This is a genomic window from Pantoea alhagi, assembly GCF_002101395.1.
GTDB classification, from domain to species: Bacteria; Pseudomonadota; Gammaproteobacteria; order Enterobacterales; family Enterobacteriaceae; genus Mixta; species Mixta alhagi.
Window position 1 is genome coordinate 2,182,566 of sequence record NZ_CP019706.1, and the last position, 115,343, is coordinate 2,297,908.

Genomic DNA, 115,343 nt, shown 5'->3' on the forward strand with positions numbered 1-115,343 from the left:
TACTGACAATAGTTGAACAGCGCCTTACGCAGCTTGCCAAGCTGCGGCAGGGCCTGCTGGATCACCTGAAAACCCGGCAGGCAGGCAGTTTTAAACGCCTCAAACAGCACCACCTGATTTTCAGCGGCGCAGGCGATCATCTGTTCAGCCTCCTGAAGAGTAGAGGCGAGCGGCTTTTCACAAATCACATGCTTGTTATGACGCATGAACAGCAGCGCCTGCTCACAATGCAGGGCATTAGGGCTGGCGATATAAACTGCGTCAATCCCAGCGCAGGCTGCCATCTGCTCCAGTGAGATAAAGAGGTGATCGGCCGGACAATCTTTAGCGAAAGCCAATGCCTGTTCCAGCGTGCGCGAGTAAATGGCGGTCAGCTTCATTTTGCCGGTTTCATGGGCAGCCTCCACAAACTGCCGGGTAATCCAGTTAGTGCCTACAATAGCGAAGCGAATCATAAAAATTCCAACTCCTGAGCCTGAGTGCAGAAGGGCAGAGTAGCATGCGCGTTGGGTTGCGCCACGGCAAAGCGCTGCTGCTGATTTGATCCTGCGATCCGCCTTCCAATATCATGGCTTCTTCCCGGATGCAGGAACCGTAACAGAAGGATGCGATGTGAGCGTTAAACATGTTCTTAACTGGACCACTATTCTGGTCGCGATCCCGGTAGGCTGCGCGGCATCGCTGGTAACGCTGGGCTTCCGTCATCTTATTGAGTTGATTAATCAATTACTGTTTCATAGCGATCGCGATATTACTGTGGCAATGACCGTCTGGCCCTGGTACTGCTGGCCGCTGATCGTCGGGGCAGGCGGCGTTATTGCTGGTTTTTTTCTGCGCTATGCCGTCAGTCTCGAACAGCAGCAAATCAGTAAAACCGACTATCTGGATGTAATCAACGCCCGGCTGGATGCGGTGCCAACCAGAACTTCGTTGTTTCGCGCGCTCTCATCAATTGCCAGCATTGGCAGCGGCGCCTCTATTGGTAAAGAAGGGCCGATGGTGCAGCTTTCGGCGCTGTGCGGCAGCCTGATGGGGCGTTTTTGCTTTAAATCGGTCGCTATCAATAACAGTGAAATTGTCGCGATGGCCGCCGCCGCCGGTCTGGCCTCCGTTTATCATGCTCCGCTGGCCTCGGCAATTTTCGTGGCGGAGATCGCTTTTGGCATTACGGCGCTGCAGCGGCTGATCCCGCTGATTATCGCGGCCGCCACGGCGGTTATGACCATGTGGTCGCTGGGGCTGCGCAATGCGCTTTATCCCTTTGCCGAGGTCGCGTTTCAGCTGGATCCGACCACGCTGCTGTTGACGGTTGCGGTTGGCCTGTTATCCGGCCTGCTTGGCTGGCTGCTGATTAAAATGATCGGCCACAGCAGGCAGCTTTTTTCTCATGTTCAGTCGCTGCCGCTGCGTCTTGGATTAGGGGGGCTGCTGGTGGGCACGCTGGCGCTGATTTCCACCGATATCCTTGGCAACGGCTATGAAGTGATCGTAAAGATTATGGCCGGACACTATCTGCTGCCCGCGCTGCTGCTGCTGCTGGCGTTGAAAATGAGCGCAACGGCGTTGTCGGTGGGATCGAATGCGGTAGGCGGATTATTTACGCCCTCGCTATTGGTAGGGGCGCTACTGGGCGTAATTATCGCTACGCTGGCGCGACAGGCCGGGCTGCCGGTAAGCAACACGCTGCTGTTTGCAGTGGTGGGCATGGGGGCGGTACTGGCTGCGGTCAGTCAGGCCCCCCTGATGGCGATGCTGATGGTTCTGGAAATGACCTTAAACAGCAGCCTGCTGTTTCCGGTAATGATCGCTACCGTGCTGGCGGCAATGGTAGCCTGGCAGTTGCAGGCGACCAGCACCTATCCCGTGGTAACGCAGCATTTTAATCGCGCTGATGCCAAACTCGATTTTGATAACAGTATCATCGAGCAGCTGATTGTGCCCGGTGCCGCGCTACAGCCGCATGAATCGGTAGGGCGCGCGCTGGCGGTCAGCTCGCTGAAAAAAGAGCGCTATGTCTATGTGATTAACGACCTGGGACATTTCCTTGGCGTGGTTTCGATTCATGATATTTCGCGCAAAATTCTCGATCATGAAATTACGCTTGATTCGCCGGTGATTCTGGTGATGGATGCACAGTTTCCCTGTGTGTTCCGTAATCAAACGGTGCGCGAAGGATGGGAAGCCTTTGCGCAGGTCACGCTGGAGCGTCTGCCGGTTTTAAATAATCCACAGGATCGTAAATATCTTGGCGTATTGACCAAAACCAGCCTGATTAGAAAGGCGAAAGCGTTTATTTAATCGGCGTTGCCCAGCTGTGCCTGATGAGTCAGCCATAGTCGGGTATCGAATTCCAGTTGATGATAATCTGGCTCCATATGGCAGCAGAGCTGGTAAAACGCTTTGTTATGCTCTTTCTCTTTGATATGCGCCAGCTCATGCACCACGATCATGCGCAGAAAGGCTTCCGGTGCCTGGCGGAACAGCGTGGCAACACGAATTTCCGCCCGTGCTTTCAGCTTGCCGCCCTGCACCTGCGAGACGGCGGTATGCAGGCCAAGCGCATGTTTTATGACGCGGATTTTACTGTCATAGATCACTTTATTCAGCGGCGCGGCGTTGCGTAAATAGCGGTTTTTAAGCGCCTGCGTATAGTCATACAGCGCTTTGTCACTGGTGATATTGTGCATGGCGGGATAGCGCTTTTGTAGCACTTCGCCAAGGCGCTGCTGATCGATAAGGGTCTGGACCTGGCGCAGCAGCGTTTCAGGATAGCCCTGCAGATAAATTAACGACGACATGACGCGGCTCGAATAAAAAGGCAGTATACTGCGCCCCCGCTTTCGGGGCGAAAAGATGCGCAATAGTACCACGCCGAGGAATCCATGAGCCAATTAGAACTGAGCCAACGCACGCTGACCTTACACCGCTTCCCGCGTATGCAGGAAGAAAACCCACTCCAGGCGTGGGATTCGGCCGATGAGTATCTGTTGCAGCAAACGCTGCCGGCGCCGGAGCAGGGGCCGCTGCTGGTTTTTAACGACAGCTTTGGCGCGCTCGCCTGCGCGCTGGATCGCCCACTCTACAGCATTAATGATTCATGGATTAGCCAGCAGGCGACGCGTCAAAATCTGCGTGACAACCAGCTGGATGAGGATCGGGTGACCCTGCTTGACAGCATGGCACCGCTGCCTGATGCCCCCGCCTGCGTGCTGATTAAAATCCCCCGCACGCTGGCACTGCTGGAGCATCAGCTGCGTCAGCTGCGTGAAGTAGTGACGCCAGAAACCGTTATTATTGCCGGTGCGCGCGCGAAAGATATCCATACTTCCACGCTGCAGCTGTTTGAACGTATTCTTGGCCCAACGAAAACCTCGCTGGCGTGGAAAAAAGCGCGCCTGGTTTACAGCACCTTTGCCGCGCCGGAACTCAAGCCGCAGGCGGAAACGCTGAGCTGGCCGCTGGATGGCACCGCGTATCAGATTCATAATCATGCCAATGTCTTTTCCCGCAGCGGGCTGGATATTGGCGCGCGTTTCTTTATGCAGCATCTGCCGGATAATATCACCGGCGAGATTGCCGATCTCGGCTGCGGCAACGGCGTGATTGGCCTGATGGCGCTGGAGATGAATCCACAGGCGGAAGTGCATTTCATTGATGAATCCTGGATGGCGATCGCTTCCAGCCGCATGAACGTTGAGCTTAACCGTCCGCAGGATATGGCGCGCAGCCATTTTCAGGTCAATAACGCGCTGAGCGGTTTTCCGGCCGATCGTCTGCATGCGGTGCTCTGTAATCCTCCTTTCCATCAGCAGAGCGCAGTGACCGATCATATCGCCTGGCAGATGTTCCGGGACGCGCGCCGCTGCCTGCAGTATGGCGGTGAACTGCGTATCGTTGGCAACCGCCATCTGGATTATTATCGCAAAATGAAAAAGCTGTTTGGCAACTGCACCACCGTTGCGTCAAATAACAAGTTTGTGGTGCTGCGCTCGGTAAAGCTGCGTTGAGATTGCCAGCGCCGATCAGATGGTCAGCGCCAGCTCCGTTCCCTGGGCGATAGCGCGGCGTGCATCCAGTTCCAGCGCCACATCCGCGCCGCCAATAATATGCACCGCCTTACCTGCCGCCTGCAGAGGAACCGCCAGCGTCCGGTCAGGCTCCTGTCCGGCGCAGATAATCACGTTATCCACTGCCAGCGTGAGCGGTTGGCCGTCGCGCAGGATATGCAGCCCCTCATCGTCAATGCGCTGATACTGCACACTGCCCCACATCTCTACGCCGCGCGCCAGCAGAGTGCTGCGGTGGATCCAGCCGGTGGTTTTCCCCAGCCCGGCGCCCGGCTTGCCCGCTTTGCGCTGCAGCAACCAAATCTGACGCGGGCTACCGACGGGCTGCGGCGTGGTTAACCCGCCGCGCTGCTGCAGACTTTTATCGATCCCCCACTCCTGGCAGAAGGCATCAATATTCAGGCTGCTGGCATTATCGCTGTGGCTGAGATAGCTGGCGGTATCGAAGCCGATGCCGCCAGCGCCAATAATCGCAACGCGTGAACCCACCGGTTTTTTGTCACGCAGCACCTGCAGATAGTTCAGCACCTTGCTGTGCGATATGCCTTCAATCGCTGGCATACGCGGCACGATACCGCTGGCCAGGATCACCTCGTCAAAATCGTGCAGCATTTCCGCGTCGGCACGGCAGTTCAGGTGGGTCTCAACGTTGTAGCGCTGCAGCTGGGTACGGTAGTAGCGCAGCGTTTCATTAAATTCCTCTTTGCCAGGGATCAGGCGCGCCACGTTAAACTGACCGCCGATAGCGCTGGCGGCATCGAACAGTGTGACCTGATGGCCGCGCATGGCGGCGTTCACCGCAAACGCCAGGCCAGCGGGGCCTGCGCCAACCACCGCCAGCTTTTTCTGCTGGCGGGCGGGCGTCACCGACATCAGCGTTTCATGACAGGCGCGCGGGTTAACCAGACAGGAAGTCACTTTGCCCGCAAAAATTTGATCGAGACAGGCCTGATTACAGCCGATACAGGTATTGATTTCGGCGGCGCGGTTGGCCTGCGCCTTAGCAACAAAGGCAGCATCCGCAAGGAAAGGCCGTGCCATTGAGATCATATCCGCACAGCCCTCATCCAGCAGTTGCTGCGCCACCTCGGGCTGGTTGATGCGGTTGGTGGCGATCAGCGGCAGCGTCACATGCTGTCGCAGAAGGCGCGTGACCCAGCCGAAAGCCGCGCGCGGAACCGAGGTTGCGATGGTAGGAATACGCGCCTCATGCCAGCCGATACCGCTATTGATCAGCGTGGCGCCCGCCGCTTCGATAGCCTGCGCCAGCGCGATTGTCTCTTCCAGCGTATTGCCCTCCGGCACCAGATCGAGCATCGACAGCCGGTAAATAATAATGAAGTCAGGTCCGGTCGCAGCGCGTACCGCCTGCACAATGCGTACCGCAAAACGCATACGATGCGCAAAGTCCCCGCCCCATTCGTCGCTACGTTGATTGGTGCGTAGCGTCAGGAACTGATTGATCAAATAGCCTTCCGAACCCATGATTTCCACGCCGTCATAGCCTGCCTGCTGGGCCAGCGTCGCACAGCGCGCAAAGTCTTCAATCAACTGCAAAATAGCCTCATGGCTCAGGGGCTGCGGCATAAAAGGATTAACAGGCGCCTGTAACGGCGAAGGTGCTACCAGCGCAGGCTGATAGCTGTAGCGGCCTGCATGCAGGATCTGTAAGGCGATTTTCCCATTATGCTGGTGAACTGCCTCGGTAATGATGCGGTGATGCGCCAGCTGCGTTTCAGCATTCAGCACCGAACCGCCAGCAACCACCACCCCTTCCGGGGAAGGAGCTATGCCGCCGGTAACGATCAACGCAACGCCGCCTGCTGCGCGCTCGGCATAAAAGGCGGCGAGCCGCGCTGCGCCGTCAGGCCGCTCTTCCAGACCGGTATGCATCGATCCCATCAGCACACGGTTTTTTAGTTGGGTAAAGCCAAGATCGAGCGGATCGAATAGCGATGGCGTGATCGACATAAAGCTGCTCACCTGAATGTTAAATTATTATTGAGTGGTCGGATGAGTTGACTGTAGCGCTCAGGTTAAGAAAGAAAAGCGGCAGCGGGTCAGCCTGTGAGATATATCAAAAAAGCAGCGAGCCTGAAGCAAAACGCCTGCCCGACAAGCGTGGCAGACGTTAAAGACAGAGCCTTCGGGTCAGTCGCGGTTTAACGATCGCAGCCGGTTAAGCAGCATGGCCTCCAGCACCTGCACTTCATTAATCACTTCCTGACACAGTTCATCAAGGTGGACATCATCGCTTTCGCTGTCTTCTAACTGCTGACACAGCTTTTCCAGCCGCACGGCATTAAGCAGGCGCGCTCCGCCTTTTAATGTATGGGCCAGGGTAATGATCTCAGCATGCTGATGACATTGCTGTAGCTGAATGACCAGCTGGCGATGGCTAACAATTGCGCTGGTAATTAGCCTGGCGCAGGCATCAGGATCAACATCGATCAGCTGCTCAAGCAGCCCGTTGCCCGGTACTGCGGGCGCGTCCACATAAACAGAGGTAGAGATAAAGCTATTCAGGGTATCGATATTCGCTGGTTTAAACAGACAGCAATTCATACCGGCATCGATGCAGCGTTGCTGGATCGTCTTTTCTGCGGCGGCAGTCAGGCCAACGATCGGTACCGGCTGAAGCCCCAGTTCTGCTTCACGCTGGCGCAAAGTTTGGGCAAAAATAAAACCATCCATATCAGGAAGATTGCAGTCGGTAATAATTAAATCGATGGCGTTTCTCTGCTGTTCCCAATAAGCCAGCGCCTCGCTGGCCCGCTCTGTTTCAATAACCTGATGGCCCAGATAGATCAGCTGCTGGGCCAGCAGCAGCCGGTTCGGGGCGTGATCTTCCACGATCAAAATGCGCATAACGCCGCCGCCCTGATGCTGTCCATGGATCTCGTTGACTGGCGTACGCTCTTCGCATAGCGGCACACAAAAGCTAAAAATAAACTCGGAGCCTGTACCCGACTCGCTCTCTACGCTGATTTCTCCACCCAACAGATGTGCCAGATGGCGGCAGATACTCAGGCCGAGGCCGGTTCCCGCCTGTTGATTATGTCGATCGCCTACCTGAACAAAGGGATCGAAAATTTTATGCAGCTCATGAGGACTAATACCGCAGCCGGTGTCGCTCACTTTCAGGATATAGCGGCCGCGCTTATTCGCCAGCTCGACGGCGTCCGGCTGCTGATACAGCATAATTTCTACCTTACCCGCATGAGTAAATTTCAGCGCGTTGCTCAGCAAATTAGCGACAATTTGATTAAACATGGTGGCATCAATCAGCACGCAGGGATGTACCACGCTGAGCGCTTTGCGAAAGGTCAGGCCGCGCGCCTCTGCCTTGCTGTGGAACAGAGCAAACAGCTGTTCCACAACCGTCACCAGATTGGTGGGCGTTGGTTCAGGCTCTAAAATTCCGGATTCAATTTTCGATAAGTCCAGTACATTGCCGATCAGATTTTGCAGTGTAGTGGCAGCTTCATAAGCGGCTGTGATATTCGGCCCAAGCGGTCGCGGCGAGCACCGCATTTCCAGCTCCAGCAGGCCAATAATCGCATGTAACTGGGTGCGAATATCATGGCTGGTATTGGCCAGAAAGCGGCTTTTAAATTCGTTGGCGCGGTCGGCTTCCTCTTTGGCTTTTTCCAGGGCGTTAAGCAACTCATAGCGCTCGGTAATATCCAGCCAGCCGCCAATAACGCCCACGATATTATCCGCATGATCGCGGTAGGGCAGCGCCCAGTGCAACGCGTAATAGTCGCGCCCCTCATAATGCATGTTGAGATCCTGCACCAGAGGTTTTCCTTCTTCAAAGGTCTGTTGATAAATTTCCTGAAACCGTTGCCTGATAACAGACTCTGTCGGCAGCATATCAAGCGCTGTACCCAACAGCTGTTCACGTGGAATATGCAGGAAATCGACGTAGGCCTTGTTGCAGTGCAGCAGGCGCATCTGCCGGTCGCGAACATACATCACTACCGGCGACTCATCAAACAGCGTATTGGTAAAGGTTAACTGGTTTTTTAAGGTCTGTTCTGCGCGGGTGCGCTCGTGGATAATGCGCTGCAGATGCCGGTTCCAGAACAGGATCAGTAGTGCAAGCAGGCCGAGCCCCAGCGTAATTTTAATAATGGTGCTGCGGTAATATTGCCAGTAATTATAAGTGTCGACGTGACGGGCGTTTTGCCAGTGCAGCACGATTCTTTCTCGTGTGTCGCGCGAAATCTCCAGCAGGGCTTTATCAATAATATGCATTAATTCCAGATTTTCAGTCTGGGTAGCCATAACGAAACGTGCAGGTTTGCTGTTCAGGGTGTGGCTGATCCGCAGATGACCGGCATACTGATTATTTAACTGATAGTCGGCGATAATTTTGGGTTGAATAATGGCATCAACGTCGCCTTTCGCTAACAGTTCAAAAGCCTGCTGCGCATTCTCTACGATACGCATTTTAGTTCCGGGATACTGTTGCTGTAGCCATTTGCGCACAGGACTACGTGCTTCAATCGCCAGCTCCTTGCCTGCCGACGCCGAAAGGGTCCAGGCCGGACCGTTATTGTTTTTCTGCACCATTACCCATGGCGTAACGATATACGGGCGTGAATAAACAAGGTGAGGATCAGGGTGTTCCGGCTCCAGTTCCGCCAGACGAAGCGCCAGAATATTATTATCCCTGGCGGCGAAAGGCTCAGGGTAAACGAACTTAACGCCGGTGCGTTCACTAATCAGTTGCAGAAGCTCAGCTTCAATCCCGGCAGGCTGGTTATCATAATTCACCATTGAAAGCGGGGCGATGTTCCAGTTTGGCACTACGGGAATCACCGGATGTTGACGCAGCCAGATCTCATCCTCTGCATTAAGCTGTAACAGATTGGTTTTAAGCACAAACGTCGAGTCCAGCCCCCAGGTGGTGGCGATGCGCAGGCGGCCCGCCAGGGGTATCTGCTGCAACGCGATATTAATTGCTTTAGCCAGTTGCGGCTGTGCTGCGGACACGCCAAAAGAGAGATTCATATCAGGAACCGAGCGGCTGGCCTGCAGGTTAATTCGACCGCTGTAACCATAGCGACGAATGAATTCAATGCTGGCAGCGCTGCCCCACATAGCATCTGCCTGACCGAAGGCGACGGCGGCCAGCGCCATTTCTGCATCGTGATAGTGCTTCAGGCGCGCGTTTGGAAAGTAGCGTTGCAGTTGCTGGCTAAAGCCAGGGGCTTCAGCCCAGGCCAGCACCGGCTGCATGGCGCTGTTAAAGTTAACCGGGGCGCGCTCATTTTGGGCAATAATCGGACGATCCAGCAGCCATGGTGGGGTAGCGATAATGCCGTCTTCGCCATAGAGATAGGGATTATAAAAAGCCAACATATCCAGCTGCTGTTCTCTGAGCGCCTGGATCGCTTCCGCTGGCTTAGCGTAGAAGATGATCTGCAATTCAACATCCAGCATTTTTTGCAGGGCGGCAAGATAGTCAGCAGCGATACCAGCGAATTTTCCTGGCTCCATATTGTTGTAAATAGGGGGATGCGGAGAACCCGGTACGCCAACGCGCAGCCGTCCTGGATAATTAAGCGTTTTTAATTCCTTAAGCTGTTCTTTCGGCGGCAATACAATGTCGGTATGTACCTGTAATTCTAATTGCGGCAATTGAGCGAGGGCAGGAAAATTAACAATAAATAAAACCAGGTAAAAATATAAAGTCCTTTTTATCATTAGCGTTATCCTGAGATTTTTGTGTTGAAAAAATAAAACCTGGCGGGGAGTAACTTCTTATTTTGGCATGATTTTTTATATGCGACTTTACTGAGTATAATAGGTTTTTTTTTGCGTAAAAAATAGAGAATTTATCGTGTCTTTATTATTTTGAGACGTTTCTTGTATTAAGAAGAAAGTTTTGTTATTTATCCAATTCTGCGTCAGCACGAGCGAAACAGGCTATCAGTATGGTTATTTTTATGCTAAAAGTATCAGGAATTGTCTCAGGTATCCATGCTTTGTTTAGGCCTCATGCCTACACGACAAGCTAAGAATAGAGGCCAACCATTAATCAGTTTCGTTATTTTTATGCGCGTCTGCTCAATCATGGAAAGAATAGAAAACGTGTTTAATAACGAAGGCGATAACGACAGATATTAATAACAATCAGACCAAAACATTACGCCCGTTCTACAACGGCGCGTAACGAATTAATTTATGTGCTTACTCATCGAAAATGATTCAAGGAGTGAAGAAATGACGAAAACGATCGCCCGGCCTTTACGGGTAGCGTTACTGGACGATCATCCTATGATTCGCACGGCATTTGAGATCTGTATAAACGCCGAGCCGGATATGATGTTGATCAAGGCTTTTGGCTCCAGTCAGCAACTGTTTACCGAACTGCCGGATTTACAGCTTGATGTATTAGTACTTGATTTCTTATTAGGCGAAAAAGAACTGGATGGCCTTGCCCTGGTCAAGCAGTTACGTAATCACTTTCCACGCTTAAATATTCTTATTTCTTCAGCGATGGAAAGTCCGGCGGTCGTAAAAATGGTGCTTAACGCAGGCGTGAAAGGCTTTATTGGTAAAAGCCAGGATAGGGGTGAAATGATTCAGGCGATTCGGCAGGTCGGCTACGGGCGTAACTGGCTGTCACGCGATATGGCTTATGAGATTGAAGATTTATATGTGATCCACGAGGAGCTGAGAAACCCGCTGGCAGGGAATAATCAAAAAGGCAGCCTGTATGAAAAGGTAAAGCTGCTCAGCCCGCGTGAGGTGGAAGTTATTCGTTGTTTCCTTAACGGCATGAGCGTTTCTCAAATCGCCATTAAATTTAAACGCAGCCGTAAAACCGTTAGCGGACAGAAACAGTCGGCCTTAAGAAAGCTGGGGCTGCGCTCTGACAGTGAACTGTTTAAATACAGTAGTGATTTACTGTCACGCTCCTGAGTCTGTTTTTTGCCTTTACTTCTGGCGCTAAACAAACGACCGCAACGCCTGTTTTACGCTTTACATAACTGCCGTTATGTCCGGCGCTGGATCCAGGAGTAACGCAAAGCGTATCCGTCAGAAAAATGCGCGTTTCGTCGATAGCTGGATTGCGGCTCAGCGCTACAGTAAGTACATACCGGCAGCACCTCTATTTGGGCTGCCGGGATTTTCATATCCAGCAGCATTTGTCGTCCCAGCGCCGGAAGATCAAACCAGATCCCCTGGTTCTTTGCCTCTGCCTGAGGTCGTACCGCATGCAAATTTATGGGCTGGGTAGAAAACCATTGCGGCGCGGTAACACGCGGGTTGGAGATTATCGTCCCCAGTACATCCTGTCCAAGCTCATAACAGCAGGGCGCAATGGCTGGACCAATCGCCACAAACAGGCTTTCAGGCGTAGCACCCAATGCCAGTAACCGATTCACTGCCGCAGGCAGCACGCCAGCCAGCGCCCCTTTTAACCCTGCATGTACAGCTGCAACATGATGCTGGCGCGTATCGGCAATCAGCACCGGCAGGCAATCTGCGGTATATACGGCCACAGGGCGTGGATCCGTAGCGATCACGCCATCTGCTTCGCACTGTTTGCGCGGGAAAGCCTCTTCAGACATCACGACAGTAGGGCTGTGCCGCTGATGACCACAGGCAATCTCTTCTGGCGGTGCTATTCCCGCCGGCAAAAAAGCATGGTCCAGCCAGCCAAGCGAAGTGAGCAGAGCAGAGGTACGAACCGGAGCGGCGTTTTGCATAGAGCATCCTTACAGGGAATCAGCGACTGGCCAGCGATATCCGTCATTAAACAGGATGAGCCTGGCCATGACTACCAGCAGCCTGATAAATTTTTTTCACTCTGTTAGGTAAATAAACGCAAATTGTTGACGGCAACGGTGAATGTAATGAGGCGTCATAATAATGTTTGCCAACGCCGGTCTGATAAACGATTTATTAATTGCGTGCGTTATTATTTATCGTGCTTCAGCCCAACAGGACCGGCGTTTATTAGTCTGTCATCGTTTTTTCTTATGATAAATAATGGGCGGTGTGCACCATAAAAATTGAGATTCCAGGCTAATAATGAGATTGAAGTCTATTTTATTATAACCTTTTAGAATGCATGGTTTTATTATTATCCGATAAAATAAATGAATTTTAATTATTTAACTCATTGTTTTTAATTGTTTTCTAAATTTTTTATATTTTACTTCCATTACAAGTGTCTATAATCCTATTTACTCATTTTATACATTGCCTTTAGATAAAATTACACTTGCACTCTTTCCCGGATAATTGTTTTTTCACAAACTGCACTTAATATAAAAAGTGGTACTACTTATTTGCCGGAGGCTTTATTTTGCTCTTCCGGTATTTCCTGATGAAGTTTAACTGTCGCCCGGGCTTGCCTGTATTTATCCGAATGGAGACGACGACTTTGACGACCCTGAAACCCCTGTTAGCAAAAAATCGCAGTTGGGCCTTACAAAAAACACAGCGTAACCCGCGCTATTTTGAACGCTATTTACATCAGCAAAAGCCACACTCGTTGTGGATTGGCTGTTCTGATAGCCGTGTACCGGCGGAGGTATTGACCGGTGCCGATCCGGGAGAGCTGTTTGTGCATCGCAATATCGCCAATATGGTGTTAACCGATGACGATAACTTTATGAGCGTACTGCAATATGCGCTGGAGTACCTTGAGGTAAAACGCATCGTACTGTGCGGACACTATGGCTGTGGAGGCGTACAGGCTGCCGTTGCGCTGCCGGACAGCCCGCTGGCGCAGGAGAACTCTCCGCTGTCACGGCGTATTGCTGCCCTGCGCATGGCGCTTACGGATGGGCTGGCGGCGTTTCATGCCGCCGGCGAGACGGACACTGCGCGCCATAACCGCCTGGTAGAGGCTAATGTACTGGCGCAGTTTGCTAACCTGGCAGTCAGCGCCCCGGTGCTGCAAGCCTGGCGTGGCGGTAAAGAACTGGATTTGTTCGGCTGCGTTTACGATCTGCAGTCAGGACATTTAACCGAGTTAATTCAGCAATCTGCAGAGGAAACATCGTCATGATTCCAAAGACGCTTCGGCAGGATCTGCCTGCCGGCCTTGTCGTATTTCTGGTGGCGCTTCCCCTGTGTCTGGGCATTGCTCAGGCCAGCGGCTTGCCACCGTTCGTTGGCCTGCTGACCGGTGTGATTGGCGGGCTGGTCGTCACCTCTTTTAGCCCATCGCGCTTTGCCGTCAGCGGCCCGGCGGCTGGCCTGGTCACTATAGTCGTATCATCTGTTGCTTCATTAGGATCGTTTTCCGCTTTTTTGCTGGCGCTGGTGCTGGCGGGCGTGATTCAGGTCGTACTTGGCCTGCTGCGGGCCGGGCGCTTTATCGCGCTGGTGCCTGGCAGCGTGATCAAAGGGATGCTGGCGGCTATTGGTATTCTTTTGATTATGCAGCAAATCCCGGTTGCGCTGGGAGCCAGCGGCGATAGTGAACTGAGCGCGCTGTTTAGCGGTGAGTTTAGCTTCTCTGTGTCGGCTATCGTTGTCGCTGTGGTCGGCCTGCTGATTTTGTGGATATGGACGACGCCGGTGGTAAAAAAAGTGAAGGCGCTAAGCTGGATCCCCGGGCCGCTTATCGCCGTACTGTTTGGCGGGCTGGCTACTCTGTTTGGCGAGCGGCTGCAGCCGGAATTTATCACTAACCTGCCGCGTATTTCATTGCCGAAATTTGATAGCCTCAGCGCGCTCACTGCCGAGCTGGAAAGGCCTGACTGGCAAGCGTGGCGTAATCCGTCGGTGTATGTTGTTGCCGTTACGCTGGCGCTGGTGGCCAGCCTGGAAACGCTGCTTAGCCAGCAGGCGCTGAACAAGCTGCGCCCGCAGAATCCGTCGCCTTCGCCAAATAAAGAGATGGTGGCGCAGGGCATCGGTAATACCCTGGCTGGTTTTCTTGGCGCTTTGCCCATTACCGCAGTTATTGTCCGCAGTTCGGTGAACGTCAGCGTAGGCGCGCAGAGTAAAATCTCTATTCTGCTGCACGGCGTACTGCTACTGATCTGCGGCCTGTGGTTCAGCGAGTTACTGAATGTGATCCCGCTGGCAAGCCTGGCGGCAGTACTGCTGTATACCGGTTATAAACTGGCTACTCCGCGTCTGTTTATCGATCAAATCCGCATGGGGGCGCAGCAGTTCGTACCTTTTATTACCACTATCGTAGGCATTATCGCCTTCGGGATGCTGGCCGGTATTGGATTAGGGATTGCTACCCAGATTCTGTACAGCATTTATAAAAGCCATCGTAACGCGATGCACCTTACTCGTTACGATGACCATTACGTTTTGCGCCTGCAGCAAAATCTGACTTTTATGCATAATCCGCGTTTGCAGAACCTGCTGGATGAGATCCCGGAAAACAGCGTGGTGATTGTCGATCATGATAATGTGGATTATCTCGATCCCGACGTAAAAGCGGTGCTGAAAGATTTTGGCGAGAAAGCGCCGCGACGCGGCATACGCCTCAATCAATGGCCGGTTGCGGTAAAATAATCTGCCAGCTCTTGCCGCATTTTAAGCGGGTTAGTCTCCTCAGGCACTCAATGAGTGCCTGCTTTATTTTTACCGGCTGAAGAAGATTTATCCTGCCGACGGAACACACCATGATAAGATGCGCCGCTTCGCCAGAATGACATTGGCGCTCCAGATAATATGCCGCCTTAATGAATTTGCGATGCATGCTCTGAAGACGGCAAGAGCAACGCAACAGGTACGCCCGGCTATGCAACTTACGCTTCTTGATAAAAACAGACCGCTCAAAAATTCCCTCATTCTGTTTGTTTTCACTCTCTTCTTTTGTTTTGTTGGTGGGCATTTACGTCTGCCCGCTGAGCTGTCGCTGTTCTGGCCGATCAATGCGTTGCTGACCGCTATTTTTGTGCGTTTCTCCTGGCTGCATCGACCGTATTACTATCTGGTGTGCTATAGCGCGATGGTTCTGAACGACACCCTTTTTTCCGGCTGGGCGATACCTGCCTTTACCCTGAACGCCGCTAATCTGCTGTTTATCCTGGTGGCCGTCTCCATGCTGATCCAGAGACCGGGGCTGCTTAACGCCTCGGGCAGAGTAAAAAGCGCGTTGAACATTTTCCCTGCCTGTCTGTTGGCTTCGATTGCCTGCGCCACCTGGGGGGCGCTGGCTCAGGGGCTGCTTATTAGCGAGCGCTTCCTGCCTGCCTGGAGCGACTGGCTAAGCGAACAGTTTTCTACCGGCGTCCTGCTGCTGCCGTTTCTGCTGACGCTGCCGCGACGGCCATCGCTGCTTTCAACGCTGCGGCGCTGGCAGAACTGTCTGCCGATAGCATCGTTGATGCTGTCGCTGAGTGCGGCGGTAGTGATTGGCGGTGGCGGCAGTCTCTCGTTTCCCGTACCGGCGCTGATTTGGTGTGCCATCAGCTATCCGCTCTGGCTGACCAGCGGGCTTACGCTGATAACCGGCATCAGCGAGATTGTTTTGGTTATGCATGGTTTGATGAATATTCAGGGGGACGACAGCTTGTTACCGCTGGGGCATCTGGCTTCAGCGAGGCTGGGCGTGGCGACGGTCGCGATCAGCCCGCTGATCGTTGCCGTCAGTATGGATGCTATCCGGCAGCTTAATCATCAGCTGGCGCTGCGTGCTAACCATGATTTCCTTACCCGCCAGCTGTCACGTTCAGGCCTGTACGAACGACTGCATCAGCTGCAAAAAAACAGCGATCTGCGCGCGCGCGTAGCCGGTGTGCTGTTGATCGATGTCGATTATTTTAAATCCATTAATGACAACTACGGACACGATGCAGGCGATGCGGTCCTGTTTGAGGTTGCGCAGCGTATGCAACAGGCGGTAGGGCAGGAGGGGTTAGTTTGTCGTTTTGGCGGAGAAGAATTTTTGGTACTGCTTTTCGGGCTAAGCGATGAGCAACTACTGGAGAAAGCGGAGGCGATTCGTCACAGCATTATGCAGGAAAAAATCATGCTGCGTGGCAGTGGTGTTGCTGTTACCGTCAGTATCGGCGTAGCCAGCGGCGATCTTGAAACTAATAACGTGAGCGAGTCGTTTAACCGGCTGGTTTCTGCCGCCGATAAACAGCTGTTTATATCAAAACGCAACGGACGCAATCAGACAACGTCCTCGCTAATAAGCGAAAACGCGGTATCCCACACTCCTGCATAGCTTGCATCAGAAAAAACCGCAGCAGCTAACCTGCACTGCTGCGGGGTCAGAATTAAGTATGGGTTTGGACATTAAGAACGGATATAGCTACGAATTACATCGGCGATGGCTTTGTTCGCTTCCCGGCCATTACGGTGTTCAACTTCATTCGCCAGGTTTTCCAGATATTTATTCAGCTTGCCGCCGGTGGGGACATTGCCGAAGGTAATCAGCATCTGGACGATTTGACGCAGAGCCAGCAGCTCCAGCGACAGGCGTTCAACAACAGGATCTTTCTCAGACATACAAACTCCGGCGGATACGTTTCTTTTCTGCGAGGTATCATACGTTGTTGTGCATTTTTCAATCGGCCAAACAGAAGTGATAAGCGGCGGCATTTTGCGCCGCTCTCGTAACGGATTTTCCTGCGGGAGCGTTATTTTGCTAAGGTTTCGACAGGCTAACCATACGGGGCATACCATGCAGATCGGCTCTTCGCGCCTGACTTATCACCCCATAACCGAAAGCGACTGGCCGTTTTTCCTTGCGCTTTATCAGGATCAGAATGTCATGCGATTCGTGGCCGATCCGCGAGATGCCGATGAGATTCGCCGTGTGGCATTTAACGTGCGCCTACCGCCCTGGCAGCGCGGCAGCAAGCATTGGCTTTGTCTGGTGTTAAGGGAGAAAACGTCGGGCGATCGGGTAGGCGTCAGCGGTTTTATCGATCGCGGGCACAACAGCGCCGAGGTGGGATATCTGCTGAGCGCCGCCTTTCATGGCAATGGCTACGGCACGGAATCGCTGCGCGCTATTTGTCAGGCCGCCTTTGCGCTCGGGTTCAGTAAACTTACCGCAACGGTTACCACCGGCAACCTGGCCTCGAAAGCGGTGCTGGAAAAGGTTGGTTTTATGCAGGAAGCGATATTGCGAGAGAGTTACTATCTTAACGGTCGCTGGCAGGATGACGAGATCTTTGCGCTGTTGCCGCCAGCCGGGCCGGCGGCAACGGAGGGATAAATTCATGCCTGGTGGGACGCCTCTACCCGTTCAAAGCGTTGGGCAATCAGCAAATAAGCGATGACCGCCAGCACGCCGTGCGCGGCGACAAACCACAGCGCATCGGCAAACGAGCCGGTAACCGAAACCACGTAGCCAATCACCAGCGGCGTGATGATGCCGGCAATATTGCCGATACCGTTAAAAACGCCGCCGCACAAGCCGATCATCGTTTTGGGCGCCACGTCTGATAACACCGCCCAGCCCACGGCGGCAAAGCCTTTGCCAAAAAAAGCCATCGCCATCAGCAGGATCACCGCGCTGTTGCTATCCACAAAGTTGGCGAACACCAGCAGCGTAGAGAACCCCATCCCGAGCACAAAAGGCGTTTTACGTGCCCGGGAAGGGTGTACGCCCCTACGGATCAGCACATCCGACAGGTAGCCGCCAAGAATGCCGCCGCTAAAGCCGCAGATGGCAGGCAATGCCGCGACCCAGCCCGCCTGCATAATGGTCATGCCGCGTCCCTGGATAAGGTAAATGGGAAACCAGGTGATAAAGAAATAGGTGAGAGCGGTGATGCAATATTGACCGAGGTAAATCGCCCACAGGTTACGGTTATTAAACAGGCATTTCATTTCATGTAGCGATATCGGCTTTGCGTTCTTTTTGCGATCGGCCTCTAAATCTACCAGCGCGCCGCCCGCTTTCATCAACGCTTTCTCTTGCGCGCTCAGACGTGGATCGCTGTGCGGCTCACGGTAAAAAGCGAACCAGAGCAACGATAACGCAATCCCCAACGCCCCCATCCAGACAAAAACATGCTCCCAGCCCAGCGAATGCGTTAGCCAGGCCATGATCGGCGTAAATACTACTACCGCCATGTACTGTCCGGAGTTAAAAAGCGCTGAGGCGACACCGCGTTCGCGCGTAGGGAACCAGCAAGAGACGATGCGCGAGTTGGCCGGGAAGGCTGGCGATTCTACTAACCCCAGCATAAAGCGCATCAGGAACAGCGTCATGGCCGCCAGCGAGCCGGTGAGACCTATCCAGCCTACGGTGCCTTGCAGAGCGGTAAAGATTGACCACAGCAGCAGGCTACAACCATAAACACGGCGGGCGCCAAAACGATCGAGCAGCCAGCCGCCGGGAATTTGCCCCAGCGCATAGGCCCAGGCGAAAGCGGAGAAGATCATACCAAGCATCAGCGGATCAAGACCCAGCGCCTTCACTACTGACGTCCCCGCTATCGACATGGTGGCGCGGTCGGCGTAGTTAATAACCGTAATAATAAAAATTAACGCTAATACCCAGTAACGGTGATGGCCTACGCGCATCGCATGGTCGGCGGATATATCAAGCTCTTTGCTGCTCATAGCTACCTCGCTCTTTTATTTTTTAGCCAGGGTCAAAGGGGCACTGCGCCAGGTCAGACTTTATTGGGCGGCGTCTCTCCGTTAAAACAGGCGGCCAGATTGCGCAGCACGATGTTGCCCATTTCCAGGCGAGTCTGTTGAGTCGCGCTGGCGCGGTGCGGTTGCAGCGTGACCTGCGGCAGCGTAAAGAAAGCTTCCGGGACATGCGGCTCATTGGCGAACACATCCAGGCCGGCTCCGGCAATGCGCTTATGCACCAACGCATCAAGCAACGCCGCTTCATCCACCAGCTTCCCACGGGCAATATTAATAAAGAAGCCGTCGCTTCCCAGCGCATCAAGCACCGAGGCAGTGATCATCACCTTGCCGTCGTCCGCTGAGGCAGCAAGTACCAACACGTCCACTTCACGTGCCAGCGCGTGCAGATCGTCGATAAAACGCCACGGTAACGCCGGACGCGGCGTTCGGCTGTGGTAAAGCACCTCCATCTGAAAAGCCCCGGCGCGGCGGGCGATCGCCGTGCCTACCTGACCCATGCCGACGATCCCCAGCCTGATGCCGGTGACCTTACGCGCCAGCGGCAGCGGGGTTTCCGGCCAGCGGCCGGCGCGCAATATCATCTCCGCTTCGCTCATCCGGCGTAAGGTGGCGATCAGCAGGCCAAACGCCATATCGGCGACATCATCGGTCAGCACGCCGGGTGTGGTCGTCACGACAATATTGCGCCGCGCGGCATGGTTTAAATCCACCGCATCCGTACCGATACCGCTGATGGCGATGATTTTAAGTGCGGGCAGCCGATCCATTGTGGCGTTATCCAGACCTTTCGCTCCGCCGGTGACCACGCCCTGAATAAACGGGCCGACGTCATCAAGCAGGGCGCTGGCATCGGTGGCCTGATAAAGACGATGAAGCTGATAGCGGGCCAGCAGTTGCCGCTCAATAGCTTCCGGCAGCGGCTGCGTTAACAGGATATGAACGGGAGAGGCGTCTTTCATAAGCGTAGATAGTCCATTGAGTAAGGTTAGAACCAGCATGGACAGCCTAATAATACCTGTCTAATATAAACCCGGTATGCATTGATATAAGAATTGAATAATGGAGCTGCATCAGCTGAACTGTTTTCTGGCGGTGGCCGAAGAGCTTAATTTCAGCCGCGCGGCGGCGCGTCTGAATATGACCCAGCCGCCGCTTAGCCGCCAGATCCAACTGCTGGAAAAAAGCCTGGGCGTCATCCTTTTCGATCGTAATAACCGTCACGTTCAGCTCACTGCCATGGGCGCGCAGCTGTTAAAAGAGGCGAGGCTGATACTGAAGCTAAGCGATCGGCTGGCGCTCTCTTTGCAGCAGAGCGCGGCCGGCGAGACGGGGAGTTTGTCGATGGGATTTACCGCCGTGTTCTCCTGGGCGTTTATTCCCGGTCTGCTTAAAGAGATGGCGGTGCGGCTGCCAGGCGTGACGTTCGATCTCTATGAACTGGTATCGAATAAGCAGATCGCCGCCATTGATAATAATCAGCTGGATATCGGTTTTGTGCGCCATGTTCCTCCCGATCCCCGATTTGCGTGGCTGCCGTTAAATGCCGAAAGCCTGATTGCCGCCTTTCCCAGCGATCATCCCTTAGCGCGTAAACGTAAAATTCCGCTGGCGGCCTTTAACCATGAGCCTTTCTTTTTGTATGCGAAAGATGAAGCGCGCTATTTTTACGATCGCATTACCGATCTGTTTGTTTTTCACCAGATAAAGCCGGATTACAAATATCAGCTGGCGCAAACGCATACCATCCTGGGAATGGTCAACGCTGGTTTGGGCTGCGCTATCGTTCCCGCCTCGGCAAAAACGCTTGGCTTTGCCAACGTGACCTTTATGACCCTGGAAGATGTGAATATTCAGGCGCTTAACTTCCTGGTGTACGCCAAAGATAATCCCAACCCGGTTTTAACGCATTTTTTGAAGGCGGTAACAGAATGGCATGCGGAACGCGGCGAGCTTGCTGGAGGAGGCTGAGTGGGGAAGGTGGTTATTCAGGCCACAAGCTCATGTAATGGTAAGCCTGTGACGCGGCTGGTTAATGATATTTCGCTGGATTAGGATGCCAACCCAATAGCCTGGAATTTACTCAACGGGTTTACAGACTTCCGTTTCAGGGACGAAACGGAAGTCGTGATTGAGCGTTTAAGCGCGCCTTTTTTTCCTGAGCCAAAGCAGCGCCAGGATCAACGCGACGCCTGCGGCCGCCATGCCGATGCGGGATAGCAGCATCAGCGGAGACGTTTCCCCGCCAGCGCGCAGCGTTTTCACGCGCTCTGCGCTGATTTGCACCTGGCTGTGTCCGATATCCTGCATGACATAGTTGGTGACTGCGGCAATTTGCTGGTCGTTGAGCGAGCTGGAAAAACCGATCATCCCCTGACCTTTTTCCGGCCAGACGCCCTGCAATATGGCCATCGCCACGTTGTCGGCGGTGGGTTTAGCCAACACCGGATGGTGTTGCAGTGCCGGAAGCCCGTTGAGTCCCTGACCGGACAGGTTGTGACACGACGCGCAGTTATCACGATACAACTGCTCGCCCTCGCTGAGTCCCGCCAGCGCCTGCGGTATGTCATTTCCCTGAACCGGCGTCAGACCTTTTACCGTAACCGACTTGTTAGCGGCGCGGTCTGCTGGTAACAGATAAGTGGCGATCGCCTGCAGATCTTCCGGCGTCATGCGCGAGAAGCTTTTGTCGATCGCTTCCAGCATCGGACCGCCCGCCGTGGCGCCATTATCGGCATGGCCGGTTGCGAGGTAGTCTGCCAGCATCTTTTGTGTCCAGCGCGGTTCGCCCTGCAGTGTCGCTGCAGTGATGTCCGGCGCGTACCAGGTGCCGAGCGAGGCGCCCTGCAGATTCTTCTTCTGCTGTTCCGCCATCAGAATGTTACGCGGCGTGTGGCACGTGCTGCAGTGGGTTAATCCCTGCACCAGATAGGCGCCGCGATTCCATTCATCCGTCTGCGTCGCGTCCGGCTGATAAACCTTGCTGTCAGCGAACAGCAGGTTCCAGGCCGCCATGCTGAAGCGCAGGTTAAACGGGAACGGCAGTGCGGTTGCCTCCGGTTTCGCATCGACCGGCTGCACGCCATGCATAAAATAGGCATAGAGCGCGGCAACATCTTCGTCAGTCAGCCGGGCATAAGCGGTATAGGGCATTGCCGGATAGAGCTGGCTGCCGTCTCCGCGTATACCTTTACGCAGCGCCGCCGCAAACTGCGCTTCGCTGTAGTTGCCGATACCGGCGCTTTTCGATGGCGTAATATTGGTGCTGAAAATAGTGCCGAGCGGGCTGGTGATGGCATGGCCGCCGCTGAACGGCGCCTTGCCCTCTTCCGTGTGGCAGGCGCCGCAGTCGCCGGCTATCGCCAGATATTCGCCGCGCTTGATCAGTTCACTCTGATCCGCCGGGTGTGCCTGAACTGAGGTGACAGCCAGCACGCCTGCCGCAAACAGAGATTTCCAGTGTTTAACCATGTTGTGTCTCCTGGATAATTTTGTCTGCAGTGCGCAGCGCCAGCGCCATAGCGGTTAGCGTGACGTTGCAGGTGCCGACGGTAGGCATTACGCCGGTGCCGACCATAAACAGATTCTGGTGGTCGTGCGCGCGTCCCCACGCATCGGTTACGCTGGTGGCGGGATCAAGCCCCATCGACAGCGTGCCGGTAATATGCTGGCGGTTAGAAAATTTGCCGCTTTTGCTGTGCTTAATATTGATGGCACCAAGTTTGGCCGCGATGGCGTCATAACATTCGCGCGTTTTCTCGGTGCCTTTCACCACGTAATCATCGATATTCCAGTAGAGCGATGGCGTAGGCAGACCGAGCGCGTCCTTGTTTCCGCTCAGCGTGACGCGGTTCTCTGGATCCGGCAGCTGTTCCAGCGCATTTTTAATGCTCAGGCGACGCGCCGCCCGGAATCGAATCTGCTCCTGCAGTTTCTTGCCGAAGTAGCCTTCCGCCAGTGCCTCTTTGGTCACCGCTGCGACCTGAGAGGCGTTAGAAATATCGATGCGGAACGGCGCATGTTCACGGCGGAAGTCGCCGTCACGGAACTGCCCGATCGAACAGGGACTGACAGGCCCGCGTCCTGGCCAGATTTCTTCATCAACATCAAAGGTCACGCCGATCGCTGGATGATCGCACAGATTACGGCCAACATTGTCGCGCGCGTTGGCAATACCCTGCGGGAATTTGTCGCTGGTGGACATCAACAGTAGCTTCGGCGTTTCGATGGCGTTGGCCGCCAGCACGAAAGTCTCGGCGGTGACGCGATGGCTGACTTTATTCCAGTCGTAGTAATTAGCGGCTGTGATACGGCCCTGCGCATCATGCTCCAGCTGGTAAACCACTGCTTCGGTAACGACACGGACGCCACTGTTTTCTGCCTGCTGCGCCGCAATACCGCCATGGTACTGGGCATCGATCGGGCAGACCGGCATGCAGTTATTATTGCCGCAGCAGGCCGGGCGGCCATCAAAGCTGCGGCTGTTGCGGCCGGTGCTGTCGTCCTGCACGGTAAAATCGGGCGCAAGGCGCGCGGTTACGCGCTGCTGCAGCCACGATGCCGGAACCCGTTCCATCGGGTAGGGCTTGCTGCGCGGTGAACCGTTATCCGGCGATCCGCCGACGCCGGCAATAGCTTCGGCCTGGTAATAGTAGTCTTCCAGATCGTCATAGCCGATCGGCCAGTCTTTACCCACGCCATACTGGCTGTGCTGCCGAAAATCATTCGGTACAAAGCGCCATAGCTGCGCCGCCCAGTGCCAGCTGGTGCCGCCGAGCATGCGGATATACTGCGCGGCAAAGGGATGTGGGCCGGCCTGGTGCAGATAATCGTTCGGCTCCGGCGTGTAACGCGGCTGCGGTGCCATCGGGGAAAATGGATAGGGCGACATAAAGTCAGATTTGAAGGCGGACGCGCGGTAGCGCTCCACCAACTCGTCGCGACCGACTCTGGGGCCGGATTCCAGCAACAGCACCGACTTACCCGCGTTTGCCAGACGGGTGGCAAGCAGCGAACCATTGACGCCTGCGCCAATCACCACCACATCGGCGGAATTCATTTTATTCATTAACGATATTACTCTTCTGAAAATCAGGGCTGTTGCGCCCAGCTACCAATCTGGCCGTAAGAAAAACTCGGCGGCACCAGCTTGTCGCTAACCAGCTGACTGGCAAGCGTGTTGACGTAAGTGATATAGAGGGCGTGGTTGCCCTTGCCGACCACGCCGTTATACCAGCCACTGAGGATCGCCTTCGCCAGCTTCTCGCTTTCTGCATCTGCGTCGGCAAACTTAAGCCGATCCTGTTGCAGTAGCGCAGGCTGGTTTTGCAGCAGGTTTTTTAACCGCGTCAGTTCGCTGATAAATCCTTTTTGCGTCTGGCTAAAGGCCTGCGTTAGCGCGTGCGCCACGGTGACGTTGAGCTCCGTCTGCTGGATAAGCAGGCGCGAAACCTGGATAAATTCATCCAGTCCGGGTAAAGGCCCCTGCGGCTGAGCGGCCTTGAGGCGCGGCAGCGACAGCAGCTGGCCGGTAGCGCTGGCGATGGCCACAACTCCGGCCATCTTCAGCACGCGGCGGCGTGAATAGTGCGTCATAATATCTTCCAGTAAAAACGTCGCCCGCAGCATACCGGGCGACAGGGTAAAGCCAGCTTAGCGGCGGCGTTTACGGCGAACCATTAACCAGACCAGTAGCGCGATGACCGCCAGCGCAGCTGCCGCGACGCCAGACTGTGCAAGCCATACCAGCGGAGAGGAAGGACCGCCGTGGCGGATTTCCGCTACCTGTTCCGCTGAAACCTTCACCTCCGCATTGCCATAGTGCTGCAGGATCCAGTTTGATAAGGTGGCAATCTGCTGGTCATCAAGATGGTTCAGCGCGTTCGGTTGCGCGCCAAACGGCGGCATATAGACATCCCCCTCGGCCGCGTGGCGCTGTACGCCGAAGAGAATGGTGGCAATCAGATTCGATGGATTGTTTTCCGCTGTCGCGCTGTTGTGGAACAGGCTCGGATAGAAGGCATCCTGAGTACCCTCTCCGCTGCTGCCGTGACAGGAGGCGCAGTTGCCGGAGAAGAGGCGCGCGCCCTCATCGCTGACGGGAGTGGAGAACGACTCGCCGCGAAACGCGCTTGTCTGACTGATCGCTTTGCCCTGGCCGAATCGCGATACGCCGCCGGCAGGCGCATGGCTGTCATCCACGCTGCCTATGTACTCAGCGATAGCCGACAGATCGTCATCCGACAGGTGCTGAAAACTGTGGGTAATCGCTTCCGCCATGCTGCCTGCAGCCTGCGCTTTGCCCGCCAGACGCCCGGTTTTCAGGTAGGTGATCAGATCCTGCTGCGACCACTCGCCAATGCCGCTTACCCGATTAGCTGTAATGTTTGGGGCGAACCAGGGGCCAACCTGAGCGCCGGTAAAAGCCTCGTCCTGCTTTTCCTGCATCAGAAAGCCGCGCGGCGTGTGGCAGGTGCTGCAGTGTGCGGCGCCCTCAACCAGATAACGGCCCCGGCTCCAGCTGGCGCTTTGCGTAGCGTCCGACGTAAAGCCCGGCGCCTGCAGAAACAGGGCGTTCCAGAACATCATTGAGAAGCGCAGATTGAGCGGGAACGGCAAATGGGTTTGCTCAGTGGCTTTATCTACCGGCTTTACGCCCGACATGAAATAGGCGTAGAGCGCGTGTATATCCTCATCCGTCAGCGTGGCGTACGCGGTGTACGGCATCGCCGGATAGAGACTTGCGCCGTCGGCGCGCACGCCCTGACGCAGTGCCGCGGAGAACTGCTGTTCGCTGTAGTTACCGATGCCGGCAGTTTTCGACGGTGTGATATTGGTGGCGATAATTTCTCCCACCGGCGATTCAATCGCTTTGCCGCCGGCAAAGGGTTGCCCGTGGTCTGCGGTATGACAGGCGGTACAGTCGGACGCGGTCGCCAGGTACTCTCCTTTTTTTATCAGCGCATCATCGGCGGCATGTGCCGCGCCACATACCAGCGCCAGACTCAGTGCGATCTGTTTCAGCCTCAGCATCTTTACGCCTCCTGCGCCTGTTTGACAATGGCATCCGCCGCTTTGAACGCCAGCGCCACCATGGTCAGCGTACTGTTGCCGCAGGCGGTGCTCGCCATTGCGCCGCCGCCAGGCAGAAACAGATTACGGTGATCGTGCGCACGGCACTCTGCATCCACTACCGAGCTGGCCGGGTCATTGCCCATGATGGTGCCGCCCATGATGTGTTTGCTCTGGTTAAACTGTTTAGAAAACTTTTTGTCAGTTGCGCCCATCGCTTCAGCAATCCGGTTGGCAATCGGCATCGAGTATTCTTTCAGGGAGCGCCGCACGTAATCACCGACGTCATAATGAATTGCCGGTTTCGGCAGTCCAAGCCAGTCTTTTTTATCGCTGAGCGTCAGCCGATTGCTGGCCTCCGGCAGAATTTCGTGCGCCAGCACAATATCGGCGGTACAGGCGGTCATACGACGGATCTCTTCATCCAGCGCTTTGCCTACCAGGCCTTTCTGCAGAGCGGCAAAGGTGACGAAGCGATTGCGTGCAAAGTTGTTAAAGCGGAAATAAGCGCCGGCATGTCTGGAACGAAAATCGCCCTGCGAGGTTTCCATGATGCCACTGTTAACGACCGGCCCCACGCCGGCCCAATAGGGCTCTTCCAGCGTGACCGTCATGGTAATTTGTGGATGATCCATCATGTTGCGCCCGACCTGATCGGAGCTGTTGGCGATACCGTTCGGGTTACGTGAATCCGCTGACAGCAGCAGCAGCTTTGGCGTTTCCAGACCATTACAGGCAAGGATAAACAGTTTGCCGCTGACGCGATGGCTTTGCCGGTGCTGGTCATAGTAGTGCACCGCTTCGATGTGATTTTGCCGGTTGGTTTCGATGCGCCAGACCACTGCGTTGTCGAGGATCGTGGCGCCTTTGGCTTCCAGCCGCGACAGCGCGGTGGCGCCGTCATATTTGGCACCCACCGGACAGACGGGTACACAGTTGTTATTGCCGCAGCAGGCCGGGCGATCATCATAAGAGGTGCCGCTGTTGCGCGCCTGGGCAGTGGGAATATTATGCAGCCCCAGCTTTTCGCGCACGACCTCGGTAAAGCGCGCTTCGCCCGGGCCAAATGGCAGCGCCGGCATCGGATAAGGCTTCGAGCGCTGCGGCGGCCACTGTAGCGCCGGATCGGCAGGGCCGCAGATACCCAGCTTGTATTCTGCACGGGTGTAATAGGGCTCCAGCGTATCGTAATCAAACGCCCAATCACGCCCGACGCCATAACGTGAGTACAGCTGCATATCCGCCGGGGTCAGACGCCAGCAGGTACCTGCCCAGTGCCAGGTGGAGCCGCCCGCGTAGCGAACATAGCTTTGCGCGTAAGAATCCGCTCCGCTGAGTTGCAGATAGTCTTTTCCCGCCCCAGCCGGTTCAGGATGGGGGGCCCATTGGCGCGAAGGATAACACTCGATGGGATTGCCTTTGGCGGCCAGCGGCAGGTTACGATAATTTTCAACAATTTCGGCACGCGAGACGCGCGGGCCAGCTTCCAGCATTAATACCGGAATGCCGGCATCAAGCAGTTGTTCAGCGATTACCACACCGACCACGCCCGTGCCAACGATCACCACAGGTGACTGAGAAGAGTTTGTTATCTTTGTCATAGTTATCAAGTCAGAATTGCGGTACGGGGAGAATCGGTGTGTTAGTACGCTGCCAGTTATTGGGCCCGCTGATGCCGTAGGACGGAATGGTGATCGTGTCCTGGGTGGTGCGCCACGTCAGCGCCTGCTCAAAGGCAAAGCTTTTGGCTGTGCGCGTCGGCTCCAGGCTGCCGGTATACCAGCCAAAGATAATGCGCCTGGCGAGATCCTGTACAGGGCCGGCAGGGATCGCCGGAAAGAAATCCTCTACCACTTTCGCCTGGTGCGCCCGGGCGATTGCCAGCAGCTGGTTAAGGTTTTTCGCCAGGTCCGGCTGTTCCGCTTCCAGCTGCGCCAGCATGCGCTGCCCTACCGCGTCGTCGAGCTCATGATTGACCAAAAGACGGGAGATCTGCATGAAAGGAATAAAATGGAGAGATGATTCGGCAAAGGCGAAACGCGGCAGCACCGAGGTGAGCAGGCCGCCAGCCATAACCACCGCGCCGGACAGCAGAATTTGCCGACGTGATAAGTTGACCTGGTCTGGTGGCAGGTCGTGTGAACTACTCATGATATATCCCTGTTAAATGATACTGCTCGAAATCATCAGACTGGCGGGGCAAAAAACAACCACATGCTACCGTTAGTGACAATTGCAATCTGAAGTTTGGTTCCAATATTTATAATTAACATTGTTATTATATTAAACCGAACTTAAACAACAGACATACAAAATTAACATTTCACGACATCCTGGTTACGCGGCTCCCATCACTTTCTGAAACCTTTACCAGGCATGTTCTGCAGGGCTTAAAGGCGCGCGGGTAAAAACCCTGCCAGCATTGAAGCGGGCTTAGTTGTTTAGTCCTGGTACCTAGCTCTTGCTCTTATTTCTTGCATGTTCATTCCATAATGGCAGTGCTGATTACCACCCATCCAGCATGAACAGTTACAAGGGGTATGATAAGCCTTACCTGCATTAGGGTTAGTCGCACCTTCAGGCCAGTTAGCGGCGTTATGATAACGGCGGCGCTTAGCTTTGAGCCTTATTACCGTTTCTGTTACAGGCAAAATTTATCGAGCGCTATCACGACCTAAGTTAAATTGAAGCTTTTTAATCGTATGGGTCAACGTCCATAACGCTATGTATAGAGTACATATTCTTGCATGCATTCCTCATCCCTGGTCTGATGCTGCGGGCCTGAGTGGCGCGGTTTTGCTTCTGGCGCCACCTGTAAAAACCCAACAAAAAAGCCACTCCGAAGAGTGGCTCTAAACGCCTGATTTAACAGCTAAAATCTGGTGGCCCCTGCTGGACTTGAACCAGCGACCAAGCGATTATGAGTCGCCTGCTCTAACCACTGAGCTAAGGGGCCTGTGAGGCAGGATTATAAAGGAACTTGACGGGGCAATCCAGCAATCGCTAACTGGTTGGCGCTTTTTGCAGCAATTTAATTGATTGAAAAACCTTCATTTCTCTTTCTGCCAGAAGACAACAAGACCGGTCGCAAAAGTGCGACTCTTACCGACCTGATTGATAATAATGAGCCACAATAAGCGGGTACTAACGAACAACAGGAGAGCAGGGATGAGTGAACATACCATTACCGATATTATTGCGCCCGGCCTGCGGGTGGTATTCTGCGGCATCAATCCAGGTAAATCTTCGGCTCATACCGGTTATCACTTTGCTTATCCCGGCAACCGTTTCTGGAAAACGCTCTGGCTGGCCGGTTTTACCGATCGCCAGTTAAAACCGGAAGAGGAGCTTAAGCTACTGGATACCCGCTGCGGTATTACCATGCTGGTAGAAAGGCCAACTAAAGAGGCCAGCGAGCTTTCGTCGGAAGAGCTGCGGGAAGGCGGCAAATCATTGATTGAGAAAATTCAGCACTATCAGCCTGCCGCGCTGGCGGTACTGGGCAAGGAGGCGTTTAAAAAAGCGTTCCGCCAAAGCAAGGTGGAGTGGGGCAGGCAGGAGATCACCGTGGGTGAAACAGAAATATGGGTGCTACCAAATCCCAGCGGGCTTAATCGTGCGACGCAGGAGAAACTCACGGAAGCCTATCAGGAACTCGAGCAAGCGCTGGCAGTACGTGGACGGTAAGGTAATTATATGCTGACAGGAAGAGGGCGTCAGGCACACTGTCAGCCCTGTTGAAACGCGTTGGTTTACCCGCTGGCTGCAAGGCCGCCCAATAAAAAAGGCCTCCCGTTGGGAAGCCTTTTTTGCCATCAGCGTGCTTAGTCGTCAAGGAAGCTACGCAGCACTTCAGAACGGCTTGGATGACGCAGCTTACGCAGCGCTTTCGCCTCAATCTGACGAATACGCTCACGGGTAACGTCAAACTGTTTACCCACTTCTTCCAGCGTGTGGTCGGTGTTCATATCGATACCGAAACGCATACGCAGCACCTTCGCTTCACGCGCGGTCAGGCCAGCCAGAACGTCATGCGTTGCTGAACGCAGGCTTTCTGAGGTGGCGGAATCCAGCGGCAGCTCCAGCGTGGTATCTTCGATAAAATCACCCAGATGTGAATCTTCATCATCACCAATCGGCGTCTCCATAGAGATCGGCTCTTTAGCAATTTTCAGCACCTTACGGATTTTATCTTCCGGCATCAGCATACGCTCGGCCAGTTCTTCCGGCGTCGGTTCGCGGCCCATCTCCTGCAGCATCTGGCGAGAAATACGGTTGAGCTTGTTAATGGTCTCAATCATATGCACCGGAATACGGATGGTGCGCGCCTGATCCGCGATAGAGCGGGTAATTGCCTGACGGATCCACCAGGTGGCATAAGTTGAGAACTTATAGCCACGGCGATATTCAAACTTATCTACCGCTTTCATCAGGCCGATGTTGCCTTCCTGAATCAGATCCAGGAACTGCAGGCCACGGTTGGTATATTTTTTAGCAATGGAGATAACCAGACGCAAGTTAGCCTCAACCATCTCTTTCTTTGCACGACGCGCTTTCGCTTCGCCGATCGACATGCGACGGTTGATATCTTTCACCTGCTCAATCGTCAGGCCGGTCTCTTCCTCAATCTGCATCAGCTTTTGCATGCTGCGCTGCACATCGTCTTCAACGTCGCGCAGTTTTTCAGACCAGGGTTTGTTCATCGCCAGCGCCGCCTGGAACCAGGTTGGGCTGGTCTCATTACCTGTGAACAGCGTAATGAAGTTTTTCTTCGGCATTTTGCACAGTTCAACACACAGCTTCATGATGATGCGCTCTTGCGTACGCACGCGCTCCATCATTTCACGCATGTTGTTGACCAGATAGTCAAACTGCTTCGGCACCAGACGGAACTGTTTAAAGACTTCTGACAGCTTCTGGATCTCTTCAATCGCATCCGCGTGACTGCGACCTTTCGCTTTGATGGTCAGACGCGTCGCTTCATACTGATCGCGCAGCTCGATGAATTTTTCACGCGCCAGTTCAGGATCGATGCTGTTGTCATCATCGCTGCTGTCGCTGTCATCATCTTCATCTTCGTCATCTTCATCGGCGCGCTCTTCTTCGGACAGCTCAGAGCCGACATGCGTCGCGGTAGGCGCCAGATCTTCTTCTGCGTTAGGATCGACAAAGCCAGTGATCAGGTCGGAGAGGCGTGATTCTCCCGCTTCGACGCGATCGTACTGTTCCAGCAAATAGGTGATCGCTTCCGGATATTCAGCTACGGAACACTGCACCTGGTTGATACCGTCTTCAATACGCTTGGCGATGTCAATTTCGCCTTCACGCGTCAGAAGTTCTACGGTACCCATTTCTCGCATATACATGCGGACAGGATCGGTGGTGCGTCCGATTTCAGATTCTACGCTGGATAACACTTGAGCTGCCGCTTCAGCCGCATCTTCGTCCGTGTCGGCGCTGTTTTCGTTCAGCATCAGATCATCGGCATCAGGCGCTTCTTCTACCACCTGGATGCCCATGTCGTTGATCATCTGGATGATGTCTTCGATCTGATCGGAGTCGACGATATCTTCCGGCAGATGGTCATTGACCTCGGCATAGGTCAGATAGCCTTGCTCCTTACCACGGGTGACAAGTAGCTTAAGCTGTGACTGCGGGTTTTGCTCCATAAGACGGTATCCACACTTCTGTTAATTTGATTGGTGTCGGGTCGGCTATAAGAGCCAACAATAACAGTGAGGGCGTTTGGATTATTGCCGCTGCCCTCGTAGCGGCTGTCAGGGTCTGCCTGAGTATAAATCGGCACTTAAGCCGCTGAATTTACTGTTGAGACTGTCATGCTTGTCCTTTTGCACTCCGACCTGATTAATACATTCTCACCGCATCGGGCAGAATGAAATGCGTCGGCTGCACCAGTACGTCTCTTAATACTGGCGCGATCGCTTAACTATTTTTTTGCCAGCGCCTGGCTTAATGAGCGAACTTCTTCCCGCTCCTCAGGGCTAAGGCCATGCGTTCTGGAGCGCGCGATCAGGGTTTCCAGACGCTGCTCCAAAGCGGAGTCATACATTTTTGCCAGGGAATCCTGGAACATCGCCTCTACTTCTTCATCAACGATCATGTGGTTCCATGTCGCCAGAGTTTCAAGGTGCTGGCTAAAATTTGTTCCGCGATATAACTCTAGTAGCTGGCCAGTGGTCAGGCCAGGGTTTGCCATGCAACTCTTTACCAGCTCCATAAAAAGCGGTAATCCCGGCATATTGAGCTGTTCCAGCCCCTGCAGCGAGGGAACCATCGCCGCCAGCCTGGGATTCTGTACCAGCAGTCCCACAAGTATACGCATAGTTGTGCGTTTTAGCTGTGGAGCCGCAGGCTGGACGCCGCTTTCGGCCTGTTTAGGCAGCAGCTTTTCCAGCTGGCTGTCATCCAGAATGCCGAGCATATTACCCAGCTCCTGACGCAGATAAATCCGCAGCGTTTCGCCCGGGATCTGACCAATCAATGGCAGCGCCAGGGTGCTTAAACGCGTCCGACCGTCGCGGGTGCTCAAATCAACCTGCGGCAGCAACGTATCGAACAGGAAGCTGGAGAGCGGCATTGCCTGCTCCATCCGCGCTTCAAACGCCGCTTTGCCCTCTTTACGTATCAGCGTATCGGGATCTTCACCATCAGGCAGAAACATAAAGCGTAGCTGACGCCCGTCATTCATGTAAGGCAGCGCGGTTTCTAATGCGCGCCAGGCCGCTTCACGGCCAGCCCGATCGCCGTCATAGCAACAAACCACGGTATCGGTGCTGCGAAACAGCAGCTGGATATGGTCCGCGGTTGTTGAGGTGCCTAATGAGGCAACGGCATAGTCAATACCAAACTGCGCCAGCGCCACCACATCCATATAGCCTTCGACAACCAATAGCTTTGCCGGTTCAGGATGCTGTTTTTGCGCTTCATACAGGCCATACAGCTGACGGCCCTTATGAAAAATATCGGTTTCCGGCGAGTTCAGATACTTTGGCGTGCCGTCACCTAACACGCGTCCGCCGAAGCCGATAACGCGGCCACGCTTATCGCGGATGGGAAACATCACGCGATCGCGGAAGCGATCGTAGCTGCGGCCCTGGTCGTTAGTGACCAGCATGCCCGCATCCGTTAACGACTGACGATCGTCAGGATTACGGCCAAAACGCTTCAGGGCATTATCCCAGCCGGGCGGCGCGAAGCCGATAGCAAAATGCGCAATAACCTCATCGCTTAATCCGCGCTGATTGAGATACGCGCGTGCTGCAGTTGCCTGTGGCTGAGTCAGCGCCTGTTGGTAGAATTCGGCCAGACCCGTCATGAGCTGATATAAACTTTGACGCTGATGACGTTCCAGCTGACTGGGACCGCTGCCCGCTTCATAGGGCACTTCCAGTCCATGTTGCGTCGCCAACTCTTCAATGCTTTCGACAAATTCCAGACGATCGTAATTCATCAGGAAATCGATAGCGTTGCCGTGGGCGCCACAGCCAAAGCAGTGATAAAATTGTTTCTCACCGTTTACGGTGAAAGAAGGGGTTTTTTCGTTATGGAAAGGACAGCACGCATGGAAATTCTTACCCTGTTTTTTCAACTTAACGCGGGCATCAATAAGATCCACAATGTCCGTGCGGGCAAGTAAGTCATTAATAAAAACGCGTGGAATTCGTCCGGCCATAAGCCCCGTTTTCTTCGCTCATAAACGAAAATAAGCCGCGCTTCCTTCCGGAAAGCACGGCCTCTAACTTGACTCTGTCTGCGTTTAACACGCGGTGGAAGCGCGAAGCCTCCGAAGGAAATTAGTACAGACGAGTGCGGCGTGCGTTTTCGCGAGCCAGTTTCTTGGCATGACGCTTAACAGCAGACGCTTTAGCGCGCTTACGTTCGGTAGTCGGTTTTTCATAAAACTCACGACGACGAACTTCAGCCAGAACGCCTGCTTTCTCGCAGGAACGCTTGAAGCGACGCAGTGCAACGTCGAACGGCTCGTTTTCACGTACTTTAATTACCGGCATGTAACTCTCACCTCGATAAATTCGGTCTTTTGCTGACGTCAGCGTCAGCTCATTTCAAAATGGTGCGGAATTTTACAACAATCGTGGCTGCGTTGTAAAGCAACATTGCGCTTTTCAAACCAACAGAGCCCCAGGCGGCTGCCGGTTTTTTGCAGGCGAAGGAGTATACCGTATAGCACAGAGCTGCGTTTACTCTTTTTTGATCTCCTGCTCATAAAACCGGCGCTTGTTCCAGAAAATCGCCTCGGCGTGCCGGCTGGCTGTGGTACACTGCGCGCCGCAACTGAGAGGTAAAGCAACCATGCGCGTTCTGGGTATTGAAACATCCTGTGATGAAACCGGTATTGCCATTTATGACGATGAAGCCGGTTTGCTCGCTAATCAACTCTATAGTCAGGTGAAAGTCCATGCCGATTATGGCGGGGTGGTGCCGGAACTGGCTTCGCGCGATCATGTGCGTAAAACGGTGCCGTTAATTCAGGCAGCGCTGAAAGAGGCCGGTCTGCAGGGCAAAGATATCGATGCGGTAGCCTATACCGCCGGGCCAGGTCTGGTGGGCGCTCTGTTAGTGGGCGCAACGATTGGCCGCTCGCTGGCGTTTGCCTGGCAGGTACCTGCCGTGCCAGTACACCATATGGAAGGGCATCTGCTTGCGCCGATGCTGGAAGATAATCCGCCAGCGTTTCCTTTTGTTGCGCTGCTGGTTTCAGGCGGCCATACGCAACTGATCGGCGTAACCGGCATTGGTGAATACACGCTATTGGGCGAATCGATTGATGATGCCGCCGGTGAGGCATTTGATAAAACCGCGAAGCTGCTTGGTCTGGATTATCCCGGCGGCCCGATGCTGTCGCGTATGGCGCAGCAGGGCGTCCCTGGCCGCTTCACCTTCCCGCGTCCCATGACCGATCGTCCCGGGCTGGATTTTAGCTTTTCAGGTTTAAAAACCTTTGCAGCGAATACCATTCGCGAAAACAGCAATGATGCGCAGACGCAGGCTGATATTGCGCGCGCTTTTGAGGATGCGGTGGTTGATACGCTGGCGATTAAATGCAAGCGGGCTTTGGATCAAACCGGATTTAAGCGTCTGGTCATGGCTGGCGGCGTCAGTGCTAACCGTACGCTGCGTGCAAAGCTGGCTGAAGTGATGCAGGCGCGTGGCGGCGAAGTGTTTTATGCGCGACCTGAGTTTTGTACCGATAACGGGGCGATGATCGCCTATGCCGGTATGGTGCGCTTAAAAGGGGGCACGCGCGGAGAGCTTGGCGTTAGCGTGCGTCCTCGCTGGCCACTGGCTGAGCTGCCGGCCATAGCATAACGGCGATCAAAGATGCTGTTGTAAAAGAAACAGCATCTTTAATTTATTGCTTTAGTTACCCACGACTTTATTTATTACGCCACCAAATACGGGCACCAGGCTGCCAATAAAATCTCCAGTCATTCCCCCAATCTGACTGATAAAACCGCCACCGCTGACTTCTGCGATCTCGCTTTAAATTAACTCTCTCATTATTTTGTCCTCTTATTTTCTTCCGTTGAATAATCATCGTGAGATGAAGTGACTTGTTGTGCTATATGAATCAAAAGATAAGCTGGCTATGGCTTAACTGCTACTCATGAATCCAGAGCGCTGATGTGGCTATGCGTTTGACGCCAATATTCGCGTCGCGTTTGTTATAATGACTTTTTGGAAAACTATTTTTATTATTGCTACAAGCGAAAGCTGAAGATAGCGATAAAGGCTTTATTGTTTCTTTTTCTTTTTCCATATTTTCTTCTCCTGCCCACGCCATAATCGTTGGATATTATCGTGATGACGTAACAGAATCAGGCAGGAAAGCATGGCGACCGGGAAGGTAAACTGGGGTTTAAACCACCAGACATAGAAAGGTGCGATAAGCGCGCTGACTATCGCGCCTAATGAAGAGTAACCGCTCAGCAACACCGTGAGCAGCCAGGTGCCGGTCATCAAACCGGTCAAATCCCAGCCGATAGGCGCAATGGCGCCAAAGGCGGTGGCGACGCCTTTACCGCCGCGAAAACGGAAAAAAACCGGATAGATATGCCCAAGGCAGGCGGCAATGGCGGTCAGGCCAAGATAGATGGGCGAAATGCCCAGCGCCCAGGCAAGCCAGACGGGCAACATGCCTTTGAGAACGTCGAAAACCAGTACGGTTGCCGCAGCGCCTTTACCGCCTATCCTCAGCACATTTGTGGCACCAGGATTACCGGAGCCGTTATGGCGTGGATCGGGCAGGCCCGCGAGGCGGCAAACTAAAATAGCGCTGGAAATGGAGCCGCACAGATACGCGAAAATAATCATACCAAGCGCGATTGCACTCATAACACCGTTCCGTTTCGTAAGGGTCGTTTTATTCTCATCATCTGTGGATAATACGCATAATTCGCCGGAAGTGGTATCCGGTTAACGTAAAAACAGAGAGTGCCCTCATGGATATCGTATTTATTGAACAGCTGTCGGTGATTACTACCATTGGCGTTTATGACTGGGAACAGACTATCCAGCAGAAGCTGGTTTTCGATGTCGAGCTGGCATGGGATAACCGCAAAGCGGCAGCCAGTGATGATGTTAATGATTGTCTGAGCTATGCGGATGTGGCTACGGCAATTATCGAGCATGTCGGGCAGGGACGTTTCGCGCTGGTGGAAAGGGTGGCAGAAGAAGTCGCCACGCTGCTGATGGCCCGCTTTGCTTCGCCGTGGGTGCGCATTAAGCTCAGCAAGCCTGGTGCCGTAGCGCAGGCGGCTCAGGTTGGCGTGATCATCGAGCGTGGAACGCGTCAGCACCAGCGGGGACAATTCTGAAATAGATCCAATGTGATTGCTATCACAATGAAACCGAACCACATTATGGCTGTCAAAAACGCGGCGTTACGCTGAGTTGGCGCATTTTCTGGCGGCTACGTTCCCGACGTCCGCTTTTTTAATGGTTTAACATTAGGGTAGAGGACATTTGATGGCAGATATTCATCAGCTTTGGGTGGCTGCAATCCTTGGCATTGTTGAAGGATTGACGGAGTTTCTCCCAGTTTCATCTACGGGGCATATGATCATTGTTGGACATCTGCTGGGCTTTGAGGGAGATAAAGCAGAAACGTTTGAAGTGGTGATTCAGCTTGGCTCTATTCTCGCCGTGGTCTTTATGTTCTGGCGGCGGCTGTTCGGCTTAATCGGGATCCATTTCGGCGAAGTTAAGCATGAAGGCGTGGGAACCGGGCATCTTACTTTGATCCACATCCTGCTTGGTATGATTCCGGCGGTTGCTGTTGGGCTGATCTTTCACGATCAAATCAAAACGCTGTTTAACCCTATCAACGTAATGTATGCGTTAATCGTCGGCGGCGTGCTGCTGCTGGTGGCAGAGTTCTTTAAGCCAAAACAGCCAAAAGCGGCGGGCATCGATGATATTACCTATCTGCAGGCATTTATGATCGGCTGCTTTCAGTGTCTTGCTCTCTGGCCTGGCTTTTCCCGTTCGGGCGCGACCATTTCCGGTGGGATGCTGATGGGCGTAAGTCGCTATGCGGCTTCTGAATTCTCTTTTATCCTGGCCGTACCGATGATGATGGGCGCCACCGTGCTGGATCTCTATAAAAGCAGAGGGTTCCTGACGATGGGGGATCTGCCGATGTTCGCGGTGGGGTTTGTCACCGCCTTTATCGTGGCGCTGATCGCCATCAAACTGTTCCTGCATATCATCAAACGTATCTCTTTCGTGCCTTTCGCCATCTACCGTTTTATCGTAGCGGCAGCTGTTTATATGGTGTTTGTATAACGCCGTCACCAGCACGAAAAAAGGAGGCGCCTGCGCCTCCTTTTTTATTCCTTAAGCCGGGTGGGCCTGATCCATTTGCCACTGCTGCAGCGCTGCAATGCGACGGCGAGTCAGCTCTTCACGAACCTGCACGCCTTTAAAACCGGCCTCTACCACAGCTTTAGTGGGAACAGCCTGTACGATGCGAAACGCCTGATTCAGATACTCTCCCTGGGGATAGGGATTGCTTTCCCATCCGGCACGGCCACGCGCATCCGCCTCGCTGGTTTGCGCCAGCTGGTTAACGCGCTGCGGTTTACGCCAGGCGTCCATGCGATCGAACAGGGCAACCAGCCGCTCCGCCGTTTGGTTTTCAATGGTATGCACCACATCATGAAACTCCGCCACCAGCACGGCCAGATCGCGGATATGATTCGGGACGCGCAAACGACGGCAAATATTCTCTACCAGCGGCACGCCAGCGGGACCGTGGCCCGGATGGCTGGGCCATTTTTCCGGCGGCGTCAGGCCCTTCCCGACATCATGACAAAGCGTGGAAAAACGCACATCCACTTCTGGCGTCAGCTGAGCCGCGATAGCAACAGTCATCAGCGTATGAATGCCGGTATCGATTTCCGGATGCCATTTGGCCGGCGCGGGGACGCCGAAAAGATTGTCGATTTCCGGGAACAAAACCGCCAGCGCGCCGCAGTCACGAAGCACCTGGAAGTAGACGTGCGGATTGGGCGTGGATAACGCATTTTCCGTCTCTTTCCAGACACGCTCGGCGGTCAGGTGGGCCAGCTCGCCGCCGGCGGCCATCGCCCGCATCAACGCCATGGTTTCATCGGCAATGCGAAAGCTTAAGTGCGCGTAGCGGGCGGCGAAGCGCGCTACGCGCAGCACGCGCAGCGGATCTTCAATAAAGGCAGCAGAGACGTGACGCAGCAGGCGTTTCTCCAGATCTAACCGGCCCTGGTAAGGATCGATATAATTGCCAGCCTCATCCTGTGCGATTGCATTAATAGTCAGATCGCGCCGTTGAAGATCCTGTTCCAGCGTCACGTCCGGCGCAAACCAGGTGACAAAACCGGTATAGCCGCTGCCCGATTTACGTTCGGTGCGAGCTAAAGCATATTCTTCGCGGCTTGCCGGATGCAAAAAGACCGGAAAATCGCGCCCGACCTGCTGGTAACCCTGCTCCAGCATCATGTCAGGCGTGGCGCCTACTACCACCCAATCTTTGTCTTTGACCGGTAGCTTCAGCAAACCATCGCGAACCGCGCCACCGACAAGGTATGTTTTCACTACGGGGTTTCTCCAGAGTTCAGCAAATTAATCATCAGGCGTGCCGGTATCAACCATTCAGACCGGCAAAAAGAGATGTCCAGCAGGAATATTCTGGCACAACAATAGCAGAATTACGGACACGACAGCAGCAGGGCACGTTATTCACCCTGCTGCGGTTATGGCTGGCAAAAGAAAGCGCGACGGCTTGCTAGTTCATCCAGCGATTATTTTGTTTGCGACGAGGGATCATATGCGGCAACAGCAGACCCAGCAGCAGACCTACGCCCGCTACGCCACCGCCATACATAAACCATTGCATAATGATGGTGCGCTGTTTGTCATCAAGCTGCACGTTGGCGGCGTTAACCTTTTTCTGCGCTACGATCAGCTGGTTGCGCAGCTGCTGATTTTCTTCCTTCAGACCGTTAATTACGGTATCGCTGGCCGCTACTTTTTTCTGCATATCCGCCGTGCGCTGGTTCCAGCTGCCGTCGATATTAGCCAGCTTATCGGTAAGATCTTTTACCTGTTGTTCCAGCTGCGGTACGCGCGTACGCAGGCTGGGTTCAATGCTTAGCTGCGCCAGCGGGATCCAGTTGGTTTTACCCTCTGCGTCGCGAATCTGACCATACTGAGTCGCATTATTGGTTTGCAGCAGAGTGACCTGCTCACCCGCGTTCAGTTTGCCAACCAGGCGATATTGATCGCCCGGACCGCTACGAACCCAGGTCGATAATTCATCAGAAATATACCGTTTTTCTTCGGCGTGGGCGGGAGCTGTAACGCTGAAAGCCAGCAAAGTCAGGCCAATAAAGTGTGATTTTTTCATTCGATGTCGTTTTTTCATCTGTTCCGGAAAAATTTTAGGGCACAGTCTGGATAGGCTACGCAAAAATCTGAATGAGAACTATCCTGGTCTCAGACTGATGCGGCCAGGCTCGCGAAAGCATAATAAAGCAGAGACAGCAGCAGGTTATCTGCATTACTCTTCGGTTTATACCTGATATCTGTGCCAGTGAAAGATTGAATGAAAAATTATGACCATTGAAATCGAGTTAAAGTTCATTGCCACGCCGCAGGCGGCGGATCGTCTGGGTAGCCAGCTGGCTGCCTGGCCTCACCAATACAGTGCCCCGTTGGCCCTGTCCAACATCTACTATGAAACGCCGGATAACCAGCTACGGCGCTGGGATATGGGCCTGCGCATCCGCAGCATCGGCGAAAAATATGAAATGACGCTGAAAGCGGCTGGAAAGACAATCGGCGGGCTGCATCAGCGCCCGGAATACAATGTTGAGCTAACCCAACCCGAACTGGATATCGCGCGTCTTCCGGCAGAGATCTGGCCCGATGAGTGCGATCTCAGTGCGTTGCAGCAGCAGCTTAAGCCGTTGTTTACCACCCATTTCAACCGTGAACGTTGGCTGGTTACCTATGGAAACAGCCAAATTGAGGTGGCTCTCGATCGCGGCGAGGTGAGCGCAGGTGACCTCAGCGAACCGTTACAAGAGATCGAACTGGAGCTGAAACAGGGCGATCTGGCTGATGTGCTGGCGCTGGCCGCTGAGTTGGGTAAGGCTGAAGGGTTACGGCTCGGCAGCCTGAGCAAAGCGGCACGCGGCTACTGGCTGGCGCAGGGGAAACCGCAGCAGCCAGTGCGCTCGCTGCCGATCCTGCAGGTGAAACCCAAAGCCACGGTAGAAGAGGGCATGCAGGCGGCATTAACGCTGGCGCTAAAGCAATGGCAGTATCATGAGGAGCTATGGCTGCACGATGAGCCAGCGGCGCGCGATGCGATTCTGGAAGCGCTGGAAACTGTCCGCCAGACCTTGTCGCTATTCGGTGCGCTGGTGCCGCGTAAGGCCAGCAACGCGCTGCGTCAAAAACTGACCAGCCTGATTGAAACGCTGGAAAATGAGCAGCCAACAGCGCAAGCCTTTTGTTACAGCCCGCAATGGCTGGATGCCCAACTGACCTTTTCCGGCTGGCTGATTAACGCCGGCTGGCGTCCCTTTATTGAGCCGAAAAACGCCGCGCGCCTTCAGGGTTCTTTTAAGCGCTTCGCTGATATTATGCTGGGACGCGTGGCAGCCGATCTGAAAGAAACCTTCACCACGATCCGCCAGCATAACGAGTATCTGGATAAACTGGCGCGTCTGTCACGCCAGCTGCTGGCCGTTCGCCTGCTGGCAGGGGCTTACCCGCAGCATGAGGTAGAAAACTGGCTACAGCCCTGGCAACAGCTGGCGCAGGCGATTCATGCAGATCGCTATCACGAACTGGATATGCTGTGCCGCCAGGCGCTGAGACAGCCCGCATTTTGGCTTAACGGCAACGTCTGATTATTTTCAGGGAGAAGCTATGCTGCCAACCTTAACCGGACCGCTGCCCGAGCTGCTGCAGCAACAGGCAGAGAAAACGGCGGAGCGGCTGGAACGCCCGCTGACCTCACTCACTTTGCAACAGCAGGCGATGCTGGCCTTCAGCGATTTTGTCGCGGATAGCCTGCAACAGCATCCGGAGTGGTGGCAGCAGCTAACGCAGCAGCCCCCGCAGTCGGATGAATGGCAACACTATGCCGACTGGCTCAATGAGCAGTTGCAAACGGTAACGGATGAAGCAGCGCTAATGCGCCAGCTACGCCTGTTCCGACGCTGGATGATGGTCCGTATCGCCTGGATGCAGACCACGGGGGAAAGCGCTACGGAAGCCACGCTTCACCAGTTAAGCGTACTGGCTGAAACGCTGATTGTTGCCGCGCGGGACTGGCTGTGGCAGGCCTGCTGCAAAGATTTCGGCACCCCATGCAACGCGGCGGGCGAACCGCAGCCGCTACTGATTTTGGGCATGGGGAAATTGGGCGGCGGCGAGCTGAATTTCTCTTCCGATATCGATCTGATTTTTGTCTGGCCGGAAAATGGATCGACCCGTGGCGGACGGCGTGAGCTGGACAACGCACAATTTTTTACCCGCCTGGGCCAGCGCTTAATCAAAGTGCTCGATCAGCCCACGGCGGATGGCTTTGTCTATCGGGTCGATATGCGGCTGCGGCCTTTCGGCGACAGCGGACCGCTGGTGCTTAGCTTCGCGGCGCTGGAGGATTATTACCAGGAACAGGGACGCGACTGGGAACGTTACGCCATGGTGAAGGCGCGGCTGATGGGCAACAGTGAGGATCGCTGGAGCCAGGAACTGCAGCAGATGCTGCGGCCTTTTATCTATCGCCGCTACATCGATTTCAGCGTTATTCAGTCATTGCGTAATATGAAAGGCATGATTGCCCGTGAAGTGCGCCGGCGCGGCCTGAAAGACAATATCAAACTGGGAGCCGGTGGAATTCGGGAAAGCGAGTTCATCGTACAGGTATTCCAGCTGATTCGCGGCGGACGTGAGCGCACGCTTCAACAACGTGCGCTACTGCCAACGCTTTGCGCCATTGAAGAACTGCATCTATTGACGCAGCCGCAGGTTAGCGCGCTACGTGAAGCCTATCTGTTTTTACGCCGCTTAGAGAACCTGTTACAGAGCATCGCCGATGAGCAAACGCAAACGCTGCCGACAGATGCGTTAAATCAGGCGCGGCTTGCCTGGGCAATGGGCTTTGAATCCTGGGTGGCATTGCATCAGGCGCTGGAAGAGCAGATGGCGCAGGTGCGGCTTATTTTTAATGAGCTGATCGGTGAGGATACGCCGGACAGCGCAGAAGAAAGCGAAAACCAGGGCATGACCGAGCTTTGGCTTGATAAGCTCGAGCAAAGCGATCTGGAGGCTTTGCTGGCCCATCTTGATGAGCCAGGCCGTCAGCATCTTTCACGCACGCTGAATGCGTTTCGTCAGGATGTGGATAAGCGAACTATTGGCCCGCGTGGCCGCCTGGCGCTCGATCAGTTGATGCCGCGTTTGCTGCATGAAGTTTGTGCCCGTGCCGATGCGGATATGACTCTGCAGCGGTTGATTCCATTGCTGCTGGGCGTGGTGACACGAACCACCTATCTTGAACTGCTGACGGAGTCGCCTGGCGCGCTCAAGCAGCTTATCCGGTTGTGCGCCGCCTCGCCAATGATTGCCAGCAAACTGGCCCGCTACCCGCTTCTGCTGGATGAACTGCTCGATCCCTCCACGCTTTATCAGCCCACCGCAACGGATGCCTATCGTGATGAGCTGCGGCAGTATCTGCTGCGTATCCCGGAAGATGATGAAGAGCAGCAACTGGAAGCGCTGCGTCAGTTTAAACAGGTACAGCATCTGCGTATTGCCGCAGCGGATATAGCAGGAACGCTGCCGGTAATGAAAGTGAGCGATCATCTGACCTGGCTGGCCGAAGCAATTATTCAGGCGGTCGTACATCAGGCGTGGAATATGATGGAACAGCGCTACGGACGCCCCTCGCATCTGCAGCAGGGCGATCGCGGCTTCGCCGTGGTTGGTTACGGCAAGCTGGGCGGCTGGGAGCTGGGCTACAGCTCCGATCTTGATCTGGTGTTTTTGCATGACTGTCCAGCTGATGCGGTTACCGACGGCGAACGCGCTATTGATGGTCGCCAGTTTTACTTACGTCTGGCGCAGCGGATCATGCACCTTTTCAGCACCCGCACCGCATCCGGAATATTGTATGAAGTGGATGCACGTCTACGGCCTTCCGGCTCGGCTGGCATGCTGGTAAGCACGCTGGACGCGTTTGAAGAGTACCAGCGTAACGATGCCTGGACGTGGGAGCATCAGGCGCTGGTCAGGGCCCGAATCGTATATGGCGAGCCGGGGCTAAGTCAGCGCTTTGAAACGATCCGCCGGGAAACGCTCTGTTTACCGCGCGATGCCGCAACGTTACAAACCGAAGTGCGCGAAATGCGTGAAAAAATGTATGCTCACCTGAGCCATAAGCACAAAGGCCGATGGGACATTAAAGCGGATGAAGGCGGCATTACTGATATTGAATTTATTACGCAATATCTGGTGCTGCGCTATGCGGCGCAGGAGCCTAAGCTGACCGGATGGTCTGATAATGTACGCATCCTTGAACTGCTGGCGCGGCATAACAAAATAACGCCACAGGAAGCGCAAGCGCTCACCCAGGCTTACGTTACGTTGCGTGATGAGCTGCATCATCTGGCGCTGCAGGAGCAGGCGGGGCACGTCGCGATGGAGTCTTTTATGCGCGAGCGGCAGACGGTTCAGGAGAGCTGGCAGCGCTGGCTGCAAACCTTGCCAGCTGAGCGCTGAAAGAAGCGCCACTGGCGGCGCAGCGTTTTAACCGAGCTGTGTTATTATCGCGCGCAATATTTTTACTGCAGTCTGGAGTCTCTGTAATGAAAGTGACACTGCCCGAATTTAACCGTGCAGAAGTGCTGGTCGTCGGCGATGTGATGCTGGATCGCTACTGGTATGGTCCTACCAGCCGTATTTCACCGGAAGCGCCGGTGCCGGTAGTGAAAGTGGACAACGTCGAAGAGCGCCCTGGCGGAGCGGCTAACGTAGCGATGAACATCGCCGCGCTGGGTGCGTCGTCGCGTCTTATCGGCCTGACGGGCATTGATGATGCCGCCCGTGCTCTGGGCGTCAGCCTGCAAAACGTCAATGTAAAATGTGATTTTGTGGCGCTGCCAACGCATCCTACTATTACCAAACTGCGTGTGCTTTCCCGTAACCAGCAGCTCATCCGGCTTGATTTTGAAGAGGGATTTGCCGATATCGATCCTGAGCCGCTTCATCAGCGTATTGCTGCGGCGCTGCCACATTCCGGGGCGCTGGTGCTCTCCGATTACGCTAAAGGGGCGCTGGCCAGTGTGCAGCAGATGATCCAGCTGGCGCGTGCGGCAAACGTGCCGGTGCTGGTGGATCCCAAAGGCACCGATTTTGAACGCTACCGTGGCGCGACGCTGCTGACGCCGAACCTCTCTGAGTTCGAAGCCGTGGTAGGTAAATGTCAGAATGAGGCGCAGATTGTTGAGCGTGGCATGCAGCTGGTGGCGGACTATGAGCTGTCGGCGCTGCTGGTAACCCGCTCTGAAAACGGCATGACGCTGTTACAGCCGGGCAAAGCCCCGCTGCATTTACCAACGCAGGCGCAGGAAGTTTATGATGTGACCGGCGCAGGCGATACCGTGATTGGCGTGCTGGCCGCCTCGCTGGCGTCAGGCGACGATCTTGAGGCCGCCTGTTTCCTGGCTAACGCTGCGGCTGGCGTGGTGGTAGGCAAACTGGGTACCTCGACCGTATCGCCCGTTGAGCTGGAAAACGCCATTCATGCACGTCCGGAAAGCGGCTTCGGTATTATGAATGAAGCCCAGCTCAGGGAAGCGGTTGCGTTGGCTCGTCAGCGTGGTGAAAAAGTGGTTATGACCAACGGCGTATTTGACATTCTGCATGCCGGTCACGTCTCCTATTTATCAAATGCACGTAAGCTGGGCGATCGGCTGATTGTGGCGGTTAACAGCGATGCGTCGACCCGACGCCTGAAAGGCGACAGCCGCCCGGTCAATCCGCTGGAAAATCGCATGATTGTGCTGGGAGCGCTGGAGTCGGTCGACTGGGTAGTCTCTTTTGAAGAGGATACGCCGCAGCGGCTGATTGCGGGCATTCTGCCCGATCTGCTGGTGAAAGGCGGCGACTATAAGCCAGAAGAGATCGCCGGTAGCGAAGAGGTTTGGGCTAACGGAGGCGAAGTACGCGTGCTGAACTTTGAGGACGGTATTTCTACTACCAATATCATTAAGCGGATTCGTTCCTGAGTACAGGCAACAAACAGAACGGCAGGTTAAGAAAATTTAACCTGCCGGGCTTGTTAGCTTTTTGGATCTTCCGTTTTAACCACATCCTCTGACACAGGCGTTGCGGCTGGTGATGTCGGTGCTGCTGCAGGCGTTGCAGTTGATGCCGGCGTTGCAGCAGGGGAGGTTGGCGGCGCAGTAACGGTATTTGTTTGCGTTGCCGGTGTGGAGAACGTATTAGCTGGCGTTGACGGTGTGGCCTGTGCCGGCGTGGCCGAAGCGCTGGACGCGGCTGGCGTCGAAGCATTCCCGCTCTGGCTTTCCAGCGCAGCCAGGCGCTGCTCCAGGACCGCCAGCTTCTCACGGGTGCGTAGCAGCACCTGCGTCTGCACATCAAACTCTTCGCGGTTTACCAGATCCATACGCGTCAGCTGCGCCTGCAGGACCTGGCGGATTTTCTTCTCAACGTCATCGCCAAATTCGCGAATGCCTTTTGGCATTGCTTCATGTACCTGACGAGCAAGTTGTTCAATTTTTTTCGTGTCAATCATGGCCGTTTCCTGGTCGCAACAAAGTTAACTTAAGTGTAATCCCTGTCTGGAAAAGGATAAACCTAAAATGGCATTTGCCTGCACAGCATAAGCATATGCTGCTATTGTGCGTTGCCGGGGAAGATGTTTGGCGCTATAGTAAATTCGCTTATTCTCAGGGCGGGGCGAAATTCCCCACCGGCGGTAAATCAGCATTCGCTGAAAGCCCGCGAGCGCTTCCCGTTTTGCGACGGAAAGGTCAGCAGATCCGGTGTAATTCCGGGGCCGACGGTTAAAGTCCGGATGGGAGAGGATAACGGTTCTGTCGGGCACAGGCTCGCCGCGCGTTATTTTTATGCACTCCTCAAGCACGCCCTGATTCTGGTAACCACAATATTGATAAGGTTTATTTACCATGAATCAGACGCTACTTTCTGAATTTGGCACGCCGGAACAGCGTGTAGAACGCGCCATCGCCGCTTTACGCGAAGGGCGTGGTGTAATGGTGCTGGATGACGAAAATCGTGAAAATGAAGCTGACATGATTTTCGCCGCTGAAACCATGACCGTTGAGCAAATGGCTTTAACCATTCGTCACGGCAGCGGCATTGTCTGCCTGTGCATCACTGAGCAGCAACGCCAGCAGCTGGATCTGCCGATGATGGTAGAAAACAATACCAGCTCTTTTGGCACTGGCTTCACCGTTACCATCGAGGCTGCTCAGGGCGTAACCACCGGCGTTTCTGCCCAGGATCGCCTGACCACCATCCGTACCGCTATCGCCGATAACGCCCGTCCCAGCGATTTAAATCGTCCGGGCCATGTCTTCCCTCTGCGCGCGCGCGACGGCGGCGTATTGACCCGCGGCGGTCATACTGAGGCGACGATCGATTTGGTTTCACTGGCAGGGTTTAAACCGGCCGGTGTGCTGTGTGAGCTGACCAACGACGATGGCACCATGGCCCATGCGCCAGAGGCCATTATCTTCGCCAGACAGCATAATATGCCGCTGGTGACGATTGAAGATCTGATCGCTTATCGACGCAATCATGAAACGCGTCAGGCAAGCTAAAACGCGCTGCTGCTGATAACAATAAAAAAGCCGGGATAATCCCGGCTTTTTTTATCGCTTTGCATAGAAGATATGGTTGCCTATGGCTGCCGTTTGCGCGAATGCACTGCTCCAGGCGGGCGTTACCGTTTGATTATGATAGTAGGTTGCGCCATTAGTCACATCAGAAAGCTCGCCGTTAACAATCTGGTGAGCTATCTGTTGTGCCCGCTGCCAGCTTTTATCATCTTTGGCTGGATAGCTGAACGCGTTATTTTTTAAGTGAGTCCATGAAAACTGTTTTGGTGCGTAAACAACCGGACAGATTTGCGTAACGTCCCAGTTAGCCCGATTCATGGTTACCGATGCGACGGCTATCTGTCCTTTCAGCGGTTCCCCGCGTGCTTCGTGATATATATTCATAGCCAGACAAAGAATGGCACTCTGAACCAGCATAGTAATTCCGTCATTAACCAGAGATAACGGGAGTTTACGAAGCGGCAAAAAGTAAAAACAGCAGACAGGTCTTGAAAATTCCCTGTTTGCGCTATGTCATTGATATATCGATGCCTGTATGAATATTTTCAGATAAATAGCATTAGCCGATCCCGCTGCTTTGTAGCAGTGTCAGGCTAAACCCCATCACCGTCATACCGCATAAAACGCCATAGCTTGGGTTACTGTGTGGATCAATATCACGCGCCAGCGGCATCAGTTCATCAACAGAAAGCGCAACCATAATACCGGCCACGGCAGCCATAATTGCCGCAATCAACACCGGTGAAATCGCCGGGCCGAGCAGCCAGAATGCCAGTACGCCGCCAAGAATTTCCGCCATACCGGAAATACAGGCCCAGAAGAGGGCGCGCGCTTTCGAACCGGTGGCGGCATACATGGGGCCGGCAACCGCCAGACCTTCCGGAATATTGTGAATGGCTACCGCTAAGGCTATGCCCAGCCCCAGCTCTAAATCGCTGCTGGCAGTAACAAAAGTAGCAATCCCCTCCGGGAAGTTATGCAAACTGATCCCCAGCGTCAGTAAAATCGCAGTGCGTCGCAGACTGCGCGGTGGCTGGTTAGCGGCCATTAAATCCTGCGGATGCTGATGGGGCAGCAGGCGATCAAGAGCAAAGTAACCAAGCAGGCCCAGCAGAAACATTCCGTAGCCCAATAATGGCGACATACCTGGCGTATGCAGGGCAGCGGGCAGCATTTCCATCAGAGAAATTAACAACATAATGCCTGCGGCAAATCCCAGCGCAAATGCCAGCATACGGTTGGATGGTTTCTGGCCTATTACGCCTAAAAACGCGCCGACAAAAGTCGCAGCGCCAGCCAAAATAGTCAGAAGTAACGGAACCGACATTACAGACCCTCGAATGATAATAATTCTTATTAAGACTATTTAAATTTAGACAAAAAGCGAGAGGGGAGTAGGTAAAGTTTTGTCTGACCGACGCTCAAATAATTTGAACGTCGATGAAAGAGTATCGGTATGAGTATGCCAGGCATATTAATTGTACTGATAAGGTAAACCCGAAGAATAAAAAGAGCAGCGCTGAGCCGCCCTTTTCTGTTAACCGATAAAAGCGTGCGGGTAGAAACGCGACAGATCCTGCGTGATTAACGCCCGATCCTCACGTACACCAATACCCGCTGGCTGATCGTCCACCAGCCAGCTGCCGATCAGCGCGTAGCTGTCGCCAAACTGCGGCAGCGGATGAAACTGCTGCACGATCATGCCTTCTTCGCCATAAGGACCATCAACGCGTGCGATTTCCTGCCCTTTTTCTATAATACGGATATTCGCGCCTTCACGAGAAAACAGCGGCTTCACCACATATTTGTCCATGGCGGGCACATTATCTTCAGCAAAGTAGGCTGGCAGCAGGTTAGGATGATTGGGGAACATCTGCCAGAGCATAGGCAGCAGCGCTTTATTCGAGAGTATGCTCTTCCAGGCTGGTTCCAGCCAGCGCACGCCAGCATCATTTAGCTTGGTTGAGAAGATCTCGCGCAGCATAAATTCCCACGGATAGAGCTTAAACAGGTTACTGATGACCTGATCGTTAAGATCGGTAAACTGACCCCGCTCGCCCAGCCCAATATCATCAATAAACAAGAATTCGCTCGGCAATCCCGCCTCGCTGGCACAATCCTGCAGATACTGTACCGTGCCGCGATCTTCAATGCTGTCCCGATAGCAGGTAAAGTGCAGCAGACTAAAACCATGCTGCTGATGCAGTGTGGCGAAACGCTCAATCAATTTTTCCTGCAGGCTGTTGAACTGATCGCTGCCTGCCGGCAAATTGCCCGCTTTTAGCTGATCTTCCAGCCAGAGCCACTGAAAGAAAGCGGCTTCATACAGCGATGTTGGCGTATCGGCATTGTTTTCTAATAGCCTGGCGTCGCCGCTGCCGTCCCAGGCCAAATCGAGACGTGAATAGAGCGAAGGCTGCGACGTTTTCCACGAGGTGCGAACAAAATCCCACGTATGTTTAGGGATACGGAATTTAGCCAGCAGCTCTTCGCTGTTAACCACTTTATCCACCACCTGCAAACACATCTGATGCAGCTCAGCGGTGGTTTCTTCCAGATAATCAACCTGCGCCAACGTAAACTGGTAATAAGCATCCTCACACCAGTACGGCTCGTCATACATGGTATGAAAACCAAAACCGTATTCGGTAGCGCGGGCGCGCCAGTCAGGACGTTCGGCAATAGCAATACGTTTCATAGGGCGCGTTAGCCCCCCAGCGAACGGTTGCTGGTACCGGTCGCGCTGCTGCGCTGCATGCTGGTCTGTTTCGCTACGGTCTCACCAAAGCCGCCGCGTGTAACGGTGCTGGTGGTGGCCGGTTTCGGCGCCAGCGCCGTTTTCGGCACGGTCATGGTGCGGCCTGGCGTCGCGGTGCCATAGTTGCGACCGCTGGCGTCAACGAACTTACCGTTCATCGGGCTGGCGGGGTTTTTCGAGCTAAACAGCGGCTGCGCGGCAAACCCTGCGCCGCCGCCCATCATGCGGCCCATCATATAACCTGCCATCAATGGCATCCAGAAACTGCCGCTTTGATGCGCTTCTGCATTGGTGCCAGCCTGAGCCGGAGCCTGCTGGCACTGAGCTTCGCCAAATTCGGCCACGCAATCTTCACGCGAGGCATATTTAGGCGCGGTTTTTTCCGCCTCTTTCAGCGCGTTATTGTAAGCGGTGGTGCACTGTTCGCTCTGGCCCGGATTGGCTTTAGTACAGTCGTCGGCGTTTTGATAAAGCGAAACCGTTTCGTCTGCTTGTTCACAGCCGGCCAGCATAAAAACGGCGGTAACGGCTAACGCCACCGGCGTCAGGTGACGAGCGCGCCAACTCTTACGGAAAGCGTCGCGATTAATATTTTTTGTCCGTTTCATGGGATAGTCCTCTGCCCAAAGGTAGCGCAAAGGATAGGTGAAACCGGTCTAAAAATGAAGCAACAGACAGCGCTGTGCCTGTATATTTACTTAGCTATACGTTCAAATGCGAGAAAGGATTAAAAGCGGAAGGAAACAACTGCAAACACGATGTTACGGCCACGAAATTAATGAACTTCGTGGCCTTGTTTTTAACTTAATGGCTAAACGGATTACCGCTCTGACGCGCTGCTGCAGGACGCGCTGCGTCAGCGGCGTTGGTGCCGCTCTGGCTGGCTGCTGCCTGCATTCCGGTTCCCCGATCGGCGGCTGCATCCTGCTGTGCATTTTCTGGCGCTACCGTTTCCGGCGACGTTGGAATTTCTTTGCCCAGGCTGGCATTAAGCTCTGACAGATCCTGTTCGTTCAGCGTACCCAGCGCAGATTTGATGTTCAGCTGATTGATCAGGTAATCGTAACGGGCATCAGAAAGCTGCTGTTTGGCGTTGTACAGCGTCGTGGTGGCATCCAGCACGTCAACGATAGTACGTGTACCAACCTGATAGCCCGCTTCCATCGCATCCAGAGAGCTTTGAGCAGAAACCACTGCCTGCTTGTAAGCTTCAATGCTGCTGATAGAGGCGTTCACGTTATTAAAGGAGGAGCGCACGGTTTGTACTGTAGAACGATGCGCACTTTCCAGCTGCTCGCTGGCGCTGACGAAGGCGTACTGCGCCTGTTTCACCTGCGAGGTCACCGCGCCGCCGCTGTACAACGGTAGATTAAAGCTCAGGCCAACCTGATTACTGCCGCTGATGTTGTCGTTTTGTGTGGCGCGGCTGCCGCCATATTTATTGTTGGACAGGCCGGTAGAGGCGTTTAAATCCAGCGTTGGCATATGTCCCGATTCACTATAGCGGATCTGTTCACGCGCCAGATCCTGCGACAGGCGTGCAGATAACAGGTTCAGGTTGCGGCTTTCCGCCTCTTTCAGCAGCACGCTGACCGGCTGCGGCTTATTCGTACGGAAACGATCGATATTCAGCGAGGCCAGAGTTGGATAGTAGTTGCCGGTCACCTGACGCAGGGTTTCTACCGCGTTATCCAGCTCGTTGCGTGCCGAAACTTCATTCGCCAGCACGTTGTCATACTGCGCACGGGCGTTTTGTACGTCAGTGATAGCGACCAGCCCCACATTAAAGCGCTGCGTGGTCTGATCAAGCTGACGATAGATAGACTGTTTCTGCGCTTCAATATAGGAAAGCGCATCGATAGCGCGCAGCACATTGAAATAGGCCGTTGCCGTGTTCAGCATCAGATTCTGCTGTGCCGTCTGATAGGTAACGTCCTGCACGCCCGCTGTTTTTTCCTGAATTGTCAGCAAACGCCATTTACCCATATCGAAAATGGTTTGCGTTAACTGCAGAGAGCCGCTGGTGCTATTGGAATGGGTATCACGCGCGTCGCGGTAGCCGCTGTTATAGGTATAATCAACGCCAAGCCCTAACTGAGGCAGCAACGGACTACGGGCTTCGTTAATCTTTTCAAATGCCGCATCACGGTCCGCCGCAGAGCTGCGCAAATCAGGGTTAGTCAGACGAGCCTGTTGGTAAATCTGCAGCAGGTTCTCCGCCTGACTCGCCACGCTGAAGCCGCCCAGGCTCAGGCCAATAAGTAAAGAGAGCAGTTTCTTCATTTGCATTCCTTGTAGTGCAGCAAAGTTGCTATGGTAGCGCTGACATAAGCTAAAAAAATATGCGCCGATTCTAGCAGAGTGTGCCAGAGTGGTAAGTTGGCTGAACGTGCCATCTTCCGTTAATTTACGTAAATAATTCAGAAAGAACCACCCTTGCGGACGGCGTCTGGTTGAAACCGTTTACCGCATCCCCCACTGTAAAGGACACCGGTTTTATGGTTAAAAACACAAAATCCCCTGTGACTTTCAGCAAAAAAGATGTAGAAATTATTGCACGCGAGCCACTATATGAAGGTTTTTTTTCTTTAGTTCGCTATCGCTTCCGTCACCGCCTGTTTAACGGTGAAATGAGCAAAGAAGTCGTGCGCGAAGTTTTTGAGCGCGGACATGCCGCAGTCCTGCTACCCTATGATCCCCAGCGTGATGAAGTGGTGCTGATCGAACAGATCCGCATTCCTGCTTATGATACCAGCTCAACGCCCTGGCTACTGGAATTAGTGGCCGGCATTATTGAGCCTGGCGAAAACGTTGAGCAGGTCGTGCGTCGCGAGGCGATGGAAGAAGCAGGTCTGACGGTTAAACGCGTTGAGCCGGTGATTAACTACCTGGCCAGTCCGGGCGGCACCAGCGAGCGCCTGTCGGTTCTGGTGGGAGAAGTGGATGCCAGCGTGGCGCAAGGATGCCACGGTCTGGAGGAAGAGAATGAGGATATTCTTGTTCATGTGGTAAGCCGCGAACAGGCTTATCACTGGGTGGAAGAGGGGAAAATTGATAACGCGGCCTCCGTCATCGCCCTGCAATGGCTGATGCTGCACTATGAGAAATTGCGAAAAGAGTGGAATCCAACATGATCAAGCGCTACGTCCCTGATTTTCCCGAAATGATGCGGTTGAGCGAAACCAACTTCGCCCAGTTGCGTCGTCTGCTGCCGCGCGATGACGAAGCGGGGGCCTCGGTGACCTATCAGGTAAAGGGCGCCAGCTACAGCATTACCATTAGTGAATCTACGCGCTACACCACACTGGTTGAGATTCGTCAGACCGCGCCTGCCGTTAGCTACTGGAGTCTGCCTTCAATGTCTGTCAGGCTATATCACGATGCGATGGTTGCTGAAGTGTGTTCAACGCAGCAGATCTATCGTTTCAAAGCGCGTTATGATTACCCGAATAAAAAATTGCACCAGCGTGATGAAAAGCATCAAATCAACCAGTTTCTTGCAGACTGGCTGCGTTATTGTCTGTCGCACGGAGCCATGGCCGTCCCGGCCTGGTAAGCCGCAATAACCTTGATATGGCGTGGAGATTAAGGACATTTTTTGGATAGCCTGCTAAAACTTCCTGTGGTGAGTGGGGCCAATATCAGGATATTACAAATCACGGATACCCACCTTTTTTCAGGCAAAAATGAAACGCTGCTGGGCGTTAATACCTGGGCCAGTTTTAATGCGGTGCTGGAAGCCATTGAGGCCGAGCAGCAGCCGATCGACCTGATTATCGCCACCGGCGATCTGGCGCAGGATCACTCGCCTGAAGCCTATCAGCACTTTGCTGAGGGTATTGCGCGCCTGCCCGCCCCTTGCGTCTGGCTGCCAGGCAATCACGATTTTCAGCCCACCATGTACGATACGCTGGCACAATCAGGCATTGCTGAAGCGAAGCAGGTGTTGCTGGGCGAGCACTGGCAACTGGTGCTGCTCGACAGCCAGGTCGCAGGCGTGCCGCACGGTATGCTCAGCGACTATCAGCTTGAGTGGCTGGACAAAACCCTGGCGCAGACGCCTGAACGCCATACGCTGGTGCTGCTGCATCATCACCCGTTGCCGTCGGGCTGCACCTGGCTGGATCAGCATAGCCTGCGGAATCCGCACGCTCTTGAGGCCGTTCTCCAGCACTGGCCGCTGGCAAAGACCCTTATTTGCGGCCATATTCATCAGGAGATGGATGTGGAGTGGCATGGCAGGCGTCTGTTAGCTGCGCCCTCAACCTGCGTGCAGTTCAAGCCGCACTGCACCAACTTTACCATTGATGCCGTCGCGCCGGGCTGGCGCTGGCTGGAGCTAAATGACAGCGGCGTGGTGCAAACGCAGGTTCAGCGTCTCTCAACGCGCGCTTTTACGCCCGATCTTGATTCTGAAGGTTACTAAGCATGGCGACGCTGCTCTATCTGCATGGGTTTAATAGTTCTCCCGCTTCAGCCAAAGCGACGCAGCTGCAACGCTGGCTGACAATGCATCATCCGCAGATAACCATGCTGGTGCCGCAGCTGCCTGCCTTTCCGGGCGAGGCGGCGCAAATGCTGGAAGAGATGGTAATGGTGCGCGCCGGTGAACCGCTGGGTATTGTTGGCTCATCGCTTGGTGGTTATTACGCCACCTGGCTGTCACAGTGTTTTACCTTGCCGGCAGTGGTGATCAACCCGGCGGTGCGTCCTTACGAGCTATTGCTCAATTATCTTGGTGCCAACGAGAATCCATACACCGGTCAAAAATATGTGTTAGAGTCTCGCCACATTTACGATCTGAAGGTCATGCAGATTGACCCGCTTGAGTCGCCAGATTTGCTTTGGCTACTGCAGCAGACGGGTGATGAGGTGCTCGATTATCGTCAGGCACTGGATTACTACCAGGCCTGTCGCCAGACGGTCGAAGAGGGCGGTAATCACGCCTTTACTGGATTCGAACGCTTTTTCCCTTCGATTCTTGACTTTATCGGTCTGAATCGCGCCTGATGCCGCAGGATCGTATAACTCTTTTTTCACCCACCAATTCAGAACGATACGATGACTCAATCCAGCTATAACGCTAAAGACATTGAGGTACTCAGCGGCCTCGAACCTGTTCGTCGTCGTCCGGGAATGTACACCGATACCTCGCGCCCTAACCATCTGGGTCAGGAAGTTATCGATAACAGTGTTGATGAAGCGTTGGCCGGCCATGCAAAACGCGTGGAAGTGATTCTACACGCCGATCAGTCACTGGAAGTGATCGATGACGGACGCGGTATGCCGGTTGATATTCATCCGGAAGAGGGCGTTCCGGCGGTTGAGCTGATCTTCTGCCGCCTGCATGCCGGCGGCAAATTCTCCAACAAAAACTACCAGTTTTCCGGTGGACTGCACGGCGTCGGGATTTCCGTAGTCAATGCATTGTCGACACGTGTCGAAGTCACGGTACGACGCAACGGCGAAGTGTACGAAATGGCCTTTGAAAACGGCGATAAAGTACAGGAACTGACCGTTACCGGTACGGTCGCTAAGCGCAATACCGGGACGCGCGTGCATTTCTGGCCCGACGGCAGTTTCTTTGACAGTCCGCGCTTCTCCGTTTCGCGTCTGTCGCATTTGCTGAAAGCGAAAGCGGTGCTTTGCCCGGGCGTTGAGATCGTTTTCAAAGATAAGGTCAATAATACCGAGCAGAGCTGGTGCTATCAGGATGGCCTCACCGATTACCTGAGCGAGGCGGTAAACGGCCTGATTACGCTACCGGAAGCGCCGTTTGTCGGCAGTTTTTCGGGCGATGTCGAAGCGGTGGACTGGGCGCTGCTGTGGCTGCCGGAAGGCGGCGAGCTATTAACGGAAAGCTATGTCAACCTGATCCCCACCATGCAGGGCGGCACGCACGTTAACGGTTTGCGTCAGGGGCTGCTTGATGCAATGCGCGATTTTTGTGAATACCGTAATATTCTGCCGCGCGGCGTGAAGCTGTCGGCGGAAGATATCTGGGATCGCTGCGCTTACGTGCTGTCCGTGAAAATGCAGGATCCACAATTTGCCGGTCAGACTAAAGAGCGCCTCTCTTCACGCCAGTGCGCCGCGTTTGTCTCCGGCGTGGTTAAGGACGCTTTCAGCCTGTGGCTGAACCAGAACGTGCAGGCGGCAGAGCAACTGGCGGAGCTGGCGATCTCCAGCGCCCAGCGCCGTATGCGTGCTGCCAAAAAAGTGGTGCGTAAAAAACTGACCAGCGGCCCGGCGCTGCCCGGTAAGCTGGCCGACTGTACCGCCCAGGATTTGAGCAAAACCGAGCTGTTTCTGGTGGAAGGGGATTCTGCAGGCGGATCCGCCAAGCAGGCGCGCGATCGCGAATATCAGGCGATTATGCCGCTGAAAGGGAAGATCCTGAATACCTGGGAAGTCTCCTCGGATGAAGTGTTAGCCTCACAGGAAGTGCATGATATCTCTGTTGCCATCGGTATCGATCCGGACAGCGAAGATCTCACCCAGTTGCGCTACGGCAAAATCTGTATCCTTGCGGATGCGGACTCCGACGGTCTGCATATCGCCACGCTGCTGTGCGCGCTGTTTGTTAAACACTTCCGCTCGCTGGTGAAAGGCGGACACGTTTATGTGGCGATGCCGCCGTTATACCGCATCGATTTGGGTAAAGAGGTGTGGTACGCGCTGGATGAGGAAGAGAAGGATGGCATTCTCGAACAGCTGAAGCGTAAAAAAGGCAAGCCGAACGTTCAGCGCTTTAAAGGGTTGGGCGAAATGAACCCGATGCAGCTGCGTGAAACCACGCTCGATCCCAATACGCGTCGCCTGGTTCAGCTTACGATAGATGAAGAGGACGTTGAACAGACGCTGGCGATGATGGATATGTTGCTGGCTAAAAAGCGTTCTGAGGATCGTCGTAACTGGCTGCAGGAGAAAGGCGATAAGGCAGAGATCGAGGTGTAACTTCGTGCTGTTTAGCGCTGCCAGCTGGCAATAATAAACCGCCCGGGCATCTCGCGATTACCGGGCGGTTTCATTTGAGCAGGGCTATTTTTATATCCTGCTTACAGTACGTCAGGCTCTGTCACAGTGGCCCCCGGTTTTTCCATCACAAAGATCTTCACATCCAGCACATCATCTTTAATACGTTCGCGATGGGCTTCCATATGCGGCTGCTGCTGATGCTGTTCCAGATGGCGCAGCGACTCCCAATATTCCAGCATAAAAATGGAGTTGGGCAGATTCTGCTTCCACGGCACCTGCGCCTGATGATCGACCAGCACCTGATATTTACGACAGCCTTCTTCCCCTAAAACGATCGGCGTCAGATCATCAATGGCCGCCAGTACCGCTTCCCGACGGCCCGGCTTAACGCAAATTTCAGCGACAACTGTCAGCATAATAGATCCCTGGTAAGTGTTTCAGAGCTTTAAGTTAAGCAAAGATCTTAGCCAGATGCTCACGATAGCGTTCAATATCACGCGGCACGTCAGGTTGTTTGATCACGTCATTACAGATAAATGTCGGCAGGCCTTCCATCCCCAGGAACTGGTTAGCCTTATGGAAATGGAGGTAAAGCCCGTCCACGCCAACGCCTTCAAAGAACTGCTGCGGATCGGTAAAGGCTTCCAGCGGCGCGTTCCAGGTTAACGACAGCATATATTTTTTGCCCTGCAGCAAGCCGCCGGAACCATATTTTTTGCTGGCGTCAGCGCGGGTGCGGCCATCGCTGGCATAAAGCGAACCATGACCTTCGGTAAAGACTTCATCAATATATTTTTTCAGGATCCACGGCTCGCCCATCCACCAGCCCGGCATCTGATAAATCACCACGTCATTAGCAAGGTACTTCTGCACTTCCTGCTGAATATCGTAGCCGTCATCAATGCGCGTCACCTGCACTTCGTGGCCCTGATCGCGTAAGAAGGTCTCTGCCACTTCGGTCATGGTATGGTTCAGTTCACCTTTCGAGTGGGCAAATTGTTTACCCGCATCAAGAATTAAAATTTTGCTCATTATCGTTGTCGCTCTGTTGAAATTTCTGAAGCCAGTTTACGTGCGGCGCCGGCAAAGAAAAATGTACGATTGATCATAACACTTTTGCGTATAGCGCAATAATCCGCAAAGAATGTGAAAGAAAATGGCTCAATTCCGCTGGCGGTTTGCGGTTCAGAATGCGCCGTTGTCGCCACGACTAAACTGTGACATCGCCGCATCAGATAAGGTACTATCCTCGCCAAACAGATCGCCACGCGGCGCGCTGATGCCCGCCGCAACGTGAGGAATCATAATGAGTGACTTGACGCAGGATGGTGCAGAGCGTCTTGCCCTGCATAAATTTACTGAGAATGCGTACCTGAACTATTCCATGTACGTCATCATGGACAGGGCGCTTCCCTATATTGGCGATGGCCTGAAGCCGGTGCAGCGCCGTATCGTCTATGCGATGTCGGAGCTGGGCCTGAACGCCAGCGCAAAATTCAAAAAATCGGCGCGTACCGTGGGTGACGTGCTGGGTAAATATCATCCGCACGGCGACAGCGCCTGTTACGAAGCGATGGTATTGATGGCGCAGCCGTTCTCCTATCGCTATCCGCTGGTGGATGGACAGGGGAACTGGGGTGCGCCGGATGACCCGAAATCCTTCGCCGCCATGCGTTACACCGAATCACGCCTGTCGCGCTACGCCGAAGTACTACTGGGCGAGCTGGGGCAGGGCACGGTTGATTTCGTGCCTAACTTTGACGGCACGTTAAACGAGCCGAAAATGCTGCCGGCGCGTCTGCCAAATATTCTGCTGAACGGCACCACCGGCATTGCCGTGGGGATGGCGACCGATATTCCGCCGCATAACCTGCGTGAAGTAGCGCAGGCAACCATTGCGCTGATTGATAATCCAAAAACCAGCCTCGACGATCTGTTGGATATTGTACAGGGTCCCGATTTTCCGACCGAAGCGGAGATTATCACGCCACGCGCCGAGATCCGTAAGATCTACCAGAACGGGCGCGGATCGGTACGCCAGCGTGCGGTATGGAAAAAAGAAGATGGCGAAGTGGTGATCACCGCGCTGCCGCATCAGGTTTCTGGCGCGCGCGTGCTGGAGCAGATCGCCGCGCAGATGCGCAATAAAAAGCTGCCGATGGTAGAGGATCTGCGTGACGAGTCGGATCACGAGAACCCAACGCGTCTGGTGCTGGTGCCGCGCTCAAACCGCGTCGATCTCGAGCAGGTCATGAACCATCTGTTCGCCACCACCGATCTGGAAAAAAGCTACCGTATCAACCTGAATATGATCGGGCTGGATAACCGTCCGGCGGTGAAAAACCTGCTGGAGATCCTCAGCGAATGGCTGGTGTTCCGACGCGATACGGTACGCCGCCGTCTGCAGCATCGCCTTGATAAGGTGATGAAACGGCTGCATATCCTTGAAGGTCTGCTGGTCGCTTTCCTGAATATTGACGAAGTGATCGAGATCATCCGCAGCGAAGATCAGCCGAAGCCGGTGCTGATGTCGCGTTTCGATATCAGTGAAACCCAGGCGGAAGCGATCCTTGAATTAAAGCTGCGCCATCTGGCAAAGCTGGAAGAGATGAAAATTCGCGGCGAGCAGAGCGAGCTGGAAAAAGAGCGCGATCAGCTCCAGTCCACGCTGGCTTCAGAACGCCGTATGAATACGCTGCTGAAGAAAGAACTGCAGGCCGATAGCGAAGCCTATGGCGATGAACGCCGTTCGCCGCTGCATGAGCGTGAAGAGGCGAAAGCGATCAGTGAGAACGAGCTGGTGCCTTCCGAGCCGGTTACCGTTGTGCTGTCGCAAATGGGCTGGGTACGTAGCGCCAAAGGGCATGACATCGATCCTGCCGGACTGAGCTATAAGGCTGGCGACAGCTATCTGGCCGCCGCCCGTGGTAAAAGCAATCAACCGGTGGCCTTTATCGATTCCACTGGCCGCAGCTATACGTTGGATCCCTCTACGCTGCCTTCAGCGCGCAGCCAGGGCGAACCGCTCACCGGCAAGCTCACGCCGCCGCCGGGCGCGGTAATGGAACAGGTGCTGATGGAGGCGGACGATCAGCGACTGCTGATGGCCTCTGATGCGGGCTATGGTTTTGTCTGCACCTTTGCCGATCTGGTATCGCGTAACCGCGCCGGTAAAGCGCTGCTGACGCTGCCGGAAAACGCCAAAGTAATGACGCCGATGGCAATTTACAGCGATGACGATATGCTGCTGGCGATCACTGCGGCTGGCCGTATGCTGATGTTCCCGGTAGGCGATCTGCCGCAGCTGTCCAAAGGCAAGGGGAATAAGATCATCTCTATTCCGTCGGCGCAGGCCAGCAGCGGCGAAGACCGACTAGCCTGGCTCTACCTGTTACCGCCAGGCAGCGCCATCACGCTCTATGTCGGCAAACGTAAGCTGACGCTGCGTCCGGAAGAGCTACAGAAATTCCGCGCCGAGCGCGGGCGTCGCGGCACGCTGCTGCCGCGTGGCCTGCAGCGTATCGACCGCGTTGAGGTAGATGCGCCGGCTCGCGCCGTTTCGGACGATAGCGAAGCCTGATAGCGCAGGGAAACCGGAGCGACGCCCGTTAACCACACGGCGCTCCGGCGTAATACCGGTGTGTTTTCATATAAAGCCGGTATACTTAGGCGGGAGCCACAATGAGGTCGTTATGCTGCTAATTTTACGTGTCTTTTTGGTTGTTATTTATTCAATTCTGGTTTGTGTATTTGGCTGCATCTGGTGCCTGTTTTCTCCGCGTAATCCGCGCCATGTCGCCACGTTTGGCCATCTGTTTGGCGCGCTGGCGCCGCTGTTTGGCGTCAAGGTTGAGATACGTAAGCCTGAAGGGGCTGAAAATTACGGCAATGCAATCTACATTGCCAACCATCAGAACAACTACGACATGATTACCGCGGCGAATATCGTGCAGCCATCTACGGTTACCGTAGGCAAAAAAAGTCTGCTCTGGATCCCTTTCTTTGGCCTGCTTTACTGGCTGACGGGGAACCTGCTGATTGACCGCGATAATCGCGCCAGGGCGCATACCACCATTGGCAAGGTGGTGAATGAGTTTAAAAGAAAACGCATCTCTTTCTGGATGTTCCCGGAAGGGACCCGCAGTCGTGGACGTGGGCTGTTGCCGTTTAAAACCGGCGCTTTCCATGCTGCCGTTGCCGCAGGCGTACCGATTATCCCGATTGTGGTCTCGACAACGCATAACAAAATTAAACTCAACCGCTGGAAAAACGGCCTGGTGATTATCGAAATGCTGCCACCGGTAGATGTCGCCGCCTTTGAGAAAGAGTCGGTGCGTAAGCTGGCTACACACTGTCGTGAACTGATGCAGGCCAAGCTTAACGAGCTGGATGCTGAAGTTGCCGAGCGGGAAGCCAGCGGCAAGGTATAATTCATACGGGCCACAGCCGTGGCCCCACAGCAATTCCTGAACAACAATAAAAAACGGACCGCGTCAGCCAGGCGCCGCGCGCACCGCTATGGAGTCGTTATGTCTTTCAGTCGACGTCAATTTCTACAGGCTTCGGGCATAGCCCTGTGCGCGGGGGCGCTGCCGGTTAGCGCGCAAGCAGCAGGCAATGAAACGCCATTACCGATCCCGCCGCTGCTGGAATCACGCCGGGGGCAGCCGCTGTTTCTTACGGCGCAGCGCAGCCACTGGTCTTTTTCCGGCGATAATAACAAGGTGCCGGTATGGGGTATCAATGGCCTCTATCTGGGGCCAACGGTGCGTGTCTGGAGCGGTGATGACGTTAAGCTGATTTACAATAACCGGTTAAATGAGCCGGTAGCGATGAGCGTCAGCGGCCTGCTGGTGCCGGGGGCGCTGAGCGGCGGAGCACCGCGTATGATATCGCCGGGTGTGGACTGGGCACCGGTGCTGCCGGTGCGCCAGCGCGCCGCCACCTGCTGGTATCATGCCAGCACGCCGAACCGGATGGCACAGCATGTCTATAACGGTCTGGCGGGCATGTGGCTGATTGAGGATGAGGTGAGCAAATCGCTCCCTATTCCCAAACACTATGGCGTGGATGATTTTCCGCTGATTATTCAGGACAAACGCCTCGATAACTTTGGCGCGCCGGTCTATAACCCACCGGAAAACGGCGGGCTGATGGGCGATACGCTGCTGGTTAACGGCGTCCAGAATCCGTTTGTTGAAGTATCGCGCGGCTGGGTGCGTCTGCGGTTGCTGAACGCCTCTAACGCCCGCCGTTATGAGATGGTCCTCAGTGATAATCGTCCTTTCCATGTGATTGCCAGCGATCAGGGCTTTTTGCCAGCGCCGGTGGCGGTGCAACAGCTTTCGCTGGCACCCGGCGAGCGACGTGAAGTGTTGCTGGATATGTCGCAGGGAGAGGAAGTTTCCATCACCGCAGGCGTGGCGGCGGGCGTTATGGATCGGTTGCGTGGCCTGTTTGAACCCTCCAGCATTTTAACCTCCACGCTGATTTTAACCTTGCGGCCTACCGGCCTGCTGCCGCTGGTGACGGATAATCTGCCGATGCGTTTGCTGGCCGATCAGCTGCTCGACGGTACGCCGATTCGCACCCGTGAACTGCGTCTGGGCGATGCGCTGCCGGGTATTAACGGCGCGCTGTGGGATATGTCGCGTATTGATATTCAGGCGCAGCAGGGCAGCTACGAACGCTGGATCGTCCATGCCGATACGCCGCAGGCGTTCCATATTCAGGGCGTAACCTTCTTAGTGAAAAGCGTCAATGGCGCGCAGCCGTTCGGCGAAGATCGCGGCTGGAAAGATACCGTTTGGGTGGATGGCGAAGTAGAACTGCTGGTGGCTTATAATCAGCCTTCGTCTGAACATTTCCCGTTTGTGTATTACAGCCAGACGCTGGAGATGGCGGATCGCGGTACAGCGGGACAACTGTTAGTGCAGCCGAGCCAGGTCGGCTAAGCGTAATAATGTTACCCTGTCGGCTGTTAAAGTTGTTGATTAACCACCAGCGCGGCAGGCGAACACCTCTTAAAGCGATAGCTGAAGCCAGAGCGCAGGGAGACCGGGCAGAAGAGTAAAGCGTCCCGCGCCAGGGAAGGCGCGGGCCGAGCTGTCAGGGATGACGTTGTTTGCGTCTTTACGATCGGCCCGGTCTCCCTGCGGGAGCGCCAGACCTAACCGCGATTTTTATCAGAATCAACCGCGACTGTCAGCAGCAGCGAGCCGCTAAATCAATCATCCTCAATTCAGCTCATCCGGGTGTGGCCCCAGACGCGTACCGCGATCCATTTTCGCAATCTCACTGATCTCTGTTTTCTCCAGGCGGAAATCAAACACGTGGAAATTTTCCTCAATGCGCGATGGCGTTACGGATTTCGGAATAACCACCAGACCGCAATCCAGATGCCAGCGGATCACAACCTGCGCTGGCGTCTTGCCATATTTCTTCGCCAGCTGCTTAATCACCTCCTGATCGAACACGCCTTTGCCGCCCTGTGCCAGCGGGCTCCAGGATTCGGTTTGGATCTGGTGCATGGCATTCCAGGCATGCAGTTCGCGCTGCTGAAGCAGCGGATGCAGCTCTATCTGATTCACTACCGGCGTAACGCCCGTCTCATCAATTAACCGCTTCAGGTGCTTCTCCTGAAAATTACAGACGCCAATGCTTTTCGCCAGTCCTTGCTGCTGCAGCGCAATCATTCCTTGCCAGGCCTCAACATAATTATCCTTCCCGGGGCAAGGCCAGTGCATCAGATAGAGATCGACATACTCCAGCTGTAATTTTTGCAGGCTGCTTTCCATCGCCTGCTGCCAGTTCAACTGATCCTCATTCCACAGTTTTGTCGTCACGAAAATATCTTCACGCGCCACATCCGTTTGCTGCAGCGCCTGACCTATCCCTTCCTCATTTTTATAAATGGCGGCGGTATCGATAGAACGATAACCCACTTCAAGCGCCTTCAGCGCCGCATCGCGCGCTTCCTCTACGCTGGCCTGCCAGACGCCGAGTCCCAGCTGCGGCATCATATTGCCGTCACGCAGTTTAATAATTGGTTGGTCTGCCATAACTTCTCCTTAATGGTGAGTTGGACCCGATAACGCTTAAGTTTAGTCGAGATATGCTGTAACGGCAGAGCCGTCCGGGACGGGATAAAAAGTCCAGTGCTCATTTCTGCCGGAAACTTGCCTGTTTCTCCAGGCCGCTGGAGAATTTTTCTGACCAGGGGCAAACTTGCTGAAAGGTTAACTGACGTGAGTAGAGAAGATGGATCGGGAAGCGATCTGCGCCGGCCTGGCGCTAAAAGTGATTCAACTGCGTAAAGCCGAACGCGCTGCCTTGCCTGAACTGCCAGAGGTGCAGCTGCTTTATGCTGATAATACTCTGGGCCGCACGCCGGTCATGTACCGGCCTGGCATTGTCATTCTGTTTCAGGGCAAAAAAGTCGGCTATATCGGTACTACCACCTTTAACTACGATGCCAGCAAATATCTGATGCTGACCGTTCCATTGCCGTTTGAATGCGAAACTTTCGCGACGCCGGAACATCCGCTGGCAGGCATTATGCTGCATGTGGATATGCCAAAGCTGCAGGATTTGCTCATCGAACTTAATAATGACGAAAGCTTCCAGCCTAAGCCGTTAAACCAGGGTATTCACTCAGCCCTTCTCTCAGAAGAGTTACTATGCGCGACCGAACGGCTACTGGATGTAATGCAAAAAGATCGCGATGCGCGCGTGCTCGGGCCGCAAATCGTGCGGGAAATCCTCTATTACGTTCTGACCGGCCCCTGCGGTGGCGCGCTACTGTCGCTGGTCAGCCGCCATACCCAGTTCAGCCAGATAGCGCGAGCGCTGAGACGTATTGAAAGCTGCTATACCGACAGCCTTAGCGTTGAACTGCTGGCGGCAGAAGTGAATATGAGCGTTTCAGCGTTTCATCATAACTTTAAGGCGGTAACCAGCACCTCGCCGCTGCAATATCTGAAAACTTATCGGCTGCATCAGGCGCGCAACATGATGTTGCAGGAGGGCTTAAAGGCCAGCGCGGCGGCAATGAAAGTGGGTTATGAAAGCGCTTCGCAGTTCTCGCGCGAATTTAAGCGCTACTTCGGCGTCACGCCAGGTGAGGAGATCACAAGAATGCGGCTGGCAGGCTAACCGGCCCGCCAGCCGCTAATGCTCAGGCGCGCTGACGGCGCTTTTTCCAGATAAGCGCAACGCTGCCTGCCAGGCCCAAAAACAGCAGGGCGACGGGCAAAATAATCAGAATCGCCATCACCTGATCTTCATGACGCTTAATAAAGGGCACCTGACTGATACCGTAGCCAAAGGCGGTAACAATCGTCACCCACAGCAGGCCGCTCAGCCAGTTAAACAGCTGAAAGCGTCCGTTTTGCAGGCCGGAAATGCCCGCCATGGTGGGCAACAGCGTACGTACAAAGGCCAGAAAACGGCCAACCAGCAACGCCATCAGGCCGTGGCGGTTAAACAGATGCCAGGCGCGTTGATGATATTGCGCGGGCAGATGCATCAGCCAGCTTTTCACCAGTCGGGTATTGCCCAGCCAGCGACCCTGCAAATAGCTTAGCCAACAGCCGAGACTGGCGGCAGTGGTCAGAATAACCAGCGTAGGGATAAAATCCATCACCCCTTTGGCAATCATCGCGCCCGCCAGCAGCAGCAGGCTGTCGCCCGGCAGGAAAGAAGCGGGCAACAGGCCATTTTCCAGAAACAGCGTAAGAAACATAATGCCGTAAACGATCCAAACCACATCCGGATTGGCCAGCGCGGCAAAATCCTGATGCCATAGCGCCTGAACAATCTCATGTATCACACCCATGTGCTTCCTCGTTGACTGTGGTAATCGTTTAATTGTAACTGCAAAGGGACACCCGTCTGCTGCCGAAGCACGACAGAGGGCACCCCGTTAAGTATTCGTTTAAGGTTAGCGTGATTTTTACCGCTTATGGCTGGGCGATACGCGCGAAACCAGCGGCTAAATCGTCAATCAGATCGTCGAGATGCTCCAGCCCGATATGCAACCGCACCAGGGTCCCGCTAAAATCCACGCCGTTCACCGGACGAATCGCTGCCAGTTCTTCTGGCTGATTAGCCAGGATCAGTGACTCGAATCCGCCCCACGAGTACGCCATGCTGAAGTGATGGAAACCATCAAGGAATTCTGCCAGCTTTTCATCGCTCAGTTTTTGCGCCAGCACAAAAGAAAACAGACCACTGCTGCCGCTAAAATCGCGTTTCCAGGCCTGATGACCAGGGCACTGCGGCAACGCCGGATGATTAACGCGCGCCACTTCCGGGCGTGTCGACAGCCATTCAGCCACTGCCAGCGCGCTTTCTTCATGCTGGCGTAGGCGTACCGCCAGCGTACGCAGGCCGCGACTGGTGACATACGCGGTATCCGCATCCACCATTTGGCCCATCAGATAGGAGTTTTCGCGCAGGCGATCCCAGCAGCGCGCATTGCTGACGGCAGTGCCGATCATCGCATCAGAATGACCCACCAGATATTTGGTGCCTGCCTGAATAGAGATATCCACGCCGTGATCCAGTGGACGGAACAGCAAACCGGCAGCCCAGGTGTTATCCAGCATAATAATCGCATCGGGCGCTTTGCTGCGCACCGCCTGCACAATAGCGGGCACATCCTGCACTTCCATAGTGATCGAAGCGGGCGATTCGAGGAAAACCACTTTGGTGTGAGGCTGCACCATATCGGCGATATCAGCACCGGCGAGATGATCGAAATAGCGCGTCGTCACACCCAGTTTAGCGAGAAGCTTATTGCAGAAATCCTGGGTAGGCTCATAAACCGAACCGGCCATCAGGACCTCGTCACCCGCTTCGACAAATGCCAGAATCGCATTGGATACCGCTGCCGCTCCGCAAGGATAAAGCGCACAGCCTGCGCCGCCCTCCAGCTCGCACATCGCTTCCTGGAGCGAGAAATGCGTTAAGGTGCCACGACGGCCATAAAACAATTCGCCCTGCGCACGTCCGGCGGTGGCGCGTTTTTTATCGGCAACGGTAGCAAATACCAGAGAAGAGGCGCGTTGAATAACGCTGTTAACGGAGCCCTGCGTGTAACGTGGTTGTCGTCCTGCGCTAATCAGTGTGGTTTCAATATTTTTTTTCGACATGCTGCCAGCGGTCCTGCCTTACCTGTAGTGAGGCGTTAACTTACCACGTTTAGCGGGTCGGGGTTGAGAGCGAATTGCCACTATCAGACAGTAGCCAGAGAGAGAAGAAAAGGCTGACGATGACCCCTCATCGTCAGCCGGGCATTATTCGTGCCACCGCTGCGGCAAAAACCCCGTTGCGGCAAAACAAGAGCGGGTTACATCACGCCCATCATATGCGGCAGCCACAGAGAAATGGCCGGGACATAGGTAATCAGCAGCAGTACCACAAACAGCAAGCAGTAAAACGGCAGCATTGCCTTTACCACCTGCTCCATCTTCTGCTTGCCGACCGCGCTGGCGACAAACAGCACCGAACCCACCGGCGGCGTAATCAGGCCGATGCCGAGGTTGATCATCATGATCATGCCGAAGTGCACCGGATCAATGCCCAAAGCCGAAATCACCGGCAGCAGCACTGGCGTCAGGATCAGGATAATCGGTGCCATATCCATCAGCGTACCCACTACCAGCAACAAGAGGTTAATGCACATCAAGATGACATATTTATTATCAGAAATGCTGGTAAAAAATTCAGTAATTAGCTGCGGCAACTGCATAAAAGTCATTACCGCGCCAAAGCCGGAAGCGAAGGCAATCAGCACCATGACAATGGTGACGGTTTTAATGGTGCGGAACAGCAGAATATGCAGTTGATTCCACTTAAAGTCGCGATAGATAAACATGGTGACAAAAAAAGCCCACAGGCAGGCGATAGCCGCCGACTCCGACGCGGTAAAAATACCGGAAAGAATGCCGCCGAGGATAATCACCACGGTAAAAAGGCCCCAGAAAGCGTCAAGAAAAATCTTTACCGCCTGACGGAAGGGGATACGTTCACCACGTGGATAACCGCGTTTACGCGCAAAACCAAGGCACATCACCATCAGGCACAGCGCCAGCAGCAGACCGGGTACGATACCGGCGACAAACAGCGAGGAGATGGTCACCACGCCGCCGGTGGCCAGCGAATAGATCACTGAGTTATGGCTGGGCGGCGTCAGTATCGCCTGCACGGAACCGCTGGCGGTGACCGCCGCAGCGAAATCACGTGGATAGCCTTTCTCTTCCATCTGCGGGATCATCACCGAGCCGATGGAGGCAGTATCCGCCACCGATGAGCCCGAAATTGCGCCAAAAAAGGTCGAGGCAACGATATTCACCAGCGACAGCCCGCCACGGATAAACCCGACAAAAATATAGGCAAAGTTAACCAGCCGTCGGGCAATGCCGCCTTCGGCCATAATCGCCCCCGCCAGAATAAAAAACGGGATGGTCAGCAGCGAAAATTTATTAACGCCGTTGGTAATCTGAATCACCACCGCTTCCAGCGGCAGATCGATCCACCAGGCACCAATAAAGGCGCTGAGGCCGACGGCAAAAGCAACCGGAAAGCCCATCAGCAACAGGATCATCAAACTGCCAATCAAGATCAGTGCGTCCATCATAAGCTCCGAATCAGTGGGTGCCGCCAAGGCTGACCAGCGGGCGCTCGGACTGATCGCCGCACAGCAGGCGTTCAATCACAAACAGAATGGTCAGCAGCGCGCCGACCGGGATAGGCAGATACATCTGACCAAAGGTGATGGCTGGCAGGGAGGCCTGCGGCTGGTACCACATCGCTTCGCACAGCGCATAGCTGGCCTGAAAAATAACCAGGCAGGCGACCAGCATCAGCAGATTGCTTAACAGCAGCGCTATTTTTTGCCCGTGCGGCGACAGGCGATCGGTCACCATTGTCACGCAGATATGGGTTCCTGCACGGAACCCGACCGGCGCGCCGATAAAGGTAAAAATGATCATGCAGACAATGGCGACCGGCTCCGGCCAGGAGAGAGAATCGTTCATCACATAGCGGGCAAAAATGCCGATGGGGATCACCGTGACCATTAACAATAAAGATACGGCGGCGATGATCATGCACAGCAGGTAGACCGCATCCATCAAACGTGAATATGCAGACATAGTGTGTTACCTGAGTAGCGGCGCCACGAGGAGACGTGGCGCAGGGAAAAGGTTATTTCACCGCAGCAATTTGCTGCATCAGATCCTGATACTCTTTACCGTATTGATCGCGGACCGGCTGCGTCGCCTTCACAAAGACATCGCGATCGATCTGCTGGAAGGTCACGCCGCCCGCTTTCATTTTATCCAGCGACTGCTGGTTATATTCAGCCCATAGCTTGCGTTCATCTTCCTGCGCTTCTTTACCCAGCTTGCGCAGCAGGGCCTGATCCTCAGCCGAAAGTTTGTCCCAGCTGCGTTTAGAGAACAGGATCATTTCTGGCTGGATAAAGTGCCCGGTCAGGGTGTAATACTTCGCTACCGGCAGATAGTTATGGGCGACAAAGGTTGGCGGGTTATTTTCTGTGCCGTCTACGACGCCGGTTTGCATCGCGCTGAATACTTCGCTAACGCCCATTGCCACCGGGTTAGCGCCCATCGCCTTCAGCGTCGCCAGCGAAATGGCGCTGTTCTGCACGCGAATTTTCATCCCTTTCAGATCTTCCGGCTTCGTTACCGGATCTTTGGTGATCATGTTGCGTACGCCAGCGTCGGTCCAGCCAAGAAACACCATGCGCGATCGGGGGTTCTGCTCAAACTTTTCCACAATCGCTTTGCCTGGTTCGCCGTCCAACACCTGGTGCATATGATTTTCATCACGGAAAATATAGGGCAGCGTCAATACGCCGGTTTCCGGTGCGATGGTCGAGACCGGTGCCAGCGAGACGCGGATCATATCCACCGCGCCGAGTTGGACCTGCTGCAGCGTTTGCTCTTCATCACCCAGCGTGCCGCCAGCATAGACGCGCATCTCCAGCCGTCCATCGGTTGCCTGCTTCAGCTTTTCCCCCATATGTTCAAGTGCAACAACGGTGGGATAACCGGCAGGCTGGACTTCCGCTACCTTCAGTACCTTTGCCGAGGCGACTGTAGAAGCAAACAGCGCGGTGGATGCCAGCGACAACGCCAGCAACAGTTTTTTCATTTTCATATGATGTTCTCCTGCGCTTAAAGGGAGCCCGGTTTCTGGTCTGAAAGAGGGGAGAGTAAAGGTCAGAGGCCAGCAGGGCTGATTCACTATAGATAAATTGCGCAGGTGAAAAATTGGCGCAGATGAATTGGATGAATTCCATCACAAAATTAAAACGATGTTTTAATAAATTTATACGCAGCGTCACAGTTTAAAAACTAACCGCTTACATCATTCCGCCGCACCGCGCGAGAAACCGCAAAAGCGCGAGAAATGTTTGTAAATAGTAATGAGAACTAGTATCAATTCGCTTTTGTTTTGGTATGATCCGGAACTGTTTGAATGACTCATCTTAAGGTTGGAGAAATAGCGTGGTGACCAGTGAACTGATGCAGACGGATCTCTCTGTCTGGGGCATGTATGAACATGCGGACATCGTAGTAAAAGCGGTAATGATTGGGCTGCTTATGGCGTCCGTTGTCACCTGGACCATCTTCTTCGGCAAATTCACTGAACTGACGTCAGCGCGCCGGCGTCTGAAACAGGAACAGCAGACGCTGGCGGAAGCGCGTTCGCTGCGTCAGGCAGCCGAGCTCAGCGACAGTTTTCATGCACGCAGCCAGAGCGCGCTGCTGCTTCAGGAAGCGCAGAATGAACTGGAGCTTTCAGCAGGTTCAGATGATAACGAAGGCATTAAAGAGCGCACCGGATTCCGCCTGGAACGACGCGTTGCGGCTATCAGCCGTCACGCCGGTCGCGGCAACGGCTTCCTGGCGACTATCGGCTCAGTGGCACCCTTTATCGGCCTGTTCGGCACCGTCTGGGGCATTATGAACAGCTTTATCGGCATCGCTCAGACGCAAACCACCAACCTGGCGGTTGTTGCGCCGGGCATCGCTGAAGCGTTGCTGGCAACGGCTATCGGTCTGATTGCCGCTATCCCCGCAGTGGTCATCTACAATATCTTTGCGCGCATGATCGCCAGCTACAAAGCGGGCCTGGGCGATGTAGCGGCGCAGGTTCTGCTGCTGCAAAGCCGCGATCTTGACCTGGCGCGCAGCAAAAACGACGCGCAGCCGGTACAGAGTGCGCATAAACTGCGGGTAGGTTAAACGTTATGGCGATGCGGTTAAATGACGACTTAGACAGTAACGGCGAAATGCACGAAATCAACGTGACGCCGTTTATCGACGTGATGTTGGTGCTGCTGATTATTTTCATGGTAGCCGCGCCGCTGGCCACGGTAGATGTCCGGGTTAACTTGCCCGCCTCGACCAGTGCGCCGCAGCCGCGTCCCGAAAAGCCGGTTTATCTTTCAATTAAGGCAGATAAACAGATGTATATCGGCAATGAAGCAGTGACCAAAGATAAATTAATTGAGGTGCTAAATGCACAGACCGAAGGCAAAAAAGATACCACTATCTTTTTCCAGGCCGATAAGTCTGTGGATTATGAAACGCTGATGAGCGCCATGGATGCGCTACGCGGCGCAGGCTATCTCAAGATTGGCCTGATGGGCATGGAAACCGCGCAAAAGTAACCGACCGGGGCAGCCTGCCCCGGTAAACACCCTCTGTTTTTTGTCCCGCTTGTTTGTTACGCACATTAGTAGCGCCAGGCTTTCAACCCACTGCAATTTAAACCCGGCTGCACAAACGTTGCTGCAACATAAGACAGGAAAAACCTTCACGGAAAGGCTATGGCTATGGTCATGGAAAGTCTGCGCGCAAACGTGAGTCCATCGGGTTAGGTTGGCGCATAAAAAATGCCGCAGCGTTATCCGCTGCGGCACTCTCGCTACGCTGGAGATAAAACTCCAGAGGACAGGCTAATCAAACCTTAGCCCAGATGTTCACCACCGGTCACGCCATGCACTTCCGCCGTCACATAGCTGGATTCCTGTGAGGCCAGGTAGACATAAACGCCTGCCAGCTCAGCTGGCTGACCAGCTCGCTTCATCGGCGTCTGCTTACCAAACTCCGGCAGTTTCTCCTGCGGCTGGCCACCGGCGATCTGCAATGCGGTCCAGATCGGGCCGGGCGCTACGCTGTTAACGCGAATGCCTTTCTCTGCAACCTGCTTCGCCAGCGCGCGGGTATAGGCAAGGATTGCCGCCTTGGTGGAAGCGTAGTCCAGCAGATGCGGGCTTGGCTGGTAAGCCTGAATTGATGAAGTGGTAATAATTGAGGCGCCTTCCGGCAGTAGCGGAATAGCGGCCTGGGTGATCCAGAACAGAGAGAACACGTTGGTCTCATAGGTTTTACGGAACTGCTCAGTCGTCAGCTCGGCAATCTGTTCAACCGCCACCTGCTTACCCGCTACCAGCGCCAGGATATCCAGCCCGCCGAGTTCTTCATGCGCCTGCGCGACCAGCTGTTTACAAAACGCCTCTTCACTGATATCGCCCGGAATCAGCACAACTTTGCGCCCCGCCTCACGGATATAGTTGGCCACTTCTTCTGCGTCACGCTGTTCAGCGGGCAGGTAGTTAATCGCCACATCCGCACCTTCACGTGCATAGGCAATAGCGGCGGCACGGCCAATACCGGAATCAGCGCCGGTTACCAGCGCCTTACGTCCTTCGAGACGCTGGCTGCCCCGGTAGCTTTGCTCTCCGCAGTCCGGCACCGGCTGCATATCCTGTTGGATGCCTGGCGCGGGTTGACGCTGTTTCGGGTATTCACCGCTGTAATACTGGGTGAGAGGATTCTGCATTTTATTCTGGTCTGCCATGTTTCCTCCTGATGTATTCAAAGAAAATTCACTGTTAAGGCTAGGAGAAACCCACGGGTTGTCGAGTCCTGTAACTGCTCATACCAGTCAAGTCACTGTCAGCACTAGAAAAAAGCGTGAAGAAAAAATGCGAGAAAATATTAATAAATATGAATAATCGCCATCAAAAAGCACCTTTTTCAGCGAAAAATAATCCATATGTTGCTTTGTTAAATAATAGTTACTAAACCGATCGTTTTGTAAACTGAAATGGTGATTATCATCACATCATGCTGGCAGGAATCGGGCTACAAGGGGAAAAAACACAAGGAAGCCAGTATGAACCCCGTTAAAAATTTACAAAACCCGCGCCGCAGCGCCGCTAAAACCATCTTCAGCGTTACCAGCGGCAATTTTCTCGAAATGTATGATTTTATGGTGTTCGGCTATTATGCCAGCGCAATCGCTAAGACCTTCTTTCCAGGCAATAATCCATTCGCCTCGCTAATGTTGACGCTAATGACCTTTGGCGCAGGTTTTCTGATGCGTCCGCTGGGGGCGATTGTGTTGGGCGCATATATCGATCATCACGGAAGGCGTAAAGGTTTGCTGCTTACGCTGGGGCTGATGGCGCTGGGCACGCTTACTATCGCCTGCGTACCGGGCTACGCCACACTCGGCGTCGCCGCGCCGATTCTGATCCTGCTGGGACGTTTATTGCAGGGGTTCTCCGCCGGCGTCGAGCTGGGCGGGGTCTCTGTCTATCTGAGTGAAGTTGCTCCTAAAGGACGCAAGGGTTTTTATGTGAGCTGGCAGTCCGGCAGCCAGCAGATCGCGGTGATCTTTGCCGCGCTGCTTGGCCTGCTGCTTAACCATCTGCTGGCACCGCAGGAGGTCACCGAATGGGGCTGGCGTATCCCGTTTGTGGTGGGCTGTCTGATTGTCCCGTTTCTGTTCTGGATCCGCCGTATGCTGGAAGAAACTGAAGCCTTTAGTCAGCGTAAGCAGCATCCTTCAATGCGCGCGATTATGCGCACGGTTGCCAGTAACTGGGCATTGGTGTTGGCAGGTATGCTCATGGTAGTAACCACTACCGTGATGTTTTACATGATCACCGCTTTCACCCCGACCTTTGGCAAAACCGTGTTGATGATGAGCGATAAACAGAGCTTTCTCGTCACGCTGTGTATCGGTCTCTCTAACCTGGTCTGGCTGCCACTAATGGGGGCGTTATCCGATCGCGTTGGCCGTCGTCCGTTATTAATTACCTTTACCCTGTTAATGATAGCGACCGCCTGGCCTGTGCTGCACTGGCTGGTGGAATCACCCTCTTTTAGCCATTTGCTGGAGGCGGAGCTGTGGCTCTCTTTTCTTTATGCCAGCTATAACGGCGCGATGGTTGTCTACCTGGCCGAAGTCATGCCTGCTGAGGTGCGTGCCAGTGGCTTCTCGCTGGCCTACAGCCTGGCGACTGCGCTGTTTGGCGGCTTTACGCCAGCGATTTCCAGCTATCTTATTCATGTGACCGGTGACAAAGCGATGCCTGGCGTCTGGTTAACCATCGCTGCGGTCTGTGGCTTGCTGGGGACCTTGCTTATCAGGCGATTGCTGAAGCAGTATCAAAGGCGTCAGGGTGGCGTTGTCGCTGCCTCTACGGCAGGGTAATAATAGACTAATCAATAAATTATTTTTACTGTATAACCCGCTCTGGCAAAGCGGGTACCAGAAAACAGAAATTTTAATACCATATATTTGTTGATATTTATTAAGCCGCAGCGCGTGACAGGCCTGGAATTATTTAAGGTCAACCCGCCGATCCCTCTCAGTGATATCTATCCGAAAATGTTTAACAGTGTTATTTTCTTTTCCTGCATGAGAAAAACCGCCTTTTTATAGGCTAACCTGATTAAGCTGGCACTAAAAACAAGCTGTTATAAAGCCTTGTTGCTTGCTGGGGAATAAGCAGGCAGGCCTGAAGTCCGTCAGTGCCAGGGGTTATTTGCTAAATAAACTAAAACATTTTTATATATTTTTCATTTGTCGTTGAACAATATCCGCCGCCGGCAGGATGTTGTTTCCGGCAATCTCTTTTATTCATCAAGAGAGTGATAAGTATTGGGTCTGGTATGCCGATAACTTAGCCAATGCAAACCGTGTAATGCTTGCTGTTGCTTTTTTAATTTCGCGCCTGCTGCAGGCGTTAACTGGCGGATAAGTCTATGTTGATAACGTCTTACGATACGGTAATGGTTATCGTATCGATACTCGTGGCTTTTCTGGCTTCCTATACTGCGCTGGATATGGCGGGCCGGGTAGTAAACAGCACTGGCAGAGCAGCTCAGGCCTGGCTGCTTGGCGGTGGATTTGCCATGGGTATTGGCATCTGGGCGATGCATTTTATCGGTATGCTGGCAATGAAGATGCCGATGATGATGAGCTACGACGGCCCGCTGACGCTGCTGTCGATGATTATTGCTGTCGCCGCCTCGCTGTTTGCATTGTGGATCGTCTGCTATGGTGAACTGCGCTGGCCGCGCTTAAGCTATGGCGCATTGATTCTGGGCAGCGGCGTGGCAGCGATGCATTACACCGGTATGGCCGCGCTGATGCTTGAGCCGGAGATTATCTGGAACTGGGGCTGGGTGCTTGTTTCAGTGGTTATCGCCTTACTGGCATCAGGCACTGCGCTGTGGCTGGCGTTCCGGCTGCGTAAAGGGGCAGGCCGTCTGGCGCTGCTGCGCGCGGGCGCGGCGATAGTCATGGGGTTTGCTATTGCTGGTATGCACTATACCGGCATGGTCGCCGCCAGTTTCCCCACCGAAAGCCATATGATGCACCAGGGCGTTGAAAGCGACTGGCTGGCGATTCTGGTGGCGGTGGTATCACTCTCTGTTCTCGGTATTACGTTATTGGTTTCGATGCTTGATGCGCGCATGCAGGCGCGTACGTCAATGCTCGCCTCATCCCTGGCGGAAGCCAACCGCGAGCTGGCGCAGCTGGCATTACAGGATAATCTGATGCGTCTGCCGAACCGTATTCTGCTGGAGGATCGTCTCGATCAGGCGATCAATAAAGCGACGCGGGAAAATAGCCGTTTTGCGCTGATGTTTATGGATCTTGATGGCTTTAAGGCGGTCAATGACGCGTTTGGTCATCATATCGGTGACAGTCTGCTGGTAGCGGTGACGGAACGTATGACAACCAGTATCAACGGGCACTACACGCTGGCGCGGTTGGGCGGCGATGAATTTGTGCTGCTAATGGAAATCGATGAGCCAAACGAAGCTGCGGTTACCGCAGATGCGCTGGTCAAGTTGATAGGAAAACCTTTTAACATCTCACGCTATGAACTCAATGTTTCGGTCAGTATCGGCATTGCGGTTTATCCGGGAGATGGCGTTGATGAACGCGAACTGATGTTTAACGCCGATGCCGCCATGTATCACACCAAAAATAACGGGCGCAACGGCTATTATTTCTTCCAGCCTTCAATGAACACCATTGCGCAAAATCAGCTTCAGCTGATCAACGATTTGTGGCTGGCGCTGGATAACAGTGAACTGCGACTGTTTTATCAGCCGAAATATACCGCACCAAGCGGCCCGATTGTGGGCTTTGAAGCGCTGCTGCGCTGGCAACATCCGCAGCATGGCCTGCTGTCGCCGGATACTTTCCTGCCGTTGGCGGAAAAGAGCGGCCTGATTATTAGCGTGGGTAACTGGGTGATTAATGAAGCCTGCCGACAGCTACATGAATGGCATAAACAGGGGCATAAAAACTGGTCCGTAGCGGTTAACCTGTCGGCGTTGCAGTTTGAACAGAATGGACTGGTTGATACCGTCATGACGGCGCTGGAAAAACATCATATCCCGCCGCATCTTCTGACGCTGGAGGTCACTGAAACCACCGCGATGCGCAATCCTGATGAGAGCGTGCGCATTCTCACGGCGCTAACCGATCTCGGGGTAAATGCTTCAATCGATGACTTCGGTACCGGCTATTCCAGCCTTCTCTATCTGAAACGTCTGCCTGCCAGCGAACTGAAAATCGATCGGGCCTTTGTAAACGAACTCAGTGAAGACAGCGGAGATGCCACTATTGTCTCTGCGATTGTAGCGCTGGCACAGTCGCTTAACCTCAAAGTGGTGGCGGAAGGAGTAGAGACGCCGGAGCAACAGGCCTTTTTAACCAATCTTGGCTGTAACAGCTTACAAGGCTATCTGTTGGGAAAACCGATCCCTCCTGAGCGTATCCATGAGCTGAAGGAATTTGTCAAAACTCAGGAGAACGAGTCAGCTGAAATTGTCCGGTAGAGAATAAAGGGCGGCTGAGATATCCGTTGTGCCCGGGAAAAACTATAATAGTTGCCCTTTAGCCTTCCGGGAGCTGTAACAGTTTATGGCAAAGTATCTTCAGCTGGTGGAGCAAATCCAGGCGCAAATAGATGCCGAAATCTGGCTGCCGGGCGAAAAGCTCCCTTCGCTGCGCGATCAGGTTAGCCTGAGCGGCATGAGCCTGATGACGGTGATGCATGCTTATCAGGTGCTGGAAAGCCAGGGCAGCATCGTTTCACGACCGCAGTCCGGCTATTATGTTGCGCCGCGCGCTGAATTTCTCAGCCAGCCGGTTAACCATCAAAAGGTGCAACTGGCAGAAGCGGTTGATATAAATTCCTTTATTTTCGATGTGTTACAAGCCTGCCGCGATCCGCTGATTATCCCGTTCGGCTCCGCCTTTCCCGATCCGGAGCTTTTTCCGCAGCGCCAGCTAATGCGTGCCCTGAATCATGTTTCTCATCGCCTGACGCCGGGCGACGCCATTAATAATCTGCCTCCCGGCAACGAAGCGCTGCGTAAAACGCTGGCTCGTCGCTACGCTCAACAGGGGATTGCCGTTTCGCCGGATGAGATTGTGATTACTAACGGAGCAATGGAGTCGCTAAGCCTGAGTTTGCAGGCGGTCACCGCGCCAGGCGACTGGGTAGTGGTAGAAAATCCGACGTTTTACGGCGCGCTGCAGGCTATTGAACGTCTAAAGCTAAAAGCCGTGGCCATCGCCACCGATCCTCAGCACGGCATGGATTTAAACGAGCTTGAGCAGGCGTTAAAACGCTGGCCGATTAAAGCCTGCTGGCTGATGACCAGTCAGCAGAATCCGGTAGGGTTTACCCTGAGCCGGGAGAAAAAAAAGGCGCTGGTTGCGCTGTTGGCAGCACATCAGGTGGCGCTGATCGAGGATGATGTTTACAGCGAGCTTTATTTCGGTGCCGATAAGCCGTTACCGGCTAAAGCGTTTGATCGTCAGGGTAGCGTACTGCACTGCTCATCCTTTTCCAAAAATCTGGTAGCGGGCTTTCGCGTAGGCTGGGTAGCGGCGGGCAAACAGGCGCAGCGTATTCAGCGGCTGCAGCTAATGAGTACGCTTGCCACCAGCGCGCCGATGCAGCTGGCGCTGGCGAACTACCTGAGTACCCGTAGCTATGACAGTCACTTGCGCAAGCTGCGTCAGGTACTGGAGCAGCGCAAAAATCTGGCCCGTCAGTCGCTTAAGCGTCATCTGCCTTATGGCGCTAAAATCAATGATTCACGCGGTGGCTACTTTTTATGGATTGAACTGCCCGGACAGGTGAACGCGACACAACTCTACTATCGCGCGCTGGAACATAACATCAGCATCGCTCCCGGCAGCATGTTTTCCTCAGGACAGCAGTACGCGAACTACTTTCGCTTTAATACTTCCTGGCCGTGGGATAGCGCACAGGAAGCGGCTGTGGCCATTCTGGGAGGGTTGATTGCTGCCATGATGTAACAAGTGTTCGCTAAAAGCTGTAACAGTGGCCTGGCATACTTTAACGCGGCCATGAAAATGCGTAAAAAAATGAACGCACACCGGGCTGGTGGGGTAATTTGACTTAAGTATTGAAATTTAAAGAATTTTATTGTGAATTGGTCGTTATTCCTATTGCAAAGTTATTAACTTTTGCCACAATCAATTAACATTATGACCAATCCGGAGGCGTAGTATGTTTCCCTCATCGTGCAGTCTTATGACAATGATGTCATTTGCGGCAGGCACACCTTTTGCGGGGACGTCCAATAACCCGCAGCATCTGATGCTGGCTATGCCTTCAAACGGTATTCCAAATAACCCGTTGCCGTTGATTATCTACCCGCGCGTGGTGCCAAATGATGTTGAGGACATTGCGGCCTGGTTCGAACAGCGGTTTACGGAACACCACTGGCCGCCACGCTGGCGCGCCGATATTTTTCCCTGGACGCATTATCACTCTAACTGTCATGAGCTGCTGGGCGTCAGCGCGGGCTGGGCTGAAGTGTTGTTTGGCGGCGAAAGCGGCCGCATGGTAACGCTGCGCATGGGCGATGCGGTACTTATTCCGGCAGGTGTAGGGCATCAGCAGATTGCGGCCAGCGAAGATTTCTTTACCGTTGGCGCTTATCCGGCAGGCATGGAACCCGATACGTTGCGTGACGATAGAAGCATCCTGGAGAACTCCCTGAGCACTATTAAACGGGTGCCTTTACCGCAGTTCGATCCGCTAACCGGCGGCGAAGGTGCGGTAACCGATTTTTGGCATCCCGTTGCGCAGCAACAGGCTCAGCATAATTAAACCAGAGACGGGGCGGCGACAGGCTGCCCGCTCAGGTTAAATTCATCGCTTTTGACACGCCTGTTTTATCGAAAGAATTAAAGAGATCTCTGCACGCAATTAACCGGCTAAACCAGATAATTCCTTTTAGCGACTTCATTAATATCAACCACGCTTTTTATACCCAGCTTGCGCAATATTTTAATTTTATAGGTGCTGATGGTTTTATTACTGAGTGAAAGCTGTAAGGCTATTTCTTTATTAGAATATCCGGCCGCCAGCTTTCTGAGCACCGTTAGCTCGCGGCAGGAAAGCGACATTAATTTTTCACTTTCCGAATGCACCGCTTTTACCTCTGTATCTTGCGAGCAAGGATAGAATTTAATACCTTTATCAATACTGCGAATCGCCTGTAACAGCTGGGTAATATCATGACTTTTACACAGATAGCCATCAACGCCCAGCAGCAGGCAGCGCTGCATATGAAACTCGCTTTCTGAGGCGGTTAATACGATAATTTTTTGCCGTGCGTTGATGCGCTTCAAACTTTCAATGACTTGCATGCCATCTCTGCCCGGGATATTGAGATCCATAATCACCAGATCGGGACGATGCAGGCCAACATCCGCAATCACCGAAATGCCATCCTGTGCGATACCGGCAATGGTATAGCCATTAGCGCGTAAATACGCCTTAATACCTGAACAGATAAAAGGATGGTCATCAACAATAAATACTGTGTTAATCATAATTAATCCTGAGTGACATTATAAAATCCATAAATAATAATATTTATCCATTTGTATCCCTGGCGTAGTCAGTGAAGCAGTATAACTTTCCACCTAATCTATCAATGTGAGAATTGTCTCTAATTAAGCGGCATTACTGATACGCAACGCGCTGCTATTCTCCGATTTGAATGCAAAACCGATAGGTTTAATTTCTGGCTGGGTATGTTTCCTCATGCTTTGTTAAATCCTGGCCCTCATCAAAAAATAAAAATATGGGAAGGGGTTATTTCCTGGTAAAAATTGATTGAAAACAAAATTCAGGGAAAATAAGTTATTGAATAAAGCTTCTCTGTAAAAACTATTATTAACGACAGCAGGTTTAACCAAAGTTGTATGAAGTAAATATTAATTTCGTTTTCTTTAAATGAAACAGACGGGCCAGGACAGACGCATAGCAGAAAACAAGCGCCTTTTACGCTTAAAGCGGAACCGCATCAGAGGAATGATAACAGAACTGTACTTAAGTCAGGTGAGTCCGCTGTGTAAACGTTTACGCTGTGTTTTGGTGACCGAGAGCCGTTTAGCGTAACAATGATTTTGTGCGCGTCAGGGAAGGATAAGCCGCAGAATCAAGCTTTCTGGCAGCGTAGTGATAAATTAAATCCTTTACTCTTAGCGGCATGAAGCGCTTTTCCCAACGCATAGCAAACTTAAACGCAAATCAACCTGTTTAAGCTATACCAGATACGTCACAATTCCATTACTCTCAGGCTAATGTTTTGACGTCAACCTTAATTGATGCTTCAGCCTGCCAGGCGGAAACTTCCAGCTGTCGATTTTAATTAAATCACTATCAAGCCAGGAGGTTAGCCATGTTGTCTGAAGCATCGGCAGGCCGCGTCTGGGATACGCGTCGTACAGAGAAACAGCGACGCATCGCGTCTCTCTCTATCCCAGGTAAAGTTCTGCCCACTCATGATTTACCCACCGTTCTGGAAAAACTGATTGCCCCCGGCGACCGCGTGGTGCTGGAAGGGAATAACCAGAAACAGGCCGATTTTTTGTCCCGTATGCTGGCAGAGGTTAATCCGCAAAAGGTACACGATCTGCATATGATTATGCCGAGCGTCAGCCGCAGCGAGCATCTTGATATTTTTGAAAAGGGCATTGCCCGTAAGCTCGATTTCTCTTTCTCTGGCACGCAAAGCCTGCGCATTTCGCAGCTGCTGGAAGATGGTCAACTGGAAATCGGTGCTATCCACACTTACATCGAACTCTATGCCCGTCTGTATGTTGATCTGGTGCCGAACATAGCGCTGGTGGCGGGCTTCAAGGCTGACCGCCAGGGTAACCTTTATACCGGTCCCAGCACGGAAGATACGCCCGCGCTGGTCGAGGCCGCCGCTTTCCGTAACGGTATCGTTATCGCTCAGGTTAACGAGCTGGTGGATGACGTTAGCGATCTGCCGCGCGTCGATATTCCCGGCTCGTGGATCGATTACGTGGTGGTAGCCGATCAGCCTTTCTTTATTGAACCGCTGTTTACCCGCGATCCGCGCCTGATCAAACAGGAACATATCCTGATGGCAATGATGGCGATCAAAGGCATCTACGCTGAACATCAGGTGGAGTCGCTAAACCACGGTATTGGTTTCAATACCGCCGCTATCGAGCTGCTGTTGCCGACCTACGGCGAACAGTTAGGGCTGAGAGGCAAAATTTGTAAACACTGGACGCTGAACCCGCATCCGACATTGATTCCGGCTATTGAAAGCGGCTGGGTAGAAAGCATTCACAGCTTCGGTAGCGAACTGGGCATGGAAAATTACATTGCCGCGCGTCCCGACATCTTCTTTACCGGCTCGGACGGTTCGATGCGATCCAACCGCGCCATGTGTCAGCTGGCCGGTCAGTACGCGGTGGATATGTTTATTGGCTCAACGCTACAGGTGGACGGCTACGCCAACTCCTCAACCGTGACCCGTGGCCGTCTTTCCGGCTTCGGCGGCGCGCCGAACATGGGTCACGATCCCCATGGCCGTCGCCACGCCACACCGGCCTGGCTGGCAATGATCGACAAGCCCGATCCCATGGTGCGCGGCCGCAAACTGGTGGTGCAGATGGTGGAAACCTTCCAGGCAGGCGGCAAGCCTACTTTCGTCGAGAAGCTGGATGCCGTTGACGTGGCGAAAGCCTCCTCAATGCCACTGGCACCGGTAATGATTTACGGCGAAGACGTGACTCATGTTCTCACCGAAGAAGGTATCGCTTACCTCTACCGCGCCGAGTCGATGGAAGAACGTCGGGCGATGGTAGCTGCGGTAGCCGGGATTACCGATATCGGCCTGGGCGTCGATGCTCAACGCGTAGCGAAGCTGCGTCAGGAAGGCAAAATTGCCTGGCCGGAAGATTTAGGGATTCGACGTAGCGAAGCCAACCGTTCTCTGCTGGCCGCAGGTAGCGTAGCGGATCTGGTGGAATGGTCCGGCGGTCTCTATAACCCACCGGCTAAATTCCGGAGCTGGTAATGGCTACCCAACCGCAACTCTCACCGCAGCGTGCCGAAACGCTGGCTTTACGGCTGGCGGAACAGGCCAGGGTCGCTCTGATCGCCGAGGCGCGTTTAACGCCGAAGCCGGGGCTGGTTGACGGGCGCGGCAGCGGGGCGCATCAGGATTTAAATCTGGCGCTGATGGAGCGATCCGCCTGCGCGCTGAAGCCAACCTTTTATGCGCTGGCGCTGCACAGCTGGCTGCGTCCAGCGGATGTTGCGTTGCGTCAGCAGGTTGGCGAACTGGGCCGCGTTGGCGAAGCGCAAATGATGGCCGCTACGCGGGGCGTCAATACCCATCGTGGCGCGATCTGGGCGCTGGGACTGTTGGTCAGCGGCGCGGCGATGCTGGATGGCAAAGCGGAGGCCACAGCCATTTGTCAGGCCGCCGCCGTGCTGGCGCGCCTGCCTGACGATCGCGCGCCGCGCACCTTCAGCAAAGGGTTGCGGGCAACGCAGCGTTATCGGGTTCCCGGTGCGCGTGAAGAGGCGCAGCAGGCTTTTCCGCATATTTCCCGGCTCGCGCTACCTCAGCTCCGTCGCAGCCGTGCGGCTGGCGCAGCGGAAGCGGAGGCGCGCATTGACGCTCTGATGGCGATCATGACCTCGCTAAGCGATACCTGCGTGCTGTCACGCGCCGGTCTGACCGGCCTGCAGGCGATGCAGCAGGGCGCACAGCAGGTGCTGGACGCTGGCGGCTGTGCAACCCTCGCCGGACGCCAGGCGCTGGCGCGTCTCGATGCCGCTATGCTGCAGCTCAATGCTTCGCCAGGCGGAGCAGCCGATCTGCTGGCGGCCACGCTGTTTCTCGATGGTATTTGCTTACCTACAGATTGAGGATGTTATGGAACAAATCACACTTTCTTATCCCGCCACTCGCACGCTGTATGGACGTGCGCTGGCTGGTGTTGTGGGCTCCGGTGATATGGAAGCCCTGTTTGTCGCCGATCAAGGCGAAAGACTGGAAGTCAGCATCACCACTTCCATCGTCAATTTTGAAGCACGCTGGCGGGCGCTGTTTGACCGTCTCAGCACGCTTACCGAACTACCGGCAGGTCAACTGACGATTCATGATTTTGGCGCTACGCCAGGCGTCGCGCGTATTCGTATCGAACAGGTATTTGAGGAGGCGGCCAATGCGTAACGACAGCAGTTTTATTGAGCTGCGGGCGCGTGAGCGCGCACGTCTGTTGCTGGATGAAGGGTCTTACCGCGAACTGCTTGATCCGTTCGACGGCGTGATGTCGCCGTGGCTGCCGATGCAGGGCATTGTGCCACAGGCCGATGACGGCATGGTGGTGGCCAAAGGCACCATAGAGGGCAAGCCCACGGTGGTGATCGCCATCGAAGGTACCTTCCAGGGCGGCAGTATGGGGGAAGTCTCCGGCGCGAAAATGGCAGCGGCGTTAGAGCTGGCGGCGGAAGATCATCGCCGTGGCGTGCCGACGCAGGCGGTACTTTGCCTGGAAACGGGCGGCGTACGTTTGCAGGAAGCTAACCTGGGGCTGGCAGCGATCGCCGATATTCACGCGGCAATCGTTGATTTACGCCGCTATACCCCGGTGGTTGGCGTTATTGCCGGCACCGTTGGCTGCTTTGGCGGGATGTCGATTGCCGCTGGCCTGTGCAGCTCGCTGATTGTTACCCGTGAAGCGCGCCTGGGGCTGAACGGCCCGCAGGTTATCGAACAGGAAGCGGGTATTGATGAATATGACTCGCGCGATCGTCCATTTATCTGGCGCATGACCGGCGGCGAAGCACGCTATCGCAGCGGGCTGGCTGACGTACTGGTCAATGATGGCGTACACGCGGTGAAAGATGCGGTGACTAAAGCACTGGCGCGTGGCGTTCCGGCGCGGCACCGCACCGATAACTATCAGGCCATGCTGGCACGTCTGAACAAGGTGGATACCACTCAGCAGCCGGAAAGCGAACAAATTCAACAATTTTTTGCGGGGGATGCGTTATGAAAACCAACAGTCGTGGCGAGATTTGGCTAACGCTGCTGAGTCAGGACGCGCCGCGTTTAGGCGGTCTCTGTCCGTCGGTCCAGGCGGCGGATGCCGAACTGGACGGTGAAAGCGTGCGTTATATCGCCGTAGTACCAGACGAAAACAACCATTTCCCGCGTGCTGCGGGCGGGGAAGTCGGCCTGCTTGAAGGCTGGACGCTGGCGAAGGTGGTGCAGGAAACCATCGCTGCCGATGAGCAGTCGGAGCATAAACGCCCTATCGTGGCAGTGATTGATGTGCCGAGCCAGGCCTATGGGCGTCGTGAAGAAGCCTTTGGCATCCATCAGGCGCTGGCAGCTTCGGCGGCGGCCTGGGCGCAGGCGCGTCTGGCGGGCCATCCGGTTATCGGTCTGATCGTCGGCAAAGCGATGTCCGGCGCGTTTCTGGCGCACGGCTATCAGGCAAACCGGCTGATCGCCTTCAACGATCCTGGCGTCATGATCCATGCAATGGGACAGGCATCAGCGGCGCGTATCACCCTGCGTAGCGTAGAAGCGCTGATCGAGCTGGCCTCTACCGTGCCGCCGATGGCCTACGACGTTAAAAACTTCCAGACGCTGGGCATTCTCGATGAGATGCTGAACATCGCTAAACCCGATGCCCCGGGCGAGCAGGAAAAACAGCAGGTGACCGAGTCGCTGATTCGCGCCATCAAAGATGCGCGTGCGGGCGATCGCACCCTGAAGCATCGTCTACGTGGCGATAACCGCCGCAGCTCTGCGCTGGTGCGCGAATGTATGCGCGCGCACTGGTAATCATGTTAAGACAAACCTGCCAGGTCGATAGTGATGGGCACCTGTTGCCCATCCACATAATGAGTAGCCTGTAAAAATAATAAACCATCGCACCTGTGCTAATTACAACTCCTTGTTATACAGGTGAAATATGACATATATCATTCTCCACGCACTTGCTCCTATATTCATCATTATGCTGTTAGGCTTTATGGCCGGTAAGGCAAAAATGGTGGATAACAAGAACGTTGCTTTACTGAATATCTTTGTGATGGATTTTGCGCTGCCGGCGGCGCTGTTTAGCGCCACCGTGCAGACGCCCTGGAGCGGCATTGTTGAACAGATGCCGTTGGTGGTGGTGTTGACGCTGGCAATGTGGATCACCTACGCCGCTATCTACTTTATTTGCATTAAGTGGTTCCATAAGTCGCCGCAGGACGCCGCCGTGCTGACGCTGACGGTTGCACTGCCGAACTATGCCGCGCTGGGTCTGCCGATTCTGGGCAGCGTCCTGGGCGAGTCAGGCAGCACTTCGCTTTCGGTTGCGGTCTCTATCGCCTGCGGCTCGGTGCTGATGACGCCTTTCTGTCTGCTGATTCTGGAACGTGAAAAAGCGCGTACGGCAGGTACGGTGCAGGGCTCGTCGCTGACCATGCTGCCGGTTTTGATGTGGCGCTCGGTGAAAAAGCCGATCGTCTGGGGGCCGCTGCTGGGCGTGGTGCTGTCGGCGCTGGGTATTCATATGCCTGATTTGGTGCTGACGGCGATTAAACCGCTGGGCCTGGCCGCTACTGCCGCCGCGCTGTTCCTGACCGGTCTGATCCTGTCGGCGCGTCAGCTGAAGCTGAATGGTGCGGTTGCGCTCTCCAGCGTCACTAAACTGCTGATCCAGCCGCTGATCGCCTGGGCGCTGGTACTGATGATGGGCCTGCACGGTTCACTGGCGATTACGGCAATTCTGATGATCGCGCTCTCTGCCGGCTTTTTCGGCGTGGTGTTTGGCAACCGGTTTGGCGTGCAGTCTCCCGATGCGGAAGCCGCCTTGCTGATTAGCTCAGTGCTCTGTATCGTCACGCTGCCGTTATTTATCTCTTTAACCGCAGGAATGTAATTGATGTTACCGCGCCCCCACGACCTTATCTGGCTTAACGATCCGCAGGCGCTGACAGGCGAACTGCCTGAGTGGGTCGCACAGCAGTGGCAGCCTGCGCTGCCGCTGGTGGTGCGCCGCGACTGGCACCCGGATGGGCTTATCGCCGTGGGGATCCGTGGCATGGGGCGTGAACGGCGTGCCGCCGCCTGGCTTGCTGCCGGGGCCATTGCGCGCCGCGTGACGCCGGAATCGCTGGTGGATCTCCCGCAGCTGCTGCGTTCCCCTTTTGTTTCGCAGCCTCCGGTGCAGGCAACGATCCTGCTGGCGCAGCAGTCATGGCCATGGCAGTGGGGCGTGACCGGCAGTTGCGGTTATGCGCTGGCGACCGATGTGCCGGTATTGCACAGCGGCAGCGATCTCGATCTGCTGATCCGCGCACCGCAGCCGCTGCCGCCAACCGCGTTTCAGCGCTGGCAGCAGCAGGTGACGCGCCTGCTGTGCCGGGCAGATACCCAGGTGGAAACGCCCAACGGCGCTTTTGCCCTTAATGAGTGGCTGCGCGACGGAAGGGCGCTGCTAAAAACCAACCGGGGGCCGCGGCTGGTTAGCGATCCCTGGCAGGCAAAAATGGAGGATCCGGACTGATGAAAATTTTGTTTATGTTTCCCGGGCAGGGGCCGCAGCGGGTGGGCATGCTTCAGGGGTTGCCGGATGGCGAGCGCCTGTTGCAGGAAGCCAGCGTGGCGCTAAACGAAGATGCCTCTCAACTGGACAGTGAGCAGGCGCTACGTCATACCCGCGCCGTTCAGCTTTGCCTGCTGATTGCCGGGGTCGCCTGGGCGCGTGAACTGGCGCGCCAGGGTCTGGAGCCAGATATGGTTAGCGGTCTGTCCATTGGCGCTTTTCCGGCGGCGGTGGTAGCCGGGGCGCTCGACTTTGACGATGCGCTGCGGCTGGTGGCGCTGCGCGGTGAACTGATGGAACAGGCTTATCCGTCCGGCTATGGCCTGACGGCGATTACCGGCCTGCGCCAGCGCGAGATTGAACCGTTGCTGGGTGATTGCTACCTGGCGAACATTAATGCGGCTCAGCAAATGGTGATTGCTGGCAGCGAAGCGGCGATGCAGAAGGTGGCGCAACAGGCGGTGGCGCACGGCGCGCAGAAAGTGCACCGACTGGCGGTGAGCGTGCCCTCGCACTGCGCATTGCTGGACGAACCGGCGCGGCAGCTGGCGCAGGCCTTTACGCAGGTTACCCTGACGCGTCCGCGCTGTGCTTATCTCAGCGGCAGCAGCGCGCGTTTGCTGTGGCAGCCGCCACAGATCGCTGACGATTTGGCAATGAATATGGCGCGCACCGTGCGCTGGCATGAGGCAATGGAAGCGGCCAACGAACGCGACGTGGGACTGGCGATCGAAATGCCACCCGGTGCGGTGTTGACCGGACTGGCGCGTGAACCGCTGGCGCGCGGTGATGCGCTGTCGCTGGAGCAGGCGGGCGTCGCACTGGTGCTCAGGCTGGCGGCTCAGGCACGCGCTCAGCGTTAGCCAGCACCTCGCGGGCGTACATTCGCCCCTCGGCCACCAGCGCCAGCAGATTGGGATCGTGTTCGCGATTACGATCGAACACGATAGCGATCAACTGGCGCATCTGGTACGGCTCCGCCAGCGGCAGCAGCTGTACGCTGTTTTCATACACCCGCCGCATTCTGCCCGGCACCAGCGCAAAGCCAACGCCTGCCTGCACCAGACTCAACATGGAAAAAATATCGTTTACCCGCATCACAATATTGGCATCAAAACCTGCCACGCCGAACGCCTCCTGGAAGCCGTGAAAAGTGGCAAATCCCTCGGCCAGTGAAACAAACTTTTCCTGACGGTAATTCCGTAAGTCAGCACTGCCCCCTTCATTCAGCCTGGCCTCGGCAGGGGCGGCGAGATAAATATTATCCTCAAACAGCGGCAGCACCTCATGTCGCCGGGTGTCGATCTGGCTGTCATTTACCGACAGTAAAATCGCATCCAGCTCGCCCAGCTGAAGTTTTTCCAGCAGCAGCTGGTTAGAACCCATCGTCAGATCCAGTTCCAGATCGGGACGGCGCAGTTTCATGCCCATAATCAGGCGCGGCACGGTTTCCAGCGTCAGCGAATAGAGGGTGCCGATGCGCATCCGTTTCTGACCCAGTCCGGCCTTCTGCCGCGCGTCGATAATCCCTTTCTCCATGATATCCACCGCCCCCTGCGCATATTCAAGCAGGGTATGGGCGGCGGCCAGCGGCTTCAGGCTGCGGCCCTGATGGATAAACAGCGGACAACGTACATTCTCTTCCAGCGTATGCAGCGCGCGGTGCACGCTAACGTTACTTAAATCCAGCTGTTCGGCGGTACGGGCAATATTGCCGCTGGCCATAAAGGCGATAAAGATTTCCAGTTTGCGAAAGCTAATATCAGCATCAATTTTCATGCGGAGCCTTGTCTGGTCAATAAATTAGTGAAAACCGGAACAGCATAACGTGTTTAACAAGGCGGAATTTTGATTTCCTCAGTGAATGGTTATAGACGACAGACGGCGAAAAAGCCCGAACCGGCGAACGGGTCGGGCGGAGAGGCAGAAAGCCGTTACCAGCCGGAGGGCAGCAGATTAAACAGCGAGGCGATGGCATAGATCGCACTGGCGAGATAGAGCAGCACGATGACGCTTTTGATGATCGGATGGGTCAGCCATGCGCGGCATTGCCAGCTCGGCTGCATATCGCCCTGTTTTCGGGCATTTTGTAAAATCAGCATCGGCATAATCGACAGCACCACGCCGCTAAATACGCCAGCGATATAGAGCGCGTTGACAAAGGATACCAGCCCGCTATAGGCCAGCAGAAACGGCGGAAGCACCACCAGCAGCATCGCCATCAGCCGCTGACGCGCCGCGCTATCCACCTGCCAGTTAAAACGATCGCCGATATTGGTCAGTAAACTGCCGCCCAGCCCCCAGTAAGAAGTAAGCATGGCGAACAGGGCAAAAATATTAGCGGAGAAAAAGGCCCAGTTACCCAGTGCTTCGCCCCAGCTGAGCGTCGCGACCTCAGAGACATTCGCCAGGCCGTTAAGGGCAATAACCGACAGCGGCACCAGCGCCAGCAGAACAAAGGTTATGGCCATGCCGGTAACGATCGCTTTCGGTAGCTGTTCCGGCTTATTACTGAAGCCCCGCGCCATCTCCGGCACGATGTACTGCGCAGAGAAGCAGAAAACCACCACGTTAAATACCGGGATCATATAAAGCCAGTTGCCTTCCAGCAGATGCGCCAGTTGGGTGACCGGCTGCAGAAAGGTGGCACCAACCAGCAACAGCAGCATCAGCACCATACAGATACAGATCACTTTTTCGCTGCGGCCGATCGCCTTCAGGCCGAGCCAGAGCACGCCCGCTGCGGGCAGGAAAAAGAGCAGGCTGCCCAGCGAAGGCGGCAATCCCAGCAGCGACTGCAGCAGCCGGCCGCTGCCGCTCATATAGGCGGTTAGCGCGCCCAGCGAGTTAACACATACGGAAGCGAACATCAGCCAGCTGCCGGGGCGACCCACATAGCGGCGAGCCAGGCCGCTCAGTTGCAGGTGCGCGCGGGTGCGCAGCGTGGCTTCCGCCACGTAAAGCATCGTTACGGTGGTAAACAGACCCACCACCACCAGCCAGAACAGCAGCGGCATAAAGCCCGCCTTGCGGGCGGCGTAGGCGATAGAAAGCACGCCCGCGCCGATATTGGTGCCGACAATCATCGCCACGCCTTCCACAAAGCTTAGCGGTTTGGCCTTTACGCCTGTAGCGCGCGCGGTGGCCGTTTTGGCGGATGCGGGCCAGGATGTTTCGTATGACATGGGAACTCCTTAGTGCGCTCAGGCGCCTGGTGAAGAGATGTCCATACAGAGATATTTGCTTTCCAGATATTCATCGATCCCCGCCTGCGAGCCTTCGCGACCCAGGCCGGAGTGTTTGATACCGCCGAAAGGGGCGATTTCATTGGAGATCTGCCCGGTATTCACGCCGACCATGCCATACTCCAGCGCCTCGCTGACGCGCCACTGGCGGGAGGCATTTTGCGTAAAGAGATAGGCGGCCAGACCGAATTCAGTGTCGTTCGCCATGGCGATCGCTTCTGCTTCACTCTCGAAGCGGAACAGCGCTGCCAGCGGGCCAAAGGTCTCTTCACGCGCCACGCGCATCTGCTGCGTAACATGGGTTAACAGCGTGGGCTGAAAGAAGCTGCCGCCGCGCGCGTCGCGACCGCCGCCGAGCCGCAGCGTGGCGCCTTTGGAACAGGCATCGTCAATGTGGCTCTGCACTTTGGCAACGGCGGTATCGTCAATCAGCGGCCCCTGCGTTACGCCGGGCTGGCGACCATCGCCCACCTGCAGTTCACCGATCGCCTGCGCCAGCCGTTCGCTTAATGCCTGATAGATCCCGCTCTGCACGTAAATACGATTGGCGCAGACGCAGGTCTGGCCGCTATTGCGGAATTTACTGAGCATAATGCCCTGTACCGCCTGCTCCAGATCCGCATCGTCAAACACCAGCACCGGCGCGTTGCCACCCAGCTCCAGCGAGAGCTTTTTCACCGTCGGCGCGCACTGTGCCATCAACAGGCGGCCCACCTCCGTCGAGCCGGTAAAGCTCAGCTTGCGTACGCTGTCGCTGGCGCAGAGCGCCTGGCCAACGTTCACCGCGTCGCCACAGAGGATCAGCAGCAGATCCGCAGGCAATCCCGCTTCAGCCGCCAGCGTCGCCAGCGCAAATGTGGTCAGCGGCGTCTGTTCGGCGGGCTTAACCAGCATGGAACAGCCAGCGGCCAGCGCGGGCGCAACTTTGCGGGTGATCATCGCGGCGGGAAAATTCCACGGCGTAATAGCGGCGCAAACGCCCACCGGCTGTTTCAGCACCAGCAGACGCTGTTGCGGCAGTGGAGAGGGCAGAATGGCACCATCGGTGCGCCGCGCCTGTTCAGCAAACCAGCGAATAAAGGAAGCGGCGTAGCCAATCTCGCCTCGCGCCTCCGCCAACGGTTTGCCCTGTTCGGCGGTCAACAGCTGCGCCAGCGGTTCCTGCTGCTGCTGTATTCGTTGATACCAGCCCATCAACAGGTCGGCGCGGGCGGTTGCCGTTTGTTGCTGCCACCGGCGCTGCGCCCCGACAGAGCGGGCAATCGCCGCGTTAACCGCTGTCGCGTCGTGGGTTTTAACCCAGGCCAGCGGCTCACGCGTTGCCGCATCGGTTACCGCCAGCCAGTTGCTGCTTTGCGGCGTCAGGCTAACGTCAGGATGATCGAGCAGTGCTTTTAGCGGGGCGTTAATCATGCCTGCGCCTCCAGCGCCTGACGCAGCAGCGTCAGCGCACGACGGAAAGTGGTTTCCTCAATGGTTAGCGGATAAAGAAAACGGATGACATTGCCATGCTGACCGCAGGTCAGCAGCAGCAGCCCCTGCGCCATCGCGTGCTGCTGCACCGAACGCGCCAGTTCGGCATTCGGCTGGCCGTTGGCATCGGCAAACTCAACGGCGACCATGGAACCACGCGCGCGGATTTGCGCTATCGCGGGCAGGGCGCGCTGGGCCTGTTGCAACACCTCTACCAGTTCAGCGCCCAGCTGCGTGGCACGCTGGCACAGCTGCTCTTCATCAATCACGTCGAGAACCACATGCGCCGCCGCGATGGCCAGCGGGTTACCGGCGTAAGTGCCGCCAAGGCCGCCCGGCGCTGGCGCATCCATGATTTCGGCACGGCCGGAAACCGCCGATAGCGGCAAACCGCCCGCCAGGCTTTTCGCCATGGTAATCAGATCCGCTTTGACCCCGTAGTGTTCCATGGCGAACAGCTTGCCGGTGCGGGCAAAGCCGCTTTGCACTTCATCGGCAATCAACAAAATACCGTGTCGATCGCAGCACTCGCGCAGGCGCTGGAAAAAATCGGCAGGGGCGATATGGAAACCACCTTCGCCCTGAACCGGCTCCAGCACAATGGCGGCAACATCCTGTGGCGCGATATCCTGGCTGAAAATCGCGTCCAGGCTGGCCATCGCATCGTCAACGCTGATGCCACGCAGTTCCACAGGATAGCGTGCATGGAATACCGCGGCAGGCATCGGCCCAAAATCCCGCTTATACGGCGCCACTTTGCCGGTCATCGCCATGGTCATAAAGGTGCGGCCGTGAAACGCGCCGCCAAAAGTAATAATGCCGTGGCGGCCGGTGCTGGCGCGGGCGATTTTCACTGCGTTTTCTACCGCTTCCGCGCCGGTGGTAAAGAAAGCGGTTTTTGCCGGGCCGTTAACCGGCACCCGCTGGTTCAGGCGTTCCGCCAGCGCCACATAGCTCTCATAAGGAACAATCTGGTAAGCGGTATGAGTAAAATGCGCCAGTTGCTCTGTGACTGCAGCAATCACTTTCGGATGGCGATGACCGGTATTCAGTACCGCAATCCCGGCGGCGAAATCGATATATTCGTTTCCTTCCACATCCCACAGCGTGGCGTTTTCCGCCCGCGCGGCAAACCATGAGCACATAACGCCGACGCCGCGTGGGGTAGCCTGCTGTTTGCGCTCGTTCAGTGCCGCATTCTTTATGTCCATAGCGTTACCTCATTGTTATCGTTTGTTTACAAAAGGGGCCTAATCACGTTTATTTAGCGGGGAGCCACTGTCGGTGACGAGAGCCATTTGAGAACAACAGGAGGGAGCCAATTGCACAGCCTGTATGGAGATCACCTTTTGCAGCGTCTGCAGCAGGAGACCGAAGGCGCGTTGCATCAGCGTCTGTTCCGCTGTTTGCGTAGCGCGATCGTTGAAGGCGTATTGCCGCCGCACAGCCGCCTGCCTGCTTCTCGCGATCTGGCGCGTGAGCTGGCGGTATCGCGTAATACGGTGCTTAACGCTTATGAACATTTGCTGGCTGAAGGGTATGTGCAGGCGCGTACCGGCAGTGGCACCTGGGTTGCCGGTACGCTGCCGGACAGCTGCCTGAATGCGGGCGGTAAGCCGCTCCCGGCCCCGGAAGTGCCGTTTTCACCGGTTAAGCTTTCCGCACGTGGTACGGCGTTGTTGGGCTATGCCAGCGCATCGCCGCATCAGTGGGGCGCTTTTGTGCCTGGCGTCCCGGACGTGACCGCATTTCCACATGCGCAGTTCAGCCGCATTCAGGCGCGCCTGAACCGTCAGCCAGAAGTCAATCGCCTGACCTACAGCAGCGCCGGGGGCTGCGAGGCGTTACGCGCCGCGCTGGCGGACTACCTGCGTGTGGCGAGATCGGTGCGTTGCGAGGCCGATCAGATCCTGATCACCGAAGGGATCCATCAGGCGGTGGATCTGGTGTCGCGGTTGCTGTGCGACAATGGCGATCGGGTGTGGATCGAGGAACCCGGCTATTGGGGAACACGCAATCTGCTGCGTATTAACGGACTCAAGCCGGTGCCGATGCGGGTGGATGAAGAGGGCATCGTGCCGGTTAACGATCGGCTGGCGCCACGGCTGGTATTTGTTACGCCTTCGCATCAATATCCGCTGGGCGCGCATCTGAGCCTGGCGCGCCGTCGCCAACTGCTGGCGCTGGCGCGCCAGCACGGCAGCTGGATTGTGGAAGATGATTACGACAGTGAGTTTCGCTTCTCCGGTCAGCCTTTTCCGGCGCTGCAGGGGCTGGAGCCAGACGCGCCGGTGATTTACATGGGCACCTTCAGTAAAACGCTCTATCCGGCGCTGCGCATTGGCTATCTGGTGGTGCCAAAGGCGCTGGTTCATCCGCTGCGTATTGCGGCAGCAGAGCTTTATCGCGGCGGTCATCTGCTGATCCAGCGGGCGCTGGCGGAATTTATCCGCGAAGGCCATTACGTTGCGCATATTCGGCGAATGCGCCTGCTGTATGGCAAGCGCCGTGCTTTTCTGATCGGCCTGATCCAGCGCTACCTCGGTGAGAGCTTTATCCGTGAATTCAATCATGACGCCGGGCTGCATTTAGTGCTTAATCTGCCCGAGAGATGCGACGATGTAAGCATTGCCGCCAGCGCGCTCCGGCGCGGAGTGAAGGTGCGGGCGCTGTCGCAATATTATATGCAGGGCCAGACGCGTCGCGGGCTGCTGCTGGGATTTGCCTGTGTAGAAGAGAAGAATATGCTGCCAGCCTTTAACACGCTGCGCCAAATCCTCACCGAGTATGGAATTACCCACACAGGAAATCTGGCTTAATTCTTTTGTTAAGATTATTTCAACAATAAGTAGCTGAAAAATTTATCAACCTTGCCGATATGTATGGCAACAGTTTGCCCGACAGCTTTGTTTCGGGAGAATTGATAAATTTTTCTTTAGCGTAGCGCTGGTCAGCCAGCGACACTACGTTGCCATCGCCAACCCACCCAAATCTCTTATTTGGGCAGCCATCGGGCAACAGGATGAACGAGAATCCAGATACACTTTATCGGCTACTGGTGCAAAGCGTAATCGATTACGCGATCTACATGATCAAACCCGACGGCACCATTGCCAACTGGAACACGGGCGCTAAGCATATCAAAGGCTATTCGCCGGAAGATATCATCGGTAAAAACATCGCCATTTTTTATGATAAAGCTGAACAGTTAAAAGGGGTTCCGGCCAACAATCTGGTTATTGCCGCCAGCCAGGGTCGGCTGGAGACAGAAGGCTGGCGCTATCGCCATGATGGCAGCGCGTTCTGGGCACACGTAGTGATCGACGCCATTTATGCTGACGATCGCACGCTGATGGGATTTGCGGTGATTACCCGCGATTGTACCCAACAGCAGGCGCAGCTTAGCCAGCAGCGCGAGCAGCAGGAAAGATTCCGTCTGCTGGTTGAGGGCGTTACGGATTACGCTATCTATATGCTTGATATTGATGGGGTGGTGGTGAACTGGAACGCTGGCGCTCAGCGTGCCAAAGGCTATACGGCGGATGAGATTGTCGGCAAACACTTCTCCACTTTCTACAGCCTGCAGGAACGCATGGCCTATATTCCGGAAAAAAATCTTCAGACCGCTTTTCGCACCGGCCGTTTTGAAGATGAAGGCTGGCGCTATCGTAAAGATGGCAGCGCTTTTTGGGCACATGTGATTATTGACGCCATCCATGATGATAACGGCAAGCTGATCGGCTATACAAAAATCACCCGCGACTGCACCGAGCAGCGTGAACTACAACGCGAGCGGCGCGCAGAAGAGGAAAAATTCTGGCTGCTGGTGGAGAGCGTCACCGATTACGCCATTTATATGCTGGATCCGGGCGGTCACGTCGTGAACTGGAACACGGGCGCCCAACGTGCCAAAGGCTATACGGCACAGGAGATCCTTGGTCAGCATTTTTCGCTGTTTTACAGTTCGCAGGATCGTCAGAACAAGACGCCGATGACCAACCTGAATATTGCGCGCACCACAGGCCGCTTTGAGGATCAGGGCTGGCGCTATCGTAAAGATGGCAGCGCGTTCTGGGCGCATGTGGTGATCGACGCCATTCACGACGAGAACGGTAAGCTTATAGGCTACGCCAAAATTACCCGCGATATTACTGAGCGGCGTGAATATGAGCAGCAAATCCTGCGCGCCAAAGATCTGGCTGAAGCGCAGAGTGAACGTATGACCGCCATGTCGCGCTTTCTCGATACCATCATCAGCAGCATTCCTTCCTGCGTGCTGGTAGAAGATGCCGTTTCACGTGAGTTCCTGCTGGTGAACCGCAAGGCCGAGCAGCTGTTTGGCGTTGAGAAAAACAGTATGCAAGGGAAAAAGCCGCATGAGTGTCTGCCGCCGGAGCTGAGCGACTACTTTAACGTGCTGGCGGATGCGGCCTTGCGTAGCGAAAGGATCCATCAAAGCGAACGTCAGCTGATTACCGCAAGCGGCGAGCGCATTCTGCATACCCGGGCGGCCACGGTTCGCGGCGGCGATGCGCGTACCCAATATGTGATGCTGATTGTCGATGACGTCACCGATCAGCGCGCCGCCGATGCGCGAATTCATCATATGGCGCATCACGATTATCTGACCAGCCTGCCCAACCGCATTCTGTTTCGTCAGCGGCTAAACGACGCGTTGCGTCAGGGCGAGCGGCAAACGGCGGCGCTCTGTCTTGACCTGGATAACTTCAAAAACGTTAACGATGCGCTGGGGCATCAAATGGGTGACGAGCTGCTGCGCGTGATCGCCAAGCGCCTGCGTGCCGTGCTGAATGAGCAGGATACGCTGGCGCGCATCGGGGGGGATGAGTTTGCCATTGTGCTGCCCGGTCTGAGCAACCAGCAGGAAGCGAGCATGGTGGCGCAGCGATTAATCGAGATAGTGCGTCCGCCAATCAATGTGGACGGACATAATCTGTCGGTGGGGCTGAGCATCGGCATTGCCTTTGCCGATGCCGAGCTGGCTTCACCTGAGCAGCTATTGCGCTGTGCCGATATGGCGCTGTATGAAGCCAAGCGCAACGGGCGTAACCGCTATGAATATTTTACTCAGGAGATGGATGTTCAGGCGCGGGCGCGACGCAGCATGGAAAACGATCTGCGCGAGGCGATCACCGAAAATCAGATGCGGCTCTATTATCAGCCGATCACCAACAGCGAGCAGCATGCGATTATCGGCTACGAGGCGCTGATGCGCTGGCATCATCCCTCAAAAGGGCTGATTATGCCGGCTGAATTTATTCCGCTGGCGGAAGAGACCGGGCTGATCCATAGCCTTGGCGCATGGGCCCTGTATGAAGCGTGCCATGAGGCAAAAAAATGGGCGGGCGGGCAAACGGTATCGGTTAATCTCTCTCCGGTGCAGTTTAAAAACAGCACGCTGATTTCACTGGTCGAAGGCGCGCTGCGTGAGTCAGGACTGGAGCCGTGGCGGCTGGAGGTGGAGATCACCGAGTCGGTACTACTGAATGATACGCTGGGCAATATTCGCACTTTGCAAAACCTGAAGGCGCTGGGCGTGCTGATTGCGCTGGACGATTTCGGGACTGGCTACTCTTCGTTAAGCTACCTGCGCTCGTTCCCGTTTGATAAAATCAAAATCGACCGTTCGTTTATCAATGATATGAGCGACAGCCGTGAAGCGTTAGCGATTATCCGTGCGATTACCGGCATGAGCCGCAGCCTGGATATTCAGATCACTGCTGAAGGCGTGGAGAGTCGTGAGCAGTTCGATAAGCTGAAGGAGGAGGGATGTACGCTGTTTCAGGGGTACTTCTTTGGCCGACCGCAGCCGTCTGAACTGCGGTTAACGGTGCTGTAATTGCTGCCCCGACGCGGCGATTCGCGTCGGGGCAGTCATAAATCAAGCGGATGGACCGTGGCTTTCACCATCCATTTTCGCCAGATCTTTATCCACAAAGAACAGGCCTTTACCGCTGTTGCCTACCAGCGCCAGCTTATCCAGCACCGATTTAAACAGTTTCTCTTCTTCATGCTGTTCCGCAACGTACCACTGCAGGAAATGGAAAGTTGAGTAATCCTGGGTGGTCATCGCCGCATGCGCCAGTTCATTGATTTTACGGGTAATCAGCTGTTCATGCTCATAAGTTTGCTCAAACACGTCTGCTAAAGAGTTAAAAGCCACTGGCGGTGCAGCAATGCTGCCTAACACCGGCATCGCGCCGGTATCGCTGAGGTAATCAAACAGGCGCTGCATATGCTCCATCTCTTCACGCGAATGAGATTTCAGAAAGGCCGCTGCGCCTTCAAAACCTTTGTCGCTGCACCAGGCGCTCATTTGCAGATAAAGGTTTGCAGAATAGAACTCCAGGTTGAGCTGCTCGTTTAAACGCGCGGTCATGTCATTGGTCAGCATAGTGATTCCTCAGAATAGGGGGCAGATGAAAAGTGTTATGCTGAATTATGCAGCAAAGCTGCTGAAAGGAGTACGCTTTTTTGCTTTTAATTTACTGATTTTAAAGATAATTAATTCACTATCTGAATGCGGCTTATTCGCATTTTCAGCCGCATTTGCCACGCTTGCCGTTGCGCTGATGCTGCTTTCACGCCGTATAACGATGCTGGAGTGGTAAGGACGCGGATGCTGGAAAACGGCGGCGGGCACCTGTCCCACCGCCTGAATCAGATTGATGACAGTCCGGACAATTACGCTTCTTTTAGCGTCTCGGCGACATGGCTGATGGCACTGACGACTTCGGCTGCACTGTGACGGATTTCAGCGATCACTTCTCCCGCTTCCTGCGCCAGCTCCACGCCGCGATCGGCGCGCTGAAGATTGGCTTCGATGCCGGTCAGCGCTTTATTCGCCAGCTGATTATTATCCCGCACCATTTTTTCAATCTCGTTGGTGGCCTGGTTAATATTTGCCGCCAGAGAGCGCACTTCATTGGCTACCACGGCGAAGCTGCGTCCGTGCGCACCGGCGCGAGCGGCTTCAATCGCGGCATTCAGCGCCAGAAGGTTGGTTTGGCTGGCGATATTGCGGATGGTTTCCACAATCAGGCCGATACGATCTGACTGAGCGCTCAGGCTGGAAATATCGCCGGAAATGCCGTGAAGCTCGCTCGCCAGCCCGTTGATATTCTGCACGCTGCTTTCCACTACGGTTGCGCCGAGGCGCGTGCTTTCATCAGTACGTCGCGCGGTTTCATAGGCCTGATGCGCCGCGTCGCGCTCCAGCTGACTTTTTTCCACCTGCGCGGTGACGTTAGAAGCGAACTTAACGATCTTATACAGCCGGCCCTCTTCATCAAAAACCGGGTTATAGGTGGCGCGCAGCCACAGCGGACGGCCCTGTTTATCAATACGACGAAACAGGCCGGAAATAAAATCGCCCTGGTTAAGCTTCTGCCAGAATTTTTTGTATTCCGCGCTGTTACGTAGCTCAGAGGTACAGAACATTCGGTGGTGTTGCCCAACCACCTCCTGTTCACGGTAGCCGGTAGTTTGCAGGAAATTTGCGTTAACCTTCAGCACTTCTCCTTCAAGGTTAAATGTAATCACCGCCATTGAACGATCGATGGCTGCGGTCATAGCACGTTGCTCCTGGGCCTCCAGAACATCAGAGGTGATATCTGAAGCCAGCTTGATGATTTTCACTACTTTGCCGCGACGATTGCGCACCGGGACATAGTTAGCCTCCAGCCAGACCGGATGCCCCTGTTTGTCCAGGCGCAAAAATTTATTGCTGAAGCTCTCGCCACGCTGTAACCGCTGCCAGAAAGAGAGATATTGCGGCGAGTTAATCAGATCTTCCGGGCAAAACATCCGGTGATGTTTTCCGGCGATCTCATTGAGACGGTAGCCCATCCGCTGCAGAAAAAGATCGTTGGCGGAGAGAATGGTGCCGTCGGGCCTGAACTCAATGATCGCGATTGCCTGATTTAATGAGGCAAGGGTGGCCGCTCCTCGCGGCTGTAATGCAAAACGAGAAGCAATTCCTGATGCAATAGTACTGAACATGGTGAACCTTTATTGTGTTATGGGGGATTCACCGCGGATTATCGGCCCGGAAGGGTAAAAGTTAAGCAAAGGGAGGCGGGCCGGGGGCCTTTTTATGCCTGTTATTACCTATTGCTGCAAAAGAGCGCAATCAGTCAAAATTTAGTGAAAAGCATTTGACGAGTTCGGGGCTTTACGGTTTAATGCGCCCCGTTGCCCGGATAGCTCAGTCGGTAGAGCAGGGGATTGAAAATCCCCGTGTCCTTGGTTCGATTCCGAGTCCGGGCACCACTTCTTCCAGACCCTCGCTGAAAAGCGGGGGTCTTTGCTTTTCAGGAAGCGAAATTATTATCAAACACTGTTTGAGGGCCGCCAGCCGCCAGATATTTACGCCTCCCGAATCCATTCACCACAGTTTAAACCCCGTCCGCAGACAACATTTTTGCGCCATCCAGCCTGATACAACAGTGATGTGATAATAATCTATCGGCTTAGCTGTTTCTGTTGATCGTGCTTAATACCCGCAAGGTGAATTCAGGGTAAAAAGTCACCGTTTTGTAACCCACCGTGGCCGTTTATACCTTACCGATATTGTTGGTTATTCGTTATGTCAGGAAAACGCATCCAGCGAGAAAAGCGCACTATTGAGAAAATGATCGCCCTGTTTCAGGCTGATTGCCCGCAGGCCGATAATGATGCTGAACGTTACCGGTCGCTGTATCACTATGCGGTGAAGCGCCTGGACCGCTGCGCTTTTGGTGAAGAGAAGCCCGCCTGTAAACAGTGTCCGATTCACTGCTATCAGCCCGCAAAGCGCGCAGAGATGAAGCAAATCATGCGCTGGGCGGGACCGCGTATGCTGTGGCGTCATCCCATTCTTGCCATTCGTCACCTGATTGACGACCGGCGACCCGTGCCGCCGATCCCGGAAAAATATCAGCCAAAGAAAAAAGGGTAGCCTCTTTAGCGTGCAGGCCTGTTACCGGTCGCCCTGGCGAAACGCCCGACAGGCTTTATAAAAGGCCTGACCATATACAGGTCTCCCGTTATCGCTTTCAATGGGTTTGCTGCACCAGCAGCGCGGCCAGCGCATCGGCGTCAGCGAAGCCGCTTCCCACCGGACAGGTGATCAGCCGGGCTGGATAAGCTCGCGCCAGCTGCGGCAGGCAGGCGTCGTGAAAACGCTTCAGATCGAGAAAATAGTCCAGCGTATAGGCGGCCTCGCCTGGCCGACCACGCGCCATACAGCTGTCAAAGCAGGCCTGCGGGCAACGATCGATATAGAGCACCACATCGATCGGTGGATAGTCGCTCAGGCAGGTTTTGATCTGATAGTAATAATCCATATAGGCGGCGTCGGGGCGTTCGGTATGCAGGAAATTGGCGTGACAAAAAACCACGTCGCTGTAAAGCGAACGTTCAATTAAATAGTTGCCGTCGGGCAGATCTTTCAACAGCTGCTGGCGCATCCGGGTGATATAAAGCTGAAAGCGTATTCGGGCATCGGCGTCGCCGGGGCTGCTGATAAACGCCTGTAGCAGCGCCAAAAACTGCGGATCGCCATCTACCGGCTCTACCATAACCTGCCAGCTTTCGCCGCTCAACGCGGTAAGGCGTTCAGCCAGCGGCCCGATAAGCGAGCTTTTACCGGCAGCAATATTGGCTTCAATCGTAATTATCTTCATTCACTTCACCTGCCATACAGAAAATTGTTGCTGCTACCGTGCGGCATCAATGCCAAATAAGCGGCGCAGCACGTTGAAAATTCGTCTGCGTTGTGGAACAGCATAGCTTTCATTACGGGCAATCATCTCTTCAATACCGATTTCGCCCAGCAGTTCGCGCATCATATTTTCGCTGCTGACGCATTTTTCTACCTGACGCTGTAAATCATCATACCAGGGCATGGTTAGCTCCTTTATCAGTGAGTACAGCAGCCGTGGCGCTACTGTTATCTCCCTTATTGCAAGCTATATGCCATATGTAACCAACTGAATTTAAACAGGTAAATTAAATTGTACTGTCATTTTGATGCCACCGAAACCTGTCAAAATGACGCAGGCCTGTCATTTTGACGCGCTGCCGGATGATGAAAGCCAGCACGGTTAAGTTTGTTTAAACCCGCCTGCTACACTCGGTTCAGCGTAGTACGTCACTTAATCACTACTATCAAGGACACCACATCATGTCAGAGAACAATTATCAGCCGCCGAAGGTCTGGCAATGGGATCAGCAGGGTGCAGGAAGCTGGTCGAAAATAAACCGTCCGATTTCTGGCGCAACGCATGAGGCGGCTCTGCCGTTGGGTAAACATCCGTTGCAGCTTTACTCAATGGGAACGCCGAACGGGCAGAAAGTGACGATTCTGCTGGAGGAGCTGCTGGCGTTAGGTGAAAGCGGCGCGGAGTATGACGCGCATCTGATTCGTATCAGTGAAGGCGATCAGTTCTCCAGCGGCTTTGTTGCGGTTAATCCCAATTCCAAAATTCCGGCGCTGCTTGATCGCTCAGAAACGCCAGCAGTGCGCGTGTTTGAATCGGGCAATATTCTGGTTTATCTGGCGGAAAAATTTGGCCATTTCCTGCCGCAGGCGCGCGGCGCGCGCGCTGAAACCCTGAACTGGCTGTTCTGGCTGCAGGGTTCTGCGCCCTATATCGGCGGCGGCTTCGGTCATTTCTATCACTACGCGCCGGAAAAAATCGAGTACGCCATCAACCGCTTTGCGATGGAAGCCAAGCGCCAGCTGGATGTGCTGGATCGTCAGCTGGCTCAGCATCGCTATATTGCCGGGGAAGAGTACAGCATTGCCGATATGGCGATTTGGCCCTGGTATGGCGTGCTGGTACAGGGTGGTCTGTACGAGGCGGCAGAATTCCTTGATGCTGCTTCCTATAAAAACCTTCAGCGCTGGGCGCAGGAGATTGGTGAGCGGCCAGCCGTACAGCGCGGACGCATCGTTAACCGTACCTGGGGCGAGCAGTCGCTGCCAGAGCGCCACGATGCCACTGATTTCGACCAGTTTGGGCTGAATCAGGTACGCTAATCTGCAGCCACGGTGGAAAGCCGCCGTGGTTTTGCAGCCAATAAAATACTACTGTTAATTATTAACACCCCTCATTAGCGGCAAAGTGTTAATTATTCCCGGCGCACGGATTAGCTGATTAAATAATTAGAACGCATTAGCATTAATTCTAATAAACGGTTGGATTTAAAGTTACTTCTGTTTCATAAAATAATATTTTATCGAATGGTTAACTGCTTTTTTGTTTGAAGTTGCTGTTATTATTAACGGCTTAAATAAAAGTAACCATTAAAATGTCAGGCGGTAAGGCGGGGTATGACAGGGATGTTAATCTTTTCTTTTTGTAGCAGACGATCGTAAACTGGAAACTGTCGGAGTGAGAACAATCCAGTCTGGCTGGTTATATAATGATTGCAACTATCCATAATATTACGTATTTCCATTTTTAGTTTATGTGAAAATGCGCCCGTTTTAATCTGGCAGGAGGGGTGAAAATAATGGCCGTAATGAATCCGTCATTGTTTTTTCTTTTCATGCTATTAAATGAGGTGGGCTATGAGTGGAAAGTTTCAGCATATTATAAACAGCCAGGCGTTATTTACCGCGCTGCGTCGCGATCTGCATCAGCATCCTGAAATTGGGCTGGAAGAGTTGCGCACCAGCAGTATTGTTGCTGATAAATTACGCTCCTGGGGTTATCAGGTGCATCGCGGCATGGCGAAAACCGGCGTGGTGGGCACGCTGAAAGTGGGCCACGGCGATAAAACGCTGGGCCTGCGGGCGGATATGGATGCGCTGCCGATGCAGGAGCAGACCGGCAAATCCTGGAGCAGCCGGACAGAAGGAAAATTCCACGGCTGCGGGCATGACGGCCATACGGCAACGCTGCTGTGCGCGGCGGAGTATCTGGCGAAAACGCAGAACTTTCGCGGCACGCTGCATCTCATATTTCAGCCGGGCGAAGAGCTGCTCTATGGCGGCAAACTGATGCTGGAAGATGGGCTGTTTCAGCAGTTTCCCTGCGATGCGATCTATGCACTGCACAATATGCCGGGCTTAAAAAAGGGGCATTTTTACTTTAAAACCGGTGCCATGATGGCTTCGTCAGATACGTTGCATATTGAGGTAAGCGGTAAGGGGGGCCACGGCGCTTTCCCGGAAAAAAGCATCGACGCCACGCTGGTGGCCTGCCAGATTGTGCTGGCGCTGCAAACGGTGGTTTCGCGCAACGTCTCGCCATTCTCTCCCGCCGTGATTACCGTTGGCAGCCTCTGCTCAGGCGAAGCGCCTAATATTATCAATGCCAGCGCCATGCTGAAGCTGAGCGTACGCGCACTGGATAATAAGGTGCGGCAGCAGTTGCTTAAACGCATCGGCGATATCGCTCACGGACAGGCGCAAAGCTTTGGCGCGAAGGTAAATATCGATCATATTAACGGCAGCCCGGTATTGATTAACGACCCTGAGGCAACGGCGTTCGCCATCAACGTTGCGCGCGAGCTGGTTGGCGAAAGCCGGGTCTGCACCAATACCGCGCCGGTCATGGGCAGCGAAGATTTCGCCTTTATGCTGACGGAAAATCCGCACGGCAGCTATCTGTTCCTGGGCGCAGGCGACGAACCGGAAAGATGCATGGTGCATCATCCAGGCTACGACTTTAACGATGAACTGATTGTTCCGGGCGCAATGTTTTTTAGCCATCTTGCAGAGTGCTTTTTAAATTAAATATCGGTTGAGCATTATTCGTTTTGCGTTGAACGTCGCGTAAATGCTGACAGGGAAATATAAAACAGAGGGGATCCGAATGTCTGCAACAGAAATAAAACAGATTAAATCTGTAGCGTATCAGGGAAGCGGTCGGTTAATTATCGGAATTATGGCTGGGGTGCTGACATTTTGGTTGTTTGCCCAGTCGGTGGTGAATATCGTTCCGGCTATTCAGCAGGATGTTGCTATTCCTCTGGGATCGTTAAATTTAGCTATTAGCCTGACGGGACTTTTTTCCGGCTGCTTTATTGTGGTGGCGGGCGGCTTTGCCGATCGTTTTGGTCGGGTTAAAATGACCCAGCTGGGTTTTATATTAAGTATTATTGGCTGCCTGTGTCTGATTATGGCGCAAAATAGCCTGCTGTTTGCCGCAGGGCGAATTATTCAGGGGCTGTCCGCCGCCTGTATTATGCCCGCCACGCTGGCGTTAATAAAAACCTGCTATCAGGACGCGGCGCGGCAACGGGCGCTGAGCTACTGGTCGATCGGCTCCTGGGGCGGTTCCGGCCTTTGCTCGCTGGCAGGCGGCGCGATAGCCACCTACTGGGGCTGGAAATGGGTGTTTATTCTGTCGATCCTCTTTGCGCTGGCGGGCATGCTGCTGATCCGCGGCACGCCGGAAAGCAAGGTTAATACCACCGTTTCCCATCGCTTTGACTATTTTGGCCTGTTTACCTTTGTGGTGATGCTTATTTGCCTGAACTGGGCGATTACCAAAGGCAACGCCTTTGGCTGGACCAGCAGTCCGATCCTGATCCCCGCCTTTATATTTTTGCTGGCGGCAGCGCTGTTTTTTACCGGCGCACGGCGTAAAAAGAGCGCCAGCTTTATCGATTTCGCACTGTTCAGGCAACGTGCCTGGAGTGGGGCGACGCTCTCTAACTTTTTACTCAACGCCGTGGCCGGTACGCTGATTGTCGCCAGCATCTATGTGCAACAGGGGCGAGGATTCAGCGCCTTTCAGTCCGGTATGTTAACGCTGGGCTATCTGGTTGCTGTACTGGCAATGATCCGCGTCGGTGAAAAGCTGCTGCAAAAGGTGGGGGCGCGCAAGCCGATGCTGTGGGGCACCGCGATGACCGGCATCGGCGTGGCCTTGATGGCGCTAACGCAACTCCCTGACAGCACCTACGCGGCGGCGGTATTTATAGGTTATGTGCTGTTTGGTCTCGGGTTAGGCTTTTATGCCACTCCCTCCACCGATACCGCTATTTCCAGCGCGCCGGAGGATAAAATCGGCGTGGCGTCCGGTATCTATAAAATGGCCAGTTCGCTGGGCGGCGCCTTCGGCATTGCCATCTCCGCCTCGGTCTATGCCGCAGTGTTGCCGCTGGGCGCAGCAACCGCAGCGACCGCCGGGCTGCTGGTTAACGTCGCGTTTTGCGTTATTTCATTTATTACCATTGCGCTGATGGTGCCGCGCCAGGCAGGCAGCGCTTAGCCATCAGGGCGCTTTTTTCTCGCCGCCCGGCTGTGGTGGGGGATAGTCATAATCAATACGCAACGCCGCCGCGTAAGGGCTATGCCACAGCTGCTGATAAAGCTGGTTTAACCGCTGCGCCATGTTCTCATTATTTAAAACCAGCTCCAGGTTGCGCGAGTTATCCAGATAGCCGCCGCGCCAGTTGCTGGTGCCGATCCAGGCAAGCCGATCGTCAAGGATCATTATTTTACTGTGGATCACCCGGGCATAAGGAATAAAGCCGCTGCTCGCAGGTGGAATGGTGACTACTTTAATCTCTACGTTGGGCACCAGCGCCAGGCTTTTCAGCCAGTCAATATCGGGGCGGTCGGTATTCCAGTCGGCAACCATCAGTTCAATATGCACGCCGCGTGCTGCCGCGCTGCGTAAAGCGTTATCGATAACCGGATAAAAAGGGCGGCTGTGCTGCGATCCATAAGAGAGCGGCGCATAGTCCATTACCTGAACGCGCACCGAGCGTGTTGCCGACGCCAGCAGCTGCGGTAACGCCGCCTGCGAATCAATGACCCCTGGCGGATTCCAGCTATGCGGGCTGGCGACCAGATAGTTGCCGCTACGCAGCTCCGTGCGCGTCTCCTGACTGGCAACAGGGGGCACTGGCTGATCGGCTGCCAGCAGTGCCTGGGCCTGCCAGTCCTGATTAAATATCGCGGCGATTTGCGCTACCACCGGCGCATCGCTGATGCGTAGGCCGGTCTCCTGAATATGCTCCAGCGCCCGCCAGTCGAAGTTCTGACTGCCGACAAACGCCTGACGATCGTCTATGACAAAATATTTGGCGTGAATAATGCCGCCGCTGAGTTTGCCAAACGGCATCAGACGTAGCTCAAGATTGGGAATGCTTTTCAGCTGTTCCAGCGTCTCCGGTGTGCTGTTACGCAAGCCTTTCTCTTCCATAAGAAAGCGGATTTTTACGCCACGCTCGCCTGCGGCGCGCAGCGTGTGTAGCACTTCATCCAGCTTTGAGCCGGGCTGGTTGGCAACGTAAAACTGGGCGATATCGATCTGCCGTTGCGCACTCGCAAACATATCGCGCCAGACGTCGTCGCTGCGGCGCAGATCTCCCGCCTGTAATTGGGTCTCTACCGGTGCGGTGTAGACCAGCTCATAACCTTCGGTTTCAAAACGCGCGCTGGCGCCGGGACTTAATATCAACAGGCTACTGCTCCAGAGTAAAAATCGCAGGCGGCGACGCCACCTGCACGAGAAAATGTCAGGCATAACGCTGCGCTCCGTTTTCTGCCCAGTTATCGGCAGCGTCGGGCAGCGGCAGTGCCGATCCGGCAGCGCGGATAAGCAGCACTTTTAACAGTTCGCCAATGCGATCCATACGGCTTTGCAGATAATTATTGCCTACCAGCGCAATCAGCGCGATGGCGATGCCCAGGCCGGTGGCGTACAGCGCAGTGCCCATTCCTGCCGATACCAGGCTCGGCTCAGAAACGCCGGAAGCGGAGAGCGCTTTAAAGGTATCGATAATTCCCATTACCGTTCCCAGCAGGCCAAGCAGCGGTGCGGCGGTAACGATGGTTTCCAGCAGCCACAGCCCACGGTTCAGCTGTGGCTTACTCAGCAGATATTGCGTTTCCACCATATCATTCAGCGACTGCGCGTTATGCTGATTTTTATGCAGCATAATTGGCTGAATCATTGAGAGCGGCAGGCTGTTGCGGCGCAGCAGTTCGGCGGGCAGGGCATTAATCTGCCGTACCTGCGGCGTCAGCGCCTGCTCCAGCTGCCGCGCCTGTCGCCATGTCCAGGCGAAGCTAATTGCCCGCTCAATAATGATCACCAGCGCGATAGCCAGTGCAAAGTACATGATATAAAAGATAATGTCGTGCAGTAAGGTCGCGTTCATTGTGTTGATTCCTGATTCATCAGAAAGTGGCTTCCAGCGAGACGCTGAAGGTGCGCTCCTCGCCAACGTTGTAATAAGGCGTGTTAGCATCCAGTCCGTTACGCGCGCTGGCGTTAAACACGGTGGTGCGTGCCGAGGTGAGGTACTCTTTGTCAAACAGGTTATCGACGCCGAAACGCAGCGTGGCGCTTTTCACAATCTTCTTATCGACCGGCAGATGAACGCCTGCTGCCAGATCAAATACCGTGCGGCCGCCTACTTTTTCATCATTGGTGAGATCGCCGTAAAACGCGCCGACATATTTAGCCGTTACGCCGCTATACCAGAGGCCATCATCGTAGCCCAGCGTCAGGTTAAGCAGGTTCTTCGGCACGTTAGGCAGCGTCTTGCCGGAGGTCGACAGGGTCACGCCCTCGGTAGTGAGATCCTCTTTTTGTTCTGAATCGGTAAAGGTATAAGAGGCGTAGTAGTTGAAGTTATGCGGCAGCTTTCCGCTCCACTCCAGCTCGATCCCCCGGTTCTCTACCTTGCCGACGTTCATCATTTCATAATCGCCGCTACTGTTGGTGGTGGAAACCTGACGATCGCTATAGCGCAGCCAGAACAGCGTGGCGCTCAACAGCATATCTTCCTGCTGGAAACGCCATCCCAGTTCATGGTTCCAGCTCAGCTCTGGTTTGGTGCTGATCGAGTCGCCGACGTTGTACAGCACATAATTAGGCGGCGTACGCATATTGCGTGACAGGCTGTAGAACAGCTGGTTCTCCGGGTTCAGGCGATAGCTGGCGCTGAAGTTGGGCAGAAATTTATGGTAGCTGGCGCGGCGATCTTCCGGGCTGTCATACAGGCTGCCATTATTCTCGCCGCGTCGCTCAACGTGCTGCCAGGCCAGGCCGCCTACCAGCGTCCAGTCGGGCGAAAGATACCAGCTATCCTGTACCCAGATCTTTTGCGCTGGCGTGACGGTGTACTGATCGCGGCCCTGTACTGTCTTGCCATTAGCATCGGTTACCTGATTTGAGCCGCCTGGCTCGCCCCACAGATCCGCCGGGTTGCCGTCTGAGTTGATGCTGATAAACGGCTGGGTCTGGTGCTGGCGCGCACGCTCGTACCAGTAGCCCAGGTCGAGGCTGTGCTGTTCGTTAATGTCCCACTTGAGTTTAGTGGTAATGCCGGGGCGCCAGGTCTGTGTCCAGGAAGGGCGATAGTAAGTATTGCTGCTGAGATTGCTTAAATCATACTGTCCGGCCTGGTCCGAGGTGGGAGAGAGCGTCGACGCGTTCTGGCCGCTGAAGCTGCCGCCGTTACCCCAGTAATAATAGGGTTGAATAGTCCAGCTCAGATTATCGCGTAGCTGGAGTTTCTGGCTAAAGCTGACGGTCAGGTTTTCAAACGGGTTACGGTTCAGCTTGTAATAGCGGCTTATCTGACCGCGGCTGTTGTATTGCGGCGAGGAGGGAAAATCGCCGGAGCTGCGCCCCTCGCTTTCAAATTGCGCCTTGCTGATGGAGTTATAGTTGCTGTTTTCCTGACGGTTATATTTCACAATCAGATTGCTGGTGTTGCCGTTTTCCGCCTCAAACAGCGAGTTCATCTCAAACTTATCAGAGTAGAGACGACCTTCGCCGCGCCATTTTTTCGCTTCGGTATGGGAGTAAGAGAGCCAGTTGCTAAAGCCGCTATATTCACCGGTCTCCAGGCGGGCAAAGGTTTTACTGAGATTATTGCTGCCGAGCGTCTGTTTCACGAAGCCGCCGAACTCTTTCGCCGGACGACGGGTTACCAGTCCGATATTGCCGCCGCTGGAGCCGATATGCGGGCCGTCCGCTTCAGACGCGCCCTGCGTGACAAAGATCTCCTGCAGGTTTTCCGCATCGCCCAACAGGCTAGGGTAGACCGCATAGTTGCCGGAATCGTTAATGGGAACGCCGTCCATCGACAGGCCAATCTGATCGGAGTTCATCCCGCGCATAGTGTAGTCAACGCCGCTCAGGCCGCTGGCATCGGTACTGTTAACGTTCAGCCCTGGCGTATATTTCAGCTTATCGATGGCATTGGCGGCGGAAGGCATTTTATCCATCGCCTCTTTTGTCACGGTGGAACGCGCTTTAGGCGTCTCCTCCTGAACCATCATGCCGCCGCCGAGAGAAACGCCCTGCACATCAATGGTGCCGACATCGCTATTCTCTTCCGCCTGCGTCAGGCCGGGCAACAGCGCAGCCATAATCGCAAGAGATATCCCAGAACGTTTAAATGCTGTCATTTTCTTTTCCTGTCGTACGATGAGAGGTTCCGGCATCAGGGGGCCCGGTAGTTGAAAGTGGCGGTAAAACGTTTACGGCTTTGTCCGGCAAAAGCGCCTTCAGGGAAAGGCTTAAGCTGGCTGATACTTTGCAGGCTGCTGCTGGCGGCGCGGTTAAGTAGCATGCTGCGCGTTTTGCTGGCGATGCCGGAAGCGATCACGCGACCGCTGCGATCCACCTCCAGCCAGACTTCGACGCTGCCTTCCGGACGTTCAAGCGAAGCCTGACGTCCGGTGGGATAACGCTTACGCTGTTCCAGATCGCGGCGCAGCGCCTGTAAATAGCCACTCTCCAGCGCGCCCGCACTGGCGGCGTTGCTACTGGCTGCAGGGGCACGCGGCGCGGCGGCAGATGGCGCCTGGCTTGAGGCGACCGGTTTTGTTGCCGGTACTGGCTGTGAACGGAGTGGCGCTTTCGGACGGGGCTTCGGCTGCACAACCGCTTTGGGTTTTGGCTTAGACTGCGGCGGCGCAACCGGCGGTGCTGGCTGCGTTTCAGCAACCGGCTGGGGTTCGGGATCCGGCTCCGGTTGTGGCGGCGGCGCAGGCGTGGGTTGCGGCACAGGATCAGGCTGCGGCATGGGATCCGGTTCCGGCTCGGCAGGCGTCACCGGCGCAGGCGGCTCTGCCAGTATCAGTTCCATCGTGGATTCATCATAACGAGGCTGTACTTTCAGCGTGACCTGCTGGTTAATCCACAGCATCCATCCTGCTGCTGCAAGGGCAGGGAACCAGCTCAGCAAATGGCGGGAGCGATAGAGCGCGTACATATCACAGTTTCCGTGTGGCGATAGAAACGGAGGTAAAACCGCCCTGGCGCAGGTTATCCATCACTGCGACCAGCCGTTCTACGGCGACGCCCTTATCGCTGTTGAGGATAATGGTCAGCGGTTCGCTCTGCTGCTGCTGTTTCAGCTTATCTACCAGATCCTGCAGGGCGATCGGTTGCCCATCCAGCTGCAAACGATCGTTATCACCCAGCGTCACGATCGCTTTTTTCTGCGGCTTCAGCTGTTGCGCGCTTGCCGCACCGGGCAACTGGGTTTTCAGCCCCTGGGCCGGTATCACATTCAGGCTAATCAGCACAAAGAACACCAGCAGAAACATCATCACGTCGATCATCGGGATCAGTTCAATATGCGCTTTATTTTTCCTGGCTTCGTTCCAGCTTCGCATGGTGCCTCCTGAGTGAAAGAGCAGCCACTATAGGGAAGCTTTGTTTATTTTTTGTTACGTTTGAAAGACAAAATTTTCACAATATCCCCAAAGAACAGGCATACAGAATGGGTGAACAATAACCCTGGCTTAAGCATGCCGAGAAAGGGGCAAATCAAGACCGGCGATGGCTCTTTATATTTCGCTGCCCTGATGTTGCCGCCAGCGGTTATTTATTCTTCTACTGTAACGCTTTTGTTGTGATCTTTATCACGTAAACAGGCGATCCCAGCAATGCGGGTCTAGACTTATCTTTACCTTTCTCTCTTCTGCTGGAGCAAACCCCTTTAATTTCAAGCATCAACGCCTGAACAAAACATTACAAAATCAATAACAGGGAGCACTATGACTGACTATTCATCTCAGCCGTCATCCGTAGAGGTGACGGAAACCAAAGACACTATCAGGCAACGCATTTTTCTCGTGGTGCTGGTCGCGACAATGGGGGCGCTCGCCTTCGGTTACGATACCGGGATTATTTCCGGTTCCTTACCTTTTATGTCCGCTGCGCCATCGCAGGGTGGGCTGGGACTGAACTCTTTTACCGAGGGGCTGGTAGCGTCGTCGCTGATTTTTGGCGCGGCGCTGGGATCGTTCCTTAGCGGCTTTATGTCGGACCGCTTTGGTCGTCGCATGACGCTGCGCAGCCTGGCGCTGTTGTTTATCGCCGGGGCGCTGGGCACCGCCGTTGCGCCGTCGGTGCCGGTTATGGTGGCGATGCGCTTTGTACTGGGGATTGCTGTCGGCGGCGGCTCGGCCACCGTACCGGTGTTTATTGCCGAGATCGCCGGGCCTAAACGCCGCGCGCCGCTGGTGAGCCGCAACGAATTGATGATCGTCAGCGGTCAGCTGCTGGCCTATGTCGTGAGCACCATCATGAGCTATACATTGCACGATCCGTATATCTGGCGCTATATGCTGGCGCTGGCGATGGTGCCGGGCATTTTGCTGTTTATCGGCACCTTCTTTGTGCCCGCCTCACCGCACTGGCTGGTAGCGGAAGGCCGTTTCACCGAAGCGCTGAAAGTGCTTAAGAAGCTCAGGGAGACGCCGCGCGAGATTCGCAAAGAGATGGCGGAGATGCGTAAGCAGGAGAAGCTGGCGCGTAAAGGACCCTCGGTAAAAGAGCTGCTCAGAGAGCGCTGGGTGATCCGCCTGCTGCTGACCGGCTGCGGTCTGGGCTTTGTGGCGCAGTTTACCGGCGTAAACGCCTTTATGTATTACACGCCGATTATCCTGAAGACCACTGGCATGGGCACCAACGCTTCCATCGCCGCCACCATCGGTAATGGTGTTGTATCGGTACTGGCGACGCTGGTGGGCATCTGGGCGGTGAGCCGCTTCAGCCGTCGCCACATGCTGATGACCGGCCTGACCATCGTGATCCTGACACAGGTGGCGCTGGGCCTGACGCTGACTTTGCTGCCGCAGAATCTGATGCAAAGTTATCTGGCGCTGGGGTGCATTCTGGTGTTCCTGTTTTTTATGCAGATGTGCATTTCGCCGGTTTACTGGCTGCTGATGTCGGAGCTGTTCCCGATGAAGATTCGCGGCGCGCTGGCCGGTACCGCCGTCTCGTTTCAGTGGATCTGTAATGCCACCGTGGCGTTTGCTTTCCCGTTGCTGCTGAACCTGATCGGCAATCAGACCTTCTTCCTGTTTGTGCTGCTGAATATCGGTTCCTTTATTTTCGTTTACTTCCTGCTGCCGGAGACGCGCGGCAAGAGTCTGGAGGAGATCGAGAATATGATGCGTAGCAAATACGGTGAAGTTTAAAAAACATGGACGGGTTATGATCGGCTCTCTTTTCGGGCTGACCGGCTCGTCCGGATTTACTTTTCCTGAATGCAAGAGGTTTAAATGTCAGGTTTATTTTCACCGTTTTCTTTGAAAGACGTGACGCTGCGTAACCGCATTGCGGTACCGCCCATGTGTCAGTACACCGCCACCGACGGCCTGAGCAATGACTGGCACCGCGTGCACTACAGCGGACTGGCGCGCGGCGGCGCGGGTCTGGTGATCGTTGAGGCAACGGCGGTAGCGCCGGAAGGCCGTATCACCCCCGGCTGTCTGGGTATCTGGAACGACGAGCAGGCGGAGAAACTGGCGCAGATCGCCCGTGATATTAAAGCGGCAGGTGCCGTACCGGGCATTCAGATCGCACACGCCGGACGTAAAGCAAGCGCCAACCGTCCTTGGGAAGGCGATGACCATATCGCCGCCGATGACGGACGCGGCTGGGAAACCATCGCGCCTTCCGCCGTTGCCTTTGGCGCTAACCTGCCGCAGGTACCGAAAGCGATGACGCTGGACGATATTGCCCGCGTACGTGAAGATTTCGCCACTGCCGCCCGTCGCGCTCGCGATGCTGGCTTTGAATGGCTGGAGCTGCACTTTGCGCACGGTTATCTGGCGCAGAGCTTCTTTTCAGTACAGGCTAACCAGCGTCAGGATCAGTATGGCGGCGACCTTGCAGGCCGCAGCCGCTTTATGCTGGAAACCCTGGAAGCAGTGCGTCACGTGTGGCCGGAGAACCTGCCGCTGACCGCGCGTTTCGGCGTGATTGAGTATGACGGTCGCGATGAAGAGACGTTAGCGGAGTCGATCGAGGTAACGCGTCAGATGCGTGCCAACGGTCTGGATCTGCTGAGCGTCAGCATCGGCTTCTCTACGCCGGATGGCAATATCCCGTGGGGCCCGGCTTTCCTGGCACCGATCGCTGAACGCGTACGTCGCGAAGCGCAGATCCCGGTCGCTTCCGCCTGGGGCATTGATGCACCGGCGATTGCCAACCGTACCGTTGAAGAGCAGCAGCTGGATCTGGTTATGGTGGGCCGCGCTCATCTGGCAGATCCGCACTGGCCTTATAAGGCAGCGCTGGCGCTGAAGCAGGATAAAGCGGCCTGGGTGCTGCCTGCGCCATACGCTCACTGGCTGGAACGTTATCGCACCAGCGAGTAACGCAAATCACTCACTTCCGGCCTCGCCGGAGGTGAGTTTCCCTCCCGCTAACTGCGCTCGATCTTTTTTGCGGCCTCATCCAGCACATCAATAATGGCATACAGCGACTGCTGTGAAATATTCTCCTCGGACAGACGCGTGTTTAATGCGGTGCGCATATTATGAATGGCACGCTGTACTTCCGGCAGGCTGCGGTTATTGGCCAGCACCGCCAGCGACTGCATGCGGTCAATCACGCTCTCCAGCTGAGCCTGCTGCTGCTCCAGAAAATCTTTGCCTTCAGCAGTAATCCAGTGGTTCTTCTTGTTGTTATCTTCCATCTTCGCGGTAACGTAGCCCATCTCTTCCAGCAGCGTCAGATTGGGATAAATCAGGCTGGGACTGGGCGCATACTCGCCGCGTGACAGCTCTTCTATCGCCTTAATAATCTCATAGCCGTGCGCCGGCCGCGTCTCCAGAATACGCAGAATAAGCAGGCGCACTTCCGTTGCGTCCAGTAGCCGCTCTTTACGTTTTTTATGGGCAAAAAAAGCAGAACCGCTTTTATCTTTCATCAGTTTTTTCCTTTAACCTGGGGTTAAACATATAACGATCCCGGCCTTCCCCGCCGGGAAAAGATCACTTCTGATGCCAGTAAGCCACGCCGCGCAGATAGTTTTCATTTATCTGACGCTCCCCGATCAGGTCATCAAGCAGCGCTTTTACCCGGGCGCCTTCGCCGGTGAGCCAGAGAAAATATCCCTGCTGCGGGATCGTCAGCTGCCGTAGCGCATACCGTGCGGCATCAACATCGCCTGCGGGCAGAAAGTGACAGGTCACGCCCGCCAGCGAGGGCAGGTAAGCTCTGCTCTGCGTTTCATCCGCCAT

At 54.7% G+C, this 115,343-nt stretch carries 99 protein-coding genes, 2 tRNA genes and 1 riboswitch (2 of these 102 cut by a window edge); of the genes, 49 read left to right on the plus strand and 52 right to left on the minus strand.

What is annotated here, in order from left to right:
* Window positions 1–455: the 5' portion of a Gfo/Idh/MocA family protein gene (locus B1H58_RS10230; protein WP_085069970.1), read on the minus strand. It extends 538 nt beyond the left edge of the window; 455 of the gene's 993 nt are visible here — the first part of the coding sequence; the start codon lies at window positions 453–455; its stop codon lies beyond the left edge, outside the window.
* 157 nt (window positions 456–612) lie between these two features.
* Here B1H58_RS10230 and B1H58_RS10235 point away from each other — a divergent pair, with 157 nt between their 5' ends.
* A complete protein-coding gene (locus B1H58_RS10235) occupies window positions 613–2,298 on the plus strand; it encodes a chloride channel protein (RefSeq protein ID WP_085069972.1) in 1,686 nt (561 codons plus the stop codon).
* Here B1H58_RS10235 and B1H58_RS10240 read toward each other — a convergent pair.
* Window positions 2,295–2,798, minus strand: coding sequence for a M48 metallopeptidase family protein (locus B1H58_RS10240; protein WP_085069974.1), 504 nt, complete (start codon window positions 2,796–2,798; stop codon window positions 2,295–2,297). The genes B1H58_RS10235 and B1H58_RS10240 overlap by 4 nt on opposite strands.
* A gap of 84 nt (window positions 2,799–2,882) precedes the next feature.
* Between B1H58_RS10240 and rlmG the strand changes: the two genes are divergently transcribed.
* Complete coding sequence (gene rlmG / locus B1H58_RS10245) at window positions 2,883–4,007, plus strand: 23S rRNA (guanine(1835)-N(2))-methyltransferase RlmG (protein WP_085069976.1); 1,125 nt, start codon at window positions 2,883–2,885, stop codon at window positions 4,005–4,007.
* Window positions 4,008–4,022: 15 nt separating this feature from the next.
* On the opposite strand, the gene B1H58_RS10250 is transcribed toward rlmG, so the two are convergent.
* Both B1H58_RS10250 and B1H58_RS10255 read right to left on the minus strand, forming a co-directional pair.
* Window positions 4,023–6,038, minus strand: coding sequence for an NADPH-dependent 2,4-dienoyl-CoA reductase (locus B1H58_RS10250; protein ID WP_085069978.1), 2,016 nt, complete (start codon window positions 6,036–6,038; stop codon window positions 4,023–4,025).
* Between the two features lie 180 nt (window positions 6,039–6,218).
* A complete protein-coding gene (locus B1H58_RS10255; RefSeq protein WP_085069980.1) occupies window positions 6,219–9,782 on the minus strand; it encodes an ATP-binding protein in 3,564 nt (1,187 codons plus the stop codon).
* A 519-nt stretch (window positions 9,783–10,301) separates the two neighbouring features.
* On the opposite strand from B1H58_RS10255, the gene B1H58_RS10260 reads away from it, so the two are divergent.
* On the plus strand, window positions 10,302–11,003 hold the full coding sequence (locus B1H58_RS10260; RefSeq protein ID WP_085069981.1) for a response regulator transcription factor: 702 nt from the start codon (window positions 10,302–10,304) through the stop codon (window positions 11,001–11,003).
* A 74-nt stretch (window positions 11,004–11,077) separates the two neighbouring features.
* On the opposite strand, the gene B1H58_RS10265 is transcribed toward B1H58_RS10260, so the two are convergent.
* A complete protein-coding gene (locus tag B1H58_RS10265; protein WP_085069983.1) occupies window positions 11,078–11,794 on the minus strand; it encodes a purine nucleoside phosphorylase YfiH/LACC1 family protein in 717 nt (238 codons plus the stop codon).
* A 665-nt stretch (window positions 11,795–12,459) separates the two neighbouring features.
* Between B1H58_RS10265 and B1H58_RS10270 the strand changes: the two genes are divergently transcribed.
* The 3 genes from B1H58_RS10270 to B1H58_RS10280 all read left to right on the plus strand — a co-directional run bounded on the left by B1H58_RS10270 (window position 12,460) and on the right by B1H58_RS10280 (window position 16,239).
* Window positions 12,460–13,104: a carbonic anhydrase gene (locus B1H58_RS10270; protein WP_085072281.1), complete on the plus strand. Its 645-nt coding sequence runs from the start codon at window positions 12,460–12,462 to the stop codon at window positions 13,102–13,104.
* Window positions 13,101–14,576 (plus strand): SulP family inorganic anion transporter, encoded by a 1,476-nt coding sequence (locus tag B1H58_RS10275; RefSeq protein ID WP_085069985.1) that lies wholly within the window; start codon window positions 13,101–13,103, stop codon window positions 14,574–14,576. Before B1H58_RS10270 ends, B1H58_RS10275 begins: the two co-directional genes overlap by 4 nt.
* Before the next feature lie 229 nt (window positions 14,577–14,805).
* Window positions 14,806–16,239 carry a GGDEF domain-containing protein gene (locus B1H58_RS10280; protein ID WP_085069987.1) on the plus strand — a complete coding sequence of 478 codons (1,434 nt, stop codon included), beginning with the start codon at window positions 14,806–14,808 and terminating at the stop codon, window positions 16,237–16,239.
* Between the two features lie 71 nt (window positions 16,240–16,310).
* Here the strand turns inward: B1H58_RS10280 and B1H58_RS10285 are convergent, their stop codons facing one another.
* Window positions 16,311–16,523: a hypothetical protein gene (locus B1H58_RS10285; protein WP_085069991.1), complete on the minus strand. Its 213-nt coding sequence runs from the start codon at window positions 16,521–16,523 to the stop codon at window positions 16,311–16,313.
* A 175-nt stretch (window positions 16,524–16,698) separates the two neighbouring features.
* Here B1H58_RS10285 and B1H58_RS10290 point away from each other — a divergent pair, with 175 nt between their 5' ends.
* A complete protein-coding gene (locus B1H58_RS10290; RefSeq protein WP_085069993.1) occupies window positions 16,699–17,238 on the plus strand; it encodes a GNAT family N-acetyltransferase in 540 nt (179 codons plus the stop codon).
* Between the two features lie 2 nt (window positions 17,239–17,240).
* Here B1H58_RS10290 and B1H58_RS10295 read toward each other — a convergent pair whose 3' ends face one another.
* Both B1H58_RS10295 and B1H58_RS10300 read right to left on the minus strand, forming a co-directional pair.
* Window positions 17,241–18,593 (minus strand): MFS transporter, encoded by a 1,353-nt coding sequence (locus B1H58_RS10295; protein ID WP_085069994.1) that lies wholly within the window; start codon window positions 18,591–18,593, stop codon window positions 17,241–17,243.
* 53 nt (window positions 18,594–18,646) lie between these two features.
* Window positions 18,647–19,591 carry a 2-hydroxyacid dehydrogenase gene (locus B1H58_RS10300; protein ID WP_085069996.1) on the minus strand — a complete coding sequence of 315 codons (945 nt, stop codon included), beginning with the start codon at window positions 19,589–19,591 and terminating at the stop codon, window positions 18,647–18,649.
* A gap of 100 nt (window positions 19,592–19,691) precedes the next feature.
* Here B1H58_RS10300 and B1H58_RS10305 point away from each other — a divergent pair, with 100 nt between their 5' ends.
* Window positions 19,692–20,600, plus strand: a complete 909-nt coding sequence (locus tag B1H58_RS10305; RefSeq protein ID WP_085069998.1) for a LysR family transcriptional regulator — start codon at window positions 19,692–19,694, stop codon at window positions 20,598–20,600.
* A 168-nt stretch (window positions 20,601–20,768) separates the two neighbouring features.
* Here the strand turns inward: B1H58_RS10305 and B1H58_RS10310 are convergent, their stop codons facing one another.
* The 7 genes from B1H58_RS10310 to B1H58_RS10340 form a co-directional block, all read right to left on the minus strand.
* Window positions 20,769–22,100, minus strand: a complete 1,332-nt coding sequence (locus B1H58_RS10310; protein WP_085070000.1) for a cytochrome c — start codon at window positions 22,098–22,100, stop codon at window positions 20,769–20,771.
* Window positions 22,093–23,697, minus strand: coding sequence for a GMC family oxidoreductase (locus B1H58_RS10315; RefSeq protein ID WP_085070002.1), 1,605 nt, complete (start codon window positions 23,695–23,697; stop codon window positions 22,093–22,095). The genes B1H58_RS10310 and B1H58_RS10315 overlap by 8 nt, the downstream gene beginning before the upstream one ends.
* A 23-nt stretch (window positions 23,698–23,720) precedes the next feature.
* The gene (locus B1H58_RS10320) at window positions 23,721–24,224 is read right to left on the minus strand and encodes a sugar dehydrogenase complex small subunit (RefSeq protein ID WP_085072282.1); all 504 of its coding nucleotides are present in this window, start codon (window positions 24,222–24,224) and stop codon (window positions 23,721–23,723) included.
* Window positions 24,225–24,281: 57 nt separating this feature from the next.
* Entirely contained in the window at window positions 24,282–25,661 is a 1,380-nt protein-coding gene (locus tag B1H58_RS10325) for a cytochrome c (protein WP_085070003.1), read from the minus strand.
* A gap of 2 nt (window positions 25,662–25,663) precedes the next feature.
* Window positions 25,664–27,301: a GMC family oxidoreductase gene (locus B1H58_RS10330; protein ID WP_167373284.1), complete on the minus strand. Its 1,638-nt coding sequence runs from the start codon at window positions 27,299–27,301 to the stop codon at window positions 25,664–25,666.
* Between the two features lie 10 nt (window positions 27,302–27,311).
* Entirely contained in the window at window positions 27,312–27,851 is a 540-nt protein-coding gene (locus tag B1H58_RS10335) for a sugar dehydrogenase complex small subunit (RefSeq protein WP_085070005.1), read from the minus strand.
* A 729-nt stretch (window positions 27,852–28,580) separates the two neighbouring features.
* Window positions 28,581–28,656, minus strand: a tRNA-Ile gene (locus B1H58_RS10340).
* A gap of 212 nt (window positions 28,657–28,868) precedes the next feature.
* Here B1H58_RS10340 and mug point away from each other — a divergent pair.
* Window positions 28,869–29,387: a G/U mismatch-specific DNA glycosylase gene (mug, locus tag B1H58_RS10345; RefSeq protein WP_085070007.1), complete on the plus strand. Its 519-nt coding sequence runs from the start codon at window positions 28,869–28,871 to the stop codon at window positions 29,385–29,387.
* Window positions 29,388–29,524: 137 nt separating this feature from the next.
* Here mug and rpoD read toward each other — a convergent pair whose 3' ends face one another.
* From rpoD to rpsU, 3 genes are all read right to left on the minus strand, one after another.
* A complete protein-coding gene (gene rpoD, locus B1H58_RS10350) occupies window positions 29,525–31,369 on the minus strand; it encodes an RNA polymerase sigma factor RpoD (RefSeq protein WP_085070009.1) in 1,845 nt (614 codons plus the stop codon).
* Between the two features lie 278 nt (window positions 31,370–31,647).
* Window positions 31,648–33,393: a DNA primase gene (gene dnaG / locus B1H58_RS10355; protein ID WP_085070011.1), complete on the minus strand. Its 1,746-nt coding sequence runs from the start codon at window positions 33,391–33,393 to the stop codon at window positions 31,648–31,650.
* 121 nt (window positions 33,394–33,514) lie between these two features.
* Window positions 33,515–33,730 carry a 30S ribosomal protein S21 gene (gene rpsU, locus B1H58_RS10360; RefSeq protein WP_001144069.1) on the minus strand — a complete coding sequence of 72 codons (216 nt, stop codon included), beginning with the start codon at window positions 33,728–33,730 and terminating at the stop codon, window positions 33,515–33,517.
* 301 nt (window positions 33,731–34,031) lie between these two features.
* Here rpsU and tsaD point away from each other — a divergent pair, with 301 nt between their 5' ends.
* Window positions 34,032–35,048, plus strand: a complete 1,017-nt coding sequence (tsaD, locus tag B1H58_RS10365) for a tRNA (adenosine(37)-N6)-threonylcarbamoyltransferase complex transferase subunit TsaD (protein ID WP_085070013.1) — start codon at window positions 34,032–34,034, stop codon at window positions 35,046–35,048.
* Window positions 35,049–35,474: 426 nt separating this feature from the next.
* Here the strand turns inward: tsaD and plsY are convergent, their stop codons facing one another.
* Entirely contained in the window at window positions 35,475–36,074 is a 600-nt protein-coding gene (gene plsY / locus B1H58_RS10370; RefSeq protein WP_085070017.1) for a glycerol-3-phosphate 1-O-acyltransferase PlsY, read from the minus strand.
* A 107-nt stretch (window positions 36,075–36,181) separates the two neighbouring features.
* Here plsY and folB point away from each other — a divergent pair, with 107 nt between their 5' ends.
* Window positions 36,182–36,556, plus strand: a complete 375-nt coding sequence (gene folB, locus B1H58_RS10375) for a bifunctional dihydroneopterin aldolase/7,8-dihydroneopterin epimerase (RefSeq protein WP_085070019.1) — start codon at window positions 36,182–36,184, stop codon at window positions 36,554–36,556.
* A 151-nt stretch (window positions 36,557–36,707) separates the two neighbouring features.
* Entirely contained in the window at window positions 36,708–37,526 is an 819-nt protein-coding gene (gene bacA, locus B1H58_RS10380; RefSeq protein WP_085070021.1) for an undecaprenyl-diphosphate phosphatase, read from the plus strand.
* 51 nt (window positions 37,527–37,577) lie between these two features.
* Here the strand turns inward: bacA and B1H58_RS10385 are convergent, their stop codons facing one another.
* A complete protein-coding gene (locus B1H58_RS10385) occupies window positions 37,578–38,813 on the minus strand; it encodes a multifunctional CCA addition/repair protein (protein ID WP_085070022.1) in 1,236 nt (411 codons plus the stop codon).
* A gap of 190 nt (window positions 38,814–39,003) precedes the next feature.
* Window positions 39,004–39,624, minus strand: a complete 621-nt coding sequence (locus B1H58_RS10390; protein ID WP_085070024.1) for a TIGR04211 family SH3 domain-containing protein — start codon at window positions 39,622–39,624, stop codon at window positions 39,004–39,006.
* Window positions 39,625–39,832: 208 nt separating this feature from the next.
* Here B1H58_RS10390 and B1H58_RS10395 point away from each other — a divergent pair, with 208 nt between their 5' ends.
* The 3 genes from B1H58_RS10395 to hldE all read left to right on the plus strand — a co-directional run bounded on the left by B1H58_RS10395 (window position 39,833) and on the right by hldE (window position 45,523).
* Window positions 39,833–41,137 carry a CYTH domain-containing protein gene (locus B1H58_RS10395; RefSeq protein WP_085070026.1) on the plus strand — a complete coding sequence of 435 codons (1,305 nt, stop codon included), beginning with the start codon at window positions 39,833–39,835 and terminating at the stop codon, window positions 41,135–41,137.
* A 19-nt stretch (window positions 41,138–41,156) separates the two neighbouring features.
* A complete protein-coding gene (gene glnE, locus B1H58_RS10400; RefSeq protein ID WP_085070028.1) occupies window positions 41,157–44,015 on the plus strand; it encodes a bifunctional [glutamate--ammonia ligase]-adenylyl-L-tyrosine phosphorylase/[glutamate--ammonia-ligase] adenylyltransferase in 2,859 nt (952 codons plus the stop codon).
* Between the two features lie 86 nt (window positions 44,016–44,101).
* Complete coding sequence (gene hldE / locus B1H58_RS10405; protein WP_085070030.1) at window positions 44,102–45,523, plus strand: bifunctional D-glycero-beta-D-manno-heptose-7-phosphate kinase/D-glycero-beta-D-manno-heptose 1-phosphate adenylyltransferase HldE; 1,422 nt, start codon at window positions 44,102–44,104, stop codon at window positions 45,521–45,523.
* 53 nt (window positions 45,524–45,576) lie between these two features.
* Here the strand turns inward: hldE and ubiK are convergent, their stop codons facing one another.
* Entirely contained in the window at window positions 45,577–46,053 is a 477-nt protein-coding gene (gene ubiK / locus B1H58_RS21225) for a ubiquinone biosynthesis accessory factor UbiK (protein WP_085070032.1), read from the minus strand.
* Between the two features lie 146 nt (window positions 46,054–46,199).
* Window positions 46,200–46,351, plus strand: a riboswitch (FMN riboswitch).
* Window positions 46,352–46,447: 96 nt separating this feature from the next.
* On the opposite strand from ubiK, the gene ribB reads away from it, so the two are divergent.
* Entirely contained in the window at window positions 46,448–47,104 is a 657-nt protein-coding gene (ribB, locus tag B1H58_RS10415) for a 3,4-dihydroxy-2-butanone-4-phosphate synthase (protein ID WP_085070034.1), read from the plus strand.
* A gap of 51 nt (window positions 47,105–47,155) precedes the next feature.
* Here the strand turns inward: ribB and B1H58_RS10420 are convergent, their stop codons facing one another.
* From B1H58_RS10420 to tolC, 5 genes are all read right to left on the minus strand, one after another.
* Window positions 47,156–47,539: a cell wall hydrolase gene (locus B1H58_RS10420; RefSeq protein ID WP_085070036.1), complete on the minus strand. Its 384-nt coding sequence runs from the start codon at window positions 47,537–47,539 to the stop codon at window positions 47,156–47,158.
* A 142-nt stretch (window positions 47,540–47,681) separates the two neighbouring features.
* Entirely contained in the window at window positions 47,682–48,449 is a 768-nt protein-coding gene (gene zupT / locus B1H58_RS10425) for a zinc transporter ZupT (RefSeq protein WP_085070038.1), read from the minus strand.
* 210 nt (window positions 48,450–48,659) lie between these two features.
* On the minus strand, window positions 48,660–49,820 hold the full coding sequence (locus tag B1H58_RS10430; protein ID WP_085070040.1) for a glutathionylspermidine synthase family protein: 1,161 nt from the start codon (window positions 49,818–49,820) through the stop codon (window positions 48,660–48,662).
* Window positions 49,821–49,828: 8 nt separating this feature from the next.
* Entirely contained in the window at window positions 49,829–50,488 is a 660-nt protein-coding gene (locus B1H58_RS10435) for a DUF1190 family protein (protein ID WP_085070042.1), read from the minus strand.
* Between the two features lie 196 nt (window positions 50,489–50,684).
* The gene (tolC, locus tag B1H58_RS10440) at window positions 50,685–52,163 is read right to left on the minus strand and encodes an outer membrane channel protein TolC (RefSeq protein WP_085070044.1); all 1,479 of its coding nucleotides are present in this window, start codon (window positions 52,161–52,163) and stop codon (window positions 50,685–50,687) included.
* 215 nt (window positions 52,164–52,378) lie between these two features.
* Here tolC and nudF point away from each other — a divergent pair, with 215 nt between their 5' ends.
* Genes nudF through parE form a run of 5 tightly spaced genes read left to right on the plus strand, consistent with a single transcriptional unit; the run spans window position 52,379 to window position 56,837 of the window.
* Window positions 52,379–53,014: an ADP-ribose diphosphatase gene (nudF, locus tag B1H58_RS10445; RefSeq protein ID WP_085070046.1), complete on the plus strand. Its 636-nt coding sequence runs from the start codon at window positions 52,379–52,381 to the stop codon at window positions 53,012–53,014.
* Window positions 53,011–53,436 (plus strand): DUF1249 family protein, encoded by a 426-nt coding sequence (locus B1H58_RS10450; protein ID WP_085070048.1) that lies wholly within the window; start codon window positions 53,011–53,013, stop codon window positions 53,434–53,436. Before nudF ends, B1H58_RS10450 begins: the two co-directional genes overlap by 4 nt.
* A gap of 42 nt (window positions 53,437–53,478) precedes the next feature.
* Window positions 53,479–54,306, plus strand: a complete 828-nt coding sequence (gene cpdA, locus B1H58_RS10455; protein WP_085070050.1) for a 3',5'-cyclic-AMP phosphodiesterase — start codon at window positions 53,479–53,481, stop codon at window positions 54,304–54,306.
* 2 nt (window positions 54,307–54,308) lie between these two features.
* Window positions 54,309–54,890, plus strand: a complete 582-nt coding sequence (gene yqiA / locus B1H58_RS10460; protein ID WP_085070052.1) for an esterase YqiA — start codon at window positions 54,309–54,311, stop codon at window positions 54,888–54,890.
* Window positions 54,891–54,941: 51 nt separating this feature from the next.
* Window positions 54,942–56,837, plus strand: coding sequence for a DNA topoisomerase IV subunit B (parE, locus tag B1H58_RS10465; protein ID WP_085070054.1), 1,896 nt, complete (start codon window positions 54,942–54,944; stop codon window positions 56,835–56,837).
* 101 nt (window positions 56,838–56,938) lie between these two features.
* Here the strand turns inward: parE and B1H58_RS10470 are convergent, their stop codons facing one another.
* Both B1H58_RS10470 and B1H58_RS10475 read right to left on the minus strand, forming a co-directional pair.
* Window positions 56,939–57,274, minus strand: coding sequence for a putative quinol monooxygenase (locus tag B1H58_RS10470; protein WP_085070056.1), 336 nt, complete (start codon window positions 57,272–57,274; stop codon window positions 56,939–56,941).
* Window positions 57,275–57,308: 34 nt separating this feature from the next.
* Entirely contained in the window at window positions 57,309–57,890 is a 582-nt protein-coding gene (locus B1H58_RS10475; protein ID WP_085070058.1) for an NAD(P)H-dependent oxidoreductase, read from the minus strand.
* A 274-nt stretch (window positions 57,891–58,164) separates the two neighbouring features.
* Here B1H58_RS10475 and parC point away from each other — a divergent pair, with 274 nt between their 5' ends.
* From parC to ftsP, 3 genes are all read left to right on the plus strand, one after another.
* Window positions 58,165–60,438: a DNA topoisomerase IV subunit A gene (parC, locus tag B1H58_RS10480; RefSeq protein WP_085070060.1), complete on the plus strand. Its 2,274-nt coding sequence runs from the start codon at window positions 58,165–58,167 to the stop codon at window positions 60,436–60,438.
* A gap of 112 nt (window positions 60,439–60,550) precedes the next feature.
* A complete protein-coding gene (locus tag B1H58_RS10485) occupies window positions 60,551–61,288 on the plus strand; it encodes a 1-acylglycerol-3-phosphate O-acyltransferase (RefSeq protein WP_085070062.1) in 738 nt (245 codons plus the stop codon).
* Window positions 61,289–61,387: 99 nt separating this feature from the next.
* Window positions 61,388–62,812: a cell division protein FtsP gene (ftsP, locus tag B1H58_RS10490; RefSeq protein WP_085070064.1), complete on the plus strand. Its 1,425-nt coding sequence runs from the start codon at window positions 61,388–61,390 to the stop codon at window positions 62,810–62,812.
* A 282-nt stretch (window positions 62,813–63,094) separates the two neighbouring features.
* Here ftsP and dkgA read toward each other — a convergent pair whose 3' ends face one another.
* Window positions 63,095–63,919 (minus strand): 2,5-didehydrogluconate reductase DkgA, encoded by an 825-nt coding sequence (gene dkgA / locus B1H58_RS10495; protein WP_085070066.1) that lies wholly within the window; start codon window positions 63,917–63,919, stop codon window positions 63,095–63,097.
* Window positions 63,920–64,118: 199 nt separating this feature from the next.
* On the opposite strand from dkgA, the gene B1H58_RS10500 reads away from it, so the two are divergent.
* A complete protein-coding gene (locus B1H58_RS10500) occupies window positions 64,119–65,012 on the plus strand; it encodes an AraC family transcriptional regulator (protein ID WP_085070068.1) in 894 nt (297 codons plus the stop codon).
* Between the two features lie 22 nt (window positions 65,013–65,034).
* On the opposite strand, the gene B1H58_RS10505 is transcribed toward B1H58_RS10500, so the two are convergent.
* The 5 genes from B1H58_RS10505 to B1H58_RS10525 form a co-directional block, all read right to left on the minus strand.
* Window positions 65,035–65,694 (minus strand): DedA family protein, encoded by a 660-nt coding sequence (locus B1H58_RS10505; RefSeq protein ID WP_085070070.1) that lies wholly within the window; start codon window positions 65,692–65,694, stop codon window positions 65,035–65,037.
* A gap of 124 nt (window positions 65,695–65,818) precedes the next feature.
* The gene (metC, locus tag B1H58_RS10510) at window positions 65,819–67,012 is read right to left on the minus strand and encodes a cystathionine beta-lyase (protein WP_085070072.1); all 1,194 of its coding nucleotides are present in this window, start codon (window positions 67,010–67,012) and stop codon (window positions 65,819–65,821) included.
* Between the two features lie 197 nt (window positions 67,013–67,209).
* Window positions 67,210–68,496 (minus strand): TRAP transporter large permease, encoded by a 1,287-nt coding sequence (locus B1H58_RS10515; protein ID WP_085072284.1) that lies wholly within the window; start codon window positions 68,494–68,496, stop codon window positions 67,210–67,212.
* 13 nt (window positions 68,497–68,509) lie between these two features.
* Window positions 68,510–69,016, minus strand: coding sequence for a TRAP transporter small permease (locus B1H58_RS10520; RefSeq protein WP_085070074.1), 507 nt, complete (start codon window positions 69,014–69,016; stop codon window positions 68,510–68,512).
* A 52-nt stretch (window positions 69,017–69,068) separates the two neighbouring features.
* A complete protein-coding gene (locus tag B1H58_RS10525; protein ID WP_085070076.1) occupies window positions 69,069–70,046 on the minus strand; it encodes a TRAP transporter substrate-binding protein in 978 nt (325 codons plus the stop codon).
* Between the two features lie 353 nt (window positions 70,047–70,399).
* On the opposite strand from B1H58_RS10525, the gene exbB reads away from it, so the two are divergent.
* Both exbB and exbD read left to right on the plus strand, forming a co-directional pair.
* Window positions 70,400–71,137: a tol-pal system-associated acyl-CoA thioesterase gene (exbB, locus tag B1H58_RS10530; RefSeq protein WP_208615354.1), complete on the plus strand. Its 738-nt coding sequence runs from the start codon at window positions 70,400–70,402 to the stop codon at window positions 71,135–71,137.
* Window positions 71,138–71,142: 5 nt separating this feature from the next.
* A complete protein-coding gene (exbD, locus tag B1H58_RS10535) occupies window positions 71,143–71,565 on the plus strand; it encodes a TonB system transport protein ExbD (protein ID WP_085070078.1) in 423 nt (140 codons plus the stop codon).
* Between the two features lie 299 nt (window positions 71,566–71,864).
* On the opposite strand, the gene B1H58_RS10540 is transcribed toward exbD, so the two are convergent.
* Window positions 71,865–72,758, minus strand: a complete 894-nt coding sequence (locus B1H58_RS10540; protein ID WP_085070080.1) for an SDR family oxidoreductase — start codon at window positions 72,756–72,758, stop codon at window positions 71,865–71,867.
* Between the two features lie 318 nt (window positions 72,759–73,076).
* On the opposite strand from B1H58_RS10540, the gene tcuC reads away from it, so the two are divergent.
* From tcuC to B1H58_RS10560, 4 genes are all read left to right on the plus strand, one after another.
* A complete protein-coding gene (tcuC, locus tag B1H58_RS10545; RefSeq protein WP_085070082.1) occupies window positions 73,077–74,402 on the plus strand; it encodes an MFS transporter in 1,326 nt (441 codons plus the stop codon).
* 554 nt (window positions 74,403–74,956) lie between these two features.
* Window positions 74,957–77,050, plus strand: coding sequence for a putative bifunctional diguanylate cyclase/phosphodiesterase (locus B1H58_RS10550; protein WP_085070084.1), 2,094 nt, complete (start codon window positions 74,957–74,959; stop codon window positions 77,048–77,050).
* 85 nt (window positions 77,051–77,135) lie between these two features.
* Window positions 77,136–78,545 (plus strand): aminotransferase-like domain-containing protein, encoded by a 1,410-nt coding sequence (locus tag B1H58_RS10555; protein WP_085070086.1) that lies wholly within the window; start codon window positions 77,136–77,138, stop codon window positions 78,543–78,545.
* A gap of 214 nt (window positions 78,546–78,759) precedes the next feature.
* Window positions 78,760–79,365 carry a hypothetical protein gene (locus B1H58_RS10560; protein ID WP_085070102.1) on the plus strand — a complete coding sequence of 202 codons (606 nt, stop codon included), beginning with the start codon at window positions 78,760–78,762 and terminating at the stop codon, window positions 79,363–79,365.
* 107 nt (window positions 79,366–79,472) lie between these two features.
* Here B1H58_RS10560 and B1H58_RS10565 read toward each other — a convergent pair whose 3' ends face one another.
* The gene (locus tag B1H58_RS10565; RefSeq protein WP_085070103.1) at window positions 79,473–80,093 is read right to left on the minus strand and encodes a response regulator transcription factor; all 621 of its coding nucleotides are present in this window, start codon (window positions 80,091–80,093) and stop codon (window positions 79,473–79,475) included.
* An 854-nt stretch (window positions 80,094–80,947) separates the two neighbouring features.
* On the opposite strand from B1H58_RS10565, the gene mdcA reads away from it, so the two are divergent.
* From mdcA to mdcH, 8 genes are all read left to right on the plus strand, one after another.
* A complete protein-coding gene (gene mdcA / locus B1H58_RS10570) occupies window positions 80,948–82,603 on the plus strand; it encodes a malonate decarboxylase subunit alpha (RefSeq protein ID WP_085070104.1) in 1,656 nt (551 codons plus the stop codon).
* Window positions 82,603–83,463 carry a triphosphoribosyl-dephospho-CoA synthase gene (locus B1H58_RS10575; RefSeq protein ID WP_085070105.1) on the plus strand — a complete coding sequence of 287 codons (861 nt, stop codon included), beginning with the start codon at window positions 82,603–82,605 and terminating at the stop codon, window positions 83,461–83,463. Before mdcA ends, B1H58_RS10575 begins: the two co-directional genes overlap by 1 nt.
* A 7-nt stretch (window positions 83,464–83,470) precedes the next feature.
* On the plus strand, window positions 83,471–83,770 hold the full coding sequence (gene mdcC / locus B1H58_RS10580) for a malonate decarboxylase acyl carrier protein (RefSeq protein WP_085070106.1): 300 nt from the start codon (window positions 83,471–83,473) through the stop codon (window positions 83,768–83,770).
* The gene (locus tag B1H58_RS10585; protein ID WP_085070107.1) at window positions 83,763–84,596 is read left to right on the plus strand and encodes a biotin-independent malonate decarboxylase subunit beta; all 834 of its coding nucleotides are present in this window, start codon (window positions 83,763–83,765) and stop codon (window positions 84,594–84,596) included. Before mdcC ends, B1H58_RS10585 begins: the two co-directional genes overlap by 8 nt.
* Window positions 84,593–85,393 (plus strand): biotin-independent malonate decarboxylase subunit gamma, encoded by an 801-nt coding sequence (gene mdcE, locus B1H58_RS10590; RefSeq protein ID WP_085070108.1) that lies wholly within the window; start codon window positions 84,593–84,595, stop codon window positions 85,391–85,393. The genes B1H58_RS10585 and mdcE overlap by 4 nt, the downstream gene beginning before the upstream one ends.
* Window positions 85,394–85,523: 130 nt before the next feature.
* Window positions 85,524–86,483: an AEC family transporter gene (locus B1H58_RS10595; protein ID WP_085070109.1), complete on the plus strand. Its 960-nt coding sequence runs from the start codon at window positions 85,524–85,526 to the stop codon at window positions 86,481–86,483.
* 3 nt (window positions 86,484–86,486) lie between these two features.
* A complete protein-coding gene (locus B1H58_RS10600) occupies window positions 86,487–87,110 on the plus strand; it encodes a malonate decarboxylase holo-ACP synthase (RefSeq protein ID WP_085070110.1) in 624 nt (207 codons plus the stop codon).
* Window positions 87,110–88,012: a malonate decarboxylase subunit epsilon gene (mdcH, locus tag B1H58_RS10605; protein WP_085070111.1), complete on the plus strand. Its 903-nt coding sequence runs from the start codon at window positions 87,110–87,112 to the stop codon at window positions 88,010–88,012. The genes B1H58_RS10600 and mdcH overlap by 1 nt, the downstream gene beginning before the upstream one ends.
* Here the strand turns inward: mdcH and B1H58_RS10610 are convergent.
* The 4 genes from B1H58_RS10610 to B1H58_RS10625 form a co-directional block, all read right to left on the minus strand.
* Window positions 87,978–88,928 carry a LysR family transcriptional regulator gene (locus tag B1H58_RS10610; protein ID WP_085070112.1) on the minus strand — a complete coding sequence of 317 codons (951 nt, stop codon included), beginning with the start codon at window positions 88,926–88,928 and terminating at the stop codon, window positions 87,978–87,980. The two genes, mdcH and B1H58_RS10610, sit on opposite strands and share 35 nt — an antisense overlap.
* Before the next feature lie 155 nt (window positions 88,929–89,083).
* Window positions 89,084–90,334: an aromatic amino acid transport family protein gene (locus B1H58_RS10615; RefSeq protein WP_085070113.1), complete on the minus strand. Its 1,251-nt coding sequence runs from the start codon at window positions 90,332–90,334 to the stop codon at window positions 89,084–89,086.
* An 18-nt stretch (window positions 90,335–90,352) separates the two neighbouring features.
* Entirely contained in the window at window positions 90,353–91,807 is a 1,455-nt protein-coding gene (locus B1H58_RS10620; RefSeq protein ID WP_085070114.1) for an NAD-dependent succinate-semialdehyde dehydrogenase, read from the minus strand.
* Window positions 91,804–93,072, minus strand: coding sequence for a 4-aminobutyrate--2-oxoglutarate transaminase (locus B1H58_RS10625; RefSeq protein WP_085072286.1), 1,269 nt, complete (start codon window positions 93,070–93,072; stop codon window positions 91,804–91,806). The genes B1H58_RS10620 and B1H58_RS10625 overlap by 4 nt, the downstream gene beginning before the upstream one ends.
* Window positions 93,073–93,189: 117 nt before the next feature.
* Between B1H58_RS10625 and pdxR the strand changes: the two genes are divergently transcribed.
* Both pdxR and B1H58_RS10635 read left to right on the plus strand, forming a co-directional pair.
* Entirely contained in the window at window positions 93,190–94,686 is a 1,497-nt protein-coding gene (pdxR, locus tag B1H58_RS10630) for a MocR-like pyridoxine biosynthesis transcription factor PdxR (protein ID WP_085070116.1), read from the plus strand.
* 203 nt (window positions 94,687–94,889) lie between these two features.
* The gene (locus B1H58_RS10635) at window positions 94,890–97,727 is read left to right on the plus strand and encodes a bifunctional diguanylate cyclase/phosphodiesterase (protein WP_085070118.1); all 2,838 of its coding nucleotides are present in this window, start codon (window positions 94,890–94,892) and stop codon (window positions 97,725–97,727) included.
* Window positions 97,728–97,769: 42 nt separating this feature from the next.
* Here B1H58_RS10635 and ftnA read toward each other — a convergent pair whose 3' ends face one another.
* Window positions 97,770–98,282, minus strand: a complete 513-nt coding sequence (ftnA, locus tag B1H58_RS10640) for a non-heme ferritin (RefSeq protein WP_085070119.1) — start codon at window positions 98,280–98,282, stop codon at window positions 97,770–97,772.
* On the opposite strand from ftnA, the gene B1H58_RS10645 reads away from it, so the two are divergent.
* Window positions 98,266–98,499 (plus strand): hypothetical protein, encoded by a 234-nt coding sequence (locus tag B1H58_RS10645; RefSeq protein WP_167373285.1) that lies wholly within the window; start codon window positions 98,266–98,268, stop codon window positions 98,497–98,499. The genes ftnA and B1H58_RS10645 overlap by 17 nt on opposite strands.
* A gap of 73 nt (window positions 98,500–98,572) precedes the next feature.
* On the opposite strand, the gene B1H58_RS10650 is transcribed toward B1H58_RS10645, so the two are convergent.
* Window positions 98,573–99,889 carry a methyl-accepting chemotaxis protein gene (locus B1H58_RS10650; protein ID WP_085070123.1) on the minus strand — a complete coding sequence of 439 codons (1,317 nt, stop codon included), beginning with the start codon at window positions 99,887–99,889 and terminating at the stop codon, window positions 98,573–98,575.
* 194 nt (window positions 99,890–100,083) lie between these two features.
* Here B1H58_RS10650 and B1H58_RS10655 point away from each other — a divergent pair.
* Window positions 100,084–100,159 (plus strand) — tRNA-Phe (locus tag B1H58_RS10655).
* Between the two features lie 316 nt (window positions 100,160–100,475).
* Complete coding sequence (locus B1H58_RS10660; protein ID WP_085070125.1) at window positions 100,476–100,826, plus strand: nitrous oxide-stimulated promoter family protein; 351 nt, start codon at window positions 100,476–100,478, stop codon at window positions 100,824–100,826.
* A gap of 97 nt (window positions 100,827–100,923) precedes the next feature.
* Here B1H58_RS10660 and B1H58_RS10665 read toward each other — a convergent pair whose 3' ends face one another.
* Both B1H58_RS10665 and B1H58_RS10670 read right to left on the minus strand, forming a co-directional pair.
* A complete protein-coding gene (locus tag B1H58_RS10665) occupies window positions 100,924–101,553 on the minus strand; it encodes a deoxynucleoside kinase (RefSeq protein WP_085070126.1) in 630 nt (209 codons plus the stop codon).
* Window positions 101,554–101,586: 33 nt separating this feature from the next.
* Window positions 101,587–101,775: a hypothetical protein gene (locus B1H58_RS10670; RefSeq protein ID WP_085070128.1), complete on the minus strand. Its 189-nt coding sequence runs from the start codon at window positions 101,773–101,775 to the stop codon at window positions 101,587–101,589.
* 278 nt (window positions 101,776–102,053) lie between these two features.
* On the opposite strand from B1H58_RS10670, the gene yghU reads away from it, so the two are divergent.
* The 3 genes from yghU (at window position 102,054) to B1H58_RS10685 (ending at window position 106,098) form a co-directional block, all read left to right on the plus strand.
* The gene (yghU, locus tag B1H58_RS10675; RefSeq protein ID WP_085070130.1) at window positions 102,054–102,911 is read left to right on the plus strand and encodes a glutathione-dependent disulfide-bond oxidoreductase; all 858 of its coding nucleotides are present in this window, start codon (window positions 102,054–102,056) and stop codon (window positions 102,909–102,911) included.
* 534 nt (window positions 102,912–103,445) lie between these two features.
* On the plus strand, window positions 103,446–104,615 hold the full coding sequence (locus B1H58_RS10680) for a M20 aminoacylase family protein (protein ID WP_085070132.1): 1,170 nt from the start codon (window positions 103,446–103,448) through the stop codon (window positions 104,613–104,615).
* 79 nt (window positions 104,616–104,694) lie between these two features.
* Window positions 104,695–106,098 carry an MFS transporter gene (locus B1H58_RS10685; RefSeq protein WP_157130166.1) on the plus strand — a complete coding sequence of 468 codons (1,404 nt, stop codon included), beginning with the start codon at window positions 104,695–104,697 and terminating at the stop codon, window positions 106,096–106,098.
* Between the two features lie 3 nt (window positions 106,099–106,101).
* On the opposite strand, the gene B1H58_RS10690 is transcribed toward B1H58_RS10685, so the two are convergent.
* From B1H58_RS10690 to B1H58_RS10710, 5 genes are read right to left on the minus strand one after another with little or no spacing between them, the layout of a single operon-like run.
* The gene (locus B1H58_RS10690) at window positions 106,102–107,361 is read right to left on the minus strand and encodes a phospholipase D-like domain-containing protein (RefSeq protein WP_085070134.1); all 1,260 of its coding nucleotides are present in this window, start codon (window positions 107,359–107,361) and stop codon (window positions 106,102–106,104) included.
* Complete coding sequence (locus B1H58_RS10695) at window positions 107,354–107,998, minus strand: MotA/TolQ/ExbB proton channel family protein (protein ID WP_085070136.1); 645 nt, start codon at window positions 107,996–107,998, stop codon at window positions 107,354–107,356. The genes B1H58_RS10690 and B1H58_RS10695 overlap by 8 nt, the downstream gene beginning before the upstream one ends.
* A 19-nt stretch (window positions 107,999–108,017) precedes the next feature.
* Window positions 108,018–110,261 (minus strand): TonB-dependent receptor family protein, encoded by a 2,244-nt coding sequence (locus tag B1H58_RS10700; protein WP_085070138.1) that lies wholly within the window; start codon window positions 110,259–110,261, stop codon window positions 108,018–108,020.
* Between the two features lie 35 nt (window positions 110,262–110,296).
* Window positions 110,297–111,070, minus strand: a complete 774-nt coding sequence (locus B1H58_RS10705; RefSeq protein WP_085070139.1) for an energy transducer TonB — start codon at window positions 111,068–111,070, stop codon at window positions 110,297–110,299.
* Window position 111,071: 1 nt separating this feature from the next.
* Window positions 111,072–111,476 (minus strand): ExbD/TolR family protein, encoded by a 405-nt coding sequence (locus B1H58_RS10710; protein ID WP_085070141.1) that lies wholly within the window; start codon window positions 111,474–111,476, stop codon window positions 111,072–111,074.
* Between the two features lie 369 nt (window positions 111,477–111,845).
* On the opposite strand from B1H58_RS10710, the gene B1H58_RS10715 reads away from it, so the two are divergent.
* Together B1H58_RS10715 and B1H58_RS10720 are read left to right on the plus strand one after the other, a co-directional pair.
* Window positions 111,846–113,291 (plus strand): sugar porter family MFS transporter, encoded by a 1,446-nt coding sequence (locus B1H58_RS10715; protein ID WP_257788827.1) that lies wholly within the window; start codon window positions 111,846–111,848, stop codon window positions 113,289–113,291.
* A gap of 84 nt (window positions 113,292–113,375) precedes the next feature.
* Window positions 113,376–114,476: an NADH:flavin oxidoreductase/NADH oxidase gene (locus B1H58_RS10720; protein WP_085070146.1), complete on the plus strand. Its 1,101-nt coding sequence runs from the start codon at window positions 113,376–113,378 to the stop codon at window positions 114,474–114,476.
* 47 nt (window positions 114,477–114,523) lie between these two features.
* Here B1H58_RS10720 and B1H58_RS10725 read toward each other — a convergent pair whose 3' ends face one another.
* Together B1H58_RS10725 and B1H58_RS10730 are read right to left on the minus strand one after the other, a co-directional pair.
* Complete coding sequence (locus B1H58_RS10725; protein ID WP_085070148.1) at window positions 114,524–115,030, minus strand: PadR family transcriptional regulator; 507 nt, start codon at window positions 115,028–115,030, stop codon at window positions 114,524–114,526.
* A gap of 64 nt (window positions 115,031–115,094) precedes the next feature.
* Window positions 115,095–115,343: the 3' portion of a siderophore-interacting protein gene (locus B1H58_RS10730; RefSeq protein WP_085070150.1), read on the minus strand. 540 nt of this gene lie beyond the right edge of the window; only the last 249 of its 789 coding nucleotides appear in the window; its start codon lies beyond the right edge, outside the window; its stop codon occupies window positions 115,095–115,097.

Excerpts from the sequence above, each read along its gene's own strand:
- B1H58_RS10240 (WP_085069974.1), bottom strand. The coding sequence starts at position 2,798 with ATGTCGTCGTTAATTTATCTGCAGGGCTATCCTGAAACGCTGCTGCGC.
- rlmG (WP_085069976.1), top strand. The coding sequence starts at position 2,883 with ATGAGCCAATTAGAACTGAGCCAACGCACGCTGACCTTACACCGCTTC.
- B1H58_RS10250 (WP_085069978.1), bottom strand. The coding sequence starts at position 6,038 with ATGTCGATCACGCCATCGCTATTCGATCCGCTCGATCTTGGCTTTACC.
- B1H58_RS10255 (WP_085069980.1), bottom strand. The coding sequence starts at position 9,782 with ATGATAAAAAGGACTTTATATTTTTACCTGGTTTTATTTATTGTTAAT.
- B1H58_RS10260 (WP_085069981.1), top strand. The coding sequence starts at position 10,302 with ATGACGAAAACGATCGCCCGGCCTTTACGGGTAGCGTTACTGGACGAT.
- B1H58_RS10265 (WP_085069983.1), bottom strand. The coding sequence starts at position 11,794 with ATGCAAAACGCCGCTCCGGTTCGTACCTCTGCTCTGCTCACTTCGCTT.
- B1H58_RS10270 (WP_085072281.1), top strand. The coding sequence starts at position 12,460 with ATGGAGACGACGACTTTGACGACCCTGAAACCCCTGTTAGCAAAAAAT.
- B1H58_RS10275 (WP_085069985.1), top strand. The coding sequence starts at position 13,101 with ATGATTCCAAAGACGCTTCGGCAGGATCTGCCTGCCGGCCTTGTCGTA.
- B1H58_RS10280 (WP_085069987.1), top strand. The coding sequence starts at position 14,806 with ATGCAACTTACGCTTCTTGATAAAAACAGACCGCTCAAAAATTCCCTC.
- B1H58_RS10285 (WP_085069991.1), bottom strand. The coding sequence starts at position 16,523 with ATGTCTGAGAAAGATCCTGTTGTTGAACGCCTGTCGCTGGAGCTGCTG.
- B1H58_RS10290 (WP_085069993.1), top strand. The coding sequence starts at position 16,699 with ATGCAGATCGGCTCTTCGCGCCTGACTTATCACCCCATAACCGAAAGC.
- B1H58_RS10295 (WP_085069994.1), bottom strand. The coding sequence starts at position 18,593 with ATGAGCAGCAAAGAGCTTGATATATCCGCCGACCATGCGATGCGCGTA.
- B1H58_RS10300 (WP_085069996.1), bottom strand. The coding sequence starts at position 19,591 with ATGAAAGACGCCTCTCCCGTTCATATCCTGTTAACGCAGCCGCTGCCG.
- B1H58_RS10305 (WP_085069998.1), top strand. The coding sequence starts at position 19,692 with ATGGAGCTGCATCAGCTGAACTGTTTTCTGGCGGTGGCCGAAGAGCTT.
- B1H58_RS10310 (WP_085070000.1), bottom strand. The coding sequence starts at position 22,100 with ATGGTTAAACACTGGAAATCTCTGTTTGCGGCAGGCGTGCTGGCTGTC.
- B1H58_RS10315 (WP_085070002.1), bottom strand. The coding sequence starts at position 23,697 with ATGAATAAAATGAATTCCGCCGATGTGGTGGTGATTGGCGCAGGCGTC.
- B1H58_RS10320 (WP_085072282.1), bottom strand. The coding sequence starts at position 24,224 with ATGACGCACTATTCACGCCGCCGCGTGCTGAAGATGGCCGGAGTTGTG.
- B1H58_RS10325 (WP_085070003.1), bottom strand. The coding sequence starts at position 25,661 with ATGCTGAGGCTGAAACAGATCGCACTGAGTCTGGCGCTGGTATGTGGC.
- B1H58_RS10330 (WP_167373284.1), bottom strand. The coding sequence starts at position 27,301 with ATGACAAAGATAACAAACTCTTCTCAGTCACCTGTGGTGATCGTTGGC.
- B1H58_RS10335 (WP_085070005.1), bottom strand. The coding sequence starts at position 27,851 with ATGAGTAGTTCACACGACCTGCCACCAGACCAGGTCAACTTATCACGT.
- mug (WP_085070007.1), top strand. The coding sequence starts at position 28,869 with ATGAGTGAACATACCATTACCGATATTATTGCGCCCGGCCTGCGGGTG.
- rpoD (WP_085070009.1), bottom strand. The coding sequence starts at position 31,369 with ATGGAGCAAAACCCGCAGTCACAGCTTAAGCTACTTGTCACCCGTGGT.
- dnaG (WP_085070011.1), bottom strand. The coding sequence starts at position 33,393 with ATGGCCGGACGAATTCCACGCGTTTTTATTAATGACTTACTTGCCCGC.
- rpsU (WP_001144069.1), bottom strand. The coding sequence starts at position 33,730 with ATGCCGGTAATTAAAGTACGTGAAAACGAGCCGTTCGACGTTGCACTG.
- tsaD (WP_085070013.1), top strand. The coding sequence starts at position 34,032 with ATGCGCGTTCTGGGTATTGAAACATCCTGTGATGAAACCGGTATTGCC.
- plsY (WP_085070017.1), bottom strand. The coding sequence starts at position 36,074 with ATGAGTGCAATCGCGCTTGGTATGATTATTTTCGCGTATCTGTGCGGC.
- folB (WP_085070019.1), top strand. The coding sequence starts at position 36,182 with ATGGATATCGTATTTATTGAACAGCTGTCGGTGATTACTACCATTGGC.
- bacA (WP_085070021.1), top strand. The coding sequence starts at position 36,708 with ATGGCAGATATTCATCAGCTTTGGGTGGCTGCAATCCTTGGCATTGTT.
- B1H58_RS10390 (WP_085070024.1), bottom strand. The coding sequence starts at position 39,624 with ATGAAAAAATCACACTTTATTGGCCTGACTTTGCTGGCTTTCAGCGTT.
- B1H58_RS10395 (WP_085070026.1), top strand. The coding sequence starts at position 39,833 with ATGACCATTGAAATCGAGTTAAAGTTCATTGCCACGCCGCAGGCGGCG.
- glnE (WP_085070028.1), top strand. The coding sequence starts at position 41,157 with ATGCTGCCAACCTTAACCGGACCGCTGCCCGAGCTGCTGCAGCAACAG.
- hldE (WP_085070030.1), top strand. The coding sequence starts at position 44,102 with ATGAAAGTGACACTGCCCGAATTTAACCGTGCAGAAGTGCTGGTCGTC.
- ubiK (WP_085070032.1), bottom strand. The coding sequence starts at position 46,053 with ATGATTGACACGAAAAAAATTGAACAACTTGCTCGTCAGGTACATGAA.
- ribB (WP_085070034.1), top strand. The coding sequence starts at position 46,448 with ATGAATCAGACGCTACTTTCTGAATTTGGCACGCCGGAACAGCGTGTA.
- B1H58_RS10420 (WP_085070036.1), bottom strand. The coding sequence starts at position 47,539 with ATGCTGGTTCAGAGTGCCATTCTTTGTCTGGCTATGAATATATATCAC.
- zupT (WP_085070038.1), bottom strand. The coding sequence starts at position 48,449 with ATGTCGGTTCCGTTACTTCTGACTATTTTGGCTGGCGCTGCGACTTTT.
- B1H58_RS10430 (WP_085070040.1), bottom strand. The coding sequence starts at position 49,820 with ATGAAACGTATTGCTATTGCCGAACGTCCTGACTGGCGCGCCCGCGCT.
- B1H58_RS10435 (WP_085070042.1), bottom strand. The coding sequence starts at position 50,488 with ATGAAACGGACAAAAAATATTAATCGCGACGCTTTCCGTAAGAGTTGG.
- tolC (WP_085070044.1), bottom strand. The coding sequence starts at position 52,163 with ATGAAGAAACTGCTCTCTTTACTTATTGGCCTGAGCCTGGGCGGCTTC.
- nudF (WP_085070046.1), top strand. The coding sequence starts at position 52,379 with ATGGTTAAAAACACAAAATCCCCTGTGACTTTCAGCAAAAAAGATGTA.
- B1H58_RS10450 (WP_085070048.1), top strand. The coding sequence starts at position 53,011 with ATGATCAAGCGCTACGTCCCTGATTTTCCCGAAATGATGCGGTTGAGC.
- yqiA (WP_085070052.1), top strand. The coding sequence starts at position 54,309 with ATGGCGACGCTGCTCTATCTGCATGGGTTTAATAGTTCTCCCGCTTCA.
- parE (WP_085070054.1), top strand. The coding sequence starts at position 54,942 with ATGACTCAATCCAGCTATAACGCTAAAGACATTGAGGTACTCAGCGGC.
- B1H58_RS10470 (WP_085070056.1), bottom strand. The coding sequence starts at position 57,274 with ATGCTGACAGTTGTCGCTGAAATTTGCGTTAAGCCGGGCCGTCGGGAA.
- B1H58_RS10475 (WP_085070058.1), bottom strand. The coding sequence starts at position 57,890 with ATGAGCAAAATTTTAATTCTTGATGCGGGTAAACAATTTGCCCACTCG.
- parC (WP_085070060.1), top strand. The coding sequence starts at position 58,165 with ATGAGTGACTTGACGCAGGATGGTGCAGAGCGTCTTGCCCTGCATAAA.
- B1H58_RS10485 (WP_085070062.1), top strand. The coding sequence starts at position 60,551 with ATGCTGCTAATTTTACGTGTCTTTTTGGTTGTTATTTATTCAATTCTG.
- ftsP (WP_085070064.1), top strand. The coding sequence starts at position 61,388 with ATGTCTTTCAGTCGACGTCAATTTCTACAGGCTTCGGGCATAGCCCTG.
- dkgA (WP_085070066.1), bottom strand. The coding sequence starts at position 63,919 with ATGGCAGACCAACCAATTATTAAACTGCGTGACGGCAATATGATGCCG.
- B1H58_RS10500 (WP_085070068.1), top strand. The coding sequence starts at position 64,119 with ATGGATCGGGAAGCGATCTGCGCCGGCCTGGCGCTAAAAGTGATTCAA.
- B1H58_RS10505 (WP_085070070.1), bottom strand. The coding sequence starts at position 65,694 with ATGGGTGTGATACATGAGATTGTTCAGGCGCTATGGCATCAGGATTTT.
- metC (WP_085070072.1), bottom strand. The coding sequence starts at position 67,012 with ATGTCGAAAAAAAATATTGAAACCACACTGATTAGCGCAGGACGACAA.
- B1H58_RS10515 (WP_085072284.1), bottom strand. The coding sequence starts at position 68,496 with ATGGACGCACTGATCTTGATTGGCAGTTTGATGATCCTGTTGCTGATG.
- B1H58_RS10520 (WP_085070074.1), bottom strand. The coding sequence starts at position 69,016 with ATGTCTGCATATTCACGTTTGATGGATGCGGTCTACCTGCTGTGCATG.
- B1H58_RS10525 (WP_085070076.1), bottom strand. The coding sequence starts at position 70,046 with ATGAAAATGAAAAAACTGTTGCTGGCGTTGTCGCTGGCATCCACCGCG.
- exbD (WP_085070078.1), top strand. The coding sequence starts at position 71,143 with ATGGCGATGCGGTTAAATGACGACTTAGACAGTAACGGCGAAATGCAC.
- B1H58_RS10540 (WP_085070080.1), bottom strand. The coding sequence starts at position 72,758 with ATGGCAGACCAGAATAAAATGCAGAATCCTCTCACCCAGTATTACAGC.
- tcuC (WP_085070082.1), top strand. The coding sequence starts at position 73,077 with ATGAACCCCGTTAAAAATTTACAAAACCCGCGCCGCAGCGCCGCTAAA.
- B1H58_RS10550 (WP_085070084.1), top strand. The coding sequence starts at position 74,957 with ATGTTGATAACGTCTTACGATACGGTAATGGTTATCGTATCGATACTC.
- B1H58_RS10555 (WP_085070086.1), top strand. The coding sequence starts at position 77,136 with ATGGCAAAGTATCTTCAGCTGGTGGAGCAAATCCAGGCGCAAATAGAT.
- B1H58_RS10560 (WP_085070102.1), top strand. The coding sequence starts at position 78,760 with ATGTTTCCCTCATCGTGCAGTCTTATGACAATGATGTCATTTGCGGCA.
- B1H58_RS10565 (WP_085070103.1), bottom strand. The coding sequence starts at position 80,093 with ATGATTAACACAGTATTTATTGTTGATGACCATCCTTTTATCTGTTCA.
- mdcA (WP_085070104.1), top strand. The coding sequence starts at position 80,948 with ATGTTGTCTGAAGCATCGGCAGGCCGCGTCTGGGATACGCGTCGTACA.
- B1H58_RS10575 (WP_085070105.1), top strand. The coding sequence starts at position 82,603 with ATGGCTACCCAACCGCAACTCTCACCGCAGCGTGCCGAAACGCTGGCT.
- mdcC (WP_085070106.1), top strand. The coding sequence starts at position 83,471 with ATGGAACAAATCACACTTTCTTATCCCGCCACTCGCACGCTGTATGGA.
- B1H58_RS10585 (WP_085070107.1), top strand. The coding sequence starts at position 83,763 with ATGCGTAACGACAGCAGTTTTATTGAGCTGCGGGCGCGTGAGCGCGCA.
- mdcE (WP_085070108.1), top strand. The coding sequence starts at position 84,593 with ATGAAAACCAACAGTCGTGGCGAGATTTGGCTAACGCTGCTGAGTCAG.
- B1H58_RS10595 (WP_085070109.1), top strand. The coding sequence starts at position 85,524 with ATGACATATATCATTCTCCACGCACTTGCTCCTATATTCATCATTATG.
- B1H58_RS10600 (WP_085070110.1), top strand. The coding sequence starts at position 86,487 with ATGTTACCGCGCCCCCACGACCTTATCTGGCTTAACGATCCGCAGGCG.
- mdcH (WP_085070111.1), top strand. The coding sequence starts at position 87,110 with ATGAAAATTTTGTTTATGTTTCCCGGGCAGGGGCCGCAGCGGGTGGGC.
- B1H58_RS10610 (WP_085070112.1), bottom strand. The coding sequence starts at position 88,928 with ATGAAAATTGATGCTGATATTAGCTTTCGCAAACTGGAAATCTTTATC.
- B1H58_RS10615 (WP_085070113.1), bottom strand. The coding sequence starts at position 90,334 with ATGTCATACGAAACATCCTGGCCCGCATCCGCCAAAACGGCCACCGCG.
- B1H58_RS10620 (WP_085070114.1), bottom strand. The coding sequence starts at position 91,807 with ATGATTAACGCCCCGCTAAAAGCACTGCTCGATCATCCTGACGTTAGC.
- B1H58_RS10635 (WP_085070118.1), top strand. The coding sequence starts at position 94,890 with ATGAACGAGAATCCAGATACACTTTATCGGCTACTGGTGCAAAGCGTA.
- B1H58_RS10645 (WP_167373285.1), top strand. The coding sequence starts at position 98,266 with ATGTCATTGGTCAGCATAGTGATTCCTCAGAATAGGGGGCAGATGAAA.
- ftnA (WP_085070119.1), bottom strand. The coding sequence starts at position 98,282 with ATGCTGACCAATGACATGACCGCGCGTTTAAACGAGCAGCTCAACCTG.
- B1H58_RS10650 (WP_085070123.1), bottom strand. The coding sequence starts at position 99,889 with ATGTTCAGTACTATTGCATCAGGAATTGCTTCTCGTTTTGCATTACAG.
- B1H58_RS10660 (WP_085070125.1), top strand. The coding sequence starts at position 100,476 with ATGTCAGGAAAACGCATCCAGCGAGAAAAGCGCACTATTGAGAAAATG.
- B1H58_RS10665 (WP_085070126.1), bottom strand. The coding sequence starts at position 101,553 with ATGAAGATAATTACGATTGAAGCCAATATTGCTGCCGGTAAAAGCTCG.
- B1H58_RS10670 (WP_085070128.1), bottom strand. The coding sequence starts at position 101,775 with ATGCCCTGGTATGATGATTTACAGCGTCAGGTAGAAAAATGCGTCAGC.
- yghU (WP_085070130.1), top strand. The coding sequence starts at position 102,054 with ATGTCAGAGAACAATTATCAGCCGCCGAAGGTCTGGCAATGGGATCAG.
- B1H58_RS10680 (WP_085070132.1), top strand. The coding sequence starts at position 103,446 with ATGAGTGGAAAGTTTCAGCATATTATAAACAGCCAGGCGTTATTTACC.
- B1H58_RS10685 (WP_157130166.1), top strand. The coding sequence starts at position 104,695 with ATGTCTGCAACAGAAATAAAACAGATTAAATCTGTAGCGTATCAGGGA.
- B1H58_RS10690 (WP_085070134.1), bottom strand. The coding sequence starts at position 107,361 with ATGCCTGACATTTTCTCGTGCAGGTGGCGTCGCCGCCTGCGATTTTTA.
- B1H58_RS10695 (WP_085070136.1), bottom strand. The coding sequence starts at position 107,998 with ATGAACGCGACCTTACTGCACGACATTATCTTTTATATCATGTACTTT.
- B1H58_RS10700 (WP_085070138.1), bottom strand. The coding sequence starts at position 110,261 with ATGACAGCATTTAAACGTTCTGGGATATCTCTTGCGATTATGGCTGCG.
- B1H58_RS10705 (WP_085070139.1), bottom strand. The coding sequence starts at position 111,070 with ATGTACGCGCTCTATCGCTCCCGCCATTTGCTGAGCTGGTTCCCTGCC.
- B1H58_RS10710 (WP_085070141.1), bottom strand. The coding sequence starts at position 111,476 with ATGCGAAGCTGGAACGAAGCCAGGAAAAATAAAGCGCATATTGAACTG.
- B1H58_RS10720 (WP_085070146.1), top strand. The coding sequence starts at position 113,376 with ATGTCAGGTTTATTTTCACCGTTTTCTTTGAAAGACGTGACGCTGCGT.
- B1H58_RS10725 (WP_085070148.1), bottom strand. The coding sequence starts at position 115,030 with ATGAAAGATAAAAGCGGTTCTGCTTTTTTTGCCCATAAAAAACGTAAA.